The 112292-nt window shown below is 57.0% G+C and carries 112 protein-coding genes, 1 tRNA gene, 1 other RNA gene and 2 pseudogenes (2 of these 116 cut by a window edge); 43 read left to right on the top strand and 73 right to left on the bottom strand.

The window, feature by feature from the left end; all coding sequences use genetic code 11:
- The 14 genes from ACOYXE_RS28405 to trmJ form a co-directional block, all read right to left on the bottom strand.
- Nucleotides 1-519, bottom strand: the 5' portion of a protein-coding gene (locus tag ACOYXE_RS28405) for a RodZ domain-containing protein (RefSeq protein WP_460927127.1). 525 nt of this gene lie to the left of the window's left edge; the window shows 519 of its 1044 coding nt (coding positions 1-519); its start codon is at nt 517-519; its stop codon lies off the left edge, out of view.
- Nucleotides 519-1277: a type IV pilus biogenesis/stability protein PilW gene (pilW, locus tag ACOYXE_RS28400; RefSeq protein WP_160059313.1), complete on the bottom strand. Its 759-nt coding sequence runs from the start codon at nt 1275-1277 to the stop codon at nt 519-521. The genes ACOYXE_RS28405 and pilW overlap by 1 nt, the downstream gene beginning before the upstream one ends.
- Before the next feature lie 12 nt (nt 1278-1289).
- Entirely contained in the window at nt 1290-2438 is a 1149-nt protein-coding gene (rlmN, locus tag ACOYXE_RS28395) for a dual-specificity RNA methyltransferase RlmN (protein WP_077574427.1), read from the bottom strand.
- A gap of 28 nt (nt 2439-2466) precedes the next feature.
- Nucleotides 2467-2892 (bottom strand): nucleoside-diphosphate kinase, encoded by a 426-nt coding sequence (gene ndk, locus ACOYXE_RS28390; protein ID WP_007916882.1) that lies wholly within the window; start codon nt 2890-2892, stop codon nt 2467-2469.
- Between the two features lie 88 nt (nt 2893-2980).
- Nucleotides 2981-3181 (bottom strand): Fe-S cluster assembly protein IscX, encoded by a 201-nt coding sequence (iscX, locus tag ACOYXE_RS28385; RefSeq protein WP_460927124.1) that lies wholly within the window; start codon nt 3179-3181, stop codon nt 2981-2983.
- A 14-nt stretch (nt 3182-3195) separates the two neighbouring features.
- Nucleotides 3196-3537, bottom strand: coding sequence for an ISC system 2Fe-2S type ferredoxin (fdx, locus tag ACOYXE_RS28380; protein ID WP_007916885.1), 342 nt, complete (start codon nt 3535-3537; stop codon nt 3196-3198).
- The gene (gene hscA / locus ACOYXE_RS28375) at nt 3537-5402 is read right to left on the bottom strand and encodes a Fe-S protein assembly chaperone HscA (protein WP_405122931.1); all 1866 of its coding nucleotides are present in this window, start codon (nt 5400-5402) and stop codon (nt 3537-3539) included. Before hscA ends, fdx begins: the two co-directional genes overlap by 1 nt.
- Nucleotides 5403-5453: 51 nt before the next feature.
- Nucleotides 5454-5975, bottom strand: coding sequence for a co-chaperone HscB (gene hscB, locus ACOYXE_RS28370; RefSeq protein ID WP_007916889.1), 522 nt, complete (start codon nt 5973-5975; stop codon nt 5454-5456).
- A gap of 8 nt (nt 5976-5983) precedes the next feature.
- Nucleotides 5984-6307 carry an iron-sulfur cluster assembly protein IscA gene (gene iscA / locus ACOYXE_RS28365; protein ID WP_003227904.1) on the bottom strand — a complete coding sequence of 108 codons (324 nt, stop codon included), beginning with the start codon at nt 6305-6307 and terminating at the stop codon, nt 5984-5986.
- A gap of 34 nt (nt 6308-6341) precedes the next feature.
- Nucleotides 6342-6728, bottom strand: a complete 387-nt coding sequence (iscU, locus tag ACOYXE_RS28360; protein ID WP_007916892.1) for a Fe-S cluster assembly scaffold IscU — start codon at nt 6726-6728, stop codon at nt 6342-6344.
- A 101-nt stretch (nt 6729-6829) separates the two neighbouring features.
- Entirely contained in the window at nt 6830-8044 is a 1215-nt protein-coding gene (locus tag ACOYXE_RS28355) for an IscS subfamily cysteine desulfurase (RefSeq protein ID WP_034156255.1), read from the bottom strand.
- Nucleotides 8045-8091: 47 nt separating this feature from the next.
- Nucleotides 8092-8583 (bottom strand): Fe-S cluster assembly transcriptional regulator IscR, encoded by a 492-nt coding sequence (iscR, locus tag ACOYXE_RS28350; protein WP_003227911.1) that lies wholly within the window; start codon nt 8581-8583, stop codon nt 8092-8094.
- Between the two features lie 248 nt (nt 8584-8831).
- Nucleotides 8832-9608: a serine O-acetyltransferase gene (cysE, locus tag ACOYXE_RS28345; RefSeq protein ID WP_007916901.1), complete on the bottom strand. Its 777-nt coding sequence runs from the start codon at nt 9606-9608 to the stop codon at nt 8832-8834.
- Between the two features lie 3 nt (nt 9609-9611).
- On the bottom strand, nt 9612-10382 hold the full coding sequence (gene trmJ / locus ACOYXE_RS28340) for a tRNA (cytosine(32)/uridine(32)-2'-O)-methyltransferase TrmJ (RefSeq protein ID WP_008084663.1): 771 nt from the start codon (nt 10380-10382) through the stop codon (nt 9612-9614).
- Between the two features lie 145 nt (nt 10383-10527).
- On the opposite strand from trmJ, the gene suhB reads away from it, so the two are divergent.
- Complete coding sequence (gene suhB, locus ACOYXE_RS28335; RefSeq protein ID WP_016984379.1) at nt 10528-11346, top strand: type III secretion system regulator SuhB; 819 nt, start codon at nt 10528-10530, stop codon at nt 11344-11346.
- Between the two features lie 249 nt (nt 11347-11595).
- Here suhB and ACOYXE_RS28330 read toward each other — a convergent pair whose 3' ends face one another.
- The 6 genes from ACOYXE_RS28330 to queA all read right to left on the bottom strand — a co-directional run bounded on the left by ACOYXE_RS28330 (nt 11596) and on the right by queA (nt 17699).
- Nucleotides 11596-12144 (bottom strand): glycine zipper 2TM domain-containing protein, encoded by a 549-nt coding sequence (locus ACOYXE_RS28330; RefSeq protein WP_007916907.1) that lies wholly within the window; start codon nt 12142-12144, stop codon nt 11596-11598.
- Nucleotides 12145-12265: 121 nt separating this feature from the next.
- On the bottom strand, nt 12266-13180 hold the full coding sequence (gene secF, locus ACOYXE_RS28325) for a protein translocase subunit SecF (protein ID WP_007916909.1): 915 nt from the start codon (nt 13178-13180) through the stop codon (nt 12266-12268).
- Between the two features lie 9 nt (nt 13181-13189).
- Complete coding sequence (gene secD, locus ACOYXE_RS28320; RefSeq protein WP_077574432.1) at nt 13190-15058, bottom strand: protein translocase subunit SecD; 1869 nt, start codon at nt 15056-15058, stop codon at nt 13190-13192.
- A 64-nt stretch (nt 15059-15122) separates the two neighbouring features.
- A complete protein-coding gene (gene yajC / locus ACOYXE_RS28315; protein ID WP_007916913.1) occupies nt 15123-15461 on the bottom strand; it encodes a preprotein translocase subunit YajC in 339 nt (112 codons plus the stop codon).
- Between the two features lie 43 nt (nt 15462-15504).
- Complete coding sequence (tgt, locus tag ACOYXE_RS28310; protein WP_163004798.1) at nt 15505-16620, bottom strand: tRNA guanosine(34) transglycosylase Tgt; 1116 nt, start codon at nt 16618-16620, stop codon at nt 15505-15507.
- A gap of 14 nt (nt 16621-16634) precedes the next feature.
- Nucleotides 16635-17699, bottom strand: coding sequence for a tRNA preQ1(34) S-adenosylmethionine ribosyltransferase-isomerase QueA (queA, locus tag ACOYXE_RS28305; RefSeq protein ID WP_405122929.1), 1065 nt, complete (start codon nt 17697-17699; stop codon nt 16635-16637).
- A 107-nt stretch (nt 17700-17806) separates the two neighbouring features.
- Between queA and ACOYXE_RS28300 the strand changes: the two genes are divergently transcribed.
- Nucleotides 17807-17891, top strand: a tRNA-Leu gene (locus tag ACOYXE_RS28300).
- 163 nt (nt 17892-18054) lie between these two features.
- Nucleotides 18055-19320, top strand: a complete 1266-nt coding sequence (locus tag ACOYXE_RS28295; protein ID WP_460927116.1) for a tyrosine-type recombinase/integrase — start codon at nt 18055-18057, stop codon at nt 19318-19320.
- Here ACOYXE_RS28295 and ACOYXE_RS28290 read toward each other — a convergent pair.
- Nucleotides 19271-19486, bottom strand: coding sequence for a tautomerase family protein (locus tag ACOYXE_RS28290; protein ID WP_460929894.1), 216 nt, complete (start codon nt 19484-19486; stop codon nt 19271-19273). The two genes, ACOYXE_RS28295 and ACOYXE_RS28290, sit on opposite strands and share 50 nt — an antisense overlap.
- Nucleotides 19487-19766: 280 nt before the next feature.
- Here ACOYXE_RS28290 and ACOYXE_RS28285 point away from each other — a divergent pair, with 280 nt between their 5' ends.
- Complete coding sequence (locus ACOYXE_RS28285) at nt 19767-20222, top strand: HAD-IA family hydrolase (RefSeq protein WP_460927114.1); 456 nt, start codon at nt 19767-19769, stop codon at nt 20220-20222.
- Nucleotides 20223-20228: 6 nt separating this feature from the next.
- Here the strand turns inward: ACOYXE_RS28285 and ACOYXE_RS28280 are convergent, their stop codons facing one another.
- From ACOYXE_RS28280 to ACOYXE_RS28270, 3 genes are all read right to left on the bottom strand, one after another.
- Nucleotides 20229-20489, bottom strand: coding sequence for a hypothetical protein (locus tag ACOYXE_RS28280; RefSeq protein WP_223497031.1), 261 nt, complete (start codon nt 20487-20489; stop codon nt 20229-20231).
- Nucleotides 20490-20664: 175 nt separating this feature from the next.
- Nucleotides 20665-21288 (bottom strand): hypothetical protein, encoded by a 624-nt coding sequence (locus ACOYXE_RS28275; RefSeq protein WP_223497033.1) that lies wholly within the window; start codon nt 21286-21288, stop codon nt 20665-20667.
- 843 nt (nt 21289-22131) lie between these two features.
- The gene (locus ACOYXE_RS28270) at nt 22132-22464 is read right to left on the bottom strand and encodes a hypothetical protein (protein ID WP_424801472.1); all 333 of its coding nucleotides are present in this window, start codon (nt 22462-22464) and stop codon (nt 22132-22134) included.
- Nucleotides 22465-22976: 512 nt separating this feature from the next.
- On the opposite strand from ACOYXE_RS28270, the gene ACOYXE_RS28265 reads away from it, so the two are divergent.
- From ACOYXE_RS28265 to dndE, 9 genes and pseudogenes are all read left to right on the top strand, one after another.
- Entirely contained in the window at nt 22977-23513 is a 537-nt protein-coding gene (locus tag ACOYXE_RS28265) for a LasR-specific antiactivator QslA (RefSeq protein WP_424801474.1), read from the top strand.
- Nucleotides 23514-24581: 1068 nt separating this feature from the next.
- Complete coding sequence (locus tag ACOYXE_RS28260) at nt 24582-25982, top strand: YfjI family protein (RefSeq protein WP_460927111.1); 1401 nt, start codon at nt 24582-24584, stop codon at nt 25980-25982.
- The gene (locus ACOYXE_RS28255) at nt 25966-26325 is read left to right on the top strand and encodes a hypothetical protein (protein ID WP_424801471.1); all 360 of its coding nucleotides are present in this window, start codon (nt 25966-25968) and stop codon (nt 26323-26325) included. The genes ACOYXE_RS28260 and ACOYXE_RS28255 overlap by 17 nt, the downstream gene beginning before the upstream one ends.
- Nucleotides 26303-27283, top strand: coding sequence for an integrase domain-containing protein (locus ACOYXE_RS28250; RefSeq protein WP_460927108.1), 981 nt, complete (start codon nt 26303-26305; stop codon nt 27281-27283). The genes ACOYXE_RS28255 and ACOYXE_RS28250 overlap by 23 nt, the downstream gene beginning before the upstream one ends.
- A pseudogene (locus ACOYXE_RS28245) lies at nt 27280-27537 on the top strand (hypothetical protein); the annotation flags it as partial. The gene ACOYXE_RS28250 and the pseudogene ACOYXE_RS28245, both read left to right, overlap by 4 nt.
- 204 nt (nt 27538-27741) lie before the next feature.
- Nucleotides 27742-28839: a DNA sulfur modification protein DndB gene (dndB, locus tag ACOYXE_RS28240; protein ID WP_223497048.1), complete on the top strand. Its 1098-nt coding sequence runs from the start codon at nt 27742-27744 to the stop codon at nt 28837-28839.
- Complete coding sequence (gene dndC, locus ACOYXE_RS28235) at nt 28811-30343, top strand: DNA phosphorothioation system sulfurtransferase DndC (RefSeq protein ID WP_460927106.1); 1533 nt, start codon at nt 28811-28813, stop codon at nt 30341-30343. The genes dndB and dndC overlap by 29 nt, the downstream gene beginning before the upstream one ends.
- Nucleotides 30344-30345: 2 nt before the next feature.
- A complete protein-coding gene (gene dndD / locus ACOYXE_RS28230) occupies nt 30346-32334 on the top strand; it encodes a DNA sulfur modification protein DndD (protein WP_460927104.1) in 1989 nt (662 codons plus the stop codon).
- A gap of 8 nt (nt 32335-32342) precedes the next feature.
- On the top strand, nt 32343-32699 hold the full coding sequence (gene dndE, locus ACOYXE_RS28225) for a DNA sulfur modification protein DndE (protein WP_460927102.1): 357 nt from the start codon (nt 32343-32345) through the stop codon (nt 32697-32699).
- Nucleotides 32700-32713: 14 nt separating this feature from the next.
- Here the strand turns inward: dndE and ACOYXE_RS28220 are convergent, their stop codons facing one another.
- Nucleotides 32714-33820, bottom strand: a complete 1107-nt coding sequence (locus ACOYXE_RS28220) for a DGQHR domain-containing protein (RefSeq protein WP_223497056.1) — start codon at nt 33818-33820, stop codon at nt 32714-32716.
- Nucleotides 33821-33833: 13 nt separating this feature from the next.
- A complete protein-coding gene (locus ACOYXE_RS28215) occupies nt 33834-34652 on the bottom strand; it encodes an HNH endonuclease (protein ID WP_460927100.1) in 819 nt (272 codons plus the stop codon).
- 675 nt (nt 34653-35327) lie between these two features.
- On the opposite strand from ACOYXE_RS28215, the gene ACOYXE_RS28210 reads away from it, so the two are divergent.
- Both ACOYXE_RS28210 and ACOYXE_RS28205 read left to right on the top strand, forming a co-directional pair.
- Nucleotides 35328-37283 (top strand): ParB N-terminal domain-containing protein, encoded by a 1956-nt coding sequence (locus tag ACOYXE_RS28210; protein WP_460927098.1) that lies wholly within the window; start codon nt 35328-35330, stop codon nt 37281-37283.
- Nucleotides 37283-38491 (top strand): hypothetical protein, encoded by a 1209-nt coding sequence (locus ACOYXE_RS28205; protein WP_460927096.1) that lies wholly within the window; start codon nt 37283-37285, stop codon nt 38489-38491. Before ACOYXE_RS28210 ends, ACOYXE_RS28205 begins: the two co-directional genes overlap by 1 nt.
- Nucleotides 38492-38643: 152 nt before the next feature.
- Here the strand turns inward: ACOYXE_RS28205 and ACOYXE_RS28200 are convergent, their stop codons facing one another.
- The 3 genes from ACOYXE_RS28200 to ACOYXE_RS28190 all read right to left on the bottom strand — a co-directional run bounded on the left by ACOYXE_RS28200 (nt 38644) and on the right by ACOYXE_RS28190 (nt 40836).
- Complete coding sequence (locus ACOYXE_RS28200) at nt 38644-39267, bottom strand: hypothetical protein (RefSeq protein WP_223497066.1); 624 nt, start codon at nt 39265-39267, stop codon at nt 38644-38646.
- A 41-nt stretch (nt 39268-39308) separates the two neighbouring features.
- Entirely contained in the window at nt 39309-39935 is a 627-nt protein-coding gene (locus tag ACOYXE_RS28195; protein WP_223497068.1) for a hypothetical protein, read from the bottom strand.
- Nucleotides 39936-40575: 640 nt separating this feature from the next.
- Entirely contained in the window at nt 40576-40836 is a 261-nt protein-coding gene (locus ACOYXE_RS28190; RefSeq protein ID WP_460927094.1) for a DUF6429 family protein, read from the bottom strand.
- A gap of 267 nt (nt 40837-41103) precedes the next feature.
- Here ACOYXE_RS28190 and ACOYXE_RS28185 point away from each other — a divergent pair, with 267 nt between their 5' ends.
- Complete coding sequence (locus ACOYXE_RS28185) at nt 41104-41433, top strand: hypothetical protein (protein ID WP_460927092.1); 330 nt, start codon at nt 41104-41106, stop codon at nt 41431-41433.
- A gap of 12 nt (nt 41434-41445) precedes the next feature.
- Here ACOYXE_RS28185 and ACOYXE_RS28180 read toward each other — a convergent pair whose 3' ends face one another.
- Together ACOYXE_RS28180 and ACOYXE_RS28175 are read right to left on the bottom strand one after the other, a co-directional pair.
- Nucleotides 41446-41814 (bottom strand): PH domain-containing protein, encoded by a 369-nt coding sequence (locus ACOYXE_RS28180; RefSeq protein WP_034156100.1) that lies wholly within the window; start codon nt 41812-41814, stop codon nt 41446-41448.
- Nucleotides 41815-41859: 45 nt separating this feature from the next.
- Nucleotides 41860-42606, bottom strand: a complete 747-nt coding sequence (locus ACOYXE_RS28175) for a hypothetical protein (protein ID WP_460927090.1) — start codon at nt 42604-42606, stop codon at nt 41860-41862.
- A gap of 125 nt (nt 42607-42731) precedes the next feature.
- Here ACOYXE_RS28175 and ACOYXE_RS28170 point away from each other — a divergent pair, with 125 nt between their 5' ends.
- From ACOYXE_RS28170 to ACOYXE_RS28160, 3 genes are all read left to right on the top strand, one after another.
- Nucleotides 42732-43091, top strand: a complete 360-nt coding sequence (locus tag ACOYXE_RS28170; RefSeq protein ID WP_160059327.1) for a hypothetical protein — start codon at nt 42732-42734, stop codon at nt 43089-43091.
- Nucleotides 43092-43207: 116 nt separating this feature from the next.
- Nucleotides 43208-43945, top strand: coding sequence for a hypothetical protein (locus ACOYXE_RS28165; protein ID WP_405122904.1), 738 nt, complete (start codon nt 43208-43210; stop codon nt 43943-43945).
- 72 nt (nt 43946-44017) lie between these two features.
- The gene (locus tag ACOYXE_RS28160) at nt 44018-45937 is read left to right on the top strand and encodes an alkaline phosphatase D family protein (protein WP_405122903.1); all 1920 of its coding nucleotides are present in this window, start codon (nt 44018-44020) and stop codon (nt 45935-45937) included.
- Between the two features lie 122 nt (nt 45938-46059).
- On the opposite strand, the gene ACOYXE_RS28155 is transcribed toward ACOYXE_RS28160, so the two are convergent.
- Complete coding sequence (locus ACOYXE_RS28155; RefSeq protein WP_460927087.1) at nt 46060-47232, bottom strand: acetylornithine/succinylornithine family transaminase; 1173 nt, start codon at nt 47230-47232, stop codon at nt 46060-46062.
- 102 nt (nt 47233-47334) lie between these two features.
- Here ACOYXE_RS28155 and ACOYXE_RS28150 point away from each other — a divergent pair, with 102 nt between their 5' ends.
- The 5 genes and pseudogenes from ACOYXE_RS28150 to ACOYXE_RS28130 all read left to right on the top strand — a co-directional run bounded on the left by ACOYXE_RS28150 (nt 47335) and on the right by ACOYXE_RS28130 (nt 50300).
- The gene (locus ACOYXE_RS28150; RefSeq protein ID WP_160059331.1) at nt 47335-48240 is read left to right on the top strand and encodes a LysR family transcriptional regulator; all 906 of its coding nucleotides are present in this window, start codon (nt 47335-47337) and stop codon (nt 48238-48240) included.
- Nucleotides 48241-48296: 56 nt separating this feature from the next.
- Nucleotides 48297-48701: a GNAT family N-acetyltransferase gene (locus ACOYXE_RS28145; protein ID WP_460927085.1), complete on the top strand. Its 405-nt coding sequence runs from the start codon at nt 48297-48299 to the stop codon at nt 48699-48701.
- 60 nt (nt 48702-48761) lie between these two features.
- Entirely contained in the window at nt 48762-49277 is a 516-nt protein-coding gene (locus ACOYXE_RS28140) for a DUF6622 family protein (protein WP_160059333.1), read from the top strand.
- Nucleotides 49278-49316: 39 nt separating this feature from the next.
- Nucleotides 49317-49481, top strand: a pseudogene (locus ACOYXE_RS28135) (two-component sensor histidine kinase); the annotation flags it as partial.
- A gap of 117 nt (nt 49482-49598) precedes the next feature.
- A complete protein-coding gene (locus tag ACOYXE_RS28130) occupies nt 49599-50300 on the top strand; it encodes a hypothetical protein (RefSeq protein WP_460927083.1) in 702 nt (233 codons plus the stop codon).
- A 288-nt stretch (nt 50301-50588) separates the two neighbouring features.
- Here the strand turns inward: ACOYXE_RS28130 and ACOYXE_RS28125 are convergent, their stop codons facing one another.
- From ACOYXE_RS28125 to hmpA, 8 genes are all read right to left on the bottom strand, one after another.
- Complete coding sequence (locus ACOYXE_RS28125; RefSeq protein WP_034156086.1) at nt 50589-51080, bottom strand: RidA family protein; 492 nt, start codon at nt 51078-51080, stop codon at nt 50589-50591.
- A 388-nt stretch (nt 51081-51468) separates the two neighbouring features.
- Nucleotides 51469-52356, bottom strand: coding sequence for a heme o synthase (cyoE, locus tag ACOYXE_RS28120; RefSeq protein WP_007916939.1), 888 nt, complete (start codon nt 52354-52356; stop codon nt 51469-51471).
- Nucleotides 52357-52367: 11 nt separating this feature from the next.
- Nucleotides 52368-52703, bottom strand: coding sequence for a cytochrome o ubiquinol oxidase subunit IV (gene cyoD / locus ACOYXE_RS28115; protein ID WP_007916940.1), 336 nt, complete (start codon nt 52701-52703; stop codon nt 52368-52370).
- Complete coding sequence (gene cyoC / locus ACOYXE_RS28110) at nt 52703-53326, bottom strand: cytochrome o ubiquinol oxidase subunit III (RefSeq protein ID WP_016985612.1); 624 nt, start codon at nt 53324-53326, stop codon at nt 52703-52705. The genes cyoD and cyoC overlap by 1 nt, the downstream gene beginning before the upstream one ends.
- Nucleotides 53327-53329: 3 nt before the next feature.
- The gene (gene cyoB, locus ACOYXE_RS28105) at nt 53330-55360 is read right to left on the bottom strand and encodes a cytochrome o ubiquinol oxidase subunit I (protein ID WP_007916945.1); all 2031 of its coding nucleotides are present in this window, start codon (nt 55358-55360) and stop codon (nt 53330-53332) included.
- Nucleotides 55361-55363: 3 nt separating this feature from the next.
- Nucleotides 55364-56305 (bottom strand): ubiquinol oxidase subunit II, encoded by a 942-nt coding sequence (cyoA, locus tag ACOYXE_RS28100; RefSeq protein ID WP_007916947.1) that lies wholly within the window; start codon nt 56303-56305, stop codon nt 55364-55366.
- An 840-nt stretch (nt 56306-57145) separates the two neighbouring features.
- A complete protein-coding gene (locus ACOYXE_RS28095; protein ID WP_160059334.1) occupies nt 57146-57655 on the bottom strand; it encodes a disulfide bond formation protein B in 510 nt (169 codons plus the stop codon).
- A gap of 255 nt (nt 57656-57910) precedes the next feature.
- On the bottom strand, nt 57911-59092 hold the full coding sequence (hmpA, locus tag ACOYXE_RS28090; RefSeq protein WP_460927078.1) for an NO-inducible flavohemoprotein: 1182 nt from the start codon (nt 59090-59092) through the stop codon (nt 57911-57913).
- Between the two features lie 164 nt (nt 59093-59256).
- Here hmpA and norR point away from each other — a divergent pair, with 164 nt between their 5' ends.
- The 5 genes from norR (at nt 59257) to ACOYXE_RS28065 (ending at nt 63838) form a co-directional block, all read left to right on the top strand.
- Complete coding sequence (gene norR, locus ACOYXE_RS28085) at nt 59257-60816, top strand: nitric oxide reductase transcriptional regulator NorR (protein ID WP_460927076.1); 1560 nt, start codon at nt 59257-59259, stop codon at nt 60814-60816.
- 326 nt (nt 60817-61142) lie between these two features.
- Nucleotides 61143-62045, top strand: a complete 903-nt coding sequence (locus ACOYXE_RS28080; protein WP_007916955.1) for a chemotaxis protein CheV — start codon at nt 61143-61145, stop codon at nt 62043-62045.
- Nucleotides 62046-62072: 27 nt separating this feature from the next.
- Complete coding sequence (locus tag ACOYXE_RS28075; RefSeq protein ID WP_160059337.1) at nt 62073-62531, top strand: GNAT family N-acetyltransferase; 459 nt, start codon at nt 62073-62075, stop codon at nt 62529-62531.
- 147 nt (nt 62532-62678) lie between these two features.
- Nucleotides 62679-63005: a hypothetical protein gene (locus ACOYXE_RS28070; protein WP_160059338.1), complete on the top strand. Its 327-nt coding sequence runs from the start codon at nt 62679-62681 to the stop codon at nt 63003-63005.
- An 83-nt stretch (nt 63006-63088) separates the two neighbouring features.
- Nucleotides 63089-63838 (top strand): YkgJ family cysteine cluster protein, encoded by a 750-nt coding sequence (locus tag ACOYXE_RS28065; RefSeq protein ID WP_405122898.1) that lies wholly within the window; start codon nt 63089-63091, stop codon nt 63836-63838.
- A gap of 104 nt (nt 63839-63942) precedes the next feature.
- On the opposite strand, the gene ACOYXE_RS28060 is transcribed toward ACOYXE_RS28065, so the two are convergent.
- From ACOYXE_RS28060 to ACOYXE_RS28045, 4 genes are all read right to left on the bottom strand, one after another.
- A complete protein-coding gene (locus ACOYXE_RS28060) occupies nt 63943-64182 on the bottom strand; it encodes a hypothetical protein (protein WP_405122897.1) in 240 nt (79 codons plus the stop codon).
- A 111-nt stretch (nt 64183-64293) separates the two neighbouring features.
- Nucleotides 64294-64416: a hypothetical protein gene (locus tag ACOYXE_RS28055; protein WP_275113757.1), complete on the bottom strand. Its 123-nt coding sequence runs from the start codon at nt 64414-64416 to the stop codon at nt 64294-64296.
- Nucleotides 64413-64598, bottom strand: coding sequence for a hypothetical protein (locus ACOYXE_RS28050; RefSeq protein WP_460927072.1), 186 nt, complete (start codon nt 64596-64598; stop codon nt 64413-64415). Before ACOYXE_RS28050 ends, ACOYXE_RS28055 begins: the two co-directional genes overlap by 4 nt.
- 229 nt (nt 64599-64827) lie before the next feature.
- Nucleotides 64828-65190, bottom strand: a complete 363-nt coding sequence (locus tag ACOYXE_RS28045) for a DUF6124 family protein (RefSeq protein WP_093430677.1) — start codon at nt 65188-65190, stop codon at nt 64828-64830.
- Between the two features lie 1197 nt (nt 65191-66387).
- Here ACOYXE_RS28045 and ACOYXE_RS28040 point away from each other — a divergent pair.
- The 7 genes from ACOYXE_RS28040 (at nt 66388) to ACOYXE_RS28010 (ending at nt 76449) form a co-directional block, all read left to right on the top strand.
- Nucleotides 66388-67548, top strand: coding sequence for an efflux RND transporter periplasmic adaptor subunit (locus ACOYXE_RS28040; RefSeq protein WP_460927070.1), 1161 nt, complete (start codon nt 66388-66390; stop codon nt 67546-67548).
- Nucleotides 67545-70658 carry a multidrug efflux RND transporter permease subunit gene (locus tag ACOYXE_RS28035; RefSeq protein ID WP_460927068.1) on the top strand — a complete coding sequence of 1038 codons (3114 nt, stop codon included), beginning with the start codon at nt 67545-67547 and terminating at the stop codon, nt 70656-70658. The genes ACOYXE_RS28040 and ACOYXE_RS28035 overlap by 4 nt, the downstream gene beginning before the upstream one ends.
- Before the next feature lie 9 nt (nt 70659-70667).
- Nucleotides 70668-71345, top strand: a complete 678-nt coding sequence (locus ACOYXE_RS28030) for a heavy metal response regulator transcription factor (protein ID WP_007916978.1) — start codon at nt 70668-70670, stop codon at nt 71343-71345.
- Complete coding sequence (locus ACOYXE_RS28025) at nt 71335-72699, top strand: heavy metal sensor histidine kinase (RefSeq protein WP_460927065.1); 1365 nt, start codon at nt 71335-71337, stop codon at nt 72697-72699. The genes ACOYXE_RS28030 and ACOYXE_RS28025 overlap by 11 nt, the downstream gene beginning before the upstream one ends.
- A gap of 296 nt (nt 72700-72995) precedes the next feature.
- Complete coding sequence (locus tag ACOYXE_RS28020) at nt 72996-73217, top strand: hypothetical protein (protein WP_122599107.1); 222 nt, start codon at nt 72996-72998, stop codon at nt 73215-73217.
- Between the two features lie 197 nt (nt 73218-73414).
- Nucleotides 73415-74731 (top strand): OprD family porin, encoded by a 1317-nt coding sequence (locus ACOYXE_RS28015; RefSeq protein ID WP_460927063.1) that lies wholly within the window; start codon nt 73415-73417, stop codon nt 74729-74731.
- A 209-nt stretch (nt 74732-74940) separates the two neighbouring features.
- The gene (locus ACOYXE_RS28010; protein WP_460927061.1) at nt 74941-76449 is read left to right on the top strand and encodes a sensor domain-containing diguanylate cyclase; all 1509 of its coding nucleotides are present in this window, start codon (nt 74941-74943) and stop codon (nt 76447-76449) included.
- A gap of 178 nt (nt 76450-76627) precedes the next feature.
- On the opposite strand, the gene lpxC is transcribed toward ACOYXE_RS28010, so the two are convergent.
- The 18 genes from lpxC to rsmI form a co-directional block, all read right to left on the bottom strand.
- Nucleotides 76628-77539, bottom strand: a complete 912-nt coding sequence (gene lpxC, locus ACOYXE_RS28005; protein ID WP_007916984.1) for a UDP-3-O-acyl-N-acetylglucosamine deacetylase — start codon at nt 77537-77539, stop codon at nt 76628-76630.
- 112 nt (nt 77540-77651) lie between these two features.
- Nucleotides 77652-78848, bottom strand: a complete 1197-nt coding sequence (ftsZ, locus tag ACOYXE_RS28000) for a cell division protein FtsZ (RefSeq protein ID WP_016986475.1) — start codon at nt 78846-78848, stop codon at nt 77652-77654.
- A 104-nt stretch (nt 78849-78952) separates the two neighbouring features.
- Nucleotides 78953-80212, bottom strand: coding sequence for a cell division protein FtsA (gene ftsA / locus ACOYXE_RS27995; RefSeq protein WP_007916987.1), 1260 nt, complete (start codon nt 80210-80212; stop codon nt 78953-78955).
- 15 nt (nt 80213-80227) lie between these two features.
- Nucleotides 80228-81094, bottom strand: coding sequence for a cell division protein FtsQ/DivIB (locus tag ACOYXE_RS27990; RefSeq protein WP_160059345.1), 867 nt, complete (start codon nt 81092-81094; stop codon nt 80228-80230).
- 4 nt (nt 81095-81098) lie between these two features.
- Nucleotides 81099-82058, bottom strand: coding sequence for a D-alanine--D-alanine ligase (locus ACOYXE_RS27985; RefSeq protein WP_160059346.1), 960 nt, complete (start codon nt 82056-82058; stop codon nt 81099-81101).
- Nucleotides 82055-83515, bottom strand: a complete 1461-nt coding sequence (gene murC / locus ACOYXE_RS27980; RefSeq protein WP_077574475.1) for a UDP-N-acetylmuramate--L-alanine ligase — start codon at nt 83513-83515, stop codon at nt 82055-82057. The genes ACOYXE_RS27985 and murC overlap by 4 nt, the downstream gene beginning before the upstream one ends.
- Nucleotides 83508-84578 (bottom strand): undecaprenyldiphospho-muramoylpentapeptide beta-N-acetylglucosaminyltransferase, encoded by a 1071-nt coding sequence (gene murG / locus ACOYXE_RS27975; protein ID WP_064392864.1) that lies wholly within the window; start codon nt 84576-84578, stop codon nt 83508-83510. Before murG ends, murC begins: the two co-directional genes overlap by 8 nt.
- Nucleotides 84568-85785 (bottom strand): putative lipid II flippase FtsW, encoded by a 1218-nt coding sequence (gene ftsW, locus ACOYXE_RS27970; protein WP_016987575.1) that lies wholly within the window; start codon nt 85783-85785, stop codon nt 84568-84570. Before ftsW ends, murG begins: the two co-directional genes overlap by 11 nt.
- Nucleotides 85782-87128 carry a UDP-N-acetylmuramoyl-L-alanine--D-glutamate ligase gene (gene murD / locus ACOYXE_RS27965; protein WP_160059348.1) on the bottom strand — a complete coding sequence of 449 codons (1347 nt, stop codon included), beginning with the start codon at nt 87126-87128 and terminating at the stop codon, nt 85782-85784. The genes ftsW and murD overlap by 4 nt, the downstream gene beginning before the upstream one ends.
- Before the next feature lie 5 nt (nt 87129-87133).
- The gene (gene mraY, locus ACOYXE_RS27960) at nt 87134-88216 is read right to left on the bottom strand and encodes a phospho-N-acetylmuramoyl-pentapeptide-transferase (RefSeq protein ID WP_008082775.1); all 1083 of its coding nucleotides are present in this window, start codon (nt 88214-88216) and stop codon (nt 87134-87136) included.
- Complete coding sequence (locus ACOYXE_RS27955; protein WP_460927055.1) at nt 88216-89583, bottom strand: UDP-N-acetylmuramoyl-tripeptide--D-alanyl-D-alanine ligase; 1368 nt, start codon at nt 89581-89583, stop codon at nt 88216-88218. Before ACOYXE_RS27955 ends, mraY begins: the two co-directional genes overlap by 1 nt.
- Nucleotides 89576-91039, bottom strand: a complete 1464-nt coding sequence (locus tag ACOYXE_RS27950; RefSeq protein WP_460927053.1) for a UDP-N-acetylmuramoyl-L-alanyl-D-glutamate--2,6-diaminopimelate ligase — start codon at nt 91037-91039, stop codon at nt 89576-89578. The genes ACOYXE_RS27955 and ACOYXE_RS27950 overlap by 8 nt, the downstream gene beginning before the upstream one ends.
- Nucleotides 91039-92778, bottom strand: coding sequence for a peptidoglycan D,D-transpeptidase FtsI family protein (locus ACOYXE_RS27945; RefSeq protein WP_174244529.1), 1740 nt, complete (start codon nt 92776-92778; stop codon nt 91039-91041). The genes ACOYXE_RS27950 and ACOYXE_RS27945 overlap by 1 nt, the downstream gene beginning before the upstream one ends.
- Nucleotides 92778-93071: a cell division protein FtsL gene (gene ftsL, locus ACOYXE_RS27940; RefSeq protein ID WP_007917008.1), complete on the bottom strand. Its 294-nt coding sequence runs from the start codon at nt 93069-93071 to the stop codon at nt 92778-92780. The genes ACOYXE_RS27945 and ftsL overlap by 1 nt, the downstream gene beginning before the upstream one ends.
- The gene (rsmH, locus tag ACOYXE_RS27935) at nt 93068-94015 is read right to left on the bottom strand and encodes a 16S rRNA (cytosine(1402)-N(4))-methyltransferase RsmH (protein WP_007917010.1); all 948 of its coding nucleotides are present in this window, start codon (nt 94013-94015) and stop codon (nt 93068-93070) included. Before rsmH ends, ftsL begins: the two co-directional genes overlap by 4 nt.
- Nucleotides 94012-94467 carry a division/cell wall cluster transcriptional repressor MraZ gene (mraZ, locus tag ACOYXE_RS27930; RefSeq protein WP_090286131.1) on the bottom strand — a complete coding sequence of 152 codons (456 nt, stop codon included), beginning with the start codon at nt 94465-94467 and terminating at the stop codon, nt 94012-94014. Before mraZ ends, rsmH begins: the two co-directional genes overlap by 4 nt.
- Before the next feature lie 402 nt (nt 94468-94869).
- Nucleotides 94870-95223: RNase P RNA component class A (rnpB, locus tag ACOYXE_RS27925), an RNA gene on the bottom strand.
- Between the two features lie 73 nt (nt 95224-95296).
- Nucleotides 95297-96202 carry a 16S rRNA (cytidine(1402)-2'-O)-methyltransferase gene (rsmI, locus tag ACOYXE_RS27920; protein WP_160059351.1) on the bottom strand — a complete coding sequence of 302 codons (906 nt, stop codon included), beginning with the start codon at nt 96200-96202 and terminating at the stop codon, nt 95297-95299.
- Between the two features lie 177 nt (nt 96203-96379).
- On the opposite strand from rsmI, the gene ACOYXE_RS27915 reads away from it, so the two are divergent.
- The 4 genes from ACOYXE_RS27915 (at nt 96380) to ACOYXE_RS27900 (ending at nt 99826) form a co-directional block, all read left to right on the top strand.
- A complete protein-coding gene (locus ACOYXE_RS27915) occupies nt 96380-98191 on the top strand; it encodes a penicillin-binding protein activator (protein ID WP_016985144.1) in 1812 nt (603 codons plus the stop codon).
- A complete protein-coding gene (locus ACOYXE_RS27910) occupies nt 98191-98553 on the top strand; it encodes a YraN family protein (RefSeq protein WP_034156479.1) in 363 nt (120 codons plus the stop codon). Before ACOYXE_RS27915 ends, ACOYXE_RS27910 begins: the two co-directional genes overlap by 1 nt.
- A gap of 104 nt (nt 98554-98657) precedes the next feature.
- Nucleotides 98658-99251, top strand: a complete 594-nt coding sequence (locus ACOYXE_RS27905; protein WP_007917022.1) for a phosphoheptose isomerase — start codon at nt 98658-98660, stop codon at nt 99249-99251.
- Nucleotides 99248-99826 carry a BON domain-containing protein gene (locus ACOYXE_RS27900; protein WP_460927050.1) on the top strand — a complete coding sequence of 193 codons (579 nt, stop codon included), beginning with the start codon at nt 99248-99250 and terminating at the stop codon, nt 99824-99826. The genes ACOYXE_RS27905 and ACOYXE_RS27900 overlap by 4 nt, the downstream gene beginning before the upstream one ends.
- A gap of 134 nt (nt 99827-99960) precedes the next feature.
- Here the strand turns inward: ACOYXE_RS27900 and ACOYXE_RS27895 are convergent, their stop codons facing one another.
- The 7 genes from ACOYXE_RS27895 to rplM form a co-directional block, all read right to left on the bottom strand.
- Nucleotides 99961-100374, bottom strand: a complete 414-nt coding sequence (locus ACOYXE_RS27895) for a ClpXP protease specificity-enhancing factor (RefSeq protein WP_460927048.1) — start codon at nt 100372-100374, stop codon at nt 99961-99963.
- A 16-nt stretch (nt 100375-100390) separates the two neighbouring features.
- Complete coding sequence (locus tag ACOYXE_RS27890) at nt 100391-101008, bottom strand: glutathione S-transferase N-terminal domain-containing protein (protein ID WP_007917025.1); 618 nt, start codon at nt 101006-101008, stop codon at nt 100391-100393.
- Nucleotides 101009-101153: 145 nt separating this feature from the next.
- Nucleotides 101154-101936, bottom strand: coding sequence for a cytochrome c1 (locus ACOYXE_RS27885; protein ID WP_405122892.1), 783 nt, complete (start codon nt 101934-101936; stop codon nt 101154-101156).
- A complete protein-coding gene (locus tag ACOYXE_RS27880) occupies nt 101936-103147 on the bottom strand; it encodes a cytochrome b (RefSeq protein WP_034156481.1) in 1212 nt (403 codons plus the stop codon). Before ACOYXE_RS27880 ends, ACOYXE_RS27885 begins: the two co-directional genes overlap by 1 nt.
- Nucleotides 103147-103740 (bottom strand): ubiquinol-cytochrome c reductase iron-sulfur subunit, encoded by a 594-nt coding sequence (gene petA, locus ACOYXE_RS27875; RefSeq protein ID WP_160059354.1) that lies wholly within the window; start codon nt 103738-103740, stop codon nt 103147-103149. Before petA ends, ACOYXE_RS27880 begins: the two co-directional genes overlap by 1 nt.
- A 270-nt stretch (nt 103741-104010) precedes the next feature.
- Nucleotides 104011-104403, bottom strand: a complete 393-nt coding sequence (rpsI, locus tag ACOYXE_RS27870; protein ID WP_008080273.1) for a 30S ribosomal protein S9 — start codon at nt 104401-104403, stop codon at nt 104011-104013.
- 14 nt (nt 104404-104417) lie between these two features.
- Entirely contained in the window at nt 104418-104846 is a 429-nt protein-coding gene (gene rplM, locus ACOYXE_RS27865; RefSeq protein ID WP_007917032.1) for a 50S ribosomal protein L13, read from the bottom strand.
- A 245-nt stretch (nt 104847-105091) separates the two neighbouring features.
- On the opposite strand from rplM, the gene ACOYXE_RS27860 reads away from it, so the two are divergent.
- Nucleotides 105092-106132: an NADP(H)-dependent aldo-keto reductase gene (locus ACOYXE_RS27860; protein WP_160059355.1), complete on the top strand. Its 1041-nt coding sequence runs from the start codon at nt 105092-105094 to the stop codon at nt 106130-106132.
- Between the two features lie 101 nt (nt 106133-106233).
- On the opposite strand, the gene ACOYXE_RS27855 is transcribed toward ACOYXE_RS27860, so the two are convergent.
- A complete protein-coding gene (locus tag ACOYXE_RS27855; RefSeq protein WP_160059356.1) occupies nt 106234-107370 on the bottom strand; it encodes an acyl-CoA dehydrogenase family protein in 1137 nt (378 codons plus the stop codon).
- Nucleotides 107371-107619: 249 nt separating this feature from the next.
- Between ACOYXE_RS27855 and ACOYXE_RS27850 the strand changes: the two genes are divergently transcribed.
- Nucleotides 107620-108516 (top strand): GlxA family transcriptional regulator, encoded by an 897-nt coding sequence (locus ACOYXE_RS27850; protein ID WP_174823981.1) that lies wholly within the window; start codon nt 107620-107622, stop codon nt 108514-108516.
- A gap of 186 nt (nt 108517-108702) precedes the next feature.
- On the opposite strand, the gene zapE is transcribed toward ACOYXE_RS27850, so the two are convergent.
- From zapE to ACOYXE_RS27835, 3 genes are all read right to left on the bottom strand, one after another.
- Nucleotides 108703-109797: a cell division protein ZapE gene (zapE, locus tag ACOYXE_RS27845; RefSeq protein ID WP_160059358.1), complete on the bottom strand. Its 1095-nt coding sequence runs from the start codon at nt 109795-109797 to the stop codon at nt 108703-108705.
- A gap of 90 nt (nt 109798-109887) precedes the next feature.
- Nucleotides 109888-111243 carry a tryptophan--tRNA ligase gene (locus tag ACOYXE_RS27840; RefSeq protein WP_460927041.1) on the bottom strand — a complete coding sequence of 452 codons (1356 nt, stop codon included), beginning with the start codon at nt 111241-111243 and terminating at the stop codon, nt 109888-109890.
- Nucleotides 111244-111267: 24 nt separating this feature from the next.
- A complete protein-coding gene (locus ACOYXE_RS27835) occupies nt 111268-111897 on the bottom strand; it encodes an alpha/beta hydrolase (RefSeq protein ID WP_160060136.1) in 630 nt (209 codons plus the stop codon).
- Between the two features lie 144 nt (nt 111898-112041).
- On the opposite strand from ACOYXE_RS27835, the gene ACOYXE_RS27830 reads away from it, so the two are divergent.
- On the top strand, nt 112042-112292 hold the 5' portion of the coding sequence (locus tag ACOYXE_RS27830) for a Z-ring associated ZapG family protein (protein WP_160059360.1). 184 nt of this gene lie beyond the right edge of the window; 251 of the gene's 435 nt are visible here — the first part of the coding sequence; it begins with the start codon at nt 112042-112044; the stop codon falls past the right edge of the window.

Below are 112292 nucleotides of genomic sequence, written 5' to 3'. Positions count from 1 at the left end.
AGCCTGGTCTTCCGGCTCGTCAATCGGGTGAATCTGGGTCGTACCGTCAGCACCTTCGACTTCAACGTGCTCAGGCGCCAGCGACGTCAAGTCCTTGCTGCGCAGCGAGGTCTGATCCTGCCACCAGACGAAACCGCCGCCGATGACCGCGATCAGCAACAGCAGGCTGACAATACGCAGAATGGTGTGGGAAACCCGCACCGGCTCTTCGATACGGCCAAGGGCATGAACGTTGCTGCCCTGGGAATCGGTGCCAGTGGACTGGTCGAATTGCTGGACCAGAACGGTCTGGTCCATGCCGAGCAATTTGGCATAGGCGCGAATGTAACCGCGAGCGAAGGTATGCCCCGGCAGCTTGTCGAAAGCGCCGGCTTCAAGATTGCTCAGGGAAGTCACGGTGAGGTTGAGCTTGAGGGCCACTTCGGCCAGCGACCAGCCATTGCTTTCGCGGGCCTGGCGCAGGGTCTCACCGGGGTTAACGCGATTCGCTGCTACAACTTCGGGATGCGCCGCTTTCATCATTGCTCCGACAGGTATTGCTGATATTCCGGCGTACCGGGATAGAGTCGTTTTAATTGCAGGCCATAACTGGCGGCCTTGTCGCGATCTTCAAACACTTTTGCCAGCCGAACGCCGAGCAATAGACTACGTGCATTTTGTTCGGTCAGCAGGCTGAAACGGTCGTAATAGTCACGCGCGGGCACATAATGCCTGTCTTCGAAGGACAACTCAGCCATTTCCAGCAATGCACGCGGTTGTTGACGATTCAGACGCAGTGCCTTTTCCAGCTGTTGCTGCGCCAGATCACGCTGACCGAGCTTCGCGGCCGTCATGCCGAGGTTCTCGAACACACGCGAACGCTCAGGATACAGGGTATCGGCAGCGGCCTGTTCAAAACGCTCGTAGGCTTCTTTATAACGCTGTTCTTCGTAGAGAAAACTGCCGTAGTTGTTGAGGATGCGCGCATCGGCAGGACGGGAGGACAAAGCCTTGCGGAAGTGTTCGTCGGCCAGCTCAGGCTCCATTTCGGACTGGAACACCAAGCCGAGAGCAGCGTTGGCGTCAGGATCGGAACCATCGATTTCCAGCGCCTTCTTCAGCGGCACCTTGGCCCGCTCGGTCATGCCTTGCTGCAAGTATCCCAGCCCCAACTGCACGTAGGCAGCCCGCGCTTCATCGCGGCCCTTGCTGGTCTTCATCGGGTTGTAGTCACCCGACAGGACACAACCAGCACACAGGCTGGCCAACAGCAACAGCAGCGCAAAGCGCAGGGACATAGAGATCCTCTCTTAATTTGTGTTCGCGGCGTTCTGTGCCAGATCGCTGTCGGCGCTCAACTCGCGCACGGCGATGTAACGTTCGCTGCGACGGGTGCGATCCAGCACCTGCCCTACCAATTGACCACATGCAGCGTCGATGTCTTCACCACGGGTGGTGCGGACGGTGACGTTGAAACCGGCCTGATGCAACTGATCCTGGAAACGACGGATCGCGTTGTTGCTTGGCCGCTCGTACCCGGAATGCGGGAACGGGTTGAACGGAATCAGGTTGATCTTGCACGGAATATTCTTCAGTAGCTCGATCATCTCGACGGCGTGCTCGACCTTGTCGTTGATGTCCTTGAGCAAGGTGTACTCGATGGTCAGCACGCGTTTTTCGCCCAGGGACGACATGTAGCGCTGGCACGACTCGAGCAACATCTTAAGCGGATATTTCTTGTTGATCGGCACCAATTGGTTACGCAATGCGTCATTCGGTGCGTGCAGCGACAACGCCAGGGAGACGTCGATGTGCTTGGCCAGCTCATCGATCATCGGCACCACGCCCGAAGTGGACAGGGTTACGCGGCGCTTGGAAATCCCGTAGCCGAGGTCATCCATCATCAGATGCATGGCGGCGACGACGTTGTCGAAGTTCAGCAGCGGCTCACCCATGCCCATCATCACCACGTTGGTGATGGCACGGTCGACGGTTGCCGGGACGCTGCCGAAAGATTTGTTGGCAATCCACACCTGACCGATGACTTCGGCGGCGGTGAGGTTGCTATTGAAGCCTTGCTTGCCGGTGGAGCAGAAACTGCAATCCAGGGCACAGCCTGCCTGGGACGAAACGCACAATGTGCCGCGCTTGCCCTGGGGAATGTACACGGTCTCGACGCAGCTGCCGGACGCCACGCGCACCACCCACTTACGGGTGCCGTCGCTGGAGATGTCCTCGCTGACCACTTCCGGACCACGGACCTCAGCAATAGCCTTGAGCTTGTCGCGCAAGGCCTTGCTGACGTTCGTCATGGCGTCGAAATCATCGACGCCAAAGTGGTGAATCCATTTCATTACCTGACCGGCACGGAAACGCTTCTCCCCGATTGAGTCGAAGAATTTTTCCATTTCCTGTTGAGTCAGACCCAGCAGGTTGGTTTTTACAGTCGATGTAGTCATGGATTCACCTTCACTCTTAAGCCAATGCTTAGCGAGTGGTTACTTCAGTAGCTGCGAAGAAGTACGAGATTTCACGAGCAGCTGCGGCTTCGGAGTCCGAACCGTGAACAGCGTTGGCGTCGATGGAATCAGCGAAGTCAGCGCGGATGGTGCCGGCAGCAGCTTCTTTAGGGTTGGTAGCGCCCATCAGCTCACGGTTCAGAGCGATAGCGTTTTCGCCTTCCAGAACCTGAACAACAACAGGACCGGAGATCATGAAAGCAACCAGGTCGCCGAAGAAACCACGAGCGCTGTGCTCAGCGTAGAAGCCTTCAGCTTCAGCTTTGGACAGTTGCTTCAGTTTCGAAGCTACAACGCGCAGGCCGGCTTTTTCGAAACGGGTGGTGATTTCGCCGATGACGTTTTTTGCAACAGCGTCAGGCTTGATGATGGAGAAAGTGCGTTGAACAGCCATGGTGTAACTCCAGAAACGGTAATTTGCGAAAAATTAAACCCGCGAATTATACGCGGGTTCTTGGGTATTGCCTAACCTGCGAGGACGATCAGTCCAATTCTTCAGCCCAGAGCGTCTGAACCGCTTCCAACACCTTCTCGCCTACGCGACCAGAGGTGTTGTCAAAATCCGGCAGTTCTTTGATCCATTGCTGCAAGTCGACGAAATTGACAGAAAACGGATCTACACCCGGCTTGGTCGCGGCCAGTTCTTCTGCAATACGTTGAACATCATTCCAACCGTAGCTCATGACAGTCTTACCAGTCAGTGCGGCGCTTCAGCCGCATGGTTAAGCGAATATTTCGGAATTTCGACGGTGATGTCTTCTTCACCGACGATCGCCTGGCAAGCCAGACGCGATTGCGCTTCCAGGCCCCAGGCGCGATCGAGGAAGTCTTCTTCCAGCTCGTCAGCCTCTTCCATCGAGTCGAAACCCTCGCGGATGATGCAGTGGCAAGTGGTGCAAGCACAGACGCCGCCGCAGGCGCTTTCCATCTCGATGTGGTGTTCGTGGGCCAGTTCGAGAATCGAGGTGCCGGGCGCAGCCTCGACCACCATGCCTTCAGGGCAGAACTTCTCGTGGGGCAGAAAAATGACCTGCGGCATCAGATATCCTCGATTTCATTCAGATTGCGCCCCGACAGAGCGGCTTTCACCGTCAGATCCATGCGGCGGGCAGCAAAAGCATCGGTCACTTGCGACAGACGCTTGGTCTGCTGCTCGATGGCGTAACCATCAGTGCCTTTCATCAGTTCGGCCAGTTCCTGCAACTGCAGATCGATGACCATGCGCTCTTCGGCGTCGAGCAAACGCTCGCCATCGGCCTCCAGAGCACCCTGCACCGCTTCGATCAAGCGTTGGGCATCGACTTGCTGCTCACGCAGAACGCGGGCGACCTTGTCGTCATTGGCGTGCTGGAACGAATCCTTGAGCATCTTGGCGATTTCGCCGTCGGTCAGACCGTAGGACGGCTTGACCTGAATGCTCGCCTCAACGCCCGAACCCAGCTCACGAGCGGAAACGCTGAGCAGACCGTCGGCATCGACCTGGAAGGTCACGCGAATCTTCGCTGCACCAGCCACCATCGCTGGAATGCCGCGCAATTCGAAGCGCGCCAGGGAGCGACAGTCGCTGATCAGCTCGCGCTCACCCTGCAGGACGTGGATCGCCATGGCCGACTGGCCGTCTTTATACGTAGTGAAATCTTGTGCGCGAGCGACAGGGATGGTGGTGTTGCGCGGAATCACCTTCTCCATCAGGCCGCCCATGGTTTCCAGCCCCAGGGACAGCGGAATCACGTCGAGCAGCAGCAGTTCGCCGCCATCGCGCTTGTTGCCCGCCAGGGTATCGGCCTGGATCGCGGCACCGATGGCCACCACTTGATCCGGATCGATTTCAGTCAAAGGCTGACGACCAAAAGCTTCGGCAACGGCTTCGCGAACACGCGGAACCCGAGTCGAACCGCCGACCATGACCACGGCGTGCACATCTTCCAGCTCGATGCCGGAGTCGCGAACGGCACGGCGGCAGGCTTTCAGGCTGCGCGCGACCATTGGCTCGATCAGCGCATCGAAGGCTTCGCGGGTCAGCGGTGCTTTCCAGTCGCCATAGGCCACTTCAACGCTGGCCGAGTCGGTCAGGGCTTCTTTGGCCGCACAAGCGGTTTGCAGCAGATTGCGTTGTGCGCCCGGATCGAGATCGGCGGACAAGCCGGCGCTCTCGATGATCCAGCCGGCAATCGCGTGATCGAAGTCATCGCCGCCCAGCGCGCTGTCGCCGCCAGTGGCCAAAACTTCGAAAACACCGCCGGTCAGACGCAGAATGGAAATATCGAAAGTACCGCCGCCGAGGTCATAAATGGCGACCAGGCCTTCAGCGTGCTGATCCAGACCGTATGCCACAGCCGCTGCGGTCGGCTCATTGAGCAAACGCAGCACGTTCAGACCGGCGAGTTTCGCCGCATCTTTAGTGGCTTGACGCTGAGCATCGTCGAAATACGCCGGAACGGTAATCACCGCACCCACCAGTTCGCCACCCAAGGTCGCTTCAGCGCGCTGACGCAGGACCTTGAGGATATCGGCGGAGACTTCGACCGGGCTTTTCGGGCCCTGCACGGTGTCGATAAACGGCATGTGCGACTCGCCACCGACAAAGCGGTAGGGCAGTTGCTCGCCCAATTGCTTGACGTCGGACAGACCACGACCCATCAAGCGCTTGACCGACAGCACAGTGTTCAAAGGATCGGAAGCGGCAGCCAGCTTGGCCGACTCGCCGACTTCGACGTGATCGGCGTGGTAACGCACAGCGGACGGCAGGATGACCTGCCCGTTTGCGTCGGCCAACGGCTCGGAAAGACCACTGCGCAACGCAGCGACCAGCGAATTGGTAGTGCCCAAGTCGATCCCCACAGCCAGACGACGCTGGTGCGGTTGAGGACTTTGGCCGGGTTCGGCGATCTGCAGTAGGGCCATCGTGATCAGGACTTATCTGTATATCAGGCGTGCGACCGGAGCGGCACTGGGTTAATCGTCGAGGCGCTCTTCTAACTGGCGCACTTCGTAGGTGAGCTTGTCGAGGAACTGCATGCGCCGCATCAGGCGTTCGGCCTGTTCGCGTTGCGCCGCATCATCCCAACAGGCTGCGAAGCTTTCATTGAGTTCTTCCTGAGCCACTTTCAAGCGCCGCTTGAACACCGCGACACCGTCGAGGTCGGCACTGTCCTGGAGGTCTTCGAGCTCTTCGCGCCATTGCATCTGCTGCAGAAGAAACTCGGGATCATGGACGGTGACTTCCATCGGCACTTCATGCCCGCTGATGGTCAGCAGGTAGCGTGCGCGCTGGGCCGGACTCTTGAGCGTCTGATAGGCGTCGTTGAGCCGTGCAGATTGCTCGAGTGCCGACCGCTGCTCACGCTCGGAAGCGTCGGCAAAGCGGTCAGGATGAACGCCGCGCGCCAACTCACGATAGCGCGTGGCCAACTGCTCGAGATCCAGACGGAAACCCGGTTGCAGCTCGAATAAAGCGAAATGACAAGGAATACCCACGACAAGCCTCAGATGTTGAAGCTTTCGCCGCAGCCACATTCACCGCGTACGTTGGGGTTGTTGAACTTGAAGCCTTCGTTCAACCCTTCCTTGACGAAATCGAGCTCGGTGCCGTCCAGGTAGGCGAGGCTTTTCGGGTCGATGATCACTTTTTCGCCGTGACTCTCGAACACCTGATCCTCTGCAACCACCTCGTCGACAAACTCCAGCACGTAGGCAAGGCCGGAACAGCCTGTGGTGCGAACACCCAGACGAATCCCTTCACCTTTGCCGCGCCCGTCGAGGGAGCGCCGCACGTGTCGAGCAGCCGCTTCTGTCATGCTGATAGCCATCGGTGACTCCTTACTCGTCGCCAAATCCAGAAAGTCAGATCAAGCCTTTCTTCTGCTTGTAATCGCGAACAGCCGCTTTGATAGCGTCTTCAGCCAGTACCGAGCAGTGAATTTTCACTGGCGGCAGGGCCAGTTCTTCGGCCAGCTGAGTGTTCTTGATAGTTTCTGCTTCGTCCAGGGTCTTGCCCTTCATCCACTCGGTGGCGAGGGAGCTGGAAGCGATAGCCGAACCGCAGCCGTAGGTCTTGAACTTGGCATCTTCGATGATGCCAGCGTCGTTGACCTTGATTTGCAGACGCATCACGTCGCCGCACGCCGGAGCGCCGACCATGCCGGTGCCGACATCAGGATCTTCCGCGTTCATCTTGCCGACGTTGCGCGGGTTTTCGTAGTGGTCGATGACCTTTTCGCTGTAAGCCATGATTCTCAATCCTCACTCATCAGGGCCGCTCTTGAGACCCTGCAACTGCGCTGCGTAAACCGCCACGTCGCTACAGGATCTGTATCTGGCGGCTTCTATATTTAGTGTGCCGCCCACTCGATTTTCGAGATATCGACGCCGTCTTTGTACATGTCCCACAGCGGCGACAAAGCGCGCAGCTTGGTAACGGCCTCGCAGACTTTCTGCGCGGCGTAGTCGATTTCTTCTTCGGTGGTGAAACGCCCGAAGGTGAAGCGGATCGAGCTGTGTGCCAGTTCGTCGTTGCGGCCCAGGGCGCGCAGTACGTACGAAGGCTCCAGCGACGCCGAGGTGCAAGCCGAACCGGACGATACCGCGAGATCCTTGAGCGCCATGATCAGCGACTCGCCTTCAACGTAGTTGAAGCTCAGGTTCAGGTTGTGCGGAACGCGGGCGGTCAGGCTGCCGTTGACGTACAGCTCTTCCAGATGCTCGACCTGCTTGTAAAAACGGTCGCTCAAGGCTTTGATACGGACGTTTTCAGCAGCCATGTCTTCTTTGGCTACACGGAACGCTTCACCCATGCCGACGATCTGATGGGTCGCCAGAGTGCCGGAACGCATGCCGCGCTCGTGACCGCCGCCGTGCATGGTCGCTTCGATGCGCACACGCGGCTTGCGGCTGACGTACAGCGCGCCGATGCCTTTAGGGCCGTAGGTTTTGTGAGCGGAGAACGACATCATGTCGACTTTCAGTTTCTGCAGGTCGATGTCGACCTTGCCAGTGGACTGAGCGGCGTCGACGTGGAACAGAACGCCCTTGGCGCGGAGCATTTCGCCAATAGCGGCGATGTCGTTGACGGTGCCGATTTCGTTGTTCACGTGCATCACGGAGACCAGGATGGTGTCTTCGCGCAGTGCAGCTTCAATCATGGCCGGGGTGATCAGACCGTCTTCGGTCGGCTCGAGGTAAGTGACCTCGAAACCTTCACGCTCAAGTTGGCGCATGGTGTCAAGGACAGCCTTGTGCTCAATCTTGGAGGTGATCAGGTGCTTGCCCTTGGAACCGTAGAAATGCGCCGCACCCTTGATTGCCAGGTTATCGGATTCGGTCGCGCCCGAGGTCCAGACGATTTCGCGCGGGTCGGCATTGACCAGATCGGCCACCTGACGACGGGCGTTTTCGACGGACTCTTCAGCCTTCCAGCCGAATACGTGGGAACGGGACGCCGGGTTACCGAAGTTTCCGTCGACCAGCAGGCATTCACTCATCTTTTGCGCAACACGCGGATCAACCGGGGTGGTCGCAGAGTAATCAAGGTAAATCGGCAATTTCATGGACTATCTCCTAAATCAGGGCTGGCGTGCCGCTAGCTCTTTGGCTGTCATTCGACGGCGGACGCTTCAATCTTGTCCAGGCGTGGCGCCTTGCTGTTGCAACGACGCTGGTCCTGACGCTGGGCTACTTCTTGCACCTCACGGCGAGTCACAAGATCAGCCAAGCTGATACCACTTAGAAATTCGTGAATCTGCAGGCTCAAATCGCACCACAGATGATGGGTCAGGCAAGTGTCGCCGGAATGGCAATCGCCTTGGCCCTGGCATTTGGTGGCATCGACCGATTCGTTTACCGCATCGATCACCTGGGCGACCTGGATGCCCTGCATGTCGCGGGACAACTGGTAGCCACCACCCGGACCGCGAACGCTGGAAACCAGGTTACTGCGGCGCAGCTTGGCGAACAGCTGTTCGAGGTAGGACAGGGAGATGCCTTGGCGCTCGGAGATATCGGCCAGGGACACGGGCCCGTGCTGCGCGTGCAACGCCAGGTCAAGCATGGCGGTCACGGCGTATCGGCCTTTTGTAGTCAGTCGCATGGACAGTTACCACGGAGTTCAGAATGGGGCGAGTATGCAATTCCCGAGTATTTAAGTCAACTTTAAGACCTAGTACTTTAGTCAGGATTACCCGCAAAAGAGCGCGCGAATGATAGCAGGGTCTGCGGCCTAATGGCACACCGACTGGCGCAAGCCTGTGTAGGAGCTGCCGCAGGCTGCGATCTTTTGATTTTGCTCTGTTAGAAGATCAAGGTATCGCAGCCTTCGGCAGCTCCTACAGGGGAATGTCAGCTAGCCTTGGATTCGTCTTTGCCTTTGACGCAGGCGAAGTCTTCTTCACGCAGTTCAGGCAGATCTTTCGCACAGTAATTGCTGCCCAGATCCTTCAGCGCGCCGCACATCCCCTCCAGCCGCCCGTCCACCGCTTGCAGATGGTCGAGCAACTGACCGATGGCGCGCGCCACCGGGTCGGGCATGTCTTCACTGACGCCGTAGGCATCGAAACCGATCTTCTCGGCCATGGCCTTACGCTTGGCATCCTGCTCCTCATCGGATTTGACGATGATTCGCCCAGGAATACCGACAACCGTGGCGCCTGGCGGCACTTCTTTGGTCACCACGGCATTGGAACCGACCTTGGCACCGGCGCCGACCGTGAAAGGACCGAGCACCTTGGCGCCCGCGCCCACGACCACACCATCACCCAGCGTCGGGTGACGCTTGCCTTTGTTCCAGCTGGTACCACCGAGAGTCACGCCCTGATATATCGTCACGTCATCGCCAATCTCAGCGGTTTCACCGATGACGATGCCCATGCCGTGGTCGATAAAGAAACGACGACCGACCTTGGCGCCCGGATGAATTTCGATCCCGGTCAACCAGCGACCGAAGTTTGATACCAGCCGCGCCAGCCATTTCAGCTCGTTGCGCCAGAGCATGCCGGCCAATCGATGAATCCAGATTGCATGCATACCGGGGTAGCAAGTCAGGACTTCAAAAGCGTTACGCGCCGCCGGATCTCGATGGAATACGCTCTGGATATCTTCACGCAAACGCTCAAACATCATTTAGTCCTTCCGCTTAAGAAGCTCACCACGGGCCGCTTTCTGGGTTTCCGTGAGGATGCCACGCAAAATATTCATTTCCGCCCGACTGACCGAGCTGCGTCCGTACAACCGGCGCAGGCGCGCCATCAGGTGCCGTGGTTTTTCCGGATCGAGGAATTCGATGGCGACCAGCGTCTGTTCCAGATGCTCATAAAAGCGCTCCAGCTCATCCATGGTCGCCAGCTCGGCGCTTTTCACCGAGGCCACTTCTTCTTTCTCGATCTTGCTCGGCTGACCTTGTGCGGCCAGCCAGGCCATACGCACTTCGTAGCTCAACACCTGCACCGCCGCGCCAAGGTTCAGCGAACTGAACTCAGGGTCGGAGGGAATGTGCACGTGAAAGTGACATCGCTGCAGCTCGTCATTGGTCAGGCCGGAATCTTCACGACCAAACACCAGCGCAATTTCAGCGCCCTGCCCGGCCTCCTCAACCACTTTGGTCCCGCATTCGCGCGGATCCAGCAGCGGCCAGGGAATTCGACGGTCACGGGCGCTGGTGCCGAGCACCAGATTGCAGCCGACCAAGGCGTCTTCCAAGGTGGCGACGACTTGCGCGTTTTCAAGGATGTCACCGGCACCGGAGGCGCGAGCATCGGCCTCGTGATGCGGAAACAGGCGCGGTTCGACCAGCACCAGTCGCGACAGACCCATGTTTTTCATGGCGCGCGCGGCCCCGCCGATATTGCCGGGGTGGCTGGTATTGACCAGGACAACACGAATGTTCTGCAGCAAGGGAGGCGCTCTCGGACACAGGAAAGGGGTGCAAATCTTACAGAACAGCCTACCGTTAAGCTATGAAAGCGAACAGCGTCCTTCACCTGAAGAAAAGTTCTGATAGAATGCGCGGCTTTCTTTAACAACCTTAGGTGACACATCCATGCAGCCCATGCTGAATATCGCGCTGCGCGCCGCCCGCAGCGCCAGTGAACTGATCTTCCGCTCCATCGAGCGCCTGGATACCATCAAGGTCGACGAAAAAGACGCCAAGGATTATGTATCCGAGGTCGATCGCGCCGCTGAACAGAAAATCATCGACGCGCTGCGCAAGGCTTACCCGAACCACTCCATCCGCGGTGAAGAGACTGGCCTGCACGCCGGTACCGGCATCGAAGGCGAAGAGTACCTGTGGATCATCGATCCACTGGACGGCACCACCAACTTCCTGCGCGGCATTCCTCACTTCGCTGTCAGCATCGCCTGCAAATACCGCGGTCGCCTGGAACACGCTGTTGTTCTGGATCCGGTTCGTCAGGAAGAATTCACCGCCAGCCGTGGTCGCGGCGCCCAACTGAACGGTCGTCGCCTGCGCGTCAGCGGTCGCACCAGCCTCGACGGCGCCCTGCTGGGTACCGGCTTCCCGTTCCGTGACGACCAGATGGACAACCTCGACAACTACCTGGGCATGTTCCGCGCCCTGGTTGGCCAGACTGCCGGTATCCGCCGCGCCGGTTCGGCGAGCCTGGACCTGGCTTATGTGGCTGCCGGTCGTTTCGATGCGTTCTGGGAATCGGGCCTGTCCGAGTGGGACATGGCTGCAGGCGCCCTGCTGATTCAAGAAGCCGGCGGCCTGGTGAGCGACTTCACCGGCGGTCACGACTTCCTTGAAAAAGGCCACATCGTTGCCGGCAACACCAAATGCTTCAAGGCAGTACTGACGGCGATCCAGCCGCACCTGCCGGCTTCGCTGAAGCGCTAAGCTTCACGCGAAAGGAAAAAAGCATCCTTTGGGGTGCTTTTTTATGCCTGGAATTCGTCACCCGCCACACCACGAGACCAATGTAGGAGTGAGCCTGCTCGCGATAGCGGTGTACCAGTCACCATCTGTTTTGAATGATAAATAGCTATCGCGAGCAGGCTCACCCCTACAGGGGATTTGCTGTGCTGCTTAAATGGCGGGCACAAAAAAAGCACCCCGCAGGGTGCTTCTTGTTAAAACAGCCGGCCTTTACTGAGCCGGCTCATTCTGCGACAGAATCAGCTTGCCTTCCTTGTCGACCGGAATCTGGTTGCCCGGATCACGATCCATCCGCACCTTGCCTTCCTTGCCATCGAGCGAGTAACGCACGTCGTAACCGACGACCTTGTCGCTGATGTCGTTGACCGTGTTGCAGCGGGTTTGCGTGGTGGTGTAGGTGTCACGCTCTTGCATGCCTTCCTGCACCTTGTTACCCGCATAACCGCCACCGACCGCACCGGCCACCGTGGCAATTTTCTTGCCGGTGCCGCCGCCAATCTGATTACCCAGCAAACCACCTGCCAGCGCACCGACGACGGTACCGGCAATCTGATGCTGATCCTTTACCGGTGCCTGACGAGTCACTGTCACGTCCTTGCACACTTCACGTGGAGTCTTGATCTGTGTTTTAACCGGTTCAACGGCCAATACTTGCGCATACTCAGGGCCGCTTTTAACCAGGCTGTAGGTGGCAACAGCACCCCCGGCAGTCACACCGACAGCACCCAATACCGCACCAACCAGCAACGACTTGTTCACATGAACCTCCTGACCATCACATGCGGGACGCGCCCGCGCTTCTCCCAGCCTTGGAGCATAAAAAAAGGCGCGAGTTCAACTCGCGCCTTTCTTGGGCTGACAGCCGGGAAAACGATGGCCGTTATGGACGGTCGTCGACTTCCTTCTCGGTGTTGGCCGGAGGAATCAGATCCTCGGTGGTCAGGTTCAGCCAGATCAGCACCACGTTAGCGATGTAGATCGACGAGTAAGTACCCGCCAGAACACCGATAAACAGCGCGATCGAGAAGCCGAACAGGTTGTCACCGCCAAAGAACAGCAGGGCGGCGATCGCCAGCAAGGTGGAGATCGACGTCGCCATGGTGCGCAGCAGGGTCTGCGTGGTCGAGATGTTGATGTTCTCGATCAGCGTTGCCTTGCGCAGCACACGGAAGTTCTCACGAACCCGGTCGAATACCACGATGGTGTCGTTCAGCGAGTAACCGATGATCGCCAGCACCGCCGCCAGTACGGTCAGATCGAAAGTGATCTGGAAGTACGACAGGATACCGATGGTGACGATCACGTCGTGAATCAGCGAAACAATGGCGCCGACCGCGAACTTCCACTGAAAGCGGAAAGCCAGGTAGATCAGGATACCGCCGAGCGCCAGCAGCATGCCGAGGCCGCCCTGGTCGCGCAGTTCTTCACCGACCTGCGGGCCGACGAACTCGACACGCTTGACCGTTGCCGGGTTGTCGCCGCCGACCTTCAACAGCGCTTCCGCGACCTGATGGCCCAGCTGCGGGTCTTCACCCGGCATGCGCACCAACAGATCGGTAGTCGCACCGAAGCTCTGCACGATGGCTTCGTGGTAACCCGACGTAGCCAGCTGCTCACGCACCTTGGTAACGTCGGCCGGACGCTCGTAGGTCAGCTCGATGAGCGTACCGCCGGTGAAGTCCAGCCCCCAGTTCATGCCCTTGGTAGCGACACTGAACATAGCCAGCAAGGTGAGGAATACTGTGACGCCGAACGCGAAGTTGCGAACGCCCATGAAGTTGATTGTACGTAACATGGCAGCCCCTTAAATCCACAACTTCTTGAAGTCACGTCCGCCAAAGATCAGGTTGACCATTGCGCGGGTCACCATGATGGCCGTGAACATCGAGGTAAAGATCCCGAGGGACATGGTCACTGCGAAACCTTTGACCGGGCCGGTGCCCATGGCAAAGAGAATCCCGCCGACCAACAACGTTGTCAGGTTGGCGTCGAGAATCGCGGTGAATGCCCGGCCGAAGCCTTCGTTGATTGCACGCTGCACGGTCATGCCGGCGGCGATCTCTTCACGAATCCGCGAGAAGATCAGCACGTTGGCGTCGACCGCCATACCCATGGTCAATACGATACCGGCGATACCCGGCAGGGTCAGTGTTGCACCCAGCAGCGACATCAAGGCCAGCAGCAACACCATGTTCACCGCCAGCGCGACGGTGGCGATGATGCCGAAGAAGCGGTAGATGGCGATGATGAACAGCGACACGAACAGCATGCCCCACAGCGACGCATCGATACCTTTGGTGATGTTGTCAGCACCCAGGCTCGGGCCGATGGTGCGCTCTTCAGCGAAGTACATCGGTGCGGCCAGACCACCGGCGCGCAGCAGCAGCGCCAGTTCGGACGATTCGCCCTGACCGTTCAGACCAGTGATGCGGAACTGAGCACCCAGCGGCGACTGGATGGTCGCCAGGCTGATGATCTTCTTCTCTTCTTTGAACGTTTGCACCGCAACGTCTTTCTCGACGCCATCAACCACTTGCTTGGTGTAAGTGGTGATCGGACGCTGTTCGATGAAGATCACCGCCATGCTGCGACCGACGTTCGAACGAGTAGCGCGGCTCATCAGCTCACCACCGTGACCATCCAGACGGATGTTCACTTCAGGCGTGCCGTGCTCGCCGAAACCAGCCTTGGCGTCGGTCACCTGGTCACCGGTGATGATCAGACCACGCTCGATCTGAGCTGGCGGACGATTGCCTTCACGGAACTCGAAGGTTTCGGAAGTGGCTTTCGAAGCACCCGGCTCTGCAGCCAGACGGAACTCAAGGTTGGCCGTCTTGCCGAGAATACGCTTGGCTTCGGCAGTGTCCTGCACGCCCGGCAGCTCAACCACGATGCGGTTGGCGCCCTGACGCTGAACGATCGGTTCGGCAACACCCAGCTCGTTGACGCGGTTACGTACCGTGGTCAAGTTCTGCTTGATGGAGTATTCACGGATTTCCGCCAGCTTCGCCGGGGTCATCGCCAGACGCAGCACCGGTTGACCGTTGAGGTCGGCCGGAACAATGTCGAAATCGTTGAAGTTCTTGCGGATCAGTGCACGGGCCTGTTCGCGGGAATCTTCATCGCTGAAGCCGAGCTGAATGGCACCGCCCAGTTGCGGCAGGCTGCGATAGCGCAGCTTCTCTTTACGCAGCAGGCTCTTGACGTCGCCTTCGTAGACTTTCAGGCGGGCATCGAGGGCTTTGTCCATGTCCACTTCCAGCAGGAAGTGCACACCACCGGACAAGTCCAGACCCAGCTTCATCGGGTGCGCGCCCAGATTGCGCAGCCATTGCGGGGTGGTCTGTGCCAGGTTCAGCGCGACGACGTAGTCATCACCCAACGCCTTGCGCACAACGTCTTTGGCCGGCAACTGGTCTTCAGCCTTGCTCAGACGGATCAGACCGCCCTTGCCGTTGGCGGCCAGCGTGGCTGCCTTGACGTTGATCCCGGACTCCTTGAGCGCAGTGCTCACACGATCCAGATCAGCCTGATTGACTTGCAGCGCAGTGCTTGCACCGCTGACCTGAATGGCCGGGTCATCGGGGTATAGATTCGGAGCGGAATAAATCAGACCGATCGCCAGCACCGCCAGGATCAGAATGTATTTCCACAGAGGATATTTGTTCAGCATCACGCCGCCCGTTATGAACGCGGGGCGCCTTGCGCGCCCCGTCGATTGAGTAGAAGTTGTTGCTTCAGATCGCTTTCAGCGTGCCTTTTGGCAGCGTGGCGGCGATGGCGCCTTTCTGGAACTTCATTTCCACGGTGTCGGAAACTTCCAGAACCACGAAGTCATCGGCCACTTTGGTGATCTTGCCGGCGATGCCGCCAGTGGTCACAACTTCGTCACCTTTTTGCAGGCTGCTCAGCAGGTTCTTCTGCTCTTTGGCGCGCTTGGCCTGTGGACGCCAGATCATCAGGTAGAAGATGACCAGGAAGCCGACCAGGAAAATCCACTCGAAACCGCCGCCCATTGGGCCGGCAGCAGCCGGTGCAGCCGCGTCAGCCATGGCGTTAGAGATAAAAAAGCTCATTTAGCACTCCAGTTGCAAATGTTGAATCTTGGGGTCAGAAAACTCAGTCCAAAGGCGGAACGGGGAGCCCGCGTTTGGCGTAGAAGGCATCGACAAAGGCGGCCAATGTACCCTGTTGAATAGCCTCGCGCAAACCAGCCATCAGCACCTGATAATGGCGCAAGTTATGGATGGTATTGAGCATGCTTCCCAGCATTTCGCCGCACTTGTCCAGGTGATGCAGATAAGCGCGGGAGAAGTTCTGGCAGGTATAGCAATCGCAGGTCGGATCCAGCGGCGATTCATCATGGCGATGGAACGCGTTACGGATCTTCAGCACGCCGGTATCAATGAACAGATGCCCATTGCGGGCATTACGGGTTGGCATCACGCAATCGAACATGTCCACACCGCGGCGCACACCCTCAACCAGATCTTCCGGTTTGCCAACGCCCATAAGGTAACGAGGTTTGTCAGCCGGCATCATGCCCGGCAGATAATCCAATACTTTGATCATTTCGTGCTTCGGCTCACCCACCGACAGACCGCCAATGGCCAAGCCATCGAAACCGATCTTGTCGAGGCCTTCGAGCGAGCGCATGCGCAGATCCTGGTGCATGCCACCCTGAACGATGCCGAACAGCGCCGCGGTGTTTTCACCGTGGGCATTTTTCGAGCGCTGCGCCCAGCGCAGCGACAGTTCCATCGATACGCGAGCGACGTCTTCGTCAGCCGGGTACGGCGTGCATTCGTCGAAGATCATCACGATGTCGGAGCCGAGATCGCGCTGCACCTGCATCGATTCTTCCGGGCCCATGAACACTTTGGCACCGTCGACCGGAGAGGCGAAGGTCACGCCCTCCTCCTTGATCTTGCGCATCGCGCCGAGGCTGAACACCTGGAAACCACCAGAGTCAGTGAGGATCGGGCCTTTCCACTGCATGAAATCGTGCAGGTCGCCGTGTTCCTTGATCACTTGAGTGCCAGGGCGCAGCCACAGGTGGAAGGTGTTGCCGAGAATGATTTCTGCGCCGGTGGCAACGATGTCACGCGGCAACATGCCCTTGACCGTGCCGTAAGTGCCCACCGGCATGAACGCCGGGGTCTCGACGGTGCCACGCGGGAAGGTCAGGCGACCACGCCGGGCCTTGCCATCGGTGGCCAGAAGTTCAAAGGACATGCGACATTCGCGACTCATTCTGTTTCCTCTGGGCCTGTTTGTTCAGGGGCAGTCGGTGCGGGATTACGAGTGATGAACATCGCATCACCGTAGCTGAAAAAGCGGTAACCGTTGTCGACGGCGGCCTTGTAGGCGGCCATGGTCTCGGGATAACCGGCAAATGCCGAAACCAGCATCAACAGCGTCGATTCCGGCAAATGGAAATTGGTCACCAGGGCGTCGACCACATGGAACGGCCGGCCCGGGAAGATAAAGATATCGGTGTCGCCACTGAACGGCTTGAGCACGCCATCGCGCGCGGCACTTTCCAGCGAACGCACGCTGGTGGTGCCTACGGCAATTACTCGACCACCGCGCGCACGGCACGCTGCGACCGCATCGACCACGTCCTGGCCGACTTCCAGCCACTCGGTGTGCATGTGGTGATCTTCAAGCTTCTCGACGCGCACCGGCTGGAACGTCCCCGCGCCCACATGCAGCGTAACGAATGTGGTCTCGACGCCCTTGTCCGCAATCGCTTCCATCAGCGACTGATCAAAATGCAGCCCCGCCGTCGGCGCCGCCACCGCACCGAGTTTCTCGGCGTACACGGTCTGATAACGCTCGCGATCCGAGCCTTCGTCCGGGCGGTCTATATAAGGAGGCAATGGCATGTGCCCGACGCGGTCGAGCAGCGGCAGCACTTCTTCAGCGAAGCCCAGCTCGAACAACGCATCGTGACGCGCGAGCATTTCTGCCTCGCCACCACCGTCGATCAGGATCTTCGAACCCGGCTTCGGCGACTTGCTGGAACGCACATGGGCCAGCACGCGATGCGTATCGAGCACCCGCTCAACGAGGATTTCCAGCTTGCCGCCGGACGCTTTCTGCCCGAACAGCCGCGCCGGAATCACCCGGGTATTGTTGAACACCATCAAATCGCCCGGGTGCAAATGCTCGAGCAAATCAGTGAATTGACGGTGTGCGAGGGCGCCGCTCGGCCCGTCAAGGGTCAGCAGGCGACTACCGCGACGCTCGGCCAAAGGGTGGCGGGCGATCAGCGAATCAGGGAGCTCGAAAGTAAAGTCAGCAACGCGCATGATGGGGTTCGTCTAGCAGGGCCGGAAAGTCTAGCGGAAATATCGAAAATTCTCTATGTACCTGATTGACCGACGGTAATCTCATCTCTATACTTCGCCGCCATTGAGCCCTGATGGCGGAATTGGTAGACGCGGCGGATTCAAAATCCGTTTTCGAAAGGAGTGGGAGTTCGAGTCTCCCTCGGGGCACCATTTGCAGTACATAGACGACTACCAGCGTCTACTTAACACTCCTAGAGCCCGCTAACTGCGGGTTTTTTGGTCTCTGGGGTTCCACCCCCATCTCTTGCAAGCCAACCTCTTTTTGGTACATTTTCTGTACATATTCCAGTTCGAGAACCGGAGGTGTACAGCGATGCCATTGACCGTCTTGCAAATCAAAGCGTCCAAGCCTGCCGACAGACCGTTCACGTTGAGTGATAGTTCGGGTCTTGCCTTGCTGGTGAAACCCAACGGCAGCAAGTATTGGCACTTCCGGTACACCTATCAGGGGCGGGCGGCGCGCATGTCACTGGGCGTATATCCGCATATCTCCTTGCAGGAAGCCCGTGAACGAGCTGCAGAATGCCGCAACCTACTCAAGCAAGGCACCAACCCCGGCGCCAAACGCCGCGATGACAAACTGCGACAGCAGGAGGCCGGGCTCAACACCTTCAAGCGAGCCGCGGAGTACTGGTACCAATTCAAATCGGACTCCGGCCGCAGCAGCGCGACGCTGAAGAAGATCCGCGACTATCTCGATAAGGATCTACTGCCCGCTCTCGGCGAGAAGCAACTGGATCTCATCACGCGAAGCGACTGCGCAAAACTGCAGGCCTGCATCGAAAAACGAGGCGCCTTCAATGTTGCGGACAAGACTCGGACCTGGCTGAAACAGATTTTCAGTCAAGCCATTGCACGCGGCCTGTGCGAACACAATCCAGCCTCCGAACTCCATGCCATTGCGATAGCGCCACCGCCCACTCAACACTACCCACATCTGCACGAACACGAACTACCTGAGTTTCTCCGGGCCCTAAGCAAGACCACCAGCCGGCTACCAGCGAGGATTGCATCATGGATGACAATTCTGACGGCGAGCCGACCCGGCATGGTTCGCTACGCAAAATGGGAGGAAATCGATTTTGAGGAAGGGATATGGACCATCCCGGCCGCCCGCATGAAGATGCGCAGAGACTACGTCAGCCCTCTACCTCATCAATTGATCGCCATGCTTACCAAACTGAACCAAAGCACTGGCCGCAGTCGGTATCTATTCCCAGGCAATGGTGAAAAGCAGCCAGTCATCAGTGAAAACACGATCAACCTGGTGTTCGCTAAGATCGGCTATAAAGGACGACTCGTCAGCCATGGCACTCGTCATACCGCAAGCACGCTGCTGCGCGAGCATGGCTGGCTGAAGGACCATGTCGAAAGCCAACTGGCTCACGTCGAGGGCGGCATCTCTGGCGAGTACAATCAAGCCCTATACCTGCCGCAACGTCGGATCATGATGCAGTGGTATGCAGACTATCTCGACGCCCTCAAAGAAGGTATTACAGCCAACCTTCGCGATCAATTTGATACTCGCGTTAATCAGTTTCTCGGTAAGCGTCTGCCCATGTCACCTTGCGTGACTTAGGCAGGTATCTATTGACACAGCAGCGGTTGGCCAATTTCACTTGCTCGCTGCGTCGCCGCCCCCCCCCCCCCCCGAACAACTCGCCTGCGACAGCCCAATTGCTGGACGGAACATCCTCGAATAGCACGTAAACCCACTTGGGATCGCCCCCAGTATGCTTGACCAGCGTTAGGGAGATTTCCGCTGCAACTTACTTTTTGGCTTCTTGGCTCTTGTCGTCGAACCAGGTGACTCGTACCACTGGCAGCATCCGTCCGAAGAAGTCACCTGGGGCCCGATTGCTCCTAACGTTATGCATATCAAATCTAATACCGACGTTAGCCGCTCCCATATGCTCCCCTCCGGGAAGCATCATCATTTAACGGAGATCGGAAGCTATTCATCAGGGACAGTCACGACCACCATCACGGAGGCTAGGTTGATCCACGCGCTTATGGTCGATGTGGATGGCGTCATTGTTAACGGTCGACCCTACGATGGAGAGGGTTGGGCTTCATCCCTTAGCACGCACCGATCTTCATAGGGCGCTCTTCGAGCCGCACTGGGACGACATAGTCACAGGTAAATTAAGCTTGGAGGAGAAGCTGAAATCCGTGCTGGCGGACATCGCACCGGACCTTTCCCCACACAGGTTATTGATGGAGTCACTTGGCTTGGATAGGTATTGCGACGGAATTTTTTATTCAGCTGCACTGTCTTGCCGGAAGCCAAGCACCCATTTTTATGAAAAGGTCACCGAATTGTCTGGATTCCGGCCGGCACAGCTACTCCTGATAGACGACACTCCTGCAAATGTTCTGGCTGCGCGCAACTTAGGATGGAATGCTGTTGAATGGACAAAGTCCAGCACACTCGCGGAACAGATAAGCAAGCTGCAAATGGCCGTCAGGTATATTTGGTAACTCTGCTCAGTCGAACCACTCGGCGCGCTGTTGATCAATCGCTGCATTAATCCTGCGCTCCACAAGATCAATATCATCAACACTAAATTTCCCTTCTAAGCGGCACAAATTGAGGGCGCGGCGAGTCTGATCCGCGATCTTCTGTATGCGGCCTAAGCCTCCGGCGACCTCTAGATCCCTACGCGTATTGGAAAGCATTCTTTGTAGCTCGTCCGGCAGAATTATCTCTCCTGCCAAGTCGGCGACGGTACTAAAAGTCGAGCTCATTGGTTCCTCCTCAATTCGCAGACGTGAATATGGGCGTCCTTCTACTGACCCGGCCCCGCACGATGGTGAGGCTTGGGGTATATACTTGGTGCGCCTTTCCCTCTAATCGCGTTGAAGCCGAACAACCCAATAGAACATCTTTGGGTCGCAGGACAGGTCTACCAGTCCGTCAAAATCACAGCCGTTCGCCAGTGACCTGGAATTGTTCACCGTCGTTGACGCCTGGGAGCGTCAAAAACAGATAAAGCCTCTCTTTATATTCGGTAATTTCGACAGGGGTCCTAGTAGCTTTAGCCTGATTGAAGCCGCTAGATATCATCTCTTCCAAAGACGAAAGATCAGGATGCCTAACGTCTGGGGCAACCCTGTACTCGCGGACTTTGGAGTTGCCAGCGGAGTTTTCAAGCTTGCAAAGAAGGTAAATATTCGAAGCACCCCGCTCATTGCTTTTAATTTGGCTCGAAAATTGATCAACCTTGTATTTCGCCATTTGTGAATCTCCAGTAGTGAGCGATATCACCATATTGGGTGCGTTTAACGCACCTGTCAATGCCATTTTGGCACCGCCTTTCTTGATGACCGGCCCCCAATCAGTGATGGCATAATACGGCCCACTTTTTTCGATTTGAACGTGCGCCTGCTCCGCTGCAACCTTGATCAGGTTGGACGCAGTTTTCTTGTCCAGACCTGTCCTGGCAACTATCCCCACCAACGTGGCATTCGGCGTGGCGTCGATGGCCCCGAGCACAAGTAGCATGCGGCGCAAGTCGCCCTTGGCGTATGAAGTGGATTCGGTCACTGGCAGCCCTTGTAGGTGCTTTAAATGCACCTATGCTAGTGAATTTAGCCTTAGTCTGTCACTACGTAAGAACCAGCTCATAAGCACGTCAAATAATGTCCTGATCAACGGTCAGATAGGGTTTGCTGTGATCGAGACAGGCATGCCCGAGGATGGTCCGTACCGTCTCCACGTCGGCGGCGGCAGCTAGCACCTTCGCCGCCAGTGATCGTCAGCTACTATGCGATGAACCCTGCCGGTAGCGCCTGTTGATCGTCTGTTGCAGAGAACGCAAGCCGGTATACCTCAGGGCCACTGCCCAACTGGCGGCGCTTGAACGCAAGTTCAAAGGCTTAACCTTTGTGCGTAGTGACCGGCTTTGATCCTGGGTGAAACCCTCGGTATTCATCTACACCAGAAAGCCCCCCAGCGGCGCCAGGAGCGCACCTCAAAGCACGCATCGAGCGCAGCAGGGCGGCTTACATGTGTCAGATACACATTTCGCGGCCGACAACCCTTGGTGATGCCTGCACGCAAGTACACTTCGGGGTTAATCGGATAGCGGGGCGGTAAGCAGGCAGGCCAGTATCGGCTGGATTGGCACCTTCAAACCCAGATTGACCAGGTCGAGTCGCCCCTCAACAACCGCAATTTCACCAGCGTCAAACTGAAGCGGCGAATGGAAGAAATTGAATCGAGTAAGCATCGAGATTTTGGATGAAGTGATAGTGTTAAAGCCCGTCCGCGATACGACTACCGTACCTGAGGTTTGAGGCCTCAATCGACACCAGCCGTTCGGTCAGGTGGCTCGCGGTAACCGAAGGCGGACTAATGCCAGTTAGCGAGTCGAGTGAGAGTGCTCGCCTACATTGACTTGACCGATACCACTTCCACAAACCTGAATTTTTTTCTGGCTGTCTTAGTGGCTTCTTGCTCCGCAACTAGGGAGCTCAGCGTATCGGCCTCATGTACCATCTCGTGCATCTTGCCTTCAAATTCATTTCCCACCCGCAGCGTGACTCTCAGCCTGGGCGTGAAGGCTTTTGAGACTTTCTTTTTCTTCTCTGCCTTTACCTGCTGCACGACCACGACGTCCGGAGCAGTGTCTTGCACGAGTGAGTTAATTGCCGACGCAGGGGACTCAGACTCACCGAATAGCGCACGGCGCATCTCTTCTTCCGTCAATTCTGTATTCATACCATTTCTCAGAAGGGCGTTATGTATAACCTGCCCAATTCTATCAGCGTGGCCGGAATCTGTAGTAAAGAGTCGTTGGATCAGACTTGAAGCGGCCACCGGCAAGCGTCAGCGTCGGGCCGGCAGCTTCGGATGCAGGGCTTATTGATACTGCATGCTTGTGTTGTCGCGGCTTCACATTTACGCTTTGCCACGTCGCGGTCAATCCCACGACCGGGTGTGACAACCTGAATTGTTCGAGGCGCATGGCGCCATAGCTACTAGCAAGTGCTCACACAGGCTTAGCTGCTGCTTTTCTATGGCGGATCGTGCGGGGCAGGCTTACGCCTGGCCGGTACCCTCGGACGCCGGTTTGTCACCCCCGTACGGTCTGCCACCCAACCGCGTGACAACGGTTGATGGCAGTTTTTACTTGTCCGAGGAGATAAGGAAAATGGCATGCCCCCCTTTTAAGCTCGTGCGCCACCCTGGCGATTTGATTCAAGGTGCAAACTATTCCGGAGGGTTCCGTGATGTTTGATCTCTCGCTTCTAATCAGCCTTCCCAAACCCAACACCATCGATACTGCATCGCTTACCCCCGAAGATGCCGCAATTAAACTACGGCAGGCTGCCACTCTTCGGCTTAATGGAGCACAGAGTATTCTGCTTCATTTTCCGCAGGACGTTGAGCTGGCAGTGGAACTGCTGGATGACGCTGCAGTGTTGTTCGACAAGGCGTTCCGATATCTGACTGGGATCCCTGCTCAGCGCGTTCATCAACAGATCGGTGAGTACTTCTCTGTCCCGTCCGCTGAAGGCTTTCCCGGTATCCGAACCCCATGGGGCAATGAATTCGGTCCGATGATTGAGGACGGTGTTCGTTGTGCGCAAACCTGGCTTGATGGCTCATCACTACCGCTATGGTGGGCACTGGCACAGAACCGAAAGCGTCATCGCCCAGGTGATCCCCAAGAAGCGTTCGAAGCCGGTTTTCTACTACGGTTGCAGCAGACACTGATCATGCGGCGTGAAGCCGTCACTTCCCAATCAACCAGCTTTGATGCTTGAGGCTGCATTTGACATTTGAGATTTGCTTTTCCCGCCAAACCCTCCGATCCAGCGATCTTTGATCGCACCGATCGGAGGGTTCACTCGCTGTTTCTCGAAGCCTCCTCCTTCCACCATCCCATTTCAAATTTGATTAACGTCACTCCGTCGTTTACGCGCCAGAAATTACTCACGGTCGTCATCGAGCGCAGTTCAGTTCAGTTCAAGTGTGAGAGCGGAGCTCGTCGTGGGGCTATGGCTAGAAGAGTGGCGACACCGGCGACACCGGCGACAAACCACGTCGGACGTGCCCTGGAGCATGGCGACAAAGTGGCGACAGTCGCCACTTCTTGCCCACTTTGCCCGGAATGCTTGACCGTCTTTTCGTGTGGGTATAAAAATTGGCGCACGGATCGCTGTCGTTGACAGCACCAGCCCAGGTAGCCAGAACCTTCAAGGCTACGCCACTTCTGTGGTGGTTCTTCCAAAGTGCGATTAGCGTCCGGCGGCTCGCACGGTCACTCCCCAAGAGTGATGGATGCCTACTCGACTTATCTGTCCACTGCGGCAGACGATGGACCTACCTCGCTGCTCTGCAGCCACCTCACCTTTCGGCACACTTCGCTGCGCCAGACCGCGCCCGTCTCTTTCTCCTGGAAAGAGACGGGCGCTCCTACCGCTGCTGCAGCCCACGTCTGATCGGGCTCTGCGGCACTTCACCGCGTGACAATCGGCGTGACAAAACCGATTCGACACATCTCGCATTAACGCTGGCGACGGTGCCGCAGCCCAGGACAGGCTGCACCAGACTGACAGTCAGGCATGCCCCGCTCGCGACGATGATGCCCTCCTCCCGCCCATGATCTCGCGGTGCCGGATTCGTCAACCGGTGCAGCCTCCACCCGCCCGCCTCTTCGGATGCGTTCAGGAGGCCAGATCGATGGGAAATGCCCGCGCTCTTGGGCGTACAGATCCGTCCGTTCCGCGTCAGTGAACACCCTCACAGGTCGCAGGGGCCTTTATCCCTGATAACACTCAACATCCGTGGCGGGAGCGTGAGGAAAACAACTGCTGAACAGGAGACAGATGATGCTGCAATCAACCTGGAGCTTGCCGCCGCAACCCTTGCTGGAGGCCAACCCGACGCCATTAGATTATCCGGTGGCTGCCCTCGGTGATCTGCTGGGACCGGCCGTCGAGCGCATGGCCGAAGTGATGGGTGTGCCGCAGGCCATGGCGGCGCAATCGGTGCTGGCTACCTCGGCCTTGGTCACTCAGGGGCATGCCAATGTGCATTTGGATGGCCGGGTCTATCCGCTGTCACTGTACCTGCTCACTATTGCGGCTTCCGGTGATCGCAAGACGGCGGTGGATAAGCTGGCCTTGCAGCCAGCCCGCGAATGGGAACGCCTGCAATGGCAGGCCTACCGCGAAAAACTCAGTCGCTATCGCGCCACACTTGCGCAATCGCAGAAGCAGATGGCAACGACCGATAGCCACACCGACACGCCAATCCAGATAGAACCAGAGCCCGTAGCACCACGACTGATCAGCAGTGAACCGACTATCGAGGCCCTGACCAAAAGCCTGTGTTTGGGTCTACCCAGCATGGGGCTGTTCAGCGACGAGGGCGGCCAATTCCTCGGCAGCAGCACCATGAGCCGGGACAATCGCCTCAAGGCGGTGGCCACCTTGTCGTGCCTTTGGGACGGCACCCCCATCGATCGCTCTCGGTCCATGGCAGGGGAAAGCTTGCGCGCCTATGACCGACGCTTGAGCCTGCACTTGATGCTGCAACCTTATTTGGCGGGACAATTGCTCAAGGACCCACTGCTCAATGGCCAAGGCATCTTCGCCCGTTGCCTAATCACCTGGCCACAGAGCTTGGTCGGACAGCGTTTTTATCAGTCGGTGGATCTCACCAAAGACATCAGCCTCAAACGCTACACCCAACGAATCACCGACCTGCTGCAACGTCCTTGGGCAATCGGCAGCGATGGCGCGTTACACCCCAAAGCCCTGCCCCTCAGAAGCCTGGCCCGACATACCTGGATCAACCTGCACGACACCATCGAAGCCCAACTGGGCGAGTTCGACGAGTTGGCCAACGTGCGCCCCAGCGCCTCCAAGGCCGCGGACAATCTGCTACGGATCGCCGGCGTCTTTGCAGTACTGGAAGACCGCGACCTGATCGAGGTCACCCACATCCAGCGCGCTTCCTCGCTGATGGATTACTACCTGACCGAGATCCAACGGCTGACCGAGCAGGAACCGATCAACACCCAGCGGGAAGAAGCTGATCGGCTGCTGCGCTGGCTGCAGGAAAAACAGTGGCCGCCTTTTACGGTTCGAGATCTGTTGCGCAACGGCCCGCGCTTCGCCCGCAAAAGCAGCCATCACACGTTGGCCCTGCTGGTCGAGTTGATCACTCATCAATGGCTGGGCACCGACGGCCACTCGTTCGAGGTGCGCCATGTTTCGACTCAATGAAGCGCTGCGCAACCGGCGCGCCCAGGCGAAAAACACTCAACATTTACAACTTGTCGCCACTGCTGTCGCCACTTTGTCGCCACGCTCCAAGCCAGATACCACGGGGCTTGTCGCCACTGTCGCCGCTGTCGCCAAAAACCAAGGGGACAGCTCACACCTCAGCGATCTGATTGAGCGCCTACACCAGGAAGGTGCCGAGTTGTTCTGCCTGGACAACCGGCTGTGTTTTCGTCCCAGTGACTGGGGCCAACTTCCCCGCGTGAACGGCCAGTGGCGCGAGCTATTGGCTTACCTACGCCAACAGGCGAAGGAGCTCCAGGATGGCCCTGGTCGGCAGGCGTGACGGTCGCAACTTTGGTTATGGTCGCCAACTGAGCTACGCCGGTCCGCAGGCACTCAAGGATCTGTTCGGCGGCGGCCATTTCGCCACGGTCAAAGCCCACAGTGATCGTTGGCTGGCGTTCGTTAAGTGGTGCCGGTCCGCTCAAGGCCCCGGCTACAACGATGCGCGGCAGATCAATCGGCAGACGCTACTCAACTATGCCCAGTACCTGCGTCAGCAAATCGAACACGGCGACCTTAGCATCGCCACCGCACAAAACCGATTGTCCAGCGTCAACCGAACGCTGGCAGCGCTGCGCGGTGATCAGTATGTGAAAGTCCCGAGTCCGAGCCAGACGCTAGGCCTACAGCGCTCGGCAATCCGCCATGTCGCGCCGCAAGGCCAGGATCGGCAGCAGATTGAACGCATCACTCATGCGCTAAGTGATCATGGGCAACACAGAGTCTGCGCCATCGTGTACCTGGCCCGAGAAATAGGGATGCGTCTGCGTGAAGCCATCTTGGTCGACCTGCCGAGACTGCAACATGAGGCGGAAAGATTCGGCCGGATCAATATTCAGGAGGGAACCAAAGGCGGTCGATCAGGGGCATCGGCCCCACGCTGGATAGCTGCTACTGAACAGGTGAAAAGCGCGTTGCAGATTGCCCGAAACCTCTCCCCCAACGGCAGCCGTAACTTGCTATCCCGCGATGAGAGCTACCTACAATTCATACAGCAAGTCGTTCGGCCAGCTCGGGAGATTCTGCACAATCTTGACCTCAAGGGTTTTCATGAACTGCGTGCAGCCCACGCCTGTGAACGCTATGAACAGATCACCGGGCACCCTGCCCCGGTGAACGGCGGTATCTGTTACCGCCAGGATCGACAGCTAGACCGAACCGCTCGTCAACAGATCAGTATCGAGCTCGGACACAACCGAAGTGATGTGGTCTCTTCTTACATCGGAAGCCGAAAGTGACCAAACCTTTCAACATGGAGCTATTCCTAAGCGGAGTACTCACCGGATCACATGCCACTCGCCAGCGCCACCTTAGGCAAGCGAAAATCATGCAGACGGCTATTCATAATCGCTGGAAGTCAGCCAGCCCGTGGAGCTGGAGACTCAAACATGTGAACTGGTTTTTATATCGATATCTGGAAAAGCACGCCCGGCCCACTAGGAATTACTATCGACTCACAGCAGCGCTGATCTGCGAGCGCCTCGGAAAAGGAGACTCTTGGCAACGAGCCTGCGAGAACCTGGTGCGACATCGAAAGCCTGTAGCAGAACAGCAAATATCGCCAGAAGCATCACAGTCTAGGCCTTTATCTATCGGTCTAAACTCACGGCCGTGGCCCCCTTCAAAGCTAGCGGTGTATGCCAGCCCAAGATAATGTTTGTCTTTTTATAGACAAACACCCCTGCTATGATGGGGAATGACAAACACATTCTCCTACACCTTTCCCGCAATTCGTGGCGTCCAAGCGGGACGTGAGTTTTACGTCTCAATGTGCCCATTACGATTGCTCCCGAAGCTTTTTGTCTTTGACAGCGAAGAGCTTGTCCCTGAGCTAAGGGCACAACGGTCAATCAACCTCTCTCGCGTACCAGAAATTGCCCGATACATAGTGTCCAACCCTGATAGCTATACATTTTCAGCTATCACCGCTTCGGTAGATGGCGAAGTGAGATTCGAACCAGTCGGAACTGATAGTACGAACGCATTTCGAATGGGCGCGTTATCAATCAATATGGACGCTAGGTTTGTAGTCAACGATGGACAACATCGCCGTGCAGCTATAGAGCAAGCCCTTGAGGCCCGTCCAGAGTTGGGCGATGAGACAATCGCAGTCGTATTCTTCCTAGATCGTGGTCTAGAGCGCTGCCAGCAAATGTTTGCAGATCTGAATCGTCACGCAGTGAAACCATCTCCATCGCTCAGCGTACTCTATGATCATCGTAGCGCCGCCGGAAACGTCGCCAAGCACCTTGGCCTCACTGCAAAAGTTTTCCGCACCCTCATCGAGACTGAGCGCTCATCACTATCAAAACGCTCAAGGAAACTTTTTACACTCAGCGCTCTTAACTTTGCGGTAATGGAAATGTTACCTGAAAAAGAGCTTGAAGATTTCAAGACCGCCTCGCAGAAATGCTTAATATTCTGGGAGGAGGTGGGACAACTTATACCAGAGTGGGTACATGTCCGAAATGGAAAAATGACAGCAGGAGAGGTTCGTCAGGACTTTATCCACTCTCATGCCATAGTACTCCAAGCTTTAGGTAGGGTAGGAAAGTTCATTTATCAAACTCAGCCTGACAACCTACATGAAGTATTAAGAAAACTTAACAATATCGACTGGTCAAGAAAAAATATAAGTACTTGGGAAGGCCGCGCAATGATTGGTGGCCGAATGTCGAAAAACAGTCAAAATATAACGTTAACTTGCAACCAGATTAAGACAGTTCTGGGATTAAGGCTTTCGCCGGAAGAGCAAGATACCGAAAATGCGTTCCTTGCTGCACGGCAAGGCTAGATATTATTTGAGATTTGACAACATGACTCCTCCAGAGGCAATCATCAGCGAGATTCAGGACCTGTACTGCTCTGACTCCATCCCTTGGATTATTGGTTATAGTGGGGGAAAAGACTCTACTGCCTCCCTACAACTTATATGGAAGGCAGTAGCAGAATTACCTGTAGAAAAACGGACGAAGCATATACACGTTATTAGCACTGATACTCTTGTAGAGAATCCAGTAATAGCTGCTTGGGTAGTACGATCTTTGGAGTCAATGAAATTTGAAGCTATACAACAGGGCTTGCCAATTTTCCCCCACAGACTCACACCTGAAGTAGAAAGTCGCTTCTGGGTTAACTTGATCGGCAAAGGTTATCCTGCGCCTCGAAATAGATTTCGTTGGTGTACAGATAGATTAAAAATAAGCGCCTCGACTAAATTCATTCAAGAACTTTCCGAAGCTAACAACGAAGCGATCTTGGTATTAGGGCAACGGCGAGGCGAGAGTGCGAGCCGTGACAAAGTCATGGACAACTACAGCGGTAGCACTCGAAATAGATTAAACCGAAATAAAGACCCAAAACTCTCAAGAGTTTGGGTATATTTACCTATCGAAGATTGGACCAGCGATGACGTTTGGATGTATATAATATCCGAACCAAACCCTTGGGGCCTAGATAATCAGGACCTATTTCATATCTATCGCGGAGCCACTCCAGATGCGGAGTGCCCTATAGTAGTAGACAAGTCGACTCCGAGTTGCGGCGATAGCCGCTTTGGATGCTATGTTTGCACTATGGTTTCACAAGACAAATCGATGCAAGCAATGATCCAAAACGATGAAGAGAAAGCCTGGATGCAACCCATACTAGACTTTCGTAACAATTACTTAAGCATAAAAGACTGGGATGTGCGTGATTTTCAACGCATGAACGGAAGAATCAAGATCCTGAATGAACGAGATGAGCTTATCCATGGCCCATATCTTCAAAGTTATCGCGAAAAATTGCTTGAAGAGTTGCTATTAACTCAAAAAACGGTGCGAGCGGCCAAGGTTCCTGGACATGGAGAAATTGAGCTAATTTCTCTTGAGGAGCTCGACGCTATTCGTCGAATTTGGGTTGAAGAGAAAGGCGAGATCGAAGACCTGGTACCTATCATTTATGAAAAAGTGTTTAACGAATCCTATCCTGGAAAGGAACTAGAGCCTTCTCCTCTAGAAGCACAGGACCTAGCTCTACTGAACGAAATTTCTGCTGAAATTGACCCATCTGCATCAGATCGCTTATATAAACTGACGCGCACTCTTTTGGCCGCTCAATTTCAAGCCATGCAATCTCAAAAAAGATCTAAACATCTCGATCGCCTTGAAGAAGTATTAAAAGCTAATGCTTTCCGAACAGAGGATGAAGCTCTAGCTTTCGCTATTAGCAACAGAGACCATAATATTCAAGACGAACCTAGCCACGATGATGAGCTCGAATTAATTCCGCTTACCGCAGTAGAGAGTGAAGAGTAAAAATGGCCAAGCTAACCATAAATAAAATCTGTATTGAAAATATTGGCCCATTTCGCGAACCTCAAACTTTCGATCTAACGGTTCACTCAGAGAGACCTGTTATCTTAATAAAGGCTCTGAATGGCAGTGGAAAAACAACTTTATTGACATGTTTACAAGTAGCCTTGTACGGCTACAAAGCGATAAATGTAACTCGACGTACAGAATATGACCAACTCATAACTGGATTACTACGTAAAGACACTACTAATAATGCTAAGATCGAACTCGATCTTTCAGTAGAAATCGGTGCAACAAGAAGAAATCTGACTCTCCGCCGTGAATGGAATTCACAGGCCCCTGCTCATCGCGAACTATTCAACGTTTACGTCCAAGGGATTGAAGATCCTACCTTAACCGAGGAGTGGGATGAGTTTATCAACAGTATTTTACCTGTTGAACTAGTTCATCTATTTTTATTTGACGGAGAAAAAATCGAGGCTTTAGCTAACCCCGAATACTTACCTCAGCTGCTGAGACGCGCTACGGAAGTATTCCTGGGTTTGGGAGGAATCGATGCTTTGGCAACTGACTTGAAAGCTGTTGAGCGTCGAACAGGTGGTAAAAAAACCGTATCCACAGAGCTCGATGAAGCGCAGACACAGGTCGATCATTATCATCATCAGCTTGAGCAAATTAGTGAAACCATTGGACTGCTTATCCAACGTCAAGCTCAGGCGCGTACTGATGTAGACAAAGCTCAAGATAAGCTAGATAAATATTCGGTAGAGGCGCAACGCAGCGGAGTTGAAATCTATGCAAAAGCTGCAGAATTAAAAGCGATAGGGAAGCTATGCAAAGAGCGACACTTACAGGCCCGCGCAGACCTCGCCACCGCCCTTGAGAATCCAGTACTTCCCCTTATTTGGTTGGGGTCATTATGGAATCAATATAAAGACCAATGGCACTTAGACAATTTATCCCAAAGAAACGCCCTACTATTAGAAGAGTTCGCGAAACGAGATCGAAGAATTCTGTGCACGCTTGAGGAAAAAATCCCAGGACTGAGTCGCTCTATCGCAGAATTATTTTCAGAAGACTTGGCGAGCTTCAATAAAGAACATTTAAGTACAGCAACACTTCTACCAGGCGGAGCCCCTGAGAAACTCACCCCTCAAATTGACGCTGCGAGATCTCAGCTGAACTTGGCAAATTCATCTTTAAATGAAGCACAAAGCGAGCTCGAAAAAGCGCATCAAATCGTCGATCAGATACCAGCAAAAGAACAACTCTCTGAAGTATTTGAGACGATACAAAAGCATAGCCTGGCTGTCTCTACTGCCGAGGCACAGCTGCGAGAAATATCCGTAGCGCTGGATGACGCACGCACAGCTCAAAACCATGCGGAAACTCGCTTTAACGCAGCCAGGCAAAGAGTTCGATTAGAGCTCAAAGACAACGCATTTCAGCTGAAAATACTAGATGCTGCTGATAGAGCAAAACAAACCTTGTTGATCTTTCGGAAACGTCTATTGGCATCAAAAGCTCAATGGCTCTCCGAAATGATCACAAAAGAATTTAAGCAACTGCTACGAAAACGCAATTTGATTTCAAAAGTAGTCGTTGATGCCACAACATACTCAGTGGTAATTGAAGACACAAGCGGTCATAGCATTCCTATGGAGAGGCTTTCTGCTGGCGAACGACAAATACTGGCAATTGCAGTACTAAGTGCGTTAATACGTGAACGTAAAGGTAGATTCCCAGTAGTTGTCGATACCCCTTTGGCCCGCTTAGATCGAAGTCATCGCGAGTCTTTGATCCACCATTTTTTTGCAAAAGTCTCCCATCAAGTTCTGGTACTATCCACAGACGAAGAAGTTGAAGACTCTGTATATTACGCACTTGAGCAACACCTTAATCGTGAGTACGCTTTAGTGTACGATGACAATATTGGGCGGAGTATTGCAACAGCAAACTCAAAACAATTGAGCCTGGAAACAATACAATGATAGAAAGAGTGAAATTAACTGCAAACGCTAAAAACCAGCTCATCACACTCAAAAGAAAAACTGGTATTAGCCATTACAACGCGCTATGCAGACACGCTCTGTGTGTATCCCTAGCAAATCCATCAATACCTCCTGAAGAGTCTCTTAATTTTAATGGCGGCTTAGAGATAGACTGGCGCACATTCACAGGAGGACACGAAGAGCTATATTACAACCTAATACAGGTTCGATTAATTACCGACAAGGAGCTCCCCGATGAAGAGAAAGTGCGAAGCACACTTTCAATGCATGTTCATCGAGGACTTTCCTTACTTTCAGCTAAAAATGAGGCGGACTTGCTAGAGCTGTTTCGCTCCATAATTTAGTACAAAGCACCACATCACTCAGACGCTGACTTAATAAAAGTAAGTGATGCATGCCAAGGCTGACTGTATCTAATGTTTTGATGTACAGTCAGCATTGCATCTTGCAAGGTATCTCTCACGTTTCTCGTATCAGAAATAGCAAGATTCCATTCACAAGACCAAAACTCCTCAGTTTGAGTTTTTAGAATATTTTTAACAGCATCATAAACTGAGTCAGCATTAGTTAGATCAATCTGACTGCCAGGATATCCAGAAATAGTATTTATTGTATCAGTGATATACCTAGTCATTGAGACAATACCTACCTTACTCATTAGCTTCTGCTCGTTAGGAAAGGTATTAGGCCAAACTTCTTTAATCGCACTCCAAATCAAAACAAACAAGTCGTACGCAGACTCTTCACTGGCCAATTCTCTAATATTTTTTGATTGAATATAAGCAATAGATGCCTCGATTGCTGCGGGAACAACCTTCCTGTCTGCTTCCGGAGTACTCGGTAGACTTACCATTCCCTGGAAGGGGCTCTCATTCAAATCATTCGCCAACCCCACGTAGCTTAAATTCGGGCTAAGAGAAAGTTTGGCAGTTTTAAGTCTAGCGTCAAGTCCTGGAGTTTCTGCATCACTAGTAAACTTTAGAGTCAGCGCTCGAATATGATCTGCAGCGACCTTCGCAACTTTATTATTTATCACAACAAACTGAAAGGCTCTCTCCTCATTAGTAGCGTTTAGAATTGCTACTATGGGAACTCGGGTCGCCGGATTAAAATCATCTAAACCATGCAGGCGATGCTGTCCATCCACCACAAAAATATTATCTTTTTGGGCTGCGTCCACTACGATTTTACGACCTTCGCCGTTACTTTCAAGACTGTAAGTACCATTTGAAAGAGTTATTACTATCGCTGTCGGAATAGTATTGCGAGCATCTCCCTGGAGAAAACTCTTAATTGCCCGTACGCGATTATCACTTTTAGGCCGCTGAATACCATCAAGATGATCTGGACTTAACCGTGGAATAGTACTCCACTCTATCACCTCACTAACTGGTGCTTCAAAAAGGCAAAAACTTGGCGCCCCTACATCAGCGCGCTGTGAGAAGACGATACATGAGTATTCCATAGTTTAGTTCCTTCTAGGCGAAGTTAAAATTAAAAAAGTCCACTGCATCGTCTCCATCCAGAGATCTAACGCTCATCAAATTTACACAACCAATAGCTAAAGCAGCATCTTTCAATGTCGTTTTATTCTCACATGCATGAAGAAAAATTGAACGTCTATGCTGAGCAATTTTTTCTTTTCTTTTTATGGACGTCCACTCATCGACGGATGGCGAGGGTTTTAGGACAAATGAATGAACGTTTGAGTTTTGCCATAAAAGCATACTCCCCTTTTCCCGATTACAATCACAGCATGAGGGAAGCAAATTATCAACCTTGCTATCCCCACCAAAGCTTTGAGGCCAAATATGCTCTAATTCAAGTTTAGCAGCCGGATCGGTTGTAACTTCGTAAATATCCCGCCCACAAACATAACAATTATTGAGGCCTCTGGATGCTGATAACTTCCTCGTTGAGGCATTAATATCTCTGCGAGAGCTCTTTTCAGCTTGCATTGTCAGAAAGGCAAACCGATCAAGTACACCGCTATTGGATGCCCTCGATATTTCGAATGACTCTTGAATATACCTAACTAACTGATTTTGGTTTTCATTACTATCTGGATACAATAACTCAAGACGCTCAGCTTTTTTTAAAGCTCTAGCCATCAAATTAGCTGCGAAAACACCTATGTAATAATCGGAAAACTCTTCAAGCCTCCCGCCTATCTGTAGAAGACTCAACACTTGGAGCTCTGATATTTTTGACCGACCAATTACATCAGTAATTATGAACTGAAAAAGTGACTCGCCACTTGTGACAGGTTTGAAATGATTATAATTTATTCTCGCCATTAGCACATCCCTGCAACAATAGTTCCCAAAAAAGCATAGCCGCCTCGCACCAAGCTTGGGCACCTTCAATTGTGACATTATCAAGCCATCATCAATTTGTCAGATAATTTCTGCCGTACCTTCATCGTCCTTGCCCTGACATGAGGAATACAGCCATGAATCCTCATGTAAGCTAAACGATTTTTTAAGGGTGTTGGGCTACGGGAGCCCCATACGCGTGACCTGCTATGGAAGGGGTACAACTCCCTACAAGCGGCACCTAAGCAGCCGGATACATTCACATGCCCCCTCCCCTCAGGCCCTTGCCCTACGCGAGCAAATCTGTGAGATCACCCGACGCGTCGAACTAGCATTTCCAGAAGGCTCGAATTACTGAAAACCCATATCGGAGACCACCATAAACAGGGCACTGCGCACGATGGGTATGAAGGCCAGACTGCACTGTGGAGCATTAATTCGTCACCAAATGCATTTATATGGGACGCCCACTAAATCTGTAGCTATATTCATCCACGAAGAATCACTTTCCTATGTTGACCCCATAGGGAGGCCCGAGGGAGGCGGTATCAGGTGGTGTATCACCTCAACGGGTCAAAAGCTGGAGATTCCCCAAGTCATAAGGCACCATATGCCCCTTCAACCAACGTCGCCCCTTCAGCCCGAAAAGGTATCGTAATGAGTGTCATACCAGGAAAGCGACCTGTAAACCGGTTTACCTCCTCCTTTCGTGGCTCCTTTGGACGATTCCGTACCGAGTCAAGTCATACCCTCCACTACCTATCTACCACCCTACGTATCAACGACATCGGCAAGCTTTCCACTGCTGCTGACACTTTTGATATGCGCGAAATCGGATTTGATGAGCTAATCCAGCGAGACATCGATCACGGTAGAGTCTCACGTATCGCAAATGACTATCTGCGTGCAGGTACCAACCGCGCAGTGTTCTTCCCCCCCTTACTGGTTTGTTTAGCAGTTCTAGATGACCAAGGCAGGCTAAAAACTTCTTACGACGAAATTGATAAAACTCGAAGAAGCACGCAAGACGCTGATGACATTTTGAGCATGACCTTCGACCGCGATGGTTTCCGACTTGAACTAGTCGTATCTGACGCCGAACACACCGATAGAACTATCGAGTGGGATGGTCAGCAAGTACATTTCTTTGACTACGCTGCGACGTTATCTGTTAATCCCGATCGAACGAAACTAGTGGTTCTTGATGGACAGCATCGGCTAAAAGCGCTGGAGATGTTGATCAACAATCCCGAGAGCCGGCCTATTGTTGCAAGTATAGAACAACCCGTATGCATGGTCTGGATGCCTCAGGCAGCAGTAGCTCAAGGAGGACATATAGTCCAAGACCTACGCGACATATTCGTTACTGTAAACTCGGAACCGCAACGAGTAAGCGGTCATTTCATACTGCTACTTCGTGATAATAGTTACGCAGCAGCGACTGTTCGAGCTATCGCCAATCTGTGGAAATCAGAAAATGATGATAGCTGGAGTCGCCTACACTTACTAGAGTGGAATACGCGCGAAGATCAGAGTACAGATCAACGCCTGAGACCATTCTCGATTACAACAGTCTCAATCATTGCAAGTGCGCTTGAAAGCTATCTGTTTTCCACTCCTAAGCTGGCTCCGATGCTACTAAAGTTGGAAGAAAGGTCGGAAGAGCTTCAAGAAGCAGACTCCGAACTCGACTTTTGGGGCTTAAGAGATAGTGCAAAAGGTATCAACGTAGACCGCATCATAAAAGAGCAAATCGACATACACCTAGTGCCAGCCATAGCTTATTTGTTGAGACAACTTCACCCCTACCAAAATATCGAGCGTGCATTGGGGCGTCAATTTGCACAACAGGCTCAAGCTATTTCACGTGGTAACCCCGCCGAGGAAAGCCTAAGACGCTACCTAAATCGCTTTGTGTATAACAGTAAAGAGATGTTCGACGACTTAGCACCTGGTGCGTGGGCGGCATTCAAAGCTGCTATTGAGGTTCCACAAGAACACCGAGTCTTTTTCTTGGCTGTATTTCAACAAGGTTTTTTACGTTTCTGGCTTGTTTTGGCACGCATATTGGCTGAATATAACGTATCTGCTCTAGACAGCGCACGCGCTGCAGTTGCTGCAACTGAAGCACATACGGCCAATAAAGACTCAAATTATTTAAGAGACGACCAGCCGTATACCAGACGTGTACTGTGGAAAAATGACTTAGTGAACTATGGCCCCAACTGGGCTAAAGAGGCGTGGACCGACATTCAATTAGCCCCTTTACTCATAAAAAATGTGCGTGATTCGCTAATCAGTGTATTACCTAAAGATACTTTGAATGAGAGTCAAATAGGTTTTCTAGAAGCGCGCCTAATAGAGGTTGGCTCTGCGTCTGCTCGACGTTATACAACTAAGCTGGAAGAAGAGATAACACGAGACATCAAGAAAAATCTTGCTGACTTTTTCGGTGAGGTAGAGGCTGGTGTTCTTCGTGACTTACGTGTCACTGATCCCGCAGAATATGAGTCGCGGGTAGGGGAGCTTTCTCGCATTAAATTTGAAGAGGCGCTAGATCGGCTAGGTAATATGCTACAAAAAACCGCTGCCGAGATTAAGCCTGCTGACTGATGGCTATCGTACTTTGGCAAGAAGGATGTCAGCTAAATTTCGATCCGGCCCAGACGCTCTTTGTGCGACCTCAGCATAAAGAAGATCTGGCGCTGGAGCTGGCTTACCATCCTCCGGAAATATGGCCTAGAATAATAGAACTATTACCCTTGGCCGAACAATGGCCCTCAGTGGTTGAGGTTTTAATTAATCTAAAAGAGCTTCAAGTAGCTTGTGCTTCTCCTACCTCAGGCAGTGAAGTAGCCGCTCTGCTTCCGCTCTTTGATGAAGCGTTACACACTATCTTGATTGCTACTACTGAACTTGTAGTCTGCCTGAAAGACATGGATGCGTCGGCAGTCGCAAATGCATCTAAGCGCATACTTAAAATTCTTCAATCCACGACTCTGCTACCTCCGCGCACAATTGCATTATATCAAAAAATCGTTCTCTTTTTGGAACATTTATCCGAAGGTTGCTTACGTGAGCTAACACTACCTGCTTTGTTTTTTCACTCAACGACAAATGTAAATCAAAAACGTTGGTGGCAGAATGCCCCATCATTTAAAAGTACCTGCAGTACAGCACTCACAAACTTTGACGCTGTCGTCAATGGTGGTCCACCTGATGATATTAAGCTCATGCGAGCCTGGGTCGACTCTCTACTCCTTGAAACAGCGAAGCTTTATCAAACCCAAATTGGTCAAAGTGAGGCCTCATCTTTCCGAGCTGCTTCTGCTTTTTTCGCCGTTCACGCGGATCGTTTCTACTTAAAAGGGCACACAGTGATGGGGCTTCTTGCACTCCACCGCTCTGCCGAGTGGCTTTTAGCAGCAAAATGCGCAGATCAGGGATTATTGGATTTTAGTAATAGCCATGGAATCTTGATTAGCTCGTCGAACTCACTTATTTCGTTCTCCGACATGTTAGATGAGCTAACTAATGCAGGAATTGGACTCCAAGGAATCACCAATGAACTGCGCAACCTAAATAAGTGGCGTAATGTTCTTGCATATACTCACCACATGTCAGCTCCCACAGACTCAATTGCGCAACAGATCTATAATACAGTCCGCCCAAACTTAAAACATCTAGCTAACAGGGAGTGGGTAGAGTCAGAGACAGTTTACAATACGCCTTTCCCATTAAAAATCGAACATCTTCTTGACCCAAATGGCGACTTGCGAAGCTCATTCAATGTAATTTCACCTAAAGATTTAGAAATTTAGATACTTAACCCTACACTTATGTACACTTCGATTAGGAGTAACTTTAAGGGTATCGTTAAATTAGGGGCTACAACAGCCCATATCTATTGAGCCATTATTTTTATTTCGACACCGATGCCTTTTGCAGCTCCTCCGACTTTTTTCACGCTAACTCACACCTCATAGATAAGCCATGCCGCGTCAGAGTTTTCGCTTCGATGCCCAACCTGCTCGCCATCAGCGTAAATACGAGCGTCCGTTGTGAGTGTTCGACTGCCGCTTGTATTGTTGGCCACGTGGACCACAACACGGTCCTTCGAAAGTGCAGCCAGCTTGCGCCCGAGGATGTTCCACCGCCCCATCGGCGTGTGTGTCGGATTCACTAACACATCAAATGGGAGTTCTATCCCGCTCTTCGTGGAGCCATCCGGTTGGAATGCGTTAATCTCTCCACACAGGATGAACGAAACCCTGTGCCCGCCTATCAGGAAGGTCCGCTCCAGAAAACTCGCTTCGAGGTTTCGCAGCGCCTGAACTTTGGGACTATCTGCGAAAATCTGCGGCTGCATCCGAGTTTCCTCCTCGTCGCTCACGAGCCACGGGGCCGCTTGTTGTTTATCGGCCGACTCCAGGAACACAAACACGCCGGGGCTGAGCACCTTGCGAACAGCAGCCACAGACGGAGTGTTGACGGCATAACCCGGAAGCACTACAAGCCCCGAACTAACTTTCGAGATGAGTTCCACGATTGATTGTGGAGTAGCGCTATTGATCGGTGAAATTGCCGTGATTTTCATCCAGAGAGCCCGCTGATGATCAGCGGTACAACCTCGTGTTATCAGTTGTAGGGAGGGTTCTGTTCCATCTCATCGAGCCATGAGTAGATACCACTGAGCATAAGGAACACGCTGTCGAGGACCTCGGACAAGTGCCGGACATTGATGTGCTGGAGGTCTGGCAATGAAAGTGCTCCCTTCTTGTCTGTTGAATAGCGAAACGCGAATGAGATGGGATCTACATCTTGGAACTGTTGAATGAAGGAGTCCATTGCTGGAAGCTCCTCATCGTCGGGACGAGGATCTAATTTTTCCAACAGCCGGCGCAGTGTTCTCCACAATGGCATTAGTTCGTGCCGATGGTCGTCAAGCGGCTCTTCACCTGATAGGCGCCTAGCTAGCGGCAGCATGAGCTTGAGTTGAAGTTCCAGTGCCTGTCGATAGAGAAATACCAGCGGATAAATTGCACTGTCCAGGGAAGCCTTACGTTCGACGATTGCCTGCAACAATCCGTCTGCTGCATCCTTGTAGCCAATGGCGTAAAGGTCGGCAGGAAAGAGGGTCCATCCGAGCATCGCGTTGTGCTGCCAATCATCGCCTTGCACAAAGAGCCGCTGACCAGCGAAGTCAGAAGGAAACTTTGAGGGCGTGATCTGTATATCGATCAAGCTATCATCGTCATTCGTCACGTTTTTAGTCCCCAAGCGACTCAAAGCACCAAGAAGTACGCCTCGCTGATTATGCCGGCAGAATCTTCAGATGAGATAGCGATTTGATTTTGGTCGAAAATGGCTTCCCTATAAATCCGCTTTTGGCCCAAGCTGTATCAAAACGTTTACGAGTAGCCTTGGCGGACAAAACAGTTCGAAACGCGATCTAAAAATTCACATAGCACCCACAGTTCAAAATGATGCATGGAGTTTTACATAGCCTAGGCAGATATTCGCCATTGAGGGCTTGACTCCGCTTAACGTCACCACTATGCATTCTGACAAAAAGAGCCAGAAAAAGAGCAAGCAGTCGTAGGGCTCCTGTACCGATGAAACCTGGTGCAGATCGTCGGAAATATGGACACTAAAACGTTCAACACCCAAGTTTCACGAGCCCTATTTTGGACCGTGAGCATGTACACTTTGCAGTACAACATAGAGGTGTACATGCTTAAAAATATTTACTAATCAATACATTATGTTATTATTCGAGTCTCCCTCGGGCACCAAATTCAAGAAAGGTCTTGCTTAGCAAGGCCTTTTTTTTCGTCTGCAATAAAGTGGACGCGCAATGCTGAAAGCTCACCACCGCGCGGCTCGCACGTGACATTGCGCGGACTCAGGTATCAGAGTCGTTTGCAGGCTTAGCCTGAGCATTCCCCCCAAACAACCGCGCCGCTATCGCCCGCCCCCGCTCCAGCCCTTCCTCCGTCAACCAGACCGACTTGTTCCTGTTCACCGGGTTACTGATGAAACCCTGCTCATGTAATCGGTTCATGATCTCGAAATCGAATCCTTTCCAGGCATTGCCGTCGTCGGAACTGAGTGCTGCCAACAGGGCAAGCACGGCGTCTTCCATCAGTTTGTCGTCGTATTCCATGGTCGTCACTCCATTCGTATCCAACAGTTAACGTCGAGTGTGTGAAGGCTTACCATAATACTCGCCGACCTCCGATGGAAATGCCGCTCAATCCCGTGAAGGTTATTGATCGGCTTCAGTGTGCCCGGCCTCGCCTTTGGGCTGCACTTGTTGATCCCGCTCCGTATAATCCCGCCACTCTGAAGGCAGCCCAGCGCATCTTGCACCTGACGGTGGCTGCCTCCAGTCATCAACTCTCACACTGACGGACATCGCTAAAGGCACCCCATGGAAACGTCACTGGAAACAGTCGCCCTTTTCTCCCTCAAGCTCGCTTACGAGGAAGAAGGCCTGAGCCCGATTCTGCGGGACGACATGGTCATGGGTGATTACCAGAAAGATATTTTCGAACTATTGGTGCGGCGCGGGGATATCGAGACCATTCAGTTCAAGATGAATGAATGCCTGGGCTTAGCGATGGACGCGCTGGGCGGTGTCGAAAAACCGCTGGGACGTGAGTTGTACAAGTTGTCCGCTGAGTTCAGTGAGGCGCGTTCGCTGGAGCAGCTGGATCAGCCGCTCCTCGCGCTCAAGGGTTACTTGAAAGACATCTTATGATCAGCAGCGCCGTTACAGCAGATGCTTCGAGATGTACTTGGAAATCTCCACCATTGACGTCTTCCCGGTGAATTCGAACTTCACCTTCCCCAGTGACGAGAAGTAAATCTCCAGCTCTGAATCCAGATCGAAGGTGCCCGAGGTTTCCACGGAGTAGGCGACGATGTTCTTGTACGGCAAGGAAGTGAAATCCTTCTTGCTGCCGGTAATGCCCTGAACGTTGACCGCAATGATGCGTTTGTTGGTAAACACCACGCCGTCACGCATGGCCTTGTAAGAGTCGATCACTTCTTCGCCGTCCAGCAACAGTGCGCTTACGCGTTCGGCGTACTCATCGTTCTGCTTGAGTTTGAAGAAGCCTTTGTTGTTGAAGTCGATCATCTGTCCATCCTCATCTTCAAGAAAACATCCCGGTATTTCTTTGTTTCAACGACGGGCTTTCAGCACGCGGATATCGGTTGGGAACCCGTCGGCGCCGACAAGTTTTTTCCAGCCCAGATACTGAAACTCGCCCTTCTCATCAATGTAATCACCCTTCTCCACCGATCGGCCGCCAACCACCGCCACGCGTTTCACTTCGCCACAGCCGCCGTCAGAAGGCCGAACCGTATAGATCACATACGTCTTCACGTATTGCGTGGCGCGGAAGTATTGGCCGCAGATTTCGTCGACGGTGATCAACATGGTTTTCAGGCGTGCTTCGCCGTCGGTGTCTTCGTGCAGTTTCAGGAAGGAGATATCACCGACGTCGCTGTAGCCGAGGGCGCGGGCGCGTTGGTATTCGGGGGAGTTCTGGTGGGCGATGCGACCTTCCTCTGCAGCACCTTGCATTTTCGCGGCGAACTCGGCTTTGCCTTGGGCGATCATCGCGTCGGCCTGGCCCGCGAACTCTTCGCATTGCGCAAATTCCCGGGAGCCGAGGTGATCGGGCGTCAGGTTCGAGCGGTGTTCATTCATGGTTCGCAGGTTGCTTTCCAGGGCAAACATCACGTCGTAGGCGGTGGTGCGGCCGCTTTGCACGTCGGCCATTTTCTCCAGCACGCGCTGGCAGTTGCCGGCGTAATACTTCCAGCTGTTTTCCGGGTGTTCTTGCACAGCGGCGAATGCCGGGGTCATTGCAACGGCGAGTGTGATTGCGCAGAGCAGGCGCAAACAATGGGTACTGACTGGCATTGGGTAGTCCGTTACGGAGATGGGCAGTGGCGCGACGCTACTATTTTGCTATCTTGCCGTCCACTGCCAGTAACGAGGTCGCCAACGCCTCGATGGAGTCAATTTTCAGAGGGAGAAACACCTTGATGGCCGTGTTGTACTTTTTCGTTTGGGCAGCCGTTTGGGCTTGGGTCGTGCAGACCCGTGGTGCCTGGAACCTGATCCTCGCCAACCTGGCGGGTGCCGCCAGCGGTTTCATCGTCGCAATGATTTTTTCAGTGGTCTGTTCGGGCCTTTTCCCGGCGCACGTACCTCCCTCACCCGAGAAACTGGCGAGTAGCGTGCTGCAAGTGATGACAACGTTCGGCGTGCTGGCGGGTGTATGGATGTGGCTGGTCCGGCGCCCTCAGCCCGAGCATCCACTGGCTCGCCAACTGTTCGCCGGCATCTGTGGGTTGGCTGCTGGTGTGACGACGTTGGTGTTTTTCGCGCTCAACTTTCACTGAGCAGCGCTCTCGTCACTGGTATTACACGTGTGTTTTGTTATCTTGCCGCCCATCGTCAGCGTTCACTGTGGGCGTGCGTTGATTTCAGGGTTTTGAAGGTTTAAGGAAAGGATCAAATGGAGTTTCTGCGTTTTCTGGCGATTGTTGCGGTTTGGGGGTTCATGTGGCGCTGGGTGGTGCAGAACCGTGGCAGCTGGAATATTTTCTACGGCAATATCGTTGGCGCAACGGGTGGTTTCATTGTGGCGATGGTGGTGCTGTCGATCACGTTGTCGCTGTTTCCTTCGTCGCATGACTACGAACCGGCGCAGGCTGAAAACACGCAAGTCACCGAGCCGACCTCTCTATTGCCTGAAGCCGAGGCAGTCACACCCGCAGCCGATCTGAAGGATGCGCCGGCTTTTGCTGCCATCGAGCCGGACGACAAGCCCTCTCCCGCCGACTCCGCACTGTTGCCGAACTATGCCGGCCGGGCGCCGAAATCAATCGGACTACAGACCGTGCTGGATCAAAGCGACTATGACGGTCGCATGGCCCTGGCAGCGCTGAACAAGAAATTGCGTGGTGACGCCCAGGCCGACAAGTCGATGATTGCGTATGTCATGTGCAGCCCGTTTGTGACCAGCACGTTGCGCTTTCCCGCTTCAGCGCGTTTTGCTGACAGCAAAGCGCTGGTCAGCCACCGCTTCAAGGATCAGGTCTACACCTTCAACAACACCGTCACCGCGCGCAACATGAACGGCGACGATGTCACCTACCGTTTCGATTGCTCGGTACAAGAGCAGCCGCGAGTTGACGCGCTGCCTGCGCAATGGCGTTTGTTGGCGCTGAAAGTGCAAAAAGCCGACTCTTAAGGCTGATTTAAGGGTTCAAGGCGCCGGCTGCGCTATCATCGCCGGCCTGTGCGCCTTGAGCTTTGCCCTCCGATGTCCCGACACTTCGCTGATCCCTCTTTGTTGCCTGCCGTGCTGGCCGGCCCACTGCTGCGCAGGCTGGAGCCGAAGCGGTTGGTGCTGTGGTTGATCGGTACGCGCCAGCTGTCGCTGACATTGCGCCTGCAAGGTGTAGGAGACATTCCTCTCGACGCTGGGAAATGCACGGTCATTCCCGTAGGTCGTCAGGCGTTTGTTCATCTCATCGATGTTTCTCTCGACAGCGCCCTGCCCTGCGATACGCAGATCGACTATGACCTGCTGATCGACAACGCGACGGGCATCGCCGACTGGGCGGCGCATTTGCTGTACGGCGATGCAAGCAGTCCGAACTTCGTCCTGCGCTCGCGGATCGATCAACTGCTGCATGGCTCCTGCCGCAAGCCGCATCACCCGGCGACGGATGGTTTGCTGTGCGTCGACCAGTTACTGGCCACGGAAACCGATCCGAAACAACGCCCCGCCCTGTTGATGATGAGCGGCGATCAGGTCTACGCCGACGATGTGGCCGGGCCGATGTTGCGGGCGATTCATGCCCTGATCGCACGACTCGGCCTGTTCGATGAACACCTCGAAGGCGCCGTGGTCAGCGACAGCGCCAGGCTCTACGAACATCCGGCCAGTTACTACCACCGTGCGGATTTGTTACCGGCACTGGAGAGCAACGAGACATTGCGCGAGCGATTTTTCGGCGGAGCACGTAAGCCGATTTTCACCAGCAGCAGCGCTGACAATCACTTGGTGACGTTCGCCGAAGTCATGGCGATGTACCTGCTGGTGTGGTCGCCGACGCCCTGGTTGCTGATCGATCCGCAAGCTCCCGAACTGACGCCAGAACGCTTCAAGCGCTACACCCTCGAACAGACTCGCATCGATGCCTTCAAGGCCGGATTGGACAAGGTCGCCCGTGCGCTGGCGCATCTGCCGAGCCTGATGATTTTCGATGATCACGACATCACCGATGACTGGAACCTGTCCGCGCAATGGGAGGAAACGGCCTACGGCCATCCGTTCTCCAAACGCATCATCGGCAATGCGTTGATCGCCTATATGTTGTGTCAGGGCTGGGGCAACAATCCCGATGCGTTCAAAGAGGTATTGGAGAAAACCCAGAGCCTTAGCGCCAGCGGTGATGATCAGTATCTCGACAGCCCGGTGCAGGACGATTTGATCGATGACCTGCTGCGCTTTCAGCATTGGCATTTTGTATTGCCGACCAGTCCTGCGCTGGTGGTCATCGACACGCGCACCCGACGCTGGCGCAGTGAGATGGCGCTCAAGCAACCCTCGGGCCTGCTCGATTGGGAGGCGTTGAGCGAACTGCAACAGGAGCTGCTCGATCACCCGTCAGCGATCATCGTGTCCCCGGCGCCGATCTTCGGCGTGAAGCTGATCGAAACGGTGCAAAAAGTCTTCAGTTGGTGCGGTTATCCGCTGCTGGTCGACGCGGAAAACTGGATGGCCCATCGCGGCGCCGCGCAAGTGATCCTGAATATTTTCCGCCACTCGCGCACACCGGGTAACTACGTGGTGCTGTCCGGCGATGTGCATTATTCCTTCGTCTACGAAGTACTTATCCGCCACCGCAAGGCCGGCCCGCGAATCTGGCAGATCACCAGCAGCGGGATCAAGAACGAGTTTCCGAAAACCCTGCTGGAATGGTTCGACCGTCTCAACCGCTGGCTCTATTCGCCACGGTCACCGCTGAACTGGTTTACCAAACGCCGACGCATGCGCATCGTGCCGTATACGCCCGAGCATGCTGAGGCGGGCGAACGGCTGTGGAATTCGGCGGGGATCGGTCAGGTGTTTTTCAATGAACAGGGACAGCCGCGCGAGATCATTCAGCACAATTCCAATGGCGCGGCGAAGACGCGGATGCTGGCGCCGGATCTGGCGGATTATCCGGACTAAGGTCTACACCGAACATGTGGGAGCGAGCCTGCTCGCGAAAGCGGTCGATCATCCAGCAGAGATGTCTACCGATAGTCCGCCTTCGCGAGCAGGCTCGCTCCCACAGTGCTACTTACAAGCCATCAATGCGCGATCAGTGCTCGCCCCACACCTCTGACAATCATCTCCACCTCACGCTCATCAATCGTCAACGGTGGCAGCAGACGTATCGTTTTGCCACGCGTGACGTTGATCAACAGTCCATGATCCCGCGCCGCGATCAGGGTCAGATCACGCACCGGTTGTTTCAGCTCGATACCGATCATCAAACCCTGACCACGAATCGCCAGCACGTTGGGATTGTCCGCCAGCTCTGCGCGCAGGCGAGTTAATAGCCGTTCCCCCTGAATCCGGGCGTTTTCCAGCAGGCCCTGTTCTTCGATGATGTCCAGCACCGTGCAACCGACCCGACACGCCAGCGGATTGCCGCCGAAGGTGCTGCCATGGCTGCCGGGCGTAAACAGATCCGCCGCCCTGCCCCGGGCCAGGCACGCACCTATCGGCACGCCGTTGCCCAGCCCTTTTGCCAGGGTCATGACATCCGGGACGATGCCTTCATGTTGAAACGCGAACCAACGCCCGGTGCGGCCGATGCCGGTCTGGATTTCATCGAGCATCAGTAGCCACGCATGGCGATCGCACAAATCACGCAGACCCTTCAGATAATCGGGCGGCGCCAGTTGCACGCCACTTTCGCCTTGAATTGGCTCTACGAGAATCGCGACGATGCGCTCGCCGTGCTTTCTCTGCGCCTGCTCGAGCGCCGCGAGATCACCAAATGGCACTTTGAGGAAATCCCCCGGCAATTCGTTGAAACCCAAGCGCACCGCCGGACCATCACTGGCCGACAAGGTACCGAGTGTGCGGCCATGGAACGCGTTGGCCATGACCACCACCAGCGGCTGTTCGATGCCCTTGCGCCAGCCGTATAAACGCGCCAGTTTCAGCGCCGTTTCATTGGCCTCGGCGCCAGAGTTATTGAAGAACGCCCGCTCCATCCCCGACAGCTCGGTTAGCCGTTTGGCGAGTTGTTGCTGCCAGTCGATGCTGTACAGATTCGAGGTGTGCAGCAGTAATCCCGCCTGCTCGCTGATCGCCGAAACAATCCGCGGGTGCGAGTGGCCGACATTGGTCACCGCGACACCGGCCACCGCGTCGAGATACTCACGGCCGGTCTGATCCCACAGGCGGGTGCCGAGGCCTTTGGTAAAGCTCAAGGCCAGTGGTTGGTAGGTGTTCATCAGGGCGGCGGTCATGACTTCAAACTCCAGCGAAGGTCGGTGTGCTGCCAGTATGGTTAGCCAGCGAAACTGGATAAACTCGTTAAAACTTCATTCATTTAAAAGCTGAGCTTGATAATGGACTTGTTCCAGGCGATGAGCGTGTACGTCAAAGTAGTCGAAGCCGGGAGCATGACGGCGGCCGCGTTGCAGTGCGATATGTCAACGACCATGGTCGGCAATCATCTGCGCGCGCTGGAGCAGCGGCTCGGTGTCCAACTGTTGCAGCGCACGACTCGACGTCAACGCCTCACCGAATTCGGCAGCGTTTACTACCTGCGTTGTCTGGATGTCTTGGGACTGGTGGCCGACTCCGAACGGCTGGCGGAACAAGCACTGGATGAGCCGCGTGGCCTGCTGCGGATTACCGCTCCACTGACCTTCGGCGTAGAGCGCCTGGCACCGGCGCTCAGCGAATTTTCCCTGCAATATCCCCAGGTCAAAATGGACGTGGTGCTGACCAACAGCCGCCCCGACCTGCTGGAAAGTGGTCTGGACGTGGCGTTTCGGCTGGGGCATTTCGAGGAGTCGAATCTGATCGCCCGCCCCCTGATCGATTACACACTGACTGTGTGCGCGTCCCCGCAATACGTGGCCCGGCGCGGCATGCCGCACACCCCTGAAGATTTGCAACAACACGACTGCCTGTCGTTCGCCTACCCTGCCGGTGACGATTGGCAATCGGTGGAAAAACGCTGGCGTCTCAGCGGCCCAGAGGGAGAAATTCTCGTCGACGTCAGCGGGCCGATGCTGATGAACACTTCCGCCGGATTGCATCAGGCCGCACGCACCGGCATGGGCATAGTGATGCTGCCCGATGCGCTGGTGGAACAGGATCTGCGCGATGGCAAACTGGTGACCGTCGTTCCCGACTATCAACCTCCAAGCCGTCCCTTGCATTTGCTTTATGCTCCGGATCGCTATCGTTTACCGAAGCTGCGCCGCTTCGTCGAATTCGCGATGCAGACGTGGGGCAGATCCTGAAAACGAGCGACATGGACAATGTCTCGAAGAATTACTGACAAGGAGTCGAAGCGAAGATGAACAACAACCTGACCGTACGCGACCTGCTATCTGACGAAGTGGAGTCGGTACGGCTGTTCCTCGACCAACATGGCTGGGGGCACCGTACCGGTTCCAGCGAACATTTCGCACAACTCATCGAACACTCGCAACGCACGGCGATTGCCCTGCTCGGCGCGCAGATCGTTGGCTTTGCCCGAGGCATAACCGATGGCTTGTCCAACGGTTACCTGTCGATGGTCGTAGTCGATGGCGAGTATCGACCCACAGGCACTGGCCGCAGACTGGTTGAGCATGTCATGGGCGATAACCCCGATATCACCTGGGTACTGCGCGCAGGAAGAGAAGGCGCCGAAGCCTTTTTTGCCCGCCTGGGTTTTGAGACGTCGGTGATCGCCATGGAGCGACCTCGATTGAAATAACAGGTATGCGCTCTGGCAACGGCTATGATCAGCTTCTCTTTCCAGCATGGACGCTGTGCGATGCTCGTCACTCTTCAAAATACTCCCTTGTGGGTTTATGTGGTTTTTCTGGTTCTGGTGTATTTCGGCCTCAAGGCCCGCAAACCCCAACATGAAAGCCGGTTTTCCCTGCTGTCGACCCCGCTGGTGTTGTTGGGCTGGTCGCTGTTGTCGTTGAACCTGACGGTTGATCCAGGCTTGAGCCTCAGCGGCTGGCTCATTGCTTTGTTACTGGGCGCTCTGTCGGCATGGCTGATTTTCCCCAACAAGGGGATAAATCTTGATGATCCGGAAACCGGGTTGATCGTGCCGGGCACTTGGAAAGCGCTGATTCTGCTCCTGCTTTTTTTTGCAGTGAACTACTACTTCGGTTATCAGGATGACGTGCACCCAGAGCGCGCTGCCGCCCCGGATATGTTGCTGTTCAAAGCCGCAGCATCAGGCTTTATCAGTGGTCTGATTAGCGCTCGCTCACTGAAATATTACCGTTTGCTGCGCACCCTTCAGGCTCAACGCCCGCCATTGGGCGCCCAATGATTCAGGAACCGCTTTTCACCAACACCGGTTTTTCCTGAGGGGCTGCGTATCGTGCACCGTATCCTGCAATTACATGGGCGCGATATACAGTCACTGGACATGAGCGGGCGTGGCGCGACGTTCCGCTTCTCGCTATCAACAGATCAGCAAAGCGCCGAACAATGGATGATGCGTTCAATGAATTTGCACAGCCCAGGCAAATAGTTGAGACCGCCGGCCCGTTGCTCCGTGACAACGCCGCCCCGCTCGCCTAAATTAGTCGACCTGAAAAAGCCCTTGGTTTTCTCATCTCCACTCAAGTTAAAAAGTAGTGAAATTTCAATGTCCGATTTCAACACCGCTGAATCCGTAGTCACCGAATCGTCCAAAGCGGAATACGAAAACTCCATCAATCTTTCACAACACCTGCCACAAGCCAAAATCATCAGCGAGATGGTCCTGGACGCGTTCCAGTCGACCCGCGAAAGCGACCAGATCCGCGAGCTGCGCGCGGCGATCCGTCAGGCTCACGACAGCTTCGATGATGACAAGGCCTACGAACTGATGGGCAAACTCAAGGCGCTGAAAGATGCCGAAGCCGCCGACCTCGCTGCGCTTGACGACCTCAGCAGCAAGTTCTCGATCGGCCGCATCCTGTCCAGCTTCAAGGACGATCCGGCGTTCCAGGAAATCGTTTACGGCCTCGCGCTGAAAGTGCTGAACCAGACCCATCAGGCGATCAGCAACCCGAGCGGCGGCAAGAGCAAGGCTGCGAAGAAGAAAGAAGTCGAAATCTTCACCATCAGCAAGGACGGCATCAGCGTGACCTTGCCACTGCGCACGCCGCGCTCGCGCCTGAACGTTGACCGTGCAGCGCTGGAGTTCCTCGGTTTCACCTTCGTTGGTGAAGGCGAAGAAGCGGAGCTGGAAAGCGAAGTCTTCGTCGACAACGCTGGTACCGAGCAGGCAGTGAACCGCAAGAACATCATCACCGCGCTGCAACAGCAGACTGCGTTTGATGGATATAGCATCGCCGCGCAGTAATAGCGCAGCCGCTAAATTAAAAAGCCCCGCACTGGGATTCAGGCGGGGCTTTTTGGTTTTCGGCTTGAGATGGGTGAGATGGCCTAAACCGAGGCCCCTCACCCCAGCCCTCTCCCGAGGGAGAGGGAGCCGATTTGGGGATATTGTAGAAGTACACCGAAATGAAAGTGCTGTGCCGAATCCACAATCGCCTCGCTCTGTCAGGTCGACGTATAGCGGAAGACACCTCGGTCAGTCCCCTCTCCTTCCGGGAGAGGGCTAGGGTGAGGGCAAGCCGCTAAACCACACTTAAGCCGAAGGGTGCAACGCTACAATCATGTCCACCTCAATCGCCGCATTCTTCGGCAACTGATACACCCCCACTGTGGTGCGCGTGTGCCGACCGGCATCGCCAAGCACATGACTGAACACGTCCGACGCACCGTTGGCCACTTCACTCAGGTCAACGAAGTCCGGCGTCGACTTCACATACACAGTCACCCGCAACAACGCCTTGATCTTGTCCAGCGAACCCACAGCATCGACGATCAGCGCCAGACAACGCATCGCACTGATGCTCGCAGCGGCTTGGGCATCCTTGAGGGTCAACTCCAACCCAACCCGACCGGGGTACTGAATCTTGCCGTGAGTGCGTGGCACCATACCGCTGATGTACAGCTCATCATGATGACGGATCAGCGGCGCGTAATTGCCACCAGCAGTGTTCTCACCATAAATGTCGTAGTTCAGCTCTTGGGCCAGGGCAATAAAACGCTCGTCGCAGGTCATCCTCTCAGTCATTTCGCCCAGCCTTATGATCAGTGCATGAAGAAGCTCGAATCACGGCAGTAAAACACCGAAAAAATGGCTTGGTGCTATCACTGTCGGGGTTGGATCCAAATCTAGGGGTTTTGAACTCCACTCGCAACCCTCACCCTAGCCCTCTCCCATAGGGAGAGGGAACCGAACGCAGTATATTGACGACGTACACCGACCTGAACGCACTTTACCGAATCCATAATCGCCACGACTTTGCAGGTCGGCGGTGGACTCCAGACAACTCGGTCGGCCCCCTCTCCCTCTGGGAGAGGGCTGGGCGGGCGGCGTTCCGATGAGGGGCTTTACGCCAGGCAACAAAAAACCCCGCACATCTCTCAATGTGCGGGGTTTTTCTTCAAGCCTTTGAGCCTTACGGCGCGTACGTCAGCAGCAGCTCTGCGGGCACCTTGAAGTCCAGGGACATCATGACGCTCAACGCAGTGATGGTGAAGATCGAGAACACGAACAGCTTGCGTGCCCAGACCGTATCATCCACCGCTTTGTAGCCGGTCCAGGCCATGTACAACCAGTACATGCCCATGGCCGCGGCGACGGCGAGGTAGCTCATGCCGGCGTAACCGCTGAAGGTCAACATCAAGGTCGCTACAAGGAACGCCAGGATGTAGAGCAGGATGTGCTTCTTGGCCACTTGAATCCCGCGCTTCACTGGCAACACCGGAATCGATGCGGCCAGGTAATCGTTGAAGCGGAAGATCGCGATGGCGTAGGAATGCGGCATCTGCCACAGGCTGAACATCACCAGCAACGTCAGCGCGGCCATGTCGAAGCTGTTGGTTACGGCAACGTAACCGATCACTGGCGGCATGGCGCCCGACAGACTGCCCACCAGCGTGCCGTGAACCGACTTGCGCTTTAGGTACAGGCTGTAGAAGCCGACGTAGATGATGAAGCCGATCACCGCGAACAAAGCGGCCAATGGGTTGGCCACCTTGTACAACAATGCAACGCCGAGAACACCAAGGATGGTCGCGTAGACCAGGGCCAGTTTCAGGGAGATCAAGCCCTGCACCAGCACCCGGTTCTTGGTGCGTTCCATCTTCAGGTCGATGTCGCGGTCGATGCAGTTGTTGAACACGCAACCGGAGGCGACAACCAGGGATGTACCGATCATGGCAGCCAGAAACACCGCCAGATCCACATGCCCTTTCGAGGCCAGGAAAAACCCGCCTGCCACAGAAAGCACGTTACCGAAAATGATCCCCGGTTTGGTGATTTGGATAAAGTGCTTGAGCGACATCGGGTCTTACCTCACTTCGCCATCATGTAGGTGTGGATGCTGAACATGATCCACAACGACAGGCCAACCAGCAGCACGATCACGATCGCCGTAAAGACGAATGCAATCACGTTGTTACGCTGAGCAATGGAACGGTCCAGGTGCAGGAAGTAATACAGGTGAACAATCACCTGGATCACTGCGAACAGCAGAACGATTGCCAGCGTGGTGGCTTTCGGCAGGCTCGGATACATCACCAGACCGAATGGGATGACGGTCAGGATCACCGACAGGATGAAGCCAATGGCGTACGACTTTACGCTGCCGTGGCCAGCATCATGGCTGTCATGGGAGTGTGCATTAGCCATTACAGAGTCCCCATCAGGTAAACAACGGTGAATACGCAGATCCACACCACGTCCAGGAAGTGCCAGAACAGGCTCAGGCAGCTCAGACGGGTCTTGTTGGTCGCCGTCAGGCCGTGCTTGTTGACCTGGTACATCATGATGCCCATCCAGATCAGACCCGCCGAAACGTGCAGACCGTGGGTACCAACCAGGGTGAAGAACGCGGACAGGAAGCCCGAACGGCTAGGACCGAAGCCCTCGGAGATCAGCAGGTGGAACTCGTTGATCTCCATGGCGATAAAGCCTGCGCCGAGCAGGAAGGTCATGAACAACCAACCCAGAACCTGCTGCTTCTTGCCTTTGAACAACGCCAGCATGGCGAAGCCGTAGGTGATCGAACTGAACAACAGCAGAGCGGTTTCGCCCAGCACGTATGGCAGTTCGAAGATGTCGTGGCCCGCTGGGCCACCGGCAACGTTGTTTACCAGTACTGCGTACACCGCGAAGATCGACGCAAACAGAATGCAGTCGGTCATCAGGTAGAGCCAGAAACCGTATACGGTCATCTCGCCCGAGTCGTGGTGATGGTCATCGTGCCCATGGTCACCATGGGCGTGTCCAACATTGGTCACTAAGTTCGACATGGTTTAAGCCTGTTCCAACGAGGTTTCAACACGGGTGGCACCGGCCGGGATTTTCCCTGCCGCAACCAGACGCTTGTGCTGCTCGGCTTCGATACGCTCGATCGTTTCAACCGGAACCATATAGCCCTGGTCGTCACGTGCAGCGTGGATCACGAAGTAGATGACGGTGCCGGCCAGGCTGGCGATCGCCAACCACCAGATGTGCCAGATCATCGCGAAACCGAAGACGGTCAACAGTGCGCCCATCACCACGCCAGTGGCGGTGTTGTTCGGCATGTGGATCGGCTCGTACTTGGCCGGACGCTGGTACGCAGTACCGTTTTCCTTGGCTTCAGTGAACGGGTCGATGCAGTCAGCCTTAGGCAGCACGGCAAAGTTGTAGAACGGCGGTGGCGACGAGGTCGACCATTCCAGAGTGTGTGCATTCCACGGGTCACCGTGATCGCAAACGTTCTCTGGCTTGTTACGGTCACGCACGCTCACATAGAGCTGGATCAGCTGGCAGGCAATACCCACAGCGATCATCACCGCACCGAACATGGCAACGTACAGGTACGGTACCCACTCAGGGTTGGTGGTGGCGTTCAGACGACGGGTCATGCCCATGAAGCCCAGTGCATAGAGCGGCATGAACGCGACGAAGAAGCCCGAGATCCAGAACCAGAACGCTGCTTTACCCCAGCCTTCGTGCAGCTTGAAGCCGAACGCTTTCGGGAAGTAGAACGCGAAACCAGCGATGTAACCGAATACCGCACCGCCGATGATCACGTTGTGGAAGTGCGCGATCACGAACAGGCTGTTGTGCAGAACGAAGTCAGCACCCGGGATGGCCAGCAGTACGCCGGTCATGCCGCCGATGGCGAAGGTCACCATGAAGCCCAGGGTCCACAGAACCTGGCTGGTGAAGCGCAGACGGCCCTGGTAGATGGTGAACAGCCAGTTGAATAGCTTCACACCCGTCGGGATGGAAATCAGCATCGTCGCCAGACCGAAGAAGGCGTTGACGCTGGCACCCGAACCCATGGTGAAGAAGTGGTGCAGCCAAACCATGAAGCCCAGTACCGAGATCGCGCCCGAAGCGTAGATCATCGAGTGGTGGCCGAACAGTTTCTTGCCGGTGAACGCCGAGATCACTTCCGAGAAGATGCCGAATGCCGGCAGGATCAGGATGTAAACCTCAGGGTGGCCCCACGCCCAGAACAGGTTGACGTACATCATTGGATTGCCACCAAGTTCATTGGTGAAAATGTGGAAATCCATGTAACGGTCAAGGGTCAGCAGTGCCAAGGTAGCGGTCAGGATCGGGAACGAAGCCACGATCAGAACGTTTGCCCAGGTGCAGGTCCAGGTGAAGATCGGCATGTCCATCAGTTTCATGCCAGGGGTACGCATTTTCAGTACGGTCGCGAGGAAGTTAACCCCCGTCAGCGTCGTACCTAACCCGGATAGCTGTAGCGCCCAGATGTAGTAGTCCATGCCCACGCCAGGGCTGTATTGCAGACCCGACAATGGTGGATAGGCAACCCAACCGGTCTTGGCGAATTCGCCGACGCCCAGGGACAGGTTGATCAGCACTACGCCGGATACCAGCAGCCAGAAGCTCAGGGAGTTCAGGAACGGGAACGCAACGTCACGCGCGCCGATCTGCAGCGGCACTGCAAGGTTCATCAGGCCGGTGAAGAATGGCATCGCCATGAAGATGATCATGATCACACCGTGAGCGGTGAAGATCTGGTCATAGTGTTCAGGTGGCAGGTAGCCAGGCGAACCCTCGGTGGCCATGGCCAACTGGGTACGCATCATGATGGCGTCGGCAAAACCGCGCAGCAGCATGACCATGGCGACGATGATGTACATCACGCCGATTTTCTTGTGGTCGACCGAGGTCAACCACTCGGTCCACAAGTAGGTCCACTTCTTGAAGTAGGTGATTGCAGCGAACAGCGCCAGACCACCGAGGGCGATCATGGCGATGGTCACCATCACGATCGGCTCGTGGAATGGGACTGCTTCCCAACTTAATTTACCAAACATCGTTTACTCCTCTGCCCCGGCAGCTGAATGCGAACTCGAGTCAATTTCCGTGGCCGCCACTTCTTTCTCTTTCTTCTCGTGCTTCAGCGGCTTGCCCGGCTTCATACCTTCGTACTTGTCGACGATGATCTGGAACTGGTTCGGCGTGACCGAGGAGTAGAGCTCGACTGGGTTGTTCTGGCTCGGTTTGGCAAGGGCCGCGTATTCAGCTTGATCAAGCTGTTTAGGTGACTTCTTGACTTCACTTACCCAGGCGTCGAAATCTTCCTGAGTGGTGGAGATAGCCTTGAATTTCATACCGGTGAAACCCGCGCCGCTGTAGTTGGCGGAGATACCGTCCATCTCAGCGTTGCGGTCAGCGATCAGGTGCAGCTTGGTCTGCATGCCCGCCATCGCGTAGATCTGGCCGCCCAGACCCGGGATGAAGAACGAGTTCATCACAGCGTCAGAGGTGATCTTGAAGTTGATTGGCGTGTGTGCCGGGAACACGATCTTGTTGACCGTGGCAATGCCTTGTTCCGGGTAGATGAACAGCCACTTCCAGTCCAGCGCGACCACTTCGATGGTCACTGGCTTGACGTCGGACTGGATCGGACGATACGGGTCCAGTTCGTGGGTCGAAATGTAGGTGATGTAACCCAGGGCAATGATGATCAGGACCGGGATGGTCCAGACTGCCACTTCGATCTTGGTCGAGTGCGACCATTTCGGGGTGTAGACGGCATTCTTGTTCGACGCGCGGTACTTCCAGGCGAACAGGAAGGTCATGACGATAACCGGCACGACGACCAACAGCATCAGCAGGGTCGCGGTGATGATCAGGTTTCGCTGTTCCAGGCCAACCTGGCCCGTTGGATTGAGCAAGGTCATGTTGCAGCCTCCCAGCAACAACGTGCCGAGCAGCGGCACTAGGCCTAGTAATCTGGGGTACCTGTTTTTACTCATCTCACGACCTCTAAAGCAGCTTGCGCAATGCAGTTGGGTTTTGATCGCCAACACTTCACCCTGCCAAGGGTTGGCATTTTCTTTGGATTGAATAAGGGCCGCCCGTCGCGCGTCAGACGCTCGACAAAACCTGGGACAGCGGTCAGTTCTTATTCGAATTCGTGGTCAAAGGCCTTGTTACAGACCAATTCCATTTGGTGCGGAAAGTTGGAAGGCACCGACACCTGGGTGTCTTGAAAGCCTTGCGACTCACTCGACACCCGACTTTCTGCGCAGCGCCTTAAAAAAGCGTTCCTTAATAAAGGCTGAACAGTGCCGGGAATTCAGTGCGGGCGATTGTAGATAGGTAGCGCCCTATACACCATGTCTTATCCCGAAATAATTTTTATCCGTTCGAGCAACAATCCATCGCCATTTTTGCAAAAGTTCCGCATCTTATCGAAATCAATTCTCAACAAAAACGCCAAAAATTGTAGGTGTACCCGCGTCAGTTCAGACAGCTCTGAAGGCTTTTTCCGAAGGCTCGAACAGCGCAAGCCCCGATAACCCAAGGCTTTTGGCCACATGCCAGCGCTTGTTAAAACTGCCTGCTCTGGCACTCGCGTGCTAAAGCCGAAAAACCCCGAAACAGACCAATCCTTTTTTGTAACAGCGGCCGATTCCGCGTCCCCCAAGAGCCCTGCGACGCGGCGCGTGTGACAACATGTCGCACACTTGCCACACCCTCCCTTGCCGTCCGTCACGGTGTTTTCACAAACACTCTGAAATGCAAAACGCCCCGATAAGCTGATACGCAAATCGAGGCGTTTTCTGTATCGGCCAGACAGCCGAATAGTTGACTCAGCGCAGTGCTTTTCGATTACGCGAGGTCAGCAGCGGCACCAGGATCACCACCAGCACGAACGCCACCAGCGCCCACTGTGCCAGCGACAGACCGAGGATCGGCGGGTACGGCGTCGAGCAGAAACCGTCGACCTGGAAGCCCAGCGGGAAGATCTTCGCCAGCGGCAGATCATCGACAATCGGCTGCAGCACATCGATGCCGCAGCTAACGGCCGGATAGAACTGGGTGTACACGTGATGCCCAGCCACAGCCGCCCCGGCAAGCGCGCAAATCACCACCAGTACTTCAAACACGGTGATGCTGCGACGGCTGCGCATCGCCGCGCCGATAAACGCGAAAAGCGCGATCAGCAGCAACGCATAGCGCTGCAAAATGCACAGTGGGCACGGTGCTTCGCCGAGCACGATCTGCATGTACAGCGCACCGCCGATCAGTGCCAGGCAGATGATGCCCAACAGCACCAGAAAGCGCCGCTCACGGCCCAACCGAATCGTTTCCTCGCTCATCGCGTTTCCCTTTAATGTCCATGGTTCAACCGGCTCGCGGCTGAAGGTTGTCGCAAGTCTACACCGGGGGAATAAACGATAAAGCGGTTAAGAAACGATTAACCTTTAAACACTTTTCAAGAATCTGAATCCTGTAACGGCCATCGCGAGCAGGCTCACTCCTACAAGGGATCTGCGTCGTACACCATTCTCATGTACGCCACAGCCCCTGTAGGAGTGAGCCTGCTCGCGATGAAGGCGACTCAGTCTTAAGGATTATTCCAGAGCCGAAGCCGGCCCGAAGAACTCATAACGACTCTGCTTCTCCGGCACACCCAACGCTTTCAGATGGCGCTTGATCGCACCCATGAAACCCTTCGGTCCAAGGAAGTAAGCGTCGACATCACGCTGAGCCGGCAACCACTCGCCCAGCAGTGCCTGATCCAGCATCCCGACCTTGTCCGCCGCCGGGCTGACACCGTCATCTTCGGCGTAGCAGTAAAAACGCTTGAGTTGCGGATGACGCGCAGCCAAATCATCAATCCAGTCACGGAACGCATGCACGCTGCCGTTACGCGCGCAGTGGATAAAGTGCACCGGACGCTTGGTTTCCAGCGCGGCTTCAAGCATCGCCAGAGTTGGCGTGATGCCGACGCCGCCGCTGATCAACACCAACGGCTTATCGCTCGCGGTCAAGGTGAACTCGCCCGAGGGTGGAAACAGTTGAATGCTCGCGCCGACCTGCAGTTGATCGTGCAAGTGATTGGACGCACGACCACCCGGTTCGCGTTTGACGCTGATGCGGTACTGACCGTTGTTCGCCAGTGCCGACAGCGAGTAGTTGCGGCGGATTTCTTCGCCGTCGAGGATCAGCTTCATGCCGATGTACTGACCCGGTTCGGCCGCGAGGATCGGGCCTTTGTCAGCAGGCTCGAAGTAGAAGGAGATGATTTCTGCACTCTCCTCAACCTTGGCCGCGACGATAAACTCACGTGCACCGCGCCAGCCGCCAACGGCTTGTTCTTTCTGGTCGTAGATGGCGGTTTCGGCGCCGATCAGAATGTCCGCCAATTGGCCGTACGCCGCGCCCCAGGCGCTCATCACTTCTGGCGTGGCGATCTCTTCGCCGAGCACTTCGGAGATGGCGCGCAGCAAACAGGCGCCGACAATCGGGTAGTGTTCCGGGAGGATCTGCAGGGCCACGTGCTTGTTGATGATCTTCGCCACCAGATCGCCCAACTGGTCGAGCTGATCGATGTGCCGCGCATACATCAATACGCCGTTGGCCAAGGCGCGAGGCTGATCGCCGCTGGCCTGGTGCGCCTGGTTGAACAGCGGGCGGACCTCAGGGTATTCAGAGAGCATCATGCGGTAGAAGTGAGTGATCAGCGCTTCACCGCCGCTTTCCAACAGAGGCACGGTTGATTTGACGATGGCACGATCCTGGACGCTAAGCATAAGAATGACTCCTGAGCTTTCTTGAAAAGTTACCTTAGGGTTATCAGGTTCCGTGCCAACTTATTTATCCATATAAATCAATAGCTTGAAAATATCGTAGTCATAAAGACTCAAAGCCCCTTATAGTCATCCGGACTACATCTTGTCTCTTTGACTACAAGACCATGACCGCCAAATCCCTGCTCACCGCCCTACTGCCACTCGTCTCCGACCTGTCCCGCGAACTGCCCGAGGGCGAGCGTTATCGACGTTTACTGGAAGCCATGCGCGCCTTGCTGCCCTGCGATGCCGCTGCATTGTTGTGCCTCGACGGCGAAGCGCTGGTGCCGCTGGCGGTGGACGGTTTAAGCACCGACACCCTCGGCCGGCGCTTCAAGGTCAGCGAACACCCTCGCTTTGAAATACTCTTGAGCGGTGCCGGACCCACGCGATTCGCCGCCGACAGCGACTTGCCCGATCCTTATGACGGCTTGGTCGATGGCCTCGACGAACACCTCGAAGTCCACGATTGCCTCGGCTGTCCTTTATTCGTCGATGAAAAACTCTGGGGCCTGATTACCCTCGACGCTCTCGATCCCGAGCGGTTCGAGCCGATCGAACTCGATGCCTTGCAAGCCTTCGCCAGCCTGGCCTCGGCCACGGTCAATGCCGCCGAACGTATTCAACGCCTGGCCAATCGCGCAGAAGACGAACATCAGCGCGCCGAGGTTTATCGTCAGGCGAGCGGCCAGCAGAATCGCGAAATGATCGGTCAGAGCAAGGCGCTGAAGAAGTTAGTGGAAGAGATCAATCTGGTCGGCGGCAGCGATCTGACCGTGTTGATCACCGGCGAAACCGGCGTTGGCAAAGAGCTGGTCGCCCAAGCCATTCACGCCGCCTCACCGCGCGCCGACAAACCGATCATCAGCCTCAACTGCGCCGCGCTGCCGGATACGCTGGTCGAAAGCGAACTGTTCGGCCACGTGCGCGGCGCCTTCACCGGCGCCACCAGCGACCGGCGTGGCAAGTTCGAACTGGCCAATGGCGGCACGCTGTTTCTCGATGAGGTTGGTGAGTTGTCGCTAACCGTGCAGGCGAAATTGCTGCGCGTCTTGCAGAGCGGCCAGTTGCAACGGTTGGGGTCGGACAAGGAGCATCAGGTCGATGTGCGCCTGATTGCCGCGACCAACCGCGACCTCGCCGAAGAAGTGCGCAGCGGTCGCTATCGTGCCGACTTCTACCATCGCCTCAGCGTCTACCCGTTGCGCGTGCCGGCGCTGCGTGATCGCGGCCGCGATGTGTTGCTGCTCAGTGGTTTCTTCCTCGAACAGAATCGCTCGCGCATGGGCCTCAACAGCCTGCGCCTGAACAGCGACGCCCAGGAAGCACTGCTCGCCTACACTTGGCCGGGCAACGTGCGCGAGCTGGAGCACTTGATCGGGCGCAGTGCGCTGAAGGCGCTGGGCAACTGCAAGGTGCGGCCGAAGATACTCAGCCTGAGCGCGGCGGATCTGGATTTGCCGCGCGAGGTTGTGGATAACTCGGTTGAGGCTGTTGCCGGTGTCGTGGCTGAGATGCCGTTGATCAGCGGGGATTTGCGCAGTGCGACCGAGCAGTATCAGCGGCGCTTGATCAGTGCGGCGCTGGAGCGTAATCAGGATAACTGGGCGAGTGCGGCGCGGGAGTTGGGGCTGGATCGGGCGAATCTTGGGCGGATGGCCAAACGGCTCGGGATGAAGAGCTAAAAGCACACCCTCACCCTAGCCCTCTCCCTGAGGGAGAGGGGACTGACCGAGGTGTTTTGCGTAATACGCCGACCTGAAACATCGAGTCGATTATGGATTCAGCAGAGCAGGTTCAGATCGGTGAATTACTACAATATCCCCCAATCGGCCCCCTCTCCCTCCGGGAGAGGGCTGGGCGGGCGGCGTTCCGATGAGGGGCTTTGGCTTTTGATCTGCACGCCATCCGACAACTAACCTAAAGCCCACCCCTTTAACGCCGATAACCCGGCATCAATAGTTTCTGGCGATTTGCACCCTCGCCCACCACCTTTCCACAGAAGGTTCATATGTCCTCCACCAAAGCCCGCGCAGACTCACTTTCGCTTCTGCTGTTTACCTTGCGCAGCGGCAAGTTGATGGCGATCAACCTGCTGAAAGTCAGTGAAATCATCCCCTGCCCGCCGCTGACCAAACTGCCGGAGTCGCACCCGCACGTGAAAGGTATCGCCACGTTGCGCGGCGCCTCGCTGTCGGTCATCGACCTCAGCCGCGCCATCGGCGAGCGCCCGCTGGAAGATCCCAACGGCGGCTGCCTGATCGTCACCGACGTCAGCCGCTCCAAGCAGGGCCTGCACGTACAAGCGGTGAGCAAAATCGTCCACTGCCTGACCACCGACATCAAACCGCCGCCGTTCGGCTCCGGCGGTTCGCGCGCCTACATCACCGGCGTGACCTCGGTGGACGGCACACTGGTGCAGGTGCTGGATATCGAAAAAGTTATCCACAGCATCGCCCCGGCGCAGATCGAAATGGCCCCGACCGACCTGAGCATGGAAGACGCTGATGTGCTCGGCAACGCGCGGATTCTGGTGGTCGACGACAGCCAGGTGGCGCTGCAGCAATCGGTGCACACACTGCGCAACCTCGGCCTGCAATGCCACACCGCACGCAGTGCCAAGGAAGCCATCGACTGCCTGCTCGACCTGCAAGGCACGGCGCAACAAATCAACCTGATTGTCTCCGACATCGAAATGTCCGAGATGGACGGCTACGCCTTCACCCGCACTTTGCGCGAGACCCCGGACTTCGCCCATCTGTACGTGCTGCTGCACACCTCGCTCGACAGCGCGATGAACAGCGAGAAAGCGCGTCTGGCCGGGGCGAATGGCGTACTGACCAAGTTCTCCTCGCCGGAACTGACCCACTGCCTGATCGAAGCGGCCAAACACGTCGCGGCACACGGGCACTGAGTCTTGGCTGAGACGTACTGTTTTTTGATGCGGCGCGACCTCGGTAAGGACGCGCCGGATGCACCTTGGCCACAAGACATTGAACTGTGCACGTACTCCGTCGGAATGGCGGCGGACGTGCATCATTTGATGCAACTCGGTTATCACGAAGGCGGCGGCCGGGTACCAGCACTGGACGCTTGGCAGCAACAGTTCGAGACCGATCCTGAATATGATCCGACGCTGTGTTTAATTGCCCGTGATGGCGAAGGCGTGGTCGGTGTGGCGCAATGCTGGACCAGCGCCTATATCAAGAATCTGGTGGTGCATCCGCGCATGCAGGGCCGCGGACTGGGCCGGGCGTTGCTGCTCAATGCATTCAAGGTGTTTCAGCAACGCCGCGAAGGGTTTGTTGATCTGAAGGTGCTGGAAGACAACCGGCGGGCGCAGCGCTTGTATGAAAGTGCCGGGATGTATGTGGTCCGGCGGGAGTTGGTGCCGGACTGAAAGTCCGTCATCGCGAGCAGGCTCACTCCTACAGGGGAATGCATTCCAAAATGTAGGAGTGAGCCTGCTCGCGATGGGGCCACCCCAGACAACTTTTCACCCCCGGCACACTCCAACCTTGGCCACCCACGACCAAGGACGCCCACCATGAAAACCCTCACCGCAAGCCTGCTCTGCCTCACCGCCCTCACCTCCCAAGCCCACGCCTCCAGCCCCGACGCCTGGGCCGCCTACGACAAAACCGTGCTCGCCAGTTGCACCAAAGCCAGCGGCCTGAAAAACGCCAAACCCGTCGGCACGCCCGCACAATTCGATGACCGTGTCGGCTACACCGCCATTCTGCTGCAAGGCCAATACCCGCAAAAACACATGAAAGGCCAGCAAGGCGCCGAGCTGTGCCTGTACAACAAAAAATCGAAAACTGCTTTCGTCACCGAGTGGGACTCGATCCGTCCGACCGGCAAAACCCAGTGAATGGCGCATAACTTGCTTCGATCCGCGCCTGTGCGGTGGTTTTCCGCCACCGTTTCACACCCTGATTGAAGACAGATCGCTCAATGAATACGACGTTTTCCTGCGTAGGCTGCGGCAAATGCTGCACCGATCACCATGTCCCGCTGACCCTGGCCGAAGCCCGCATGTGGGCGGCGGATGGCGGTCAGGTGATCGTGTTGGTCGAGGCCTTTCTTGGTAATGGCCTGGGTTTACCGGCGCAGCAGCGTGAACATGCCGAACGGCGCTCAGTGGTCGTTCGCAGCGGCGCAACGGACGCCCATGTGGCGATCACCTTCGCCGCTTACAACGTCGGCCCCTGCCGGAATCTTGACGAAGACAAACTGTGCCGGATCTACGAGCGGCGGCCGTTGGTGTGTCGCATCTATCCGGCGGAAATCAATCCGCATATACCGCTCAACCCGGCCGCCAAGGATTGTCCGCCGGAGTCCTGGCAACAGGGGCCGGTGTTGATTGCTGGCGGTGAGTTGGTGGATCAGGAACTGGTGGAGTTGATTCAGCGCTCGCGTCAGGCGGATCGAGATGATATCGGCATCAAGGACGCGATCTGCGCGATGCTGGGGATTCGTACCACAGCGCTGAAAGGAGACGGGTTTACTGCGTACTTGCCGAACATGGAGGCGTTTGCTGCGGTGATTGATCAGGTTACCGCGCAACCGCTGGCAACTGCTCCGAGTGAATGGGTGTTTCATGTGTCCGGAGATGATGTGGCCGGGCAAGTGTTGGCGGCCGGAGCGCAGGTGGTGACTGAACCCGCGCAGACGTATGCGTTTATTTCGCTGCGGGCGGCTTGATCCAGTTTCTTCAGCGTCCGCCCGGGCCTCATCGCTGGCAAGCCAGCGAAAGGTCCGGCACAGGCAGTATCAATCGCCGCGTTGAGCGCAGGCAGGATTAAAACTCAGCGCTTACCCATCGAACGACGGGTGCCCGGCGGCGCCATGCCCGGGGTCTTGGTGTGGCCGTTCTTGGCGCCGTTCTTGTACCACGGCTGGTTCGAGCCTTTGGCAGAAGCCAGTTCGCCCGGTTTGAACGGAAATTTGAACGCCGGGATATCGGCTTTGGTATCGCTGGTGTCGGCCAGTTCAGCCGGGACATCGCTAGCAGCGTCGTCAACCGGCGGCAGGGTCGGGGAAGTCATAAAAGCTCCGGAAAGCAAAAAGTCGGGCCCGATCAGTGAGCCGCGAAGGCGCGCAGTATACCTGTGCGCCAAGGTTGGGCACCTGAAGATTTGCAGCGCACGCCGAACGGTTTACAGGTAGGTGATGGTGACGATGCCTTTGTCAGTCGAGGTCTTGAGTGCTTCGTAGCGCATGGAAATCGGCAGCGACTGATGACTGCAAGCGTTGCGATCGGTGTCGACATCGACTTTCACACCGGCTTGATTTCGATCTGGCGAGACTCACGAGACGCAAACGCCCCGACTGGTCCGACCTGACAACCCGAGTCAACGATTTTCCCGGCGAAGCGGATCTCGCCGGATTGACTGGCAGGCGCTGCAAACGTAGTGAGTGGAAGCAAGAGGAGCACAGATGGCAGAGCGGTTTTCAGCTTCATTTCAAGACACTCCCGGGGTGAGCGGCCCAGAGAACCCGGGCTACACAATGTTTATCCGCGTGCAGGGACGGATATTGAGAAGCGTAGTGGGTAAATAAGTCCCTGATTGGGACTGATCGGTCCCTTTTTGGGACCGTTATACCGCCATCGCGAGCAGGCTCACTTCTACAATTGGAATGCGTTTTAACTGTGGGAGCCAGCCTGCTGGCGATGAACGATGAAGCGGTGTTCAACCCTGAGGATCAACCCGATCCAGCGCCCGGTTTACCGCAAGTTCGGCGAGCATGACGATCTGCTGGATCGCCAGCGCCGTGCTGCGCTGCGGGCGACTGAGCTGATCAGCCAGATCACCGGCCATGACATTGGCTGAAGCCAGCGATTCGCAGGCGTGGGCCAGCAGGCTTTCGGTGTCGATGTTCGGATGGATGAGGAACATCGTACTGGGCTGACGCGGTTTGACCGGTTCGGGGCAGAGGTAGAAATCGAGCGCGCGTTTGATGGCTTCGCGGGTTTTGATCTGGTCGTCGGCGCGGATGGCGTCTTCGAGTGGGGTTGTGGGATCGATGGGTGGATCTGGAACTGGCTTAGTCATTGGAAACCCTATTTTGCAAATGGGAGCCATCCCTTGCCGTTTCTCACGCGGCGAAGTGGGTGGCAGCTATGTGCGGGGTGAGAAACCGGAAAAATAGGAAACCGGCCAGACCGAAGTCTGCCCGCACATAGCCGCCATGAAGCACTTGCAAGCAGCGGACAAGCCGCCAGCAATTATGCGGACTGATGGACTGAATCACTAATTTTTCAGGGTTCTCACACCCGATCGCCGAGTTTTCGGCGACAACCAAAGACTAGAGAGCGCACGTCCGACGGACAACCTGAAAACCTTGTGGGAAGGTTCTGGTTATTTGACACAAATTTAAACAGCCAAAAGCCAACCCTCACCCTAGCCCTCTCCCAGAGGGAGAGGGGACTGACCGAGTAGTTTGCGAGAAGTACGCCGACGTGAAATACCGAGTCGAGCTCAGATTCTGAAACAGATCAAAAGCCCCTCACCCTGGCCCTCCCGAAACGTCGGACCGCCCGTAGGGAGAGGGGACTGACCGAGGTGTTTGGGAGAGCTACGCCGACTTGAAATACCGAGTCGAACCCAGATTCTGAAACAGATCAAAAGCCCCTCACCCTAGCCCTCTCCCAGAGGGAGAGGGAACTGACCGTGGTGTTTGCGTGAGATACGCCGACGTGCAATACCGCGTTGAACTCAGGCTTTGAAAAGCACACAAATCGGCCCCCTCTCCCTCGGGAGAGGGCTGGGGTGAGGGGCAAGAGCACCACAAAAACCAAAGCCGTGCGCGCCATGCTCTTCACCACTCAATAGGCCGAGTGTCAGCTCGCCTGCTCTTGATCTTGATCCAGGGGCGACGTCGGAAGGCTGAGTGGAGGGATTGATCCGGGCGTGGGAGCGCAGCGACCGTTTGGCGCAGCCAAACACAGCGAGAGGAGGTGCAGCGAAGCAAACCGTAGGCGCTGCGCCCGGATTGATCCCGGAGCGAAGGAACCCCGAGCCCCAGCGAGCGGGCCGTACGTAGGAGCAAGCGTTTTTTGCTTACTTTTTTAGGCGCTTGTAAAAAAGTGAGTCGCCGTAAGGGCGAAACCCTAAGCCGCCGTTACCGCAGCAACGGATATGTACACAGCGAAACTGACAGCGCCGACAGCTAGCCGTCACCCTCCTGACCCCCAAACAAGTTTATAAAGACCCTAACCCTGCCCAAACTCCGTCCGGCGCCCACCCCGCATGCGAATCCAAAAGAACAAAGCCCTGCTCGCCACCCTATTGATCGTCCTCGCAGGCGCAGGTCTGTGGTACGCCCTGAAACCCGCCCCAACCAAACTCGCCACCCCCACCGCAATCCCCGTGCGAGTCATAGCGGTCAGCGCAAAAGACGTCCCCCGCTACACCAGCGGCATCGGCTCCGTACTCTCATTACACAGCGTCGTAGTGCGCCCACAAATAGACGGCATCCTCACCAAAATCCTCGTCAAAGAAGGCCAGCTCGTCAAAGCCGGCGACCTGCTGGCCACCATCGACGACCGCTCAATCCGCGCCAGCCTCGACCAGGCCCGCGCGCAACTGGGCGAAAGCCAGGCGCAACTGCAAGTCGCCCTGGTCAACCTCAAACGCTACAAACTGCTCACCGTCGACGACGGCATCTCGAAACAGACCTACGACCAGCAACAAGCCCTGGTCAACCAATTGAAGGCCACCGCCCAAGGCAACCAGGCCTCCATCGATTCCGCACAAGTACAACTTTCCTACACGCAGATCCGCTCCCCGGTCACCGGCCGCGTCGGTATTCGCACCGTCGACGAAGGCAACTTCCTGCGCATGACCGACACCGCCGGCCTGTTCACCGTCACCCAGATCGACCCGATTGCCGTCGAATTTTCCCTGCCCCAGCAAATGCTGCCGACCCTGCAAGGCCTGATCAACGATCCACAGCGCGCACAGGTCAAGGCGTACATCGGCGCCGACACCGACGGTGAAACCGGCAACCTGCTCGGCGAAGGTCACCTGACCCTGATCGACAACCAGATCACCGCCAACACCGGCACCATCCGTGCCAAAGCCGAATTCGCCAACGCCAGCCAGAAGCTCTGGCCCGGCCTGCTGGTCACGGTAAAAATTCAGACAGCCCTCGACAAAGATGCGCTGGTGGTTCCGCCCACCGTCGTACAACGTGGCCTCGACCAACACTTCGTTTACCGCGTGAACGGCGACAAGGTCGAAGCCGTGCAAGTGCAGATGGTTTACCAAGGCAGCGGCCAGGACATCATCAAAGGTGTGAAGGCCGGTGACGTGCTGGTCACCGACGGCCAGTCGCGGCTCAAACCCGGCTCGACCGTGCAAGTCATGACTGAGCCGGCGCAGGTGGTGCAAGCGGAGCCGAAACCATGAAGGCACACAAAGGCGTTTCGACGTGGTGCATCGATCACCCGGTCGCCACAATCCTGCTGACCATCGCTCTGGTGCTGGTCGGTTTGATTGCCTTCCCGCGCTTGCCGATTGCCCCACTGCCGGAAGCGGAATTTCCGACAATTCAGGTGTCCGCGCAGTTGCCAGGCGCCAGCCCCGACACCATGGCCTCGTCCGTGGCCACGCCGCTGGAGGTGCAATTCAGTGCCATCCCCGGCATGACCCAGATGACCTCCAGCAGTGCCTTGGGCTCCAGCCTTTTGACCCTGCAATTCACCCTCGATAAAAGCATCGACACCGCCGCCCAGGAAGTCCAAGCCGCCATCAACACCGCCGCCGGCAAACTGCCCAAGGACATGCCGACCCTACCGACTTGGAAGAAAGTCAACCCGGCCGACAGCCCGGTGCTGATCCTCAGCGTCAGCTCGACGCAAATGCCCGGCACCGAACTCAGCGACCTGGTGGAAACCCTGCTCTCGCGTCAGATCAGTCAGATCGATGGAGTAGGACAAATCAACATCACCGGTCAGCAACGTCCGGCGATCCGCGTACAAGCCTCGGCAGACAAACTGGCGGCGATCGGCCTGACCCTCGCCGACATTCGTCTGGCGATCCAGCAGACCAGCCTCAACCTCGCCAAAGGTGCGCTGTACGGCGAATCGAGCATCTCGACGCTGTCGACCAACGACCAGTTGTTCCACCCCGAGGACTACAGCCAACTCATCGTTTCCTACAAGGATGGCGCCCCGGTTCACCTGCGCGATGTCGCCAAAGTCGTCAACGGTTCGGAAGATGCCTACGTGCAAGCGTGGGCCGGTGATCAACCGGGGGTGAATCTGGTGATCTCGCGCCAGCCCGGCGCCAACATCGTCGAAACCGTCGACCGCATTCAAGCCGCCCTGCCCGGCCTCGAAGCAATGCTGCCGGCCTCGGTGCAAGTGAAAACCCTGATCGACCGCACCCAAACCATTCGTGCCTCGCTGCATGAGGTCGAGATCACCCTATTGATCGCGATCATGTTGGTGGTCGCGGTGATGGCGCTGTTCCTGCGCCAATTGTCGGCGACCCTGATTGTGTCGGCGGTACTCGGCGTGTCGTTGATCGCCAGTTTCGCGCTGATGTATATCCTCGGTTTCAGCCTGAACAACCTGACGCTGGTGGCGATCGTCGTCGCGGTCGGCTTCGTCGTCGACGATGCAATTGTGGTGGTGGAAAACATCCACCGGCATCTGGAGGCCGGCGACGATATGCGCGAAGCGGCGATCAAGGGCGCCGGCGAGATCGGCTTCACGGTGGTTTCGATCAGTTTCTCGCTGGTGGCGGCGTTTATTCCGCTGCTGTTCATGGGCGGTGTGGTCGGGCGGCTGTTCAAGGAGTTCGCCCTGACCGCGACCTCGACCATCATGATTTCCGTGGTGGTGTCGCTGACCCTCGCGCCGACGCTGGCAGCGCTGTTCATGCGCAAACCGGTGCACCACGCCCACGCCAAACCGGGCTTCAGCGAACGCCTACTCGGCTGGTACGAGAAAGGTCTGCGCCGCGCCCTCGCCCATCAGAAACTGATGATTGGCGTGTTCGGTTTATCACTGGCGCTGGCCATCGGCGGTTACATCTTTATCCCCAAGGGCTTCTTCCCGGTGCAGGACACCGGTTTCGTCCTCGGCACCACCGAAGCCGCTGCGGATATTTCCTACGGCGACATGGTGAAAAAACACTTGGCCATGGCCGAAATCGTCGCTGCCGATCCGGCCGTGCAGGCGTTCTCCCATTCGGTCGGTGTCTCCGGCAGCAACCAGACCATCGCCAACGGCCGCTTCTGGATCGCCCTGAAAAAACGCGGCGACCGTGATGTCAGCGCCAGCCAGTTCATCGACCGCATCCGTCCGCAACTGATGAAAGTCCCCGGCATCGTCCTCTATCTGCGCGCCGGCCAGGACATCAACCTCAGCTCCGGCCCGAGCCGCGCGCAGTATCAATACGTGCTCAAGAGTAACGACGGCGCAACCCTCGCGACATGGACGCAACGCCTCACCGAAAAACTGCGCAGCAACCCAGCGTTCCGCGACATTTCCAACGACCTGCAACTGGGCGGCAGCATCACCCACATCAGCATCGACCGCAGCGCCGCCGCGCGTTTTGGCCTGACCGCCAGCGATGTCGACGAGGCGCTGTACGACGCCTTCGGTCAACGGCAGATCAATGAATTCCAGACCCAGGTCAACCAGTACAACGTGATTCTGGAGCTGGACACCAAACAACGCGGCAAGGCCGAAAGCCTCAACTACTTTTACCTGCGCTCGCCGCTGAGTGGCGAGATGGTGCCGCTGTCGGCGCTGGCCAAGTTCGATGCGCCGACTATTGGCCCGTTGTCGATTGCCCACGATGGCATGTTCCCGGCCGCCAACCTGTCGTTCAATCTGGCGCCCGGCGTGGCGTTGGGTGATGCGGTAATTCTGCTCAATCAGGCCAAGGCCGAGATCGGCATGCCCACCGCGATCAGCGGCAATTTCCAGGGCGCGGCGCAGGCGTTCCAGAGTTCGCTGGCCAGTCAGCCGTGGCTGATTCTCGCGGCGCTGGTGGCGGTGTACATCATTCTCGGTGTGCTTTATGAAAGCTTCGTGCACCCGCTGACGATCATCTCGACGCTGCCGGCGGCGGGTTTGGGCGCGGTGATCATGCTGTGGATCTGCGGCCAGGACTTTTCGATCATGGCGCTGATCGGTCTGGTGTTGCTGATCGGTATCGTCAAGAAGAACGGCATCCTGATGATCGACTTCGCCCTCGAAGCCCAACGACACCGAGGCCTGTCGCCGCAGGATGCGATTTTCGAGGCGTGCATCACGCGATTCCGGCCGATCATCATGACCACCCTCGCCGCCCTGCTCGGCGCCCTGCCGCTGATGCTCGGTTACGGCACCGGCGCCGAGTTGCGCCAGCCGCTGGGGATCGCGGTGGTGGGCGGTTTGCTGGTCAGCCAGATGCTGACGTTGTTTACCACTCCAGTCATATACTTGTGGCTCGAGCGGCTGTTTCACCGGCACTCACACCCACCAGCCCCATCGCCCGCACCGGCATTGGCGACCACAGACTGAGGCAGGGTCATGCGCGTTCTGATTATCGAAGACGAGGAAAAAACCGCGGACTATCTACACCGCGGTCTGACGGAACAGGGTTACACCGTGGATCTGGCCCGCGACGGCGTCGAGGGTCTGCATCTGGCGCTGGAAAGCGACTACGCGGTGATCGTCCTCGACGTCATGTTGCCGGGCCTCGACGGCTTCGGCGTGCTGCGCGCATTGCGTGCACGCAAGCAGACCCCGGTGATCATGCTCACCGCCCGCGAGCGCGTCGAAGACCGCATCAAAGGCCTGCGCGACGGTGCCGACGATTACCTCGGCAAACCGTTTTCCTTCCTTGAACTGGTCGCGCGCCTGCAAGCGCTGACCCGGCGCAGTGGCGGGCATGAACCGGTGCAGGTGAGCATCGCCGACCTGTGGATAGATCTGATCAGCCGCAAGGCCACTCGCGCCGGCACCCGACTGGATCTGACGGCCAAAGAGTTTTCGCTGCTTAGCGTACTGGCCCGTCGGCAAGGTGAAATCCTTTCGAAAACCGCGATTGCCGAGATGGTCTGGGACATCAATTTCGACAGCGATGCGAACGTCGTCGAAGTGGCGATCAAACGCTTGCGCGCCAAACTCGACGGACCGTTCGACGAGAAGTTGCTGCACACCATTCGCGGCATGGGTTATGTGCTGGAGAGCCGTGGTGTCCAGTAATTCGATTGCCCTGCGCCTCAGTGGAATGTTCACGCTGGTGGCGCTGCTGGTGTTTCTATTGATCGGCGGCGCGTTGTATCAGCAGGTCGACAAAGGCCTGGGATTGCTCCCGGAAGCCGAGCTGGATGCGCGTTATAGCGTGCTCGAATCGGCGCTCAATCGCTTTGGCACGCCAGAGCATTGGCTGAAGATAAACGCCAAGTTGAAGCTGCTCGGCGAAGAGGACAAACGCATTCGGTTCTGGGCGGTGAGCGGCGATCCGGGTTACGAATACGGTCAGCCGGACGCCGCGATTCGGGCCTTCGCCCAAGGCCCGCTGGGCATGCATGACCTGCAGTTGCCCAACCATCCTTATCCGTTGAAAGTACTGCTGACCGAGCTGCCGGCCAAAGATCAGCGCCCGCCGCTGCGCTTCATGATCGGCATCGATACCGAGACCTTTCATGAGACTCAGCACAATCTGTTGATCGCCCTGATCGGGCTGGCGATTGTCGGTGTGCTGATGGCCTCGGCGCTAGGTTATTGGGTCGCCCGGATTGGTTTGAAGCCGTTGATCAAACTGTCCCACGAGGCTCAGCGATTGGCGCCACCACTACGCGCCGGGCGTTTGCGTTTGTCACCGCTGCCACCGGAGCTTGAGCAATTTGTCGACTCGTTCAACTCGACGCTGGAACGGGTTGAAGTCGCCTACTCGCGGCTGGAATCGTTCAACGCCGACGTCGCCCATGAACTGCGTTCGCCGCTGACCAATCTGATTGGCCAGACGCAAGTGGCGCTGACCCGTGGACGCTCTGCAGAACACTACTTCGAAGTGCTGCAATCCAATCTGGAAGAACTGGAACGGCTGCGCTCGATCATCAATGACATGCTGTTTCTGGCCAGTGCCGATCAGGGTAACAAGGCGACCAAACTCACCTCCACTTCGCTGGCGGATGAGGTGGCGACGACGCTGGAATATCTGGATTTCATTCTTGAGGATGCACAGGTTGAAGTGCGGGTCAGCGGTGATGCACTGGTGCAGATCGAGGTCGCGCATTTGCGTCGGGCGTTGATCAACTTACTGAGCAATGCGGTGCAGCATACCGGGCCGGGTCAGGTGATCGAGGTTCACATTGAGGTTGAAGAACATCAGGTGAGTATTGGAGTGGCCAACCCCGGATCGCCGATTGCCAATGAGCATTTGCCGCGATTGTTCGAGCGTTTTTATCGGGTGGATGCGTCCCGTAGTAACAGCGGTAATAACCATGGCTTGGGGCTGGCGATCGTCAAGGCGATTGCGCTGATGCATGGCGGGGATGTGTTTGTGCGCAGTGATCGGGGGATGAATACCTTCGGGATTTATTTGCCGGTCTGAAAAGCCCCTCACCCTAGCCCTCCCGAAACGTCGGACCGCCCGGAGGGAGAGGGGACTGACCGAGTTGTTCTCTCGAGTTACACCGACCTGAAATATCCAGTCGAACTCAGGCTTTGAAAAGCACGAAGATCTGCTCCCTTTCCCCCTCGCCCTCCTGGGGGAGAGGGCTGGGGTGAGGGGGTGACTTTTGCTTCTGCTGTAACAGTCATTTATGAAAATCACGCTGTTTCCCAACGCCCGGCGACCTTATCTTTGCCCGCACCAAACAGCACTCGCCAAGCGAGAAGGTTTTCAAGATGTCCAACAGTATGGGTATTGCCAGCGCGTTCGTTTTGTCCTCATTGATCCTGTCGCCGATGGCGATGGCTGAAGAATCGCAGTCGTTCGTAGCGCAAAACGTCGCTCGCGCTCAGGCCTTCGATCAGCATCAGGCCGAAGTGATGGCCAAGGCTCAGGACGCCTCGCAAGCTCCGCAGGCTGCCACTTCCCAGACTCAAGCAAGCGAGACAGACAGCTGAGTCGCGCACCGCGCCAACGTTTCCCTCGACGCGGTTGTTTGGCTCTTCCCGTTCAACCGTCGTCATTCCAGGCCGCTGCCTTTCAGCGGCCTTTTTTCGTTGTGGTCTGAAAGCCGTTTGGTTCGTCTGTAACAACAAGAAACATCGAGCGCCTCAAAATATAGAGGCGCCAGTTGACCCAAGGAGCTCCATTGCACGTGCGTTACCCAGTTCGCTTCACCCCGCTGCTCATTGCAATTACCGCAACGATTGCCCCTGCCGCTCACGCCGACGAGCCTGCCAAAGAAGGTTTTGTCGAGGGTTCGAGCCTCAACCTCAACGCCCGCAACTACTACATGAATCGCAACCGCTTGCAGAAAGCGGACGACAACATCGAGTGGGGTCAGGGCTTTCTCGGGGTTTTCCAGTCGGGATACACCGAAGGCACGCTCGGTTTCGGCATTGACGCCCACGCCATGCTCGGGCTGAAACTGGATGGCGGTGGCGGCACCGACGGTTCGAGCATCCTGCCGGTCAGAGAGAACGGCGGCAAAGCACCGGGGGCATTTTCCACCGCAGGGGGCACGCTGAAAATGCGCGCGTTCGATACCGAGTTGAAGGCCGGTGACCTGTTCCTCACCAACCCGGTGATTGCCGGCGGTGACACGCGCATGCTGCCGCAGACCTTCCGTGGTGTGAGCCTGACCAACCACAGCTTCGATGGCTGGTTGATTGAAGGTGGCCAGGCCAGTTTCACCAAGCCTTACAACCAGAGCGGCCACACCCGCATCGGCACTTCCTACGGGAAATTGGCCGAGGGCGACGAGAGTCAGCACCTGAACTGGGCCGGCGTGGCCTGGAGCGGTGTCGAAGGCCTGACCAGCAGTCTTTACGCCTCCGAGCTGAAGAACATCTGGAACCAGTACTACTACGACCTCGACTACACCTGGCAGTTGAACGACCTGGTCAGCCTCAACCCGGGCCTGCACTTCTATCACACGCAGGACACCGGCGATGCACTGCTGGGCAACATCGACAACAACACCTACAGCCTGCATTTCACCGTTGGCGTCGGTAATCACAGCGTTACCGCCGCGTATCAGCGGGTCAACGGTAATACGCCGTTCGATTACATCAGCCAGGGCGACAGCGTTTATCTCGACAACTCCCAGCAGTACTCCGATTTCAACGGCCCGAACGAGCGCTCGTGGAAGCTCAAATACGCTTATGACTTCGCCGGTGTCGGCATGCCGGGACTGACCTCGTCTGTGTCTTACTCGCGCGGCACTGTCGACCTGACCAAGGTTGCCCCCGACAGCAAAGGCTATTCCAACTGGTACAGCGCCGATGGCCGCAACGCCAAACACTGGGAACGCGATCTCGACTTGCAGTACGTGGTGCAGAGCGGTCAGGCCAAGGATCTGGCGCTGCATCTGCAATGGGCGACCAACCGAGGCGGCAACGGCTACGGCGTGATTGATTCGGATACAGATGAATACCGCGTCATCATCGACTACCCGATCAACGTCTTCTAAGATCGGCGCCATAACAGCGTCTTGAATTCAGCGATGCACCCTGTGGGAGCGAGCCTGCTCGCGAAAGCGGTCTACCATTCGACATCCAGGTTGAATGACATGGCGCTTTCGCGAGCAGGCTCGCTCCCACATTGGGCATGGTTTCTGGCTTCGGCTGTGGTGTTTGGCCTACTACGCTTATAAGACTCCCCCCAACCGACAGCCCAATCATGATCGCGAGCCGTACCCCACCCGTTGCGGGCAAGACCGGACGCCCCGAGTTGCTGCTGATCTGCGGCAGTTCGCTGACCGTGATCGCGATTCTGTGCATCGTCACGTTCCTGCTGATCCGCGAGCACGCCAACGCTCAGGAATCAGCCACCCGCAGCGCCACCACCATCGCGCAACTGATCGACGCCGATGTGCTGCGCACCGTCGAGTTGTACGACTTGACGCTGCAAGGCCTGATCGCCGCAGCCCAGCGTGATGACCTGCAGGATGTCTCACCGCAGATCCGTCATCTGGCGCTGTTCGACCGCTCCACCAACGCGCGCTTCAAGGGCGACATTCTGCTGCTCGACAAACACGGCAACGTCATTGCCGACTCTTCGCGGGTCGAGCCGAAACCGGGCAACTTTGCCGACCGCGATTATTTCCTCGCCCACGCATTCAACCGTGATGTCGGCATGTTTATCAGCCGCCCGTTCAAGACACGTTGCGACTGCGACGAAGCCAACCAGTGGCGAATCAGCTTCAGTCGACGGATCTCCTCGGAAAACGGTGAGTTCGCCGGTGTGGCCGTGGCGTCGATGAAACTCGATTACTTCGACCAGTTGTTCAACAGCCTCGACATTGGCAAAGACAGCACGTTGAACATCATCGACAACGACGGCGTCCTGCTGGCGCAAAAGCCTTATCTGCAAAGTGATTCCATCGGCAAAAGCTTCGGCAACCGGCCCAACGTCATACGGATTCTGCGCGACAAAAGTGGCAATGGCAGTTTCAACAGCGTTTCCAGCATCGACCATCAACAACGCCTCTATACCTATTCGCGGGTCGGCAATCTGCCGTTGATCGTGATGGTTGCGCTGTCCAGCGACGAGGTGTTCGGCACATGGCGTCGGACCGCCCTGTTGATCAGCGGCGCCACGGGGGTGTTGTGCGTGGGTTTGCTGTGGCTGACCTGGCTGCTGGCCCGCGAGTTGCGCTTGCGCCAGCGGGCCGAGCGCGAGCTGGCGCAACTGGCCGCCACCGATGCACTGACGGGGGTGGCCAATCGGCGGATGCTCGATCAAGCGTTGCGTCATGAGTGGTTCCGCGCCCAACGCTCGGGCAAGCCGATGTCGGTGATGATGATCGATGCCGATCACTTCAAGGCCTTCAATGACCGGCATGGGCATCAGGCCGGGGATCAGGCGTTGAAAACGCTGGCTAGGGTCATTACTGAAAGTGTGCGGCGACCAGCGGATCTGGTAGCGCGTTATGGGGGTGAGGAGTTTTCGGTGATTCTCGCCGAGACCGATGGTCATGGCGCGCAGCAGATTGCCGAGCATATTCGTCAGGCTGTGGAGCAGTTGCCATTGGTCGACGGGGCCGAGCGGCCGATGACGGTGAGTATTGGCATCGCGAGCTGGACGGCGGCGAGTGAGATGACGCTGGAGCAGTTGTTGTTTGCGGCGGACAAGGCGCTTTATCAGGCCAAGGAAAGTGGGCGCAATCGGGTGGTGGTGGCTGCCTGAACGTTCTGAGGCGATCGCACCGACGCCTTCGCGAGCAGGCTCGCTCCCACATTTGAAATGCATTCCCCTGTGGGAGCGAGCCTGCTCGCGAAGAGGCCAGATCAGGCACTAGAGCAATTGCAGGCATAAAAAAAGGCCATCCAAGGATGGCCTTCAAAAAACTAGAGAGGTTTTTTACTTACACCGCCGCAACCGGGCGCATGTAAGAGATTGGTGCGGTGCTGGCGTCTTCGAACGTCACCACTTCCCAAGCATCTGTCTGCTCAATCAACTTGCGCAGCAGCTGGTTGTTCAGTGCGTGGCCGGACTTGAAGCCCTTGAACTCACCAATCAGGCTGTTACCCAGCAGGTACAGGTCGCCAATGGCATCGAGGATCTTGTGCTTCACGAATTCGTCTTCATAGCGAAGGCCGTCTTCGTTCAACACGCCATCGGCATCGACCACGATTGCGTTTTCAACGCTGCCGCCGAGTGCGAGGTTGTGCTTGCGCAGGTACTCGATATCACTCATGAAACCAAAGGTACGGGCGCGGCTGACTTCTTTTACGAACGAAGTGCTGGAAAAATCCACGCTTGCACTTTGGGTGCGGTCCCGGAATACCGGGTGATCGAAATCGATCTCGAAGCTCACCTTGAACCCTTCGAAAGGGACGAAAGTGGCGCGCTTGTCGCCGTCTTCCACTGTCACTTCACGCAGGATGCGGATGAATTTCTTGGCGGCGTCCTGTTCTTCCAGGCCTGCCGATTGAATCAGGAATACGAAGGGTCCAGCGCTGCCATCCATGATCGGGACTTCGGACGCGGAGAGCTCGACGTAGGCGTTATCGATGCCCAGGCCAGCCATGGCCGAGAGCAAGTGCTCTACCGTGTCCACTTTGACGTCGCCATTAATCAGCGTCGTCGACATAGTGGTTTCACCGACGTTTTCCGCGCGGGCAGGAATCTGCACCACAGGGTCGAGGTCAGCGCGACAAAACACAATGCCAGTGTCGACAGGCGCAGGCTTGAGGGTCAGATAGACCTTCTCACCGGAGTGCAGGCCTACACCTGTGGCACGGATAATATTTTTCAGTGTGCGTTGTTTAATCATGGCTTGGGCCGCTTCAGCGCAAATTGCGAACTGGTATCAACAAAGGCTGGCGATGATAGCAGACCATGCCTTTGCTGAACACCAATCACCTTCATAGCCCTGATACATTCCATCAATCGGCCTGACGACGCAGGAAAGCCGGGATGTCCAGGTAGTCCAGATCATCTTGCGGATTCATCTTCGCGGCAGCCGCAGCACCAGCCTGAGCCTGGTTGCGCATGACGGTCGGACGGTCCAGGTCACGGTAATTCACCGCTGGCGCTTCCTGACGGGCCGGAGCCGGTTGTTGCACCTGGGCGGAAGCCATGGAAGTGTGAACGGTGTTGTCGATGACCTTTACAGGCTTCTCGATTTTCGCGCCCAGACCGGTGGCAACCACGGTGACGTGCAGCTCGTCGCGCATGTCCGGATCGATAACGGTACCGACCTTGACCATCGCGTGCTCGGAAGCGAAGGCTTCGATGATGCTACCCACGTCGGAGTACTCACCCAGAGACAGGTCAGGACCGGCGGTGATGTTCACCAGGATGCCGCGTGCGCCTTGCAGGTTCACGTCTTCCAGCAGCGGGTTGCGGATGGCCGCTTCAGTGGCTTCACGTGCACGGTTCGGACCACTGGCGCAGCCAGTGCCCATCATCGCCATGCCCATTTCGCTCATCACGGTACGTACGTCGGCGAAGTCGACGTTGATCATGCCCGGACGCTTGATGATGTCGGAGATACCGCGAACGGCACCGGCCAGTACATCGTCTGCCTTGGCGAAAGCCGACAGCAGGCTGGCGTCTTTACCGAGGATGGTCAGCAGCTTCTCGTTGGGAATAGTGATCAACGAGTCGACGCTTTCCGAGAGCATACGGATGCCTTCATCGGCGATCTGCATACGCTTGCGGCCTTCGAACGGGAACGGACGCGTTACGACAGCAACGGTCAGAATGCCCATTTCCTTGGCCACTTCGGCGATGATCGGCGCAGCACCGGTACCGGTACCGCCGCCCATGCCAGTGGTGATGAACACCATGTTGGTGCCCTGCAGGACTTCGGCAATGCGCTCACGGTCTTCGAGAGCGGCCTGACGACCTACTTCAGGGTTGGCGCCGGCGCCCAGACCTTTGGTCACGCCGGTGCCCAGTTGCAGAATGGTACGCGCGCCGATGTTTTTCAGCGCCTGAGCATCAGTGTTGGCGCAGATGAATTCAACGCCTTCGATGTTGCTCTTGACCATATGATTGACAGCGTTGCCGCCGCCACCGCCAACACCGATAACTTTGATTACCGGGCTTGCGGGGATGTTGTCTACGAGTTCGAACATTTTCCCTCTCCTTACATTCTCTAGTTTTTTCGCCTACTGCATTTTTGTCGCGGTGCATCTACTGCTACTGCTTGCCGCCCGAAGCTTGACGCTTCCAGCTGCTTTTAAAAGTTGCCTTGGACCCACTTCTTCAATCGGTCCAGCAACGGCGCCTGTGGCTCTTCGTTGCTGTAGCTGTCGCGGCTGCCGATGCCGGAGAACGAAACTCCGTCGGACTGCTTTTGCAGGCCGTACATCAACAAGCCAACGCCAGTGGAGTAAATCGGGTTGCGCACCACGTCATCCAGGCCCTTCACGCCATGCGGCACGCCCAGGCGTACCGGCATATGGAAGATTTCCTCGGCCAGTTCAGTGGCGCCTTCCATCTTCGAAGTACCGCCGGTCAGGACGATGCCGGCCGGGATCAGGTCTTCGTAGCCGCTGCGACGCAGCTCGGCCTGAATCAGCGTGAACAGTTCGTCGTAACGCGGCTCGACCACTTCGGCCAGGGCCTGACGCGACAGTTCGCGCGGTGGACGGTCGCCGACGCTTGGCACCTTGATGGTTTCACCGGCACCGGCCAGTTTCGCCAGGGCGCAGGCGTAGCGGATCTTGATTTCTTCGGCGTACTGGGTCGGGGTGCGCAACGCCATGGCGATGTCGTTGGTCACCTGATCACCGGCAATCGGGATCACTGCGGTGTGACGGATCGCGCCTTCGGTGAAGATCGCGATGTCGGTGGTGCCGCCACCGATGTCGACCAGGCACACGCCCAGTTCTTTCTCGTCGTCGGTCAGTACCGAGTAGGCCGAGGCCAGTTGCTCGAGAATGATGTCGTCGATTTCCAGGCCACAGCGACGCACGCACTTTTCAATGTTCTGTGCGGCGTTGACGGCACAGGTGACCACGTGAACCTTGGCTTCCAGACGCACGCCGGACATGCCCAGCGGCTCACGAACGCCTTCCTGGTTATCGATCACATAATCCTGCGGCAAGGTGTGCAGCACGCGCTGGTCAGCCGGAATCGCCACGGCTTGAGCGGCGTCGAGGACGCGCTCAAGGTCGGCCGAGCTGACTTCGCGATCACGGATCGCGACGATGCCGTGGGAGTTCAGGCTGCGGATGTGATTGCCCGCCACGCCGACGAACGCCGAGTGAATGCGGCAGCCCGCCATCAGTTGGGCTTCTTCGATCGCGCGCTGGATCGATTGCACGGTGGACTCGATGTTGACCACCACGCCCTTCTTCAGGCCACGGGACGGATGGGTACCGATCCCGACGATTTCCAGCGAGCCGTCGTCGGAGACCTCGCCGACCAGCGCCACCACCTTGGAGGTGCCGATATCGAGACCGACGATCATTTTGCCGCTTTGCACGTTTGCCATGGGTCCTGCCTCTTCTTAATTCTTTGCGACAGCGGGTTGGGCTGTCGTCGGCGCTACTGGTTCCCGCCAGCCAACAGCGAGGCCGTTGGCGTAGCGCAGATCGATGCGCGCAATGTTCGTAATCTGGTCTTTAAGTGTCTTGTCATAGATGGCGATGAAGCGGCGCATCTTTTCCACCAGGTTGCCGCGTCCCAGCAACAACTCGATGCCGGGGCCGGAACTGCCGGCACCGGTGGTCAGGAACCAACTCCCGCGTTCACGCAATTCCAGGCGCGCAATCGAGAAGCCCAACGGCCGCAGCATCTGGCTCAACACCTGATACTGCTGCATGACTTGCTGCTGGGCCCGTTGTGGGCCGAACAGCTGTGGCAGGTGTTCGTAGTTCGCCAATTCCTTTGGCGTAAACGCCTGGCCTTGGTTGTTCAATAACGACTCGTCGCCCCAACGTGCCACTGGCAGTTGCTCTTCGAGGCGGATCACCACTTGGTCCGGCCACACGCGACGGACTTCGGCGTGGGCGATCCACGGCATCTGCTCAAGCTCGGTACGCATACCGGCCAAATCGATGGTGAAGAAGCTCGACGCCACAAACGGGGCGATTCGCTGCTGCACCGCTTGCTGGCTGATGTAGCTGAGGTCGCCCTGCACGGCGATCTTGGTGATCGGCCGGTCGGCGTACGGCAGCAAACGCGTTGCGCCTTCGTAAGTACCAAAGCCCAGCACCACCAACAGCACCGGCCAGAACAGACTTTTCAGAAAGCTGAAATTGGCTTTCGGCAGGCGCGCGGACATCGGCTCTTTCGCCACCATTCGGCTGGCACCCCGTGGCACCGGCTTGCGGCCGGGTGCGGGAGGCTGATGTCGGAGCTGAGCGCCTTGCATCGTCTTAACCTCGAGCGTCTTCAACACTGGCGGCCAGAATGGCCAGAACCAGTTGCTGGAAATCCAGACCGGCCGCACGGGCCGCCATTGGCACCAGACTGTGATCGGTCATGCCCGGAGCGGTGTTCACTTCCAGAAACCAGAACTGCCCGTCGGCGTCCTGCATCACGTCCGCCCTGCCCCAACCGGCAATACCCAGCGCCTCACAGGCCTTCGCCGTGAGATCCATGAGTTGCTGTTCCTTGGCGGCATCCAGCCCGCACGGAATGCGGTACTGGGTATCGTTGGCGATGTACTTGGCGTCGTAGTCGTAGAACGTGTGCGGTGTACCCAGGGCGATAGGAGGCAACACCTGGTCACGCAGGGTGGCGATGGTGAACTCCGGACCTTGAATCCATTGCTCAACCAAGACTTGCGAATCGTAGGTACTGGCCGCTTTCCATGCGTCGATCAACTCGGACGCAGAACTCACTTTGGCCATCCCGATACTTGAACCTTCATGCGCCGGTTTGACGATCAAAGGGAAGCCCAGTTCCGTCGCCGCCGAAATACAATCGGCTTCGCTGCACAGCACGGCGTGACGCGGCGTCGGAATCCCGAGGCTGTGCCAGACCTGCTTGGTGCGCAGTTTGTCCATCGCCAGTGCGGAGGCCAGAATGCCACTGCCGGTGTACGGAATGCCCGCCACTTCGAGCAGGCCCTGCATGGAGCCGTCTTCACCGCCACGGCCGTGAAGAATGATGAACGCGCGGTCGATCTTTTCGCTGAGCAGACGTTGCAGAATGTCGTCGCCAACGTCGATGCCGAATGCGTCCACGCCAGCACTTTGCAGCGCTTCAAGTACGGCGTTACCGGATTTCAGCGAAACCTCACGCTCGGCACTCAGCCCGCCAAAGAGCACGGCGACACGACCGAAGTCTTTCGGCGCGATGGTGGAGAACAGGTTGGCGTAGGCAGCAGTCATTTCAACTTCCCCTCGACCGACGCCGCCACGGCGCCAGCGAACAATTCACTTTTCAACAGCTTCGGCGCGAGACCGCCGATATCACCGGCGCCCTGGCACAGCAGGATGTCGCCGGCACGCAGCAGCGGCTTGACCAGCGGCGCCAGATCGACGCCGCGCTCGATGTAGATCGGGTCGAGCTGGCCGCGCTGGCGGATGCTGTTGCACAGCTTGCGGCTATCGGCGCCCGGGATCGGCTCTTCGCCGGCCGGATAGACTTCCATCAGCAGCAGCACGTTGGCGTCGGCCAATACATTGACGAAGTCGTCGTACAGGTCGCGGGTGCGGCTGTAACGGTGCGGCTGATACACCATCACCAGACGGCGCTCCGGCCAGCCACCGCGCACGGCTTTGATCACCGCCGCGACTTCGGTCGGGTGGTGACCATAGTCATCGACCAGCATCACGTTGCCGCCGTCCACCGGCAGTTCGCCGTAGACCTGGAAGCGTCGACCGACACCCTGAAAGCCCGACAGGCCCTGGACGATGGCTTCATCGCTGACGCCTTCGTCGGTGGCAATACAGATGGTCGCCAGCGAGTTGAGTACGTTGTGGTTGCCGGGCATGTTCACCGACACGTCCAGCGGCTCGCGATCAGGGCGCAGCACGGTGAAGAAGGTCTGCATGCCTTGCTGGCGGATATTGATCGCGCGCACGTCAGCGTCTTCGCTGAAGCCGTAGGTCACGGTCGGACGTTTCACCAGCGGCAGGATTTCGCGCACCACCGGATCGTCCAGGCACATCACCGCCAAACCGTAGAACGGCAGGTTGTGCAGGAACTCGACGAAGGTTTTCTTCAGTTTGTTGAAGTCACCGTCGTAGGTCGCCATGTGGTCGGCGTCGATATTGGTGACCACGGCCACCAGCGGTTGCAGATGCAGGAAGCTCGCATCGCTTTCATCGGCTTCGGCGATCAGGTAACGACTGGTGCCGAGCTGGGCATTGGTGCCCGCAGCATTCAGACGGCCACCAATCACGAACGTCGGGTCCAGACCACCGGCGGCGAACACCGAAGCGATCAGGCTGGTGGTGGTGGTTTTGCCGTGCGTACCGGCGACGGCGATGCCGTGGCGATAGCGCATCAGCTCAGCGAGCATTTCTGCGCGCGGCACCACCGGGATACGACGCTCAAGCGCAGTCGCCACTTCCGGGTTGGAGGTGTTCACAGCGCTCGACACCACCAGCACATCGGCGGTCGCAGCGTTCTCGGCACGGTGGCCGATGAAAATATGCGCGCCGAACGATTCCAGACGCTCGGTCACCGGCGAGGCTTTCAGGTCGGAACCGGACACTTCATAGCCCAGGTTCAACAACACTTCGGCAATACCGCACATGCCCACGCCGCCGATGCCGACGAAGTGGATGCGACGGATGCGGCGCATTTCCGGTTGCGGCATGGCTTTCTGATTCTCAACCATGGGCCACCTCCAGACAGGTATCGACCACGCTACGGGTGGCATCGGGTTTCGCCAGACGGCGGGCCGCTTGGGCCATATCTTCGAGTCGTTGCGGTTGCATCAAGACCTCTGTCAGGCGCGCGGCAAGGTCCGCGGCACCAGTCGTTCTTTGCGGCATCAGGAAGGCTGCGCCTTCACGGGCCAAATAATCGGCGTTGCGGGTCTGGTGATCGTCGATCGCGTGGGGCAAAGGCACCAGCATCGAGGGCAGACCGGCGGCAGCCAGCTCACTGATGGTCAACGCGCCTGCGCGGCACACCACCAGGTCAGCCCAGCCATAGGCCTGGGCCATGTCTTTGATGAACGGCTGCACCTGCGCATCGACGCCGGCGGCGCGGTAGCGCTCTGCAGTCACTTCATCGTGGTTTTTGCCGGCCTGATGAAACACTTCCGGGCGCAAATCGGCAGCGACTTGGGCCAGGGCTTCAGGCAGCAACTTGTTCAACGGTTCTGCACCAAGGCTTCCGCCGAGGATCAGCAAACGCGCTTTGCGACCGGCCAGAGCAGGTCGCGATGTGTCGAGGAACAGCTCGCTGCGCACCGGGTTTCCGGTGGTACGGCGGGTGTCCGACAGAGTAAAGGTGTCGGGGAACGCTTCACACACCCGGGCGGCGAACGGCACCAGCAACCGATTGGCGGTGCCGGCCACAGCGTTCTGCTCATGAACGATCACCGGCACGCCGGCCAGTTTCGCGGCAAGACCACCAGGACCAGTCACATAGCCACCGAAGCCGACCACACACACTGGCTTCAAGCGACGAATGATCGCACGCGCCTGCCATACCGATTTCAGCAGCATGAACGGCGCCTTGAGCAGCGACAGCTTGCCCTTGCCACGCAGGCCCGTAGCGTTGATGCGGTGCAGTTCAAGACCTGCGGCCGGCACCAGTTCGTTTTCAATTCCGCGTGGCGTGCCGAGCCAGTGCACGGTGTAGCCGCGCGCCTGAAACTCGCGGGCACAAGCCAGCGCCGGGAACACGTGGCCGCCGGTTCCGCCGGCCATGATCAATACGTTAGCGCCCATGATTCGGCTCCTCGGCGAAGTCGCTCTCATGGAATTCCATCTCTTCACTGCCCAAGTGGGTTCGACTCTCCCACTCGATCCTCAATAACAAGCCAAGACATGCACAGCAGATCACCAACGAACTGCCGCCGTAACTGAGGAACGGCAAGGTAAGACCTTTGGTGGGCAGCAGGCCGACGTTCACACCGATGTTGATCAGGAACTGACCAATCCACAGGAACGACAAACCGTAAGCCACATAAGCGGCGAAGAACTGCTTGGCTTTCTCCGCCCACAAGCCGATGTACATGCCGCGAATACACACGAACACGAACAACGCGACGGTGCACAGCGAACCCACCGCGCCGAGTTCTTCAGCCAATACCGAGAACACGAAGTCGGTGTGCGCTTCCGGCAGGTAGAACTGCTTCTGCACGCTGTTGCCCAGGCCCACACCCAGCCATTCGCCACGACCGAAAGCGATCAAGGCTTGCGACAACTGATAACCGGCGCCGAACTGGTCAGCCCAGGGGTCAGCGAAGTTGGTCAGACGCGCCATACGGTAAGGCTGCATTTGAATCAGCAAGACCACGGCCCCGACCGCCAACACCACCATCAGCGAGAAGCGGAACAACCCGACCCCGCCGAGGAATAGCATGGCCGCCGCAGCGCCCATCATCACCACAGTGGCACCGAAGTCCGGCTCCATCAGCAACAGGCCGGCCATCGGCAGCAGCACGATGAATGGTTTGAAGAAGCCCATCCAGCTCTCGCGCACTTCCTTCTGACGCCGCACCAGATAACCGGCGAGGTAGATCACCACGAACACTTTGGCGATCTCGGACGGCTGCACGTTGAAGAAGCTGAAACCGATCCAGCGCATCGAACCGTTCACTTCGCGACCGATGCCGGGGATGATCACCATCACCAACAAGCCGAACGCACCGATCAGCATCAACCAGCCGAGACGTTGCCAGGTGGCGATCGGAATCATCATGGTGACGATGCACGCGCCCAGTCCGAGTACCACATAAATAAGGTGGCGAATCATGTAATACAGCGGGCTGCCCGACTGCGCCGCCGCCACTTCGGTGGACGCCGAGGCAATCATGATCAGGCCAAGACCGAGCAGTGCCAGGCAACCGGCGAGCATCGGGAAATCGAGGTCGATGCCGCGCCCGGTGATGATCGGCGACGGGTACGGCTTGATGATATTGAACAGACTCATGCCAGTTCCTCCACAGCGCGGACGAACTGGTGACCACGGTCTTCATAATTCTTGAACATGTCGAAACTGGCGCAGGCCGGCGACAGCAGCACGACGTCACCCGGTTGGGCGGCAGAGCGGCATTGCGCAACGGCGTCAACCAGTGAGGTCGCGCGAATCAATGGCACGGCATCACCGATGGCATCGCCGATCTTGTCGGAGTCACGGCCCATCAGGATCACGGCGCGACAGTTGGCCGCCACCGGATCACGCAGATCGTTGAATTCGGCACCCTTGCCATCGCCACCGGCAATCAGGATGACCTTGCCGTCGATGTCCGCACCCAGGCCTTCGATGGCGGCCAGAGCGGCACCAACGTTGGTGGCTTTGGAATCGTTGTAATACGCCACACCGTCGAGATCACGTACCCACTGGCAGCGATGTTCGAGACCGGCGAAAGTGCGCAGGGCCGAGAGCATGGCGTCGAACGGCAGGCCCACGGCATGCCCAAGCGCCAATGCCGCGAGGGCGTTGGACTGGTTGTGTGCGCCACGAATCTTCAGTTCACGCACGGGCATCAGGTTCTGGAATTCGAAGGCCAGGTATTTCTCGCCGTCTTCTTCGCGGATACCGAAGGCTTTGAAATCCGGTTTGGTCAGACCGAAGGTCCAGCACGGCTGGCCCTCGCCCATCAACGGACGGGTCAGCGCATCCTGACGGTTGACCACGAACTGCTTCGCGCCACGGAAAATCCGATGCTTGGCCAGGTGGTACGCCGGCAGACCGCTGTAGCGATCCATGTGGTCTTCGCTGATGTTCAGCACGGTGGCCACTTCAGCGTTGAGCTGGTCGGTGGTTTCCAGTTGGAAACTCGACAGTTCCATCACGTACAGCTCGACGTCGTCGCTGAGTAGATCCAGCGCCGGGGTGCCGAGGTTACCGCCGACGGCGACGCGTTTGCCGGCCGCAGCCGCCATCTCGCCAACCAGGGTGGTGACGGTGCTCTTCGCGTTGGAACCGCTGATGGCCACGATCGGCGCCCGCGCGTTACGCGCGAACAGCTCGATGTCGCCGGACAGTTTCACGCCACGGGCCGCGGCGGCTTGCAGGGCCGGGGTCGCCAGCGCCAGGCCGGGGCTCACGTAGAGCTCGTCGGCACGGCAGAGGAATTCGACGTCCAGCTCGCCACAACGCACTTCCACGTGCGGATAGTCACGCTTGAGCGTGGCCAGTTCCGGTGGATTTTCCCGCGTGTCCGCCACGGCAAACGACGTGCCCCGGTTCGCCAGGAAGCGAACCAGGGACATGCCGCTCTTGCCGAGGCCGACAACGATGCGGAAGTGGTCAGAAGCGATCAGAGACACTCGTTCTACCTCAGCTTCAGGGTGGCAAGGCCGACCAACACGAGAATCACGGTGATGATCCAGAAACGGACGATCACGCGCGGCTCGGGCCAGCCCTTGAGTTCAAAGTGGTGGTGTATCGGTGCCATGCGGAACACACGGCGACCGGTCAGCTTAAAGGACGCAACCTGAATGACGACTGACAGGGTTTCCATCACGAACACGCCGCCCATGATGAACAGGACGATTTCCTGACGGACGATCACCGCGATGGTGCCCAGTGCCGCGCCGAGTGCCAGTGCACCGACGTCACCCATGAACACTTGCGCCGGATAGGTGTTGAACCAGAGGAAGCCGAGGCCGGCACCGATCAGCGCGCCGCAGAACACGATCAGTTCGCCCGCGCCCGGCACGTAAGGGATCAACAGGTATTCAGCGAATTTCACGTTACCCGACAGGTAGCAGAAGATGCCGAGGCCACCGCCGACCATCACGGTCGGCATGATTGCCAGGCCATCAAGGCCGTCAGTCAGGTTGACCGCGTTGCTCGAGCCGACGATCACAAAGTAAGTCAGCACGATGAAGCCCAAGCCCAGCGGAATGCTGTAGTCCTTGAGCATCGGCAGAATCAGCGTGGTTTCCACCGGCGTGGAAGCGGTCATATAAAGGAAGATCGCCGCGCCGAGGCCGAACACCGACTGCCAGAAATACTTCCAGCGGCTCGGCAAGCCACGGGAGTTCTTCTCGATGACTTTGCGGTAATCGTCGACCCAGCCGATGGCGCCGAACAGCAAGGTCACCAGCAAAACAGTCCAGACGTAGCGGTTGCTCAGGTCAGCCCAAAGCAAGGTGCTGACGCCGATCGACGACAGAATCAGTGCGCCGCCCATGGTCGGTGTACCCGACTTGGACAGGTGCGATTGCGGACCGTCGTTACGAACGGACTGGCCGATCTGACGGTTCTGCAAAGTGCGGATCATCCACGGGCCATAGCACAGCGACAAAACCAGCGCGGTCAGCACACCGAGAATCCCGCGCAGGGTCAGGTACTGAAAGACCGCGAAGCCTTTGTAGAACTGTTGCAGATACTCCGCTAGCAGCAGCAGCATTAATGTTTCTCCAGACTGGACCCGCACAGAGCCGCAACGATGTTTTCCATCGCTGCACTGCGCGAACCCTTGATCAAAATGGTGGTGTTTGTGTCCTGCTCGGCGTCGAGGGCCTGAATCAGTTCGGCTTGCGTGCCGAAGTGATACGCCTGTTCACCGAAAGCGTTTACGGCGTGAACCATGTTTGGCCCAACGGCATAAAGCGCGGAAACCTTGCCCCGGGCGTACTCGCCCACGTCGCGGTGCCCCTGCTCCGCCCAATCGCCCAACTCGCCGATATCTCCGAGCACCAGGACGGTGCGGCCGGAAAAGCCGGCGAGTATATCAACGGCCGCGCACATCGAGGTGGGGTTTGCGTTGTAAGTGTCATCGATCACGCGCATACCGTTCTTCGCCAGTTGCGCGACGGTGCGACCCTTGACCGGTTGCACGGCGCCAAGCCCGGTGGCGATGCCGAACAGCGACACACCCAGGGCGTGAGCGGCAGCGGCGGCGGCCATGGAATTGGCGACGTTGTGGGTGCCGAGCAGGTTCAGTTGAACGCGCTCGACACCTTCAGGTGTGTGCAGATTGAAGGCCGGGCAACCGCGTGCATCGGTGCTCAGGTCGCTGGCGTAGAAGTCAGCCTGAACGTTGTTCAGGGCGAAAGTCAGCACCTTGCGAGCGCCCGCACGGGTCTTCCAGATACCGAAGGCTTTGTCATCGAGGTTGAGCACGGCGACACCATCAGCCGCCAGCCCGTCGATGATTTCGCCTTTGGCTTCGACGATTTTTTCCGGGCCGCCAAACTCACCGACGTGCGCGGTGCCGGCATTGTTGAGGATCGCCACGTGAGGCTTGGTCAGGCCAACGGTGTAAGCGATTTCGCCGAGACGCGAGGCGCCCAGTTCGATCACCGCCGAGGTGTGCTCCGGGGCCAGTTCGAGCAGGGTCAGCGGCGCGCCGAGGTCGTTGTTCAGATTGCCACGGGTCGCCAGTACCGGACCGCGGGTGCGCAGGATGCTCGCGAGCATCTCCTTGACCGTGGTCTTGCCGCTGGAACCGGTGATCGCGGCGACTGGTTGAGTGAAGGCAGCACGGTTCAGCGCACCCAATTGGCCGAGGGCCTGACGGGTGTCTTTGACCAGCAGTTGCGGCAAGGTGCTGTCGGCGACTTCGCGCTCGACCAGCGCAGCCACGGCGCCTTTTGCAGCGACGTCATTCAAATAGTCATGACCGTCGAAACGCGGACCGGTCAATGCAATAAACAGTTGGCCGGGCTGAATCGCGCGGCTGTCGATGCTGACGCCGTCGAAGCTGGCATCGGCGGCGATCAAACGTGCGTCGAGCGCGTTGGTCAGTTCGCTGAGTTTGAGGGCCTTAAGCATGGGCCACCTCCCACGCGGTCAGGGCGTGATCAGCCTCGACCAGATCGGAGAAGGTATGGCGCTCGCCGTTGATTTCCTGGTAGTCCTCATGACCTTTACCGGCCAGGACAATCACGTCATCAGCCGAGGCGCCGGCAATCAGTTGTGCAATCGCCTGACCACGGCCGGCGACGAAGGTGACTTTATCCACAGCCGTGAAACCGGCGCGGATGTCGTCGAAAATCACTGCAGGGTCTTCAGTACGCGGGTTGTCGTCGGTAACCAGCACTTGATCAGCCAGACGCTCGACCACTTCGGCCATCAACGGACGTTTGCCGCGATCACGATCACCGCCGCAGCCAAACAGGCACAGCAGTTGACCTTTGACGTGCGGGCGCAATGCGCTCAGGACTTTTTCCAGCGCATCCGGGGTGTGGGCGTAATCGACCACCACCAAAGGCTGATTGCCACCGCCAAGACGCTGCATGCGCCCGGCCGGGCCTTCGAGTTTCGGCAGTACTTTGAGAATTTCGTCGAGCGCGTAATCCAGACCGAGCAAGGCACCGACGGCTGCCAGTACGTTGCTCAGGTTGAAGCGGCCGAGCAGCGTGCTGCGCAGATGATGCTCGCCCTGCGGCGTCACCAATGTGGCGCGCACACCGTGGTCGTCGAACTGCGCTTCACGGCAGAACAGGTAAGCGCTGCTGTCGAGCAGGCTGTAGGTGATCAAGCGCGATTCGCGTTTTTCAGCGGCCAGTTGCCGGCCAAAATCGTCGTCGAGGTTGACCACACGGCACTTCAGATCATTCCAGGCGAACAGCTTGGCCTTGGCCTCTGCGTACGCCTGCATGGTGCCGTGATAGTCAAGGTGGTCGCGGGACAGGTTGGTCATCACTGCGACGTCGAACGCCAGCGCAGTGACGCGGCCCTGATCCAGACCGTGGGACGATACTTCCATGGCCACGGCTTTGGCGCCGGCCTTTTTCAGGTCGCCCAAGGTCGCTTGCACAGCGATCGGATTCGGCGTGGTGTGCAGACCGCTTTGCAGTGCGCCATAGAAGCCGGAACCCAAGGTGCCGACGATGCCGCAATGCTGACCGAGCAGGTCCAGCGCCTGCGCAACCAATTGGGTCACGCTGGTCTTGCCGTTGGTGCCGGTCACACCGATCAGGTTCAGATGATGGCTTGGCTCACCGTAAAAACGCCCGGCGATGTCCGACAGCTGCGCTGCCAGGCCTTTGACCGGAATCAGCGGCACGTCAGTGATCGGCAGCACGGTGGCGCCTTCCACTTCATAAGCAACCGCAGCTGCGCCACGTTGCAGGGCATCGGCAATGTGTGCACGGCCATCGAATTTGCCGCCAGGCACGGCGAGGAACAAATCGCCCGCGCGCACGTTGCGGCTGTCCAGCGCCAATTCACGGATCAACAGATCGTGGCCGGCGTGGGGGAATATCTTGTTCAGACTTAATGACATCAGCCGCGCCCTCCATTGGCTTTCAGCGGAATGACCGGGGTAGCGTTGGCTTGTTGCGTCGTCGGCAAGTTGTCCGGCGTCACGTTCATCAGACGCAGGGTGCCGGACATCACACGGCTGAACACCGGCGCGGAAACCAGACCACCGAAGTAACCGGCCTTGCTTGGTTCATCGATCACCACAACGATCGCGTAACGCGGATCGCTCATCGGGCCGAAACCGGCGAACAACGAGCGGTAAGAATTTTCCGCGTAGCCCTTGGTGCCCACCGAAGTCTTGCGCGCAGTACCCGACTTGCCCGCCACGTGATACGCCGGCACCTGCGCACGGAACACGCCGCGTGGCGCTTCGATCACCTGGGTAAGCATGCCTTGCAAGGTTTTCGCGACGGCTTCCGGCAGCACTTGCGTGGTCTGCGGTGGCTTGTCGGTTTTGATCAGGGTCAGCGGCGCGAGACGACCGTTGTTGGCCAGCGCCGAGAACGCGTGGACGAGTTGAATCGCGGTTACGGAAATACCGTAGCCGTAAGAAAGCGTTGCGGTTTCAGCCTTGCGCCAATCGCGGTAGTTCGGCAGGTTGCCGACACGTTCGCCCGGGAAGCCAAGGCCGGTGTCCTGGCCAAGACCGACTTTCTGCGCGAGGCGGAAAATGGTTTCGCCGCCGATATCGAACGCGACCTTACTCATGCCAACGTTACTGGAATTGATCAGGATGCCGGTCAGGTCGAGCACCGGCCCTTCACTCTTGGAAACGTCCTTGATCGTGTACTTGCCGATCTGCAGGGAGCCCGGATACACCTCGACGGTGTCGCTCGGTTTCCAGCGGCCGGTTTCGATTGCAGCGGCCATCGAGATGGCTTTCATGGTCGAACCCGGCTCGAACACGTCGATCATCGCGCGGTTACGCATCATCGCCGGTTGCAGGTTGCGACGGTTGTTCGGGTTGTAGGTCGGCTGGTTGACCATGGCCAGAATCTCGCCGGTCTTGACATCCATGATCACCAGACTGCCGGCCTTGGCGCCGTTCTCGATGATCGCGTTACGCAGTTCGCGGTTGGCCAGATATTGCAGACGCAGGTCAATGGACAACGCCAAGGGCTTGCCGGCCTTGGCGTTTTTGGTGACCTGGACATCCTTGATCAGCCGTCCGCGCCGATCCTTGATGACCTGTCGTTTGCCCGGCACCCCGGCGAGCCATTCGTCATAAGCCAGTTCGACACCTTCGCGACCGTGGTCGTCGATGTCGGTAAACCCGACCATGTGTGCGGTGACTTCACCGGCCGGATAGAACCGGCGGAATTCTTCGATGCCATAAACGCCCGGCACTTTCAGATCGAGCACAGACTGGCCCTGCTCGGGGGTCAGCCCGCGCACCAGATAAATGAATTCTTTGTTGGCCTGGGCTTCGAGGCGTTCGGTCAGGGCTTTCGGGTCCTGCCCCAGCGCGGCAGCGAGTGCCGGCCACTTCTCTTTCGCCGTTTGCATTTCCTTGGCGTTGGCCCACAGCGTGGTCACCGGGGTACTCACGGCCAACGGTTCGCCGTTACGGTCGGTGATCAGACCACGGTGAGCCGGAATCGGAATGTGACGCAGGCTGCGCGCATCGCCCTGACCTTTGAGGAAGTCACGGTCAACCACTTGCAGGTCGATGATGCGCCAGCAGATCGCCGCGACCATCACGCCGAGCAGCGCCACCATCAGGCGGAAGCGCCATGGGAACAGTGCGCCTTCGAGTTTCATCATGGCGCCACCATCTTCACGTCAGCCGCGCCGGGAATGTGCATTTTCAGTTGTTCGGTGGCCAGCACTTCGATGCGGCTGTGTGCGGTCCAGGTGCTCTGCTCAAGAATCAGACGGCCCCACTCGGCCTGCGCCTTGTCGCGCACGCTGAGTTCGTTATAAAGGGTATTGAGCAACTGTCGGTTCCAGTGCGCGCTGTACGACACGGCGATGGCCGAGACGAGCACGCCGATGAACAGCAGCAGCATCAGAAAGCTGCCGCCGGGCAGTGGCTTGGCGAAAAGCTTGCTCACCGCAGCTTCTCCGCGACGCGCATGACGGCGCTACGGGAACGTGGGTTGGCTTTGAGTTCGGCGTCGGAGGCCGTCTGCGCTTTGCCATGGACTTTGATTTTCGGTTCGAACGCGACGTGGCGAACGGGCAGGTTGCGCGGCAGGTTGTCGGCTTCGCCTTTCACTAGCTTGCGCATGAACAGTTTGACGATACGGTCTTCCAGCGAGTGGAAGCTGATCACCACCAGACGGCCGCCAACTTCCAGAGCATCCAGTGCGGCTTCGAGGCCGGCTTCGAGATCACCCAGTTCGTTGTTGACGTGAATGCGCAAACCCTGGAATGCACGGGTGGCCGGGTTCTTGCCCTTTTCCCATGCCGGGTTGGCGACTTTCAACACTTCAGCCAGATCGGCGGTGCGCTCGAACGGCTTGATATCGCGACGCTCGGCCACGGCACGCGCCATGCGCCCAGAGAAACGCTCTTCGCCGTATTCCTTGAACACCCGGGCGATTTCTTCAGCCGGCGCAGTGTTGACGAACTCGGCAGCGCTGATGCCGCGGGACGGATCCATGCGCATGTCCAGCGGGCCGTCGTTAAGGAAACTGAAGCCGCGCTCAGCGTCATCGAGCTGCGGCGAAGACACGCCGAGGTCGAGCAGAATACCGCTGACCTTGCCGCTCAGACCTTGTTCAGCGACGACGGAACCGAGCTCGGCAAAGCTGCGCTGCACAACGACAAAGCGGCCGTCTTCGGCCGCTAGCGTTTGCCCGGTGGCAATCGCTTGTGGATCTTTGTCGAATCCGATGAGCCGACCGTCCGTGCCAAGCTGGCTGAGGATCAACCGGCTGTGTCCGCCGCGCCCGAACGTGCCGTCCAGATAGCAGCCATCAGGACGTACGGCGAGAGCCTCGACGGCTTCGTCAAGCAGTACGGTGATGTGGTTAAAGCCGCTATCAATAGTCACAGGATCAAATCACGCAGTTCATCAGGCATCGCGCCCGGTTGTTGAATGGCAGCAAGGTCAGCGGCAGATACCGCATTCCATGCATCCTCGTCCCACAATTGGAACTTGTTCAGTTGGCCTACCAGCATCGCGCGCTTATCGAGCCTGGCGTATTCGCGCAAACGCGGTGGAACCAGAAAACGGCCACTGCCATCGAGCTCGAGGTCGACGGCGTTGCCGATCAATAAACGCTGCAAGCGGCGGTTCTCTTCGCGAAGCGAAGGGAGTGCGCGCAACTTGGTTTCAATAATTTCCCACTCGTCGAGCGGATAGACACACAGACACGGATCAACGGCATCAATGGTCACGATCAATTGGCCGGAACTGCGCGAATCGAGCTCGTCACGGTACCGGCTCGGCATAGCGAGACGGCCCTTTGCGTCGAGACTGATAGCGTTAGCTCCGCGAAACACGTCTGCGTTTCTCCAATTTTTATCGTTTTGAGCTCAAAAAACCCACTTCATGCCACTTTCCGCCACTTGCGCACACTATAGGAATGCGCCCACCACACCGTCAAGGCGCGGATTAAAGGAAAACCCTTACAGAACGGAGATTTAGGAGCATAAAAGGAGGAGTAACGACAATTTGGCGGAGACTTTCGACCCATAACTTGATGCAGCACTGATAGCTGCGCTCGAAAGTTAAAGTAATTTGTTAAGAGTAAGATTTTTTCGGTATTACGAAAGCGCTTCTGCTGTTGATTGAAGCAAGGTGGGAAATGGCTATTACTGCGTGTGCCGCTGCCGAACTTTCAGAGCAGGCCTGCTGATATTACACAGCCCTGTTGCCAATGATTCAAGCAGGGAAAGAAAAAGGTGGAGAGTCGATCTGTAAGCCGGGTTCTGTCTTGAACAGTCATTCGTCTACGATGGCCATCACTGGACATCTTTAGCAACCTACCCGGTCCCAGCGCGGGCCACGCCTTGGGACCCTATTTGGTCTTGCTCCAAGTGGGGTTTACCTAGCCACGAACTGTTGCCAGACGTGCGGTGCGCTCTTACCGCACCTTTTCACCCTTACCGGCACCGAAGCGCTTAGGCGGTTATTTTCTGTGGCACTTTCCGTAGGCTCACGCCTCCCAGGCATTACCTGGCACTTCGCCCTATGGAGCCCGGACTTTCCTCCCCCCCCTAATTTTCATAGAGGGCAGCGACTGTCCGATCGACTCTCCGCCGCGAAGGTTAACGGCAGAGCGCCCGAAGAACAAGCGCTAAAAGCCTCAAGACCGCTATGGGCGACGGCTTACACGCCTTTCTGTTTATCCAGCGCAACCTGATACAGGACGTTTTTGCGTTCGCCAGTGATCTGCGCTGCCAGCGCGGCAGCACGCTTGAGCGGCATCTCTTCAAGCAACAGATCGAGGATGCGCATCGCTTCGCTGCTGACGGCGTCTTCGGACTCCGGCGCCGTCCAGCCAGCCACCAACACGACGCATTCGCCGCGCTGCTGATTGCTGTCCGACTCGACGAACGCGCGTAGCTCAGCCAGCGGCAGACCTTTTAGCGTCTCGAAGGTTTTGGTGATTTCCCGGGCGAGCAATGCCTGACGCTCACCGCCGAACACTGCTTCCATATCCTGCAGGCATTCAAGAATGCGGTGCGGTGCTTCATAGAAGATCAATGTACGCGGCTCTTCCCTGACGGCTTCCAGTCGCGCCTTGCGCCCGACCGATTTGGCCGGCAGAAAACCTTCGAAGATGAAGCGGTCGGACGGCAGACCGGCCGCCGACAGTGCGGCGATAAGGGCGCAGGCACCCGGCACCGGCACCACATTGATTCCAGCCGCACGAGCCTGCCGCACCAGGTGATAACCCGGATCGGAAATCAGCGGTGTCCCCGCATCGGAAATCAGCGCGACGTTATCGCCCGCCAGCAGACGGGTAATAAAGCGGCTACCCTCATCTCTTTCGTTATGTTCGTGACAGGCAGCCAGCGGCGTGCCAATCCCGAAGTGCTGCATCAGCCGCGCCGAGTGGCGGGTGTCTTCGGCAGCAATCAATGCCACTTCGCGGAGGATCTTCAGGGCCCGGGCGCTGATGTCGTCCAGGTTGCCGATGGGCGTCGCCACCACATAAAGCGAGCCAGCAGCGGAATTCAGGGAACCTGGAGCAGTCAAAGCGCACACCTCGTGATCGGTAAAAGCGGCCATTGTAGCGCGTCACGAGGCTTGCGATGCGCTCAAGCCGAACCCGGTTTTGCACGCCGTTGTGCGCCGCCGCAACATTTACTCCAGCTAAATTGTCCGTTTCACGCCACTAACATCGCGCCCCGGCCAGTGCTTGGGTACAATTCGACGCTAATTTGATCGAGTATCAGGAACACTTACATGATCGCTTGCCTGCGGCTGTTCACTGCCCTCTGCCTCGCTGCCCTGTTGGCGGCTTGCGCCAGCTCCCCTTCCTCCAGCCTTGGCGAACTTCCACGGACCCCGGATGCCAGCATCGAGCAACTGCTCGAACAGGCGACCCAGGCGAAAACCCCGGAAAAAGCCGCTCTGTTGCGCCTCAGCGCTGCAGATCTGGCTTACCGCCAGGGCAATGCCGGACAGTCCGCGCAAATCCTGCAACAAGTGCCGATGGAGCAACTGAAGCCAGGCCAGCAGATTTTCGCCAGCACCTTGAACGCTGAACTGGCGATGACTCGCAATCAGCCGAAAGCCGCGCTGACTGCCCTGAGCCATCCAAGCCTGCAACACCTGGGCGAAATGCCAGAAGAGCAGCAAGTGCGCACCGGCACCGTCCACGCCCGCGCCCTTGAGGCCGACGGCCAGACCCTGGCTGCTGCTCGCGAGCGCGTATTCATCGCACCGATGCTGCAAGGCGAAGCCGCGAGCAAGAACCACGAAGCCATCTGGACCCTGATCGGCTCGCTGCCAACTGATCAACTGCAACCCAACACCACCGACGACCTCGGCGGCTGGATGGGTCTGGCACTGGCTGTGAAATCTGCCGGCACACTGGAACAGCAGCAAGCCGCGATCGACACCTGGCGTGCACAGAATCCAAAGCACCCGGCCGCAATCAACCTGCCGCTGCCGCTGACCAAACTCAAGGAACTGGCCAGCCAGCCGCTGAGCAAAATCGCCCTGCTGCTGCCGCAAGATGGTCAGTTGGCAGCGGTCGGTAAAGCACTGCGCGAAGGCTTCATGGCTGCGCACTACCAGGCTCAACAGGCCGGGCAGAAACCGCCAGCGATCGAGTTCTACGACAGCTCCAAGCTGACCTCGATGGACGAGTTCTACCGCAAGGCTCAGGCTGACGGCGTGCAACTGGTCGTTGGCCCGCTGGAAAAACCACTGGTCAAACAACTGAGCACTCGCCCGCAACTGCCGATCACCACCCTCGCGCTGAACTACAGCGAAGGTGATCAAGGCCCGGCGCAACTGTTCCAGTTCGGTCTGGCCGCTGAAGACGAAGCCCGCGAAGTCTCGCGCCGCGCCCGTGCCGATGGCCTGCATCGCGCCGCCATCATGGTGCCGAAAGGCGAATGGGGCGACCGCGTCCTGCGTGCCTTCAGCCAGGACTGGCAGGCTAACGGTGGCAGCATCGTAGCGACCGAGCGTGTTGATCAGCCGGTGCAACTGGCCCAGCAAATCGCCGACATGTTCCAGCTGCGTCAAAGCGAAGCCCGCGCCAAGAGCCTGCAAAATGCCGCTGGCACCAACGTAGCCGCGCAGCCTTCGCGTCGTCAGGACATCGAGTTCATCTTCCTCGCTGCCACGCCGCAACAGGCACAGCAGATCAAGCCGACCCTGAACTTCCAGTACGCCGGTGACGTTCCCGTTTACGCGACTTCGCACGTTTACAGCGCCAGTGGCGACGTCAACCAGTACAACGACATGAACGGCATTCGCTTCTGCGAAACGCCGTGGCTGCTCGACAACAGCGATCCACTGCGTCAGCAAGTGGTTGCACAGTGGCCGCAAGCCGCCGGCAGCCTCGGCCGCCTGTACGCGATGGGTGTGGATGCCTATCGTCTGGCACCGCGCCTGGGTCAACTCAAAGCCCTGCCGGACAGCCGCATCGATGGTGAGTCGGGCAGCCTCGGCATGACCCAGACCCAGCGTGTTGTGCGTCAGTTGCCTTGGGCGCAGTTCGTCAGCGGCCAGGTACAGCGCCTGCCGGACACTCCGCGCTGATGCCCGACAGGTCACGCTCGCAAAGCGGCAAGGATGCCGAGCGCCAGGCGCTCGAGCATCTGCAACAACAAGGTCTGCGCCTGCTGGCGCAGAACTGGTTTTGTAAACGCGGCGAGCTTGATCTGGTCATGCTTGATGGCGATACAGTAGTATTCGTTGAAGTTCGCTACAGAAAAAACACTCAATGGGGTGGCGCGCTCGCTAGCATCGATGGGCGCAAGCAGCAGAAACTGATTTTCGCTGCACAGTATTTTCTTCAGCGCGAGTCGCGTTGGGCCAATTCCCCCTGCCGCTTCGACGTGGTGGCCATCGACAGCCATCCGGATCAGCTGAACTGGTTGCAGAATGCTTTCGACAGTTGATCGGCGGCGTTGCGACCCGGACAATCCCACCGACAAATTTTGCTCTTTGCTTTGCGGGCTGCACATTTATGTGCCGGACAGCCGCGCTACTTAAGGTCACACAGATGGACATGCAATCCCGAATTCGCCAGCTTTTCCAGGCCAGTATCGACACCAAGCAACAGGCGATGGACGTACTTGCACCGCACATCGAGCAAGCCAGCCAGATCATGGTCAACGCCCTGCTCAACGAAGGCAAAATGCTTTCGTGCGGCAATGGCGGCTCGGCCGGCGATGCCCAGCACTTCTCCTCCGAGCTGCTCAACCGCTTCGAGCGCGAGCGTCCGAGTCTGCCGGCGATCGCCCTGACCACCGACACCTCGACGATTACTTCGATCGCCAACGACTACAGCTACAACGAAGTATTCTCCAAACAGATCCGTGCGCTCGGTCAGCCAGGCGATGTCTTGCTGGCGATTTCGACCAGCGGCAACTCGGCGAACATTATTCAAGCGATCCAGGCCGCACATGATCGCGAAATGATTGTCGTAGCTATGACCGGACGCGATGGCGGCGGCATGGCGTCGCTGCTGTTGCCCGAGGACGTCGAGATTCGCGTACCGGCCAATGTCACTGCACGTATTCAAGAAGTCCACTTGCTGGCGATCCATTGCCTTTGCGATCTGATCGACAGCCAACTGTTCGGGAGTGAAGAATGACCCCTAATCGCCTTGGCCTTCTGGCCTTGACCCTGTGCCTCGGCATCAGCGGCTGCACCTCGGTGGTGAACGCCAGCCGTGAAGCACCGATCGACGACGATCGTGGCACCCGCACCTTCGGCAGCAAGATCGACGACTCGTTGATTGAAACCAAAGTGGGCGTGAACGTAGCCAAAGCCGACCCGGCCCTGGACAACGATTCGCACATCGTCGTCACCAGCTTCAACGGCGTCGTACTGCTGGCGGACCAAACACCTCGCGCAGACCTGAAAGCCAAAGCCGAACAGGCAGCAGCCGCGGTCCAACGGGTAAAAACCGTTCATAACGAACTGCAAGTCATACCGCCATCCGGTTTCCTGGCTCGCCAGAACGACACCTGGCTGACCTCCAAGATCAAGACGCAAATGCTCACCGACGCCAGCATCCCTGGCTCGCGCATCAAGGTCGTGACCGAGAACGGTATCGTCTACCTGCTGGGTCTGCTGACCAAACAGGAAGCCACTCAGGCAACCAATCTGGTTCAGGGTGTTTCCGGCGTGCAGAAAATCGTCAAGCTGTTCGAATACATCGACTGATACACGATCTCTGTAGGAGCTGCCGAAGGCTGCGATCCTTTGATCTTGCTTTTAAAAGATCAGGATCAAAAGATCGCAGCCTTCGGCAGCTCCTACGTAATAAAAAAGGCGATCCATCCGGATCGCCTTTTTTATTACTTCACCACTTTCAAACTAGGCCGGCCGCTAGGACGCGGTGGCTCACTGTCCGGTGGTGGCAAGTCGTCGTCCGACTCGATATCTTCTTCGTCATCCATCGGCGACTCGAGATCAAACACCATACCCTGACCGTTCTCCCGGGCGTAGATCCCCAGGATCGCGCTGATCGGCACGTACAAGCTGTGCGGGACACCACCGAAGCGACCTTCGAAGGTCACCACGTCGTTGTCCATGTGCAGATGACGCACAGCACTCGGCGAGATGTTCAGGACAATCTGCCCGTCACTGGCGAAACCTTGCGGTACCTGCACTGCCGGGTACTCGGAATTGACCAGCATGTGCGGGGTGCAATCGTTATCAACAATCCACTCGTAGAGCGCGCGGACCAGATAAGGTCGACTGGAGTTCATAGCGGCTCCTTAAGCCTTAGCGCATATCGCGTTCGACACCAGACAGACTCGCCTGGAAAGCCTCACGCGCAAACGAGCGCTCCATATAATCAAGCAGCGGCTTGGCTGGCCGCGGCAGTTCAATACCCAGAATCGGCAAACGCCAGAGTATTGGCAATAGGCAGCAATCCACCAGACTTTGTTCCTCACTGAGGAAAAACGGCTTGTCGGCAAACAATGGCGACACGCCCGTCAGGCTTTCACGCAATTCCTTGCGCGCCACGACTCGCGCGGCCTCCTTGGACTTGGGATCCAGAATCAGATCCACCAGACCACACCAGTCGCGCTGAATACGATGAATCAGCAGACGGCTGTTGGCACGCGCCACCGGGTAAACCGGCATCAACGGCGGGTGCGGGTAACGCTCATCCAGATATTCCATCACCACGGTCGACTCCCACAACGCCAGGTCACGATCGACCAGCGTTGGCAGACTGCCGTAAGGGTTTACCTCAATCAGTTTAGGCGGCTGGCGACCAGCTTCCACATAAATGATCTCGGCGCTGACACCCTTCTCTGCAAGCACAATGCGCACTCGGTGGGAATAGTGGTCGGCGGGGTCGGAGTAACAGGCCAACCGATTGGTCACGCCCATGGCGATCCTCCTCGCTTGTTGAAATTATCGGAACCGGAAAAACGCGCGCGCCCAGAGGGCGCCTCCCGCAACGTCTGGCTGACCAGAGTTGCGCTATCGGAGGCGCCCTTGGGCGCGCGCGATTAACAGCAATGCTTGAAGCGTATCAGTGCACGTCTTTCCAGTATTCACGCTTGAGCAGATAGGCGAACACAAAGAAGAACGCCAGGTACAGCAAGACATAAGTACCGATGCGCTGATGTTGCAGCTTAACCGGGTTAGCCGAGTAAGCCAGGAAGGTTACCAGATTCTTGACCTTCTCATCGAACTGCTCTTCGTTCAGAGCGCCAGTCTTCGGCACGATGACCAGTTGATCACACGCCTCATGCGTCAACGGCGTACCGGTCAGTGGGTCATATTGCTTCTTGCCGTCCTCGACGATCGGCACCTGCTTGCAGTCTATGATCTGACGACCTTGCAGACCGACCAGTACGTTAGGCATGCCGACGTTCGGGAAAACCTTGTTGTTTACGCCCCACGGACGTGCCGGATCTTCGTAGAACGACTTCAGGTAACCGTAAAGCCAGTCGGTGCCACGCACTCGCGCCACCAGGGTCAAATCCGGTGGTGCCGCGCCGAACCAGGTCTTGGCGTCAGCCGGCTGCATGCCAATGGTCATGTGATCGCCGATCTTGGCACCCGTGAACACCAGCTTCTCCAGCATCAGTTCGTGCGGCACACCGAGGTCATCGGCGACGCGCTCATAACGCTGGAACTTGGCGCTGTGGCAGCCCATGCAATAGTTGGCGAAGGTGCGCGCACCGTCCTGCAGGGCAGCTTTATCGGAGACATCAATGTCTACTTTTTCCAGCTCCGGACCACCGTGTTCAGCAGCGAACGACAGCACAGGCAACGCAGCAAAAATCAGAGCAAAAAATAACTTTTTCATCAGCCAGTCACCCTTTCCGGAACCGGTTTGGTCTTCTCGAGCCTGGTGTAGAACGGCATCAGAATGAAGTAGGCGAAGTACAGGAAGGTGCAGACCTGCGAGAGCAAGGTTCGCTCCGGTGTCGGAGCGAGAACACCGAGAACACCGAGAATCACGAACGAAATGCAGAACACCAGCAGCCAGATTTTGCTCAGCCAGCCTTTGTAGCGCATCGACTTGACCGGGCTGCGGTCAAGCCACGGCAGCACGAACAGCACCGCAATCGCCGCCCCCATGGCGATAACGCCCATGAGTTTGTCAGGGATCGCACGCAGGATTGCGTAGAACGGTGTGAAGTACCAAACCGGCGCAATATGCTCTGGTGTCTTGAACGGGTTAGCTTGCTCGAAGTTTGGTTTTTCGAGGAAGTAGCCGCCCATTTCCGGGAAGAAGAACACAATAAAGCAGAAGATAAACAGGAACACCACGACACCGACAATGTCTTTCACGGTGTAGTACGGATGGAAGGCAATGCCGTCCAGCGGGATGCCGTTTTCGTCCTTGTGCTTCTTGATGTCGACGCCGTCAGGGTTGTTCGAACCCACTTCGTGCAACGCCAGAATATGCAGCACCACCAAGCCGAGAATCACAATCGGCAGTGCGACAACGTGCAAGGCAAAGAAGCGGTTCAGGGTGATTCCGGAGATCAGATAGTCACCACGAATCCACTGGGTCAGGTCGTTGCCGATGACCGGAATCGCACCGAACAACGAAATGATCACCTGGGCGCCCCAGTAGGACATCTGACCCCATGGCAGCAGGTAACCCATGAACGCTTCAGCCATCAGCGCCAGGTAGATCAGCATGCCGAACACCCAGACCAGCTCGCGCGGCTTCTGGTACGAGCCGTAAAGCAAGCCCCGGAACATGTGCAGATAAACCACGATGAAGAACGCTGAAGCGCCGGTCGAGTGCAGCAGACGCAGGATCGAGCCGTACTCGACGTCACGCATGATGTATTCAACGGAGGCGAAGGCTTCTTCTGCCGACGGCGTGTAACTCATCGTCAGCCAGACACCGGTGACGATCTGATTCACCAGCACCAGCAGCGCCAGAGAGCCAAAGAAATAGAAGAAGTTGAAGTTTTTCGGAGCGTAATACTTGCTGAGATGGTCTTCCCACATTTTGGTCGCAGGAAAGCGCGCATCAACCCAATCCATGAACTTGCTCATCACGCTTTCTCCGTATCGACGCCAATGACAATCAGGTCATCGGTCTCATAGGAATGCGGGGGAACTGGCAGGTTCAAAGGCGCAGGTTGCGACTTGTAGACGCGGCCAGCCAGATCGTAGTGGGAACCGTGGCAAGGGCAGAAATAGCCACCGACCCAGTCTTTACCGAGATCCGCAGGTGCCACTTCGGGACGGAAGGTTGGTGAGCAGCCCAGGTGTGTGCAGATTCCGATCAGCAGCAGAATTTCCGGCTTGATCGAGCGCACTTCAGGGTCGACATAGGTGGGTTGCGTGGAGTTTTTGGAGGTTGGATCGGAGAGCTGGCCCTCGATCTTCTTGAGATTCCCCAGGATTTCCGCAGTACGGCGGACAATGAACACCGGCTGGCCGCGCCACTCAGCAATCATCTGCTGTCCTGGTTCGATTTTGCTAATATTCACTTTCACCGGTGCACCGGCGGCTTTCGCCTTGGCACTGGGAAACCATGACCCCACGAACGGGACCGCAGCCCCCACCGCTCCTGCAGCACCCACCACGGATGTGGCTGCTACCAAGAAGCGACGCCGGCCTGCATTCACGCCGTCATTGCTCATTCAGTCCTCTCCCATCAGCTTTTGTGGCCTGTTAAATCAGGCATCTACTAAATAAATCAAATGCTACTTATAAAAATTTTGCCGAATGGTAATGAAAAGCCCCAATTCTGACAAGGGAATTACCCGGAGCTCTTACCCTCAAGCCTTGCAGTATAGGGGGTCTACGGAAGTGGCAAGTTGTCGCAGCGCAATTCTTTGATAAATCGCAGGCATAAAAAAACGCCCGCTTCCATGAGGAGGCGGGCGTTCTTTTTGAACGCGGAAGCGGAATTAACGCTTCGAGTACTGCGGACGCTTACGCGCTTTACGCAGACCAACTTTCTTACGTTCAACTTCACGGGCATCGCGAGTAACGAAGCCAGCTTTGCGCAGAGCGCCACGCAGGGTTTCATCGTAGTCCATCAGAGCGCGAGTGATGCCGTGGCGGATTGCGCCAGCTTGACCACTTACACCACCACCGATCACGGTGACGTAGATGTCGAACTTCTCGACAGTCTCAGTCAGCTCCAGCGGCTGGCGAACTACCATGCGGGCAGTTTCACGGCCGAAGAAGTTTTCCAGCGAACGGTTGTTGATGGAGATGTTACCAGTACCCGGACGCAGGAAAACGCGTGCGGTTGCGGTCTTGCGACGGCCAGTGCCGTAATTTTGAGTCGCCGACATAATGTACTATTCCGTTAAAACTTCAGTTCTTGGGGCTGCTGAGCAGTATGTGGGTGTGCAGCGCCCGCATAGACTTTCAGCTTACGGTACATGTCGCGACCCAGTGGGTTTTTAGGCAGCATGCCTTTAACCGCGGTCTCGATCACGCGCTCAGGGGCTTTAGCGATCAGCTTTTCAAAGTTGATCGACTTGATGCCGCCCGGAAAACCGGAGTGGGAGTAGTACATTTTGTCAGTGGTTTTAGCACCGGTAACACGAATCTGCTCAGCATTGATTACGACGATGTAGTCGCCGGTATCAACGTGAGGAGTGTACTCAGGCTTGTGCTTGCCACGCAGACGGCTCGCGATTTCGGTGGCCAGACGACCCAGGGTCTGACCAGCAGCGTCGACGACAAACCAGTCGCGCTTTACTGTTTCCGGTTTAGCAGTAAAAGTTTTCATTCTTTATAGCCTCAGGGGCCGCCCTGTAAATTAGACGGCGGATCTTACTGAATAGTGCGTACTTTGACAAGTCAAAGGCAGCCGGATACAGACGCTTTCGGGGGCTCGGGTCGGCGCGTCCGTTCAACGGCAAGATTCTTCGGCGGCGGCGCATCACTTCCACTGCAGAAAGAGGTCGGCAATTATGCAGATTGCGAAAAATATTTCAACCTGCTTTTATGATTGTTTTGCCCAAGGAGCACCTGATGGACTATCGCCAGCTAGGCCGTACCGACCTGAACGTGAGTGCAATCTGCCTCGGCACCATGACCTGGGGCGAGCAAAACACTGAAGCTGAAGCCTTCGCGCAGATCGAACGGGCCAAGGAAGCCGGGATCAATTTTATCGACACCGCCGAGATGTACCCGGTGCCGCCGAAAGCCGAAACCTATGCCACCACCGAGCGCTATATCGGCAATTACTTCAAAAGTCGCGGCGATCGCGCCGACTGGATACTCGCCAGCAAGATTGCCGGTCCCGGCAACACCATCGACTACATCCGCGACAAAAACCTGCGCCATAACCGTCAGCACATCACCGCAGCGGTGGATGCCAGCCTCGAGCGCCTGCAAACCGACTACATCGATCTGTATCAATTGCACTGGCCGGAGCGCAGCACCAACTTTTTCGGACAACTGGGCTACAAGCACAAGATCGAATCCAACCTGACGCCGCTCGAAGACACCCTCGAAGCACTCGACGAACAAGTAAAAGCCGGCAAAATCCGCCACATCGGCCTGTCTAACGAAACGCCGTGGGGCACCATGCGTTTTCTCGCACTGGCAGAAGCCCGTGGCTGGCCGCGCGCGGTGTCGATCCAGAACCCGTACAACCTGCTCAACCGCAGCTTTGAAGTGGGCCTGGCGGAGATCGCCATCCGCGAACAGTGCGGCCTACTGGCCTATTCGCCGCTGGCGTTTGGTTTCCTCTCAGGCAAGTACGAGGGTGGCGCGCGTCCGCCGAAAGGACGCCTGAGCCTCTACAGTCGCTTCAGCCGCTATTTCAATGCGCAGTCGGAAGCAGCATGCAGCCGCTATGTTGCACTGGCCCGTGAACATGGCCTGGATCCGGCGCAAATGGCGCTGGCGTTCGTGACGCAGCAACCGTTTGTCACCAGCAACATCATTGGGGCGACGACGCTTGAGCAACTGGACAGCAACATTGCCAGTTTTGATCTGAAGCTGTCGGATGAAGTACTGGAAGGGATTGAGGCGATTCACAAGGATCATCCGAATCCTGCGCCTTGATTCAACGCTAAAAGCTTCGCGAGCAGGCTCGCTCCCACAGGTACGGTGATCCACTGTGGGGGCGAGCCTGCTCGCGAAGAGGCCTGCCAATGCAGCGAAGATCAAAGCGACCGCGCAATGATCTCCTTCATGATTTCATTGGTGCCGGCATAGATCCGTTGCACCCGCGCATCCGCCCACGCCCGGGCCACCGGGTATTCCCACATGAAGCCGTAGCCGCCATGCAACTGCACGCACTCGTCGAGCACCTTGCATTGCAGATCCGTACCCCAGTATTTGGCCATCGCCGCTGTCGGCACATCCAGCTTGCCTTGCAGGTGCAGCTCCAGACATTTATCGACGAACACCCGGCCGATCTGAATTTCCGTGGCCATCTCTGCGAGCTTGAAGCGAGTGTTCTGGAAGTCGGCAATCGCCTTGCCGAAGGCCTTGCGATCGCGGGTGTAATCAAGCGTCCACCGCAAAGCCGCTTCGGCCGAGGCCAGGCCACCGATCGCCACTGTCAGACGTTCCTGTGGCAACTCCTGCATCAGATAAGCGAAGCCTGCCCCAGCTTGTCCCAGAAGGTTCTCCTTGGGCACACGCACATCCTGAAAGAACAACTCGGAGGTGTCCTGGGCCTTCATGCCGACCTTCTCCAGACGCTTGCCCTTGTCGAAGCCCGGCGTATTCGCTTCCACCAGAAACAGGCTGGTGCCCTTGGCGCCGGCCTTCGGGTCGGTCTTGGCGACGACGATCACCAGATCCGCGAGAAAGCCATTGGTGATAAAGGTTTTCGAACCGTTGATCACATATTCATCACCGTCCAGCACAGCGGTGGTCTTCACGCCTTGCAGGTCGGAACCGGCGCCCGGTTCGGTCATGGCAATGGCCGTGACCATCTCGCCGGAGACCAGTTTCGGCAGGTATTTGTGCTTCAGCGCTTCGCTGCCGTAATGCAGGATGTACGGCGCGACAATGTCCGAGTGCAGCGAAAAGCCGATCCCGGTCAAACCCAATCTACCGACCTCCTCGATCACCACAGCGCTGTAAAGAAAGTCCGCCCCCAACCCGCCGTACTCTTCCGGCAGGTGCGAGCAGAGCATCCCCGCCTCGCCTGCCTTGTTCCACAGTTTGCGGTCGATATAGCCTTGTTTCTCCCATTGCGCATGGAACGGCACCGCCTCTTTCTCAAGGAAGGTTCGTACGCTGTCGCGAAACAATTCGTGCTCGGAGCTGAACAAGGTTCTGGGGATCATGCGGCACCTTTCTTTGTTGTTGGAGGAGATGACCTTCAGAGACTAAGCCTCCCCTCTGACACAGGACACTGGACACATCCGACAAAAAATAAGACGATCCAGCCGTCTGGTGACCACTTTCCCTTATAAAAACAAAACAAAAGTTGAATTATGTCCAAGCAAGTCTCCACGCCCTTGCGGCGCGTCAGCATCCTGGCAATCGACCGGGTTTTCGCCTCCACTCTCATGCAAGCCAAGGATTTCTTCCATCTGGCCAGCCTGCGGTATGGCAAACAACTGGGCCACGGCCTGACACCGGCATTCGAAACACGCCTGGTCAGCCCCGACGGCAAACCGGTGAACAGTTTCAGTGACGTTGTGATGCCGGTCGACGGCGGCCTGGAAAACGCCGACGTCATTATCCTCCCGGCGTTCTGGGACGATTTCGACACGCTGTGCAGCCGTTATCCACAGGTCCTGCCGTGGCTGCGTGAACAGCACGCCCGTGGCGCGGTGTTGTGCGGCGAAGCCACCGGGGTGTTCTGGCTGGCCGAGGCCGGTCTGCTCAACGGCAAGGAAGCGACCACCTACTGGCGTTTCTTCAACGCATTTGCCGAGCGTTTCCCCAGGGTCTACCTCAACCAGGACAAGCACCTGACCGACGCCGACAACCTGTACTGCGCCGGCGGCACCACGTCAGCCTGCGACCTGTACATCTACTTGATCGAGCGCTTCTGCGGGGCCAACGTCGCCCAAGCGGTGGCGCGCGACATTCTCTATGAAGTGCAGCGCAGCTATTCGCCGGGACGCATCGGTTTTGGTGGGCAGAAGCTGCACCAGGATGTGATCATCCTGCAGATCCAGCACTGGCTCGAAGAGCATTTCGCCGACAAGTTCCGCTTCGAAGACGTCGCTCGCGAGCACGGCATGAGCATCCGCAACTTCATGCGGCGCTTCCAGACCGCTACCGGCGACAAGCCACTGCATTACTTGCAACGGCTGCGTATCGAGACCGCGAAAGGCTTGCTGTCCGGCAGCCGCAAAAGCATCAAGACCATCAGTTATGAGGTCGGCTACGACGATGCGAGCTTCTTTGCGCGGTTGTTCCGCCAGCACACGGAGCTGTCGCCGAATCAGTATCGGCAGCAGTTTCAGCAGGCTGCGTAGCCCTCTGCCCATACACAAACCCATGTAGGAGTGAGCCTGCTCGCGATTGCGTCCGTCCATGCAGTACTTATGTGACTGATCCACCGCTATCGCGAGCAGGCTCACTCCTACAGGGTATTGCGGTGAATTCTGGATATAAAAAAAGGGCCTGCAATTGCAGGCCCTTTTTTTGTCTCGCAAAATTGTTTAAGGCTTGTGCGCCCGCGACAGGAATTCGTGGGACTGCATTTCCAACAGTCGGCTCAGCGTGCGCTGGAACTCGAAGTTCAAACGGCCGCCGGTGTACAGATCCTTCAGCTCGACTTCAGCGGAAATGATCAGTTTCACGTTACGGTCGTAGAACTCGTCGACCATGTTGATGAAGCGGCGGGCGATGTCGTCGGTGGTGACGCTCATCTGCTCGACACCGCTGAGCAGCACGGCGTGGAAGATCTTGCCCAGTTCGATGTAGTCGTTCTGGCTACGCGGGCCGTCGCACAGTTCGCGGAAGTCGAACCAGGCCACGTCATCGCAGGTGCGCAGGGCACGGATCTCGCGGTTTTCGATCATCAGCACGTCGTTCTCGACCGCTGCGGTGCACTCTGGCGTCAGTGCCTTGAAGCTCTTGCGCAGACTTTCGTGAGCGGCTTCGTCGAGCGGATAGTGGAACAGTTCCGCTTGTTCGAGGTGGCGCAGACGGTAGTCGACGCCACTGTCGACGTTGACGATCTCGGTGTTCTGTTTGATCAGCGCAATCGCCGGCAAGAAACGCGCGCGTTGCAGGCCGTCCTTGTACAGACCGTCCGGAACGATGTTCGAGGTCGCGACCAGGGTCACGCCGTTCTTGAACAGTTCTTCCATCAGCGTGCCGAGGATCATCGCGTCGGTGATGTCGGAGACGAAGAATTCATCGAAGCAGATCACCCGCGACTCGGTCGCGAAGCGCTTGGCGATGATGGTCAGCGGGTTTTTCTCGCCGCCGAGGGTTTTCATCTCTTCGTGCACGCGCTTCATGAAGCGGTGGAAGTGGGTGCGGGTCTTTTCCTTGAACGGCAGCGCTTCAAAGAAGGTGTCGACCAGGTAAGTTTTGCCGCGACCTACGCCGCCCCAGAAATACAGACCTTTGACCGGCGTCTGATCTTTTTTGCCGAACAGTTTGCTCAGCAGACCCGGCTTGCTCTGATCGGCGGCGATCAGATCGTCGTACAGGCGCTGCAAATGACGCACAGCGGTTTCCTGCGCGGCGTCATGGAAGAAATCCGGGCGTTTCAGATCAGCTTGGTATCGTTCTAGGGGCGTCATAATTCGTTAGCAAGGCAACAAAAACGGGCCGTCACTGTAGCGATGGCCCGTGGGAATGGCAATCGGCCCTTGGTCGGACCGTGCCGCCGATTAGTCCTGAACCGGGGTCAGCGCGACGCGCAGAGCCTCGATGGCCGCATCCCGCGCAGCATCGTCGGCGAATGCCGGGCTGTCGCCAACGCACTCGCCTTCCAGCCACACGCTGAAGCTCAGGTCTTCGCTGCGCACGTCCAGCGGCTGGCCGGATTGCAGTTGCTTGGTCACATGCCCGGCGGTTTTGCCGTCGGCGAAGTTGCGCGACAACAGCAGTTGCTCGCCATCGGCCGCCAACAGACGGAAACGGAAGCTGCCATCGTCTTCGCGGAAGCTGACGAAACGCGCGGCTTTCGCGGCTTTCTTCTTGGTGGTCGCAGCAACCTGAACCTGATTGACGAAAGAGCGCAGGCCAACGGCTTCGCGCAGTTCGTTGAGGAACGGCGTTGCCACGGCGCGGGCCTTCCTGGCGCCGATCTGCAGGATGTCTTCCAGATCTGCCGGACGTTCGATCAACTGGTGATACTTGTCGCGCGCTTCGCCGAGATCGTTGTCGAGCAACTGGAACAGACGGTTCTTCGCCTCGCCCCAACCCAGACCGCCGAGCAATTCGCTACGGAATTCGTCAGCCTGCGCCGGTGTGGCGAAAGCCTGGAACAGCGTAAACAAGTGCGAGTTGTCCGGATCTTTCGCTTCGCCTGGCGCTTTGGAGTCAGTGACGATCCGCGAAATCGCGTCCTTCATCTCTTTGGCGCTGGAGAATAACGGGATGGTGTTGTCGTAGCTCTTCGACATCTTGCGACCGTCGAGGCCCGGCAACGTCGCCACGCTCTCTTCAATCAGCGCTTCGGGCATGGTGAAGAATTCTTTGCCCTGACCGAACAGGTGGTTGAAGCGCTGGCCGATATCGCGGGCCATTTCCACGTGCTGGATCTGGTCGCGACCGACCGGCACCTTGTGCGCGTTGAACATCAGGATGTCCGCGGCCATCAGCACCGGGTAGCTGTAGAGGCCCATGGTGATGCCGGCATCCGGGTCTTCACCGGTTTCGACGTTCTTGTCCACCGAGGCCTTGTAAGCGTGCGCACGGTTGAGCAGGCCCTTGGCGGCAACGCAGGTCAGCAGCCAGGTCAGCTCAGGGATTTCCGGGATGTCGGACTGGCGGTAAAAGGTCACACGGTCGACATCGAGGCCACCGGCCAGCCAGGTCGCAGCGATTTCCAGACGCGAGCGCTGGATGCGCAGCGGGTCATCGCATTTGATCAAGGCGTGGTAGTCGGCCAGGAAATAGAACGAATCGGCATTGCTGTCGCGGCTGGCGAGTATCGCCGGGCGGATGGCGCCGGCGTAGTTGCCCAGGTGTGGCGTGCCGGTGGTGGTGATGCCGGTGAGGATACGGGTACGGTTCGTCATGGGTAATCGCTTGTCAGACTGCAATCAATTCGAGAGACGCGGCAGGATCAGATCCTTGAGATCGGTCAGCTTGCCATGAAAAAAGTGTCCGCATTCTGCCACTTTCAGCAGCTCATGGGGGCGCTGGAGTTTTTCCGACCAGTCGTAAACCAGCTGCGGATCGATGACTTCGTCGGTTTCTGGCTGGATCACCGTGAGTTCGCCGTGCTGTGGCAGTTGATCCTGCTCGCCCAGGCGCATGACCGCCGGCGCGACCATGAACAGATGTTTTAGCTGCACGCCCTGCGCTTCGAGACGGCCGCCGAGACTTGCAGCAACAAATCCGCCGAAGGAAAAACCGAACAGGGTCAGTGGCAGATTCGGATGTTTTTCACGCAGCCATGCAGCGGCAGCCTGAGCATCGTCGACCTCGCCGGTGCCCATATCGTGCGAACCTTCGCTGGCACCCACGCCGCGATAGTTGAAGCGCAAGGTGATCAGGCCCGCGTCGCGCGCGGTGCGCTGCAGGGTCGAGACGACTTTGTTGAGCATGGTGCCGCCCTGCACCGGATTCGGATGGCAGATCAGCGCGATGCCGATTGGCTGCTCGTTATCCAGGTACAGAGACTCAAGTTGACCCACCGGGCCGTCAATCACTACAGGGGTTTCACGCATCAGCAAGGAAGGAACTCCGTGACCTCGAATCGGGTCGACTCGTCTAGCAAATTGTCTGTGCCAATCTATTGCGAGTGAATCGCGGTATACAGCGCAGGTTCGAGCCGTTAACGTAAAGCAAAGCCGTTTATAGAGGAAGGACTCGTGGAACACTCGCTCTTAGTTTGGTTGTTACCGACTCTTGCCCTGGTTGTGGGTGTCGCCATTGGATTCCTGATCGCGCGCGTTGCGCCGAACGCCGCGCCGAGCCGTACGCAGCGTCAACTGGATGATATCCAGGAGCGTTTCGACAGTTATCAAAACGAGGTGGTCACCCACTTCAACAGCACCGCGATGCTGGTCAAGAAACTGACCCAGAGCTATCAGGAAGTGCAGGATCATCTCGCCGAGGGCGC

The organism is Pseudomonas sp. MC6 (assembly GCF_054790575.1).
This window is presented reverse-complemented; position numbering and strand designations above follow the sequence as displayed.

Excerpts from the sequence above, each read along its gene's own strand:
- ACOYXE_RS28155 (WP_460927087.1), bottom strand. The coding sequence starts at position 47,232 with ATGACCGCCGCCCTGATGAACACCTACCAACCACTGGCCTTGAGCTTT.
- ACOYXE_RS27900 (WP_460927050.1), top strand. The coding sequence starts at position 99,248 with ATGACCCCTAATCGCCTTGGCCTTCTGGCCTTGACCCTGTGCCTCGGC.
- ACOYXE_RS27950 (WP_460927053.1), bottom strand. The coding sequence starts at position 91,039 with ATGTCATTAAGTCTGAACAAGATATTCCCCCACGCCGGCCACGATCTG.
- norR (WP_460927076.1), top strand. The coding sequence starts at position 59,257 with ATGACCGCCAAATCCCTGCTCACCGCCCTACTGCCACTCGTCTCCGAC.
- ACOYXE_RS28285 (WP_460927114.1), top strand. The coding sequence starts at position 19,767 with ATGGCGTCATTGTTAACGGTCGACCCTACGATGGAGAGGGTTGGGCTT.
- murG (WP_064392864.1), bottom strand. The coding sequence starts at position 84,578 with ATGGGCGCTAACGTATTGATCATGGCCGGCGGAACCGGCGGCCACGTG.
- dndD (WP_460927104.1), top strand. The coding sequence starts at position 30,346 with ATGGCCAAGCTAACCATAAATAAAATCTGTATTGAAAATATTGGCCCA.
- murC (WP_077574475.1), bottom strand. The coding sequence starts at position 83,515 with ATGGTTGAGAATCAGAAAGCCATGCCGCAACCGGAAATGCGCCGCATC.
- ACOYXE_RS28045 (WP_093430677.1), bottom strand. The coding sequence starts at position 65,190 with ATGACTAAGCCAGTTCCAGATCCACCCATCGATCCCACAACCCCACTC.
- ACOYXE_RS27840 (WP_460927041.1), bottom strand. The coding sequence starts at position 111,243 with ATGACGAACCGTACCCGTATCCTCACCGGCATCACCACCACCGGCACG.
- ACOYXE_RS27905 (WP_007917022.1), top strand. The coding sequence starts at position 98,658 with ATGGACATGCAATCCCGAATTCGCCAGCTTTTCCAGGCCAGTATCGAC.
- ACOYXE_RS28070 (WP_160059338.1), top strand. The coding sequence starts at position 62,679 with ATGAAAACCCTCACCGCAAGCCTGCTCTGCCTCACCGCCCTCACCTCC.
- dndC (WP_460927106.1), top strand. The coding sequence starts at position 28,811 with ATGCGTTCCTTGCTGCACGGCAAGGCTAGATATTATTTGAGATTTGAC.
- queA (WP_405122929.1), bottom strand. The coding sequence starts at position 17,699 with ATGCGCGTTGCTGACTTTACTTTCGAGCTCCCTGATTCGCTGATCGCC.
- ACOYXE_RS28160 (WP_405122903.1), top strand. The coding sequence starts at position 44,018 with ATGTCCCGACACTTCGCTGATCCCTCTTTGTTGCCTGCCGTGCTGGCC.
- ACOYXE_RS28280 (WP_223497031.1), bottom strand. The coding sequence starts at position 20,489 with ATGAGCTCGACTTTTAGTACCGTCGCCGACTTGGCAGGAGAGATAATT.
- suhB (WP_016984379.1), top strand. The coding sequence starts at position 10,528 with ATGCAGCCCATGCTGAATATCGCGCTGCGCGCCGCCCGCAGCGCCAGT.
- cyoD (WP_007916940.1), bottom strand. The coding sequence starts at position 52,703 with ATGGCTAATGCACACTCCCATGACAGCCATGATGCTGGCCACGGCAGC.
- ACOYXE_RS28020 (WP_122599107.1), top strand. The coding sequence starts at position 72,996 with ATGTCCAACAGTATGGGTATTGCCAGCGCGTTCGTTTTGTCCTCATTG.
- ACOYXE_RS28010 (WP_460927061.1), top strand. The coding sequence starts at position 74,941 with ATGATCGCGAGCCGTACCCCACCCGTTGCGGGCAAGACCGGACGCCCC.
- ACOYXE_RS27915 (WP_016985144.1), top strand. The coding sequence starts at position 96,380 with ATGATCGCTTGCCTGCGGCTGTTCACTGCCCTCTGCCTCGCTGCCCTG.
- lpxC (WP_007916984.1), bottom strand. The coding sequence starts at position 77,539 with ATGATTAAACAACGCACACTGAAAAATATTATCCGTGCCACAGGTGTA.
- ACOYXE_RS28060 (WP_405122897.1), bottom strand. The coding sequence starts at position 64,182 with ATGACTTCCCCGACCCTGCCGCCGGTTGACGACGCTGCTAGCGATGTC.
- ACOYXE_RS28260 (WP_460927111.1), top strand. The coding sequence starts at position 24,582 with ATGCTGCAATCAACCTGGAGCTTGCCGCCGCAACCCTTGCTGGAGGCC.
- ACOYXE_RS27910 (WP_034156479.1), top strand. The coding sequence starts at position 98,191 with ATGCCCGACAGGTCACGCTCGCAAAGCGGCAAGGATGCCGAGCGCCAG.
- hscA (WP_405122931.1), bottom strand. The coding sequence starts at position 5,402 with ATGGCCCTACTGCAGATCGCCGAACCCGGCCAAAGTCCTCAACCGCAC.
- ACOYXE_RS28145 (WP_460927085.1), top strand. The coding sequence starts at position 48,297 with ATGAACAACAACCTGACCGTACGCGACCTGCTATCTGACGAAGTGGAG.
- ACOYXE_RS28355 (WP_034156255.1), bottom strand. The coding sequence starts at position 8,044 with ATGAAATTGCCGATTTACCTTGATTACTCTGCGACCACCCCGGTTGAT.
- ACOYXE_RS28040 (WP_460927070.1), top strand. The coding sequence starts at position 66,388 with ATGCGAATCCAAAAGAACAAAGCCCTGCTCGCCACCCTATTGATCGTC.
- ACOYXE_RS28065 (WP_405122898.1), top strand. The coding sequence starts at position 63,089 with ATGAATACGACGTTTTCCTGCGTAGGCTGCGGCAAATGCTGCACCGAT.
- ACOYXE_RS27985 (WP_160059346.1), bottom strand. The coding sequence starts at position 82,058 with ATGACTGCTGCCTACGCCAACCTGTTCTCCACCATCGCGCCGAAAGAC.
- ACOYXE_RS28205 (WP_460927096.1), top strand. The coding sequence starts at position 37,283 with ATGGCTATCGTACTTTGGCAAGAAGGATGTCAGCTAAATTTCGATCCG.
- petA (WP_160059354.1), bottom strand. The coding sequence starts at position 103,740 with ATGAGCAATGACGGCGTGAATGCAGGCCGGCGTCGCTTCTTGGTAGCA.
- rlmN (WP_077574427.1), bottom strand. The coding sequence starts at position 2,438 with ATGACTACATCGACTGTAAAAACCAACCTGCTGGGTCTGACTCAACAG.
- ACOYXE_RS28125 (WP_034156086.1), bottom strand. The coding sequence starts at position 51,080 with ATGACTGAGAGGATGACCTGCGACGAGCGTTTTATTGCCCTGGCCCAA.
- ACOYXE_RS28080 (WP_007916955.1), top strand. The coding sequence starts at position 61,143 with ATGTCCTCCACCAAAGCCCGCGCAGACTCACTTTCGCTTCTGCTGTTT.
- iscA (WP_003227904.1), bottom strand. The coding sequence starts at position 6,307 with ATGGCTATCAGCATGACAGAAGCGGCTGCTCGACACGTGCGGCGCTCC.
- ftsW (WP_016987575.1), bottom strand. The coding sequence starts at position 85,785 with ATGAGTCTGTTCAATATCATCAAGCCGTACCCGTCGCCGATCATCACC.
- rplM (WP_007917032.1), bottom strand. The coding sequence starts at position 104,846 with ATGAAAACTTTTACTGCTAAACCGGAAACAGTAAAGCGCGACTGGTTT.
- ACOYXE_RS28175 (WP_460927090.1), bottom strand. The coding sequence starts at position 42,606 with ATGCCAGTCAGTACCCATTGTTTGCGCCTGCTCTGCGCAATCACACTC.
- fdx (WP_007916885.1), bottom strand. The coding sequence starts at position 3,537 with ATGCCGCAGGTCATTTTTCTGCCCCACGAGAAGTTCTGCCCTGAAGGC.
- ACOYXE_RS28050 (WP_460927072.1), bottom strand. The coding sequence starts at position 64,598 with ATGAAGCTGAAAACCGCTCTGCCATCTGTGCTCCTCTTGCTTCCACTC.
- ACOYXE_RS28200 (WP_223497066.1), bottom strand. The coding sequence starts at position 39,267 with ATGAAAATCACGGCAATTTCACCGATCAATAGCGCTACTCCACAATCA.
- ftsZ (WP_016986475.1), bottom strand. The coding sequence starts at position 78,848 with ATGTTCGAACTCGTAGACAACATCCCCGCAAGCCCGGTAATCAAAGTT.
- ACOYXE_RS27855 (WP_160059356.1), bottom strand. The coding sequence starts at position 107,370 with ATGATCCCCAGAACCTTGTTCAGCTCCGAGCACGAATTGTTTCGCGAC.
- ACOYXE_RS28140 (WP_160059333.1), top strand. The coding sequence starts at position 48,762 with ATGCTCGTCACTCTTCAAAATACTCCCTTGTGGGTTTATGTGGTTTTT.
- secD (WP_077574432.1), bottom strand. The coding sequence starts at position 15,058 with ATGCTGAACAAATATCCTCTGTGGAAATACATTCTGATCCTGGCGGTG.
- hmpA (WP_460927078.1), bottom strand. The coding sequence starts at position 59,092 with ATGCTTAGCGTCCAGGATCGTGCCATCGTCAAATCAACCGTGCCTCTG.
- ACOYXE_RS27895 (WP_460927048.1), bottom strand. The coding sequence starts at position 100,374 with ATGAACTCCAGTCGACCTTATCTGGTCCGCGCGCTCTACGAGTGGATT.
- ACOYXE_RS28130 (WP_460927083.1), top strand. The coding sequence starts at position 49,599 with ATGTCCGATTTCAACACCGCTGAATCCGTAGTCACCGAATCGTCCAAA.
- ACOYXE_RS28180 (WP_034156100.1), bottom strand. The coding sequence starts at position 41,814 with ATGATCGACTTCAACAACAAAGGCTTCTTCAAACTCAAGCAGAACGAT.
- pilW (WP_160059313.1), bottom strand. The coding sequence starts at position 1,277 with ATGTCCCTGCGCTTTGCGCTGCTGTTGCTGTTGGCCAGCCTGTGTGCT.
- zapE (WP_160059358.1), bottom strand. The coding sequence starts at position 109,797 with ATGACGCCCCTAGAACGATACCAAGCTGATCTGAAACGCCCGGATTTC.
- ACOYXE_RS28250 (WP_460927108.1), top strand. The coding sequence starts at position 26,303 with ATGGCCCTGGTCGGCAGGCGTGACGGTCGCAACTTTGGTTATGGTCGC.
- ACOYXE_RS28210 (WP_460927098.1), top strand. The coding sequence starts at position 35,328 with ATGAGTGTCATACCAGGAAAGCGACCTGTAAACCGGTTTACCTCCTCC.
- dndB (WP_223497048.1), top strand. The coding sequence starts at position 27,742 with ATGACAAACACATTCTCCTACACCTTTCCCGCAATTCGTGGCGTCCAA.
- ACOYXE_RS28215 (WP_460927100.1), bottom strand. The coding sequence starts at position 34,652 with ATGGCGAGAATAAATTATAATCATTTCAAACCTGTCACAAGTGGCGAG.
- iscU (WP_007916892.1), bottom strand. The coding sequence starts at position 6,728 with ATGGCTTACAGCGAAAAGGTCATCGACCACTACGAAAACCCGCGCAAC.
- ndk (WP_007916882.1), bottom strand. The coding sequence starts at position 2,892 with ATGGCTGTTCAACGCACTTTCTCCATCATCAAGCCTGACGCTGTTGCA.
- cyoA (WP_007916947.1), bottom strand. The coding sequence starts at position 56,305 with ATGAGTAAAAACAGGTACCCCAGATTACTAGGCCTAGTGCCGCTGCTC.
- cyoE (WP_007916939.1), bottom strand. The coding sequence starts at position 52,356 with ATGTCGCTCAAGCACTTTATCCAAATCACCAAACCGGGGATCATTTTC.
- ACOYXE_RS28095 (WP_160059334.1), bottom strand. The coding sequence starts at position 57,655 with ATGAGCGAGGAAACGATTCGGTTGGGCCGTGAGCGGCGCTTTCTGGTG.
- ACOYXE_RS27880 (WP_034156481.1), bottom strand. The coding sequence starts at position 103,147 with ATGAGCAAGTTCATGGATTGGGTTGATGCGCGCTTTCCTGCGACCAAA.
- ACOYXE_RS28255 (WP_424801471.1), top strand. The coding sequence starts at position 25,966 with ATGTTTCGACTCAATGAAGCGCTGCGCAACCGGCGCGCCCAGGCGAAA.
- iscX (WP_460927124.1), bottom strand. The coding sequence starts at position 3,181 with ATGAGCTACGGTTGGAATGATGTTCAACGTATTGCAGAAGAACTGGCC.
- ACOYXE_RS27835 (WP_160060136.1), bottom strand. The coding sequence starts at position 111,897 with ATGCGTGAAACCCCTGTAGTGATTGACGGCCCGGTGGGTCAACTTGAG.
- ACOYXE_RS28165 (WP_405122904.1), top strand. The coding sequence starts at position 43,208 with ATGGAGTTTCTGCGTTTTCTGGCGATTGTTGCGGTTTGGGGGTTCATG.
- ACOYXE_RS28035 (WP_460927068.1), top strand. The coding sequence starts at position 67,545 with ATGAAGGCACACAAAGGCGTTTCGACGTGGTGCATCGATCACCCGGTC.
- cyoB (WP_007916945.1), bottom strand. The coding sequence starts at position 55,360 with ATGTTTGGTAAATTAAGTTGGGAAGCAGTCCCATTCCACGAGCCGATC.
- ACOYXE_RS28295 (WP_460927116.1), top strand. The coding sequence starts at position 18,055 with ATGCCATTGACCGTCTTGCAAATCAAAGCGTCCAAGCCTGCCGACAGA.
- ACOYXE_RS28075 (WP_160059337.1), top strand. The coding sequence starts at position 62,073 with ATGCGGCGCGACCTCGGTAAGGACGCGCCGGATGCACCTTGGCCACAA.
- rsmI (WP_160059351.1), bottom strand. The coding sequence starts at position 96,202 with ATGGCCGCTTTTACCGATCACGAGGTGTGCGCTTTGACTGCTCCAGGT.
- ACOYXE_RS27885 (WP_405122892.1), bottom strand. The coding sequence starts at position 101,936 with ATGAAAAAGTTATTTTTTGCTCTGATTTTTGCTGCGTTGCCTGTGCTG.
- secF (WP_007916909.1), bottom strand. The coding sequence starts at position 13,180 with ATGTTACGTACAATCAACTTCATGGGCGTTCGCAACTTCGCGTTCGGC.
- iscR (WP_003227911.1), bottom strand. The coding sequence starts at position 8,583 with ATGCGACTGACTACAAAAGGCCGATACGCCGTGACCGCCATGCTTGAC.
- ACOYXE_RS28265 (WP_424801474.1), top strand. The coding sequence starts at position 22,977 with ATGTTTGATCTCTCGCTTCTAATCAGCCTTCCCAAACCCAACACCATC.
- ACOYXE_RS28270 (WP_424801472.1), bottom strand. The coding sequence starts at position 22,464 with ATGAATACAGAATTGACGGAAGAAGAGATGCGCCGTGCGCTATTCGGT.
- rpsI (WP_008080273.1), bottom strand. The coding sequence starts at position 104,403 with ATGTCGGCGACTCAAAATTACGGCACTGGCCGTCGCAAGACCGCAACC.
- ACOYXE_RS28220 (WP_223497056.1), bottom strand. The coding sequence starts at position 33,820 with ATGGAATACTCATGTATCGTCTTCTCACAGCGCGCTGATGTAGGGGCG.
- ACOYXE_RS28185 (WP_460927092.1), top strand. The coding sequence starts at position 41,104 with ATGGAAACGTCACTGGAAACAGTCGCCCTTTTCTCCCTCAAGCTCGCT.
- ACOYXE_RS27890 (WP_007917025.1), bottom strand. The coding sequence starts at position 101,008 with ATGGGCGTGACCAATCGGTTGGCCTGTTACTCCGACCCCGCCGACCAC.
- ACOYXE_RS27990 (WP_160059345.1), bottom strand. The coding sequence starts at position 81,094 with ATGCAAGGCGCTCAGCTCCGACATCAGCCTCCCGCACCCGGCCGCAAG.
- tgt (WP_163004798.1), bottom strand. The coding sequence starts at position 16,620 with ATGTCCTTTGAACTTCTGGCCACCGATGGCAAGGCCCGGCGTGGTCGC.
- ACOYXE_RS27860 (WP_160059355.1), top strand. The coding sequence starts at position 105,092 with ATGGACTATCGCCAGCTAGGCCGTACCGACCTGAACGTGAGTGCAATC.
- ACOYXE_RS28030 (WP_007916978.1), top strand. The coding sequence starts at position 70,668 with ATGCGCGTTCTGATTATCGAAGACGAGGAAAAAACCGCGGACTATCTA.
- ACOYXE_RS27945 (WP_174244529.1), bottom strand. The coding sequence starts at position 92,778 with ATGAAACTCGAAGGCGCACTGTTCCCATGGCGCTTCCGCCTGATGGTG.
- ftsA (WP_007916987.1), bottom strand. The coding sequence starts at position 80,212 with ATGGCAAACGTGCAAAGCGGCAAAATGATCGTCGGTCTCGATATCGGC.
- ACOYXE_RS28150 (WP_160059331.1), top strand. The coding sequence starts at position 47,335 with ATGGACTTGTTCCAGGCGATGAGCGTGTACGTCAAAGTAGTCGAAGCC.
- ACOYXE_RS28190 (WP_460927094.1), bottom strand. The coding sequence starts at position 40,836 with ATGGAATACGACGACAAACTGATGGAAGACGCCGTGCTTGCCCTGTTG.
- cysE (WP_007916901.1), bottom strand. The coding sequence starts at position 9,608 with ATGTTTGAGCGTTTGCGTGAAGATATCCAGAGCGTATTCCATCGAGAT.
- yajC (WP_007916913.1), bottom strand. The coding sequence starts at position 15,461 with ATGAGCTTTTTTATCTCTAACGCCATGGCTGACGCGGCTGCACCGGCT.
- mraY (WP_008082775.1), bottom strand. The coding sequence starts at position 88,216 with ATGCTGCTGCTGCTAGCGGAGTATCTGCAACAGTTCTACAAAGGCTTC.
- ACOYXE_RS28170 (WP_160059327.1), top strand. The coding sequence starts at position 42,732 with ATGGCCGTGTTGTACTTTTTCGTTTGGGCAGCCGTTTGGGCTTGGGTC.
- ACOYXE_RS27955 (WP_460927055.1), bottom strand. The coding sequence starts at position 89,583 with ATGCTTAAGGCCCTCAAACTCAGCGAACTGACCAACGCGCTCGACGCA.
- cyoC (WP_016985612.1), bottom strand. The coding sequence starts at position 53,326 with ATGTCGAACTTAGTGACCAATGTTGGACACGCCCATGGTGACCATGGG.